Consider the following 115,343-nt stretch of genomic DNA (forward strand, 5'->3'; position numbering starts at 1 on the left):
GGTGGATGATAAGGATGTTTACCCTACACAGGTAAGGGAGCAAGAACTGGAGTTGATTTATTATGGTGAAGATTTTGCGGATGTTCTCTTGTCAGTCATGGGCCAGAAAGTAGAAGCGACTGATGAAGAGTGCTTACAGGCTCTGCTTTACTATTATGAGCATGATGATTTTTTAGATTTTGAATGAGGAAAACGTATGGCTTTTATAAAAGGATTAATGATATTAGGAAATATAGAAAAATTTATGGCAGAGGAAAGTGAGTTACTGTTAGACTATTGTAGCCATATCTCTATTTTGACTTTTACTAGTTTGAGATACGAACGCCTTACCCAGTCGGAAGAAGAGATTTCCTAATAAGTAATAATTTTTAACTTAGAAAGGCAGGAACAATTATGACCCCAAAAGAAATGTGGCAGGCATATAAGAAAATCAATCCAGAGATTGGCGATGAGATTGATGCCTGGGCCTTTGGTGCCTTGGCAGATGAGCTTGCCGACTTAGTGCTTCGTGGTGAAAAGACAGCGACAGCTTCGGCCTATGAGCTCTATAAGCTTGAAAATGAGCCCTTGCCGCAGGCAGGAAGCTTTGATGTCATTTTAGACAGTCAGGATAGGGCAGTATGTATAATTGAAATCACCAAAGTCTCTGTGCTGCCTTTTAATAAGGTTTCAGCCGAACACGCCTTTAAGGAAGGAGAAGGAGATAAATCCTTGGCCTACTGGCAGCAAGTCCATCAGGAATTTTTCACGGAGTGTCTGGCGGAAGCCGGTTTGGAATTTTCCCAAGAAACGGGTGTTGTCTTAGAAGAATTTCACAAGGTTTATCCACTATCGAAGACATAGATTAAAGCGCTGCAGAGAGAATCTTAACAAATGATATAAAAAATGCTATAATAAAATAAATTTATTTTGATAAAAGGAACAATTATGACAAACTATGCAATTATTTTAGCAGCTGGAAAAGGCACTCGTATGAAATCAGATCTACCAAAAGTGCTCCACAAAGTTGCTGGAATTTCCATGTTAGAACATGTATTTAGAAGCGTTGCTGCTATTACACCAGGAAAGACTGTGACGGTGGTTGGGCACAAAGCAGAAATGGTTGAGCAAGTATTAGCAGGTCAGACAGAATTTGTCCGTCAGACCGAGCAGTTGGGAACTGGTCATGCAGTTATGATGGCAGAGCCTGCACTGAAAGGACTGGCAGGACAAACATTAGTGATTGCAGGAGACACTCCTTTGATTACAGGAGAGAGCCTGAAAAATCTGATTGACTTTCATATCAATCATAAGAATGTTGCAACGATTTTGACAGCAGAAGCGGAAAATCCATTTGGTTATGGTCGGATTGTCCGTAATCAGCATGAAGAAGTACTCAAAATTGTGGAGCAAAAAGATGCTTCGGATTTTGAAAAACAAATCAAGGAAATCAATACAGGAACTTACGTTTTTGATAATGCTCGTCTCTTTGAAGCATTGAAAAATATCAATACCAATAATGCGCAAGGAGAATACTACATCACAGATGTAATCAGTATTTTCCGTGAAAATGGTGAAAAAGTCGGTGCTTATACTCTGAAGGATTTTGATGAAAGTCTGGGAGTTAATGACCGCATAGCGTTGGCAACAGCAGAAGGCATTATGCATCGGCGCATCAATCAAGCTCACATGCTAAATGGTGTTAGTTTTGTTAATCCAGAAGGGACTTATATTGATGTAGATGTAGAAATTGAACCAGAAGTCCAAATTGAAGCCAATGTTACCTTGAAAGGAACAACGAAAATTGGTGCAGGCAGCATTTTGACAAACGGTACGTATATTGTTGACTCTATTATCGGAGAACAAACTGTGATTACAAATTCGATGATTGAGGAGTCTACAGTTGCAGATGGTGTAACGGTAGGACCTTACGCTCATGTCCGTCCAGATTCACGTCTTGCTAAAAATGTACATGTAGGAAATTTCGTTGAAGTGAAAGGGTCTTCTATCGGTGAAAATACCAAAGCTGGACACTTGACCTATATTGGAAATTCTGAAGTGGGAGCGAATGTTAATTTTGGTGCTGGAACGATTACAGTGAATTATGATGGACAGCAGAAATTTAAGACAGTCATTGGAAATAATGTTTTTGTAGGTTCTAATTCGACTATTATTGCGCCAGTGGAGCTTGGAGACAATTCTCTTGTCGGTGCAGGCTCAACCATTACTAAGGATGTACCAGCAGACGCTATTGCCATCGGACGTGGTCGTCAAATTAACAAAGATGAATACGCAAAACGCTTGCCACATCATCCAGATAATAAGTAGGAACGGCTATGGATTTTGAAGAAAAAACGCTAAAACGAACAGAAATTTATCAAGGCCCTATTTTTAACCTTGTCAAAGATAAAGTTCAGCTACCAGCTGGGAAAGGTACAGCTTATCGTGATTTGATTTTTCATAATGGAGCTGTGGCAGTTATTGCATTAACATCAGAAAATAAAATGATTTTGGTCAAGCAGTACCGCAAAGCTATTGAAGCAACCTCTTATGAAATTCCGGCAGGCAAGTTAGAAGTCGGTGAAAATGCGGATCCTAAAGCTGCTGCTTTGCGTGAATTGGAAGAAGAGACCGGCTATACAGGTGAATTGGAACTGCTCTATGATTTCTATTCGGCGATTGGCTTTTGCAATGAGCGAATCAGACTTTATAGCGCTAGCCATTTGACAAAAGTTGAAAATCCTCGTCCACAAGATGAGGACGAGACGTTAGAACTCTATGAAGTGACCTTGGAAGAAGCGAAAGCGCTCCTTGCTAGTGGTGATATTTGTGACGCCAAAACCATCATTGCACTCCAGTATTGGGAAATGAAAACAAATCGAAGATAGGGGATGCTCATGGGAAGACCTTTATTAACAGATGAAATGATTGAAAGGGCAAATCGTGGTGAAGATATTTCAGGTCCACCTTTGCATGATGAGGAAGAAACCAAAATTTTAAAAACGACTAGAAGCCAGTTTGGTTATTCCTCTCTAAATAGTAGCTTCAATCAAGATACACTACAAATTAATGTGGAACCAACAGTGACCAAAAGCCGACGGATTGAAAATGCAAAACGTGGAGTATTTCAAGCGAAATTAAACAAAATTTTATTTTGGATTGTCCTACTTTTGATTGCTTTGATTGCTGCTATTATTTGGCTATAAAAAAGCGAGAAGCTTAGACTTTCGCTTTTTTTATGATAGAACGAGAGGAAAACATGAAAATTGGAATTATTGCGGCTATGCCTGAGGAGCTAAAGATTTTATTGGAGCATTTGGAAAATGCCGAAAAATACTTACGGTTGGGTCATGTCTATCATACAGGTTCTATCGGTCGTCATGAAGTGGTGTTGGTCGAAAGCGGGATTGGCAAGGTCATGTCCGCTATGAGTGTGGCTGTTTTAGTCAATGACTTCAAGGTTACAGCTGTGATTAATACAGGATCAGCTGGAGCAGTGGCAGAAGGCCTGGCTATTGGCGATGTGGTAGTCGCAAATCGTCTGGTTTATCATGATGTGGATGTGACGGCCTTTGGATATGATTATGGCCAGATGGCACGGCAGCCGCTTTATTTTGAAGCTAGTCGCTATCTGGTTGCTGAAATGAAGAAAGTTTTGGAAAAAACCCATCAAAATGCAAGAGTAGGTTTGATTGCGACAGGTGACAGCTTTGTTGCTGGTCAAGATAAGATTGATTGCATCAAGGAGCATTTTCCAGATGTCTTGGCTGTCGAGATGGAAGGCGCAGCTATTGCCCAAGCTACTCACTCGATTGGTCTGCCTTTTATGGTTATTCGGGCTATGAGCGACACAGCTAGCCATGATGCTAATGTCACTTTTGATGAGTTCATTCTTGAAGCTGGTAAACGTTCTGCAGAAACACTGATTCAGTTTCTGAAAGAGTTGGTTTAGATAGAGGAGGAGATATTATGTACAAAGAGTCTTATTTTGATGGTGGTCTATTTTCTTACATTGGTCATGCTATTTTAGCTATCTTGATTACAGTTTTGACGTTAGGTATCTGTGCACCTTGGGGCATGTGTATTCTGTATAATTGGAAGGTGAAACATACAGTTATTGACGGGCACCGTCTCTATTTTGACGGTACTGCAATACAGCTTTTTGGAAATTGGATTAAGTGGTGGCTCTTGACGCTTATTACTTTTGGTATTTATGGTTTTTGGCTTAATATCAAACTGACCCAGTGGATTACCAAGCATACGCATCATGCGAATTGAGAACAAGCAAGCGAGACTTAAGTGGCTCGCTTTTCCTTTTCTTCTGTCTTGCCAAAAAATCCCTTTTGATGGTATAATCAAGGAACTGCAATCAATGATAGAGGAGAAAAGATGAGTATTTTAGAAGTAAAAAATCTCAGCCACGGTTTTGGTGACAGGGCTATTTTTGAGGATGTATCCTTCCGTCTACTCAAGGGTGAGCATATCGGCTTGGTTGGTGCTAATGGTGAGGGGAAGTCAACCTTTATGAGCATTGTGACAGGGAAAATGCTACCGGACGAGGGTAAGGTTGAGTGGTCTAAATATGTGACTGCTGGCTATCTGGATCAGCATGCTGTGTTGGAGCAAGGCCAGTCTGTCCGCGATGTCTTGCGCACAGCTTTTGACGAGCTTTTCAAAACTGAGGCCCGTATCAATGAAATTTATATGAGCATGGCCGAGGAAGGGGCAGATGTTGATGTCCTTATGGAAGAAGTGGGCGAGCTACAGGATCGCTTGGAAAGCCGTGATTTCTATACTCTAGATGCCAAGATTGACGAAGTTGCACGGGCTTTGGGTGTTATGGACTACGGCATGGAGAGTGATGTGACAGAGCTATCTGGTGGGCAGCGCACCAAGGTTCTCTTAGCTAAGCTTCTTCTGGAAAAACCAGATATCCTGCTCTTGGACGAGCCAACCAACTATCTGGACGCTGAGCATATTGACTGGCTTAAGCGCTACCTACAGAACTATGAAAATGCCTTTGTTCTGATCTCGCATGATATTCCTTTCTTGAATGATGTGATCAATATCGTCTACCATGTGGAAAATCAGCACTTGACTCGTTATTCTGGAGACTACTATCAGTTCCAGGAAGTCTATGAGATGAAAAAATCTCAGTTGGAAGCAGCTTACGAGCGCCAGCAGAAGGAAATTGCGGACCTTAAGGACTTTGTGGCTCGCAACAAAGCCCGAGTGGCGACTCGTAATATGGCTATGTCCCGCCAGAAAAAACTGGATAAGATGGACATTATTGAGCTGCAGAGTGAGAAGCCTAAGCCTTCCTTTGACTTCAAGCCTGCCCGTACACCTGGCCGTTTTATCTTCCAAGCCAAGGATTTGCAGATTGGATATGATCGTCCGCTAACCCACCCCCTTAACCTGACTTTTGAGCGCAATCAGAAGGTGGCGATTATTGGGGCAAATGGGATTGGAAAAACAACCCTGCTCAAGAGCCTGCTGGGTATTATCCCGCCTATTGCAGGTCAGGTTGAGCGTGGGGACTATCTAGAGCTGGGCTATTTCGAGCAGGAAGTAGAGGGCGGCAATCGTCAGACACCGCTCGAAGCAGTCTGGAACGCCTTCCCAGCTCTTAATCAGGTAGAAGTTCGAGCAGCTCTGGCCAGATGTGGTCTGACTTCCAAGCACATCGAGAGCCAGATCCAAGTTCTTTCAGGTGGGGAGCAGGCCAAGGTTCGCCTTTGCCTCCTCATGAACCGAGAAAATAATGTTCTAGTGCTGGACGAACCAACCAATCACCTGGATGTCGATGCCAAGGAAGAGCTCAAACGAGCTCTGAAAGAATACAAGGGCAGCATTCTCATGGTCTGCCACGAGCCTGATTTCTATGAAGGCTGGATGGACCAGATCTGGGATTTTAACCAGTTGACTTGATCAAATGAAGCAGAAGCAAAGAGACGATTCATTGCGAATCGTCTCTTTCTGCTATCAATAATTCAAAAACTGTTCGATTTCCTGCTTCTCAATCTGTTTGCCGTGCTGGCAGATAGGGCAGGTGAGGTAATGTTTTTTACTGTAAGAAAAGGTAGGAATCCAATAGAGTGTAAACTTTCGGCCCGTTTCAATAATGTTCCAAGGTGCGACATTGTGGCAGTTAGCACACTCGATATTGCTTTGGGTCTGGCCTACGTTTTTCTGATAACCTTTATATCCCCAGATAATCATATTGATTTCCCTCCTTTATTACTTGGACCGCAAGCTTATTTTTTGAAATCATAGTCCTTGATAATCTCGATTTTCTCAATTTTGATTTCTTTTTTGGGTTTGTCATTTTCGCCGGTTTCAGTGGCAGCAATTTTATCAACGACATCCATACCAGAAACGACTTGACCAAAGACGGTGTAGTTTCCGTCTAAACTTGGGTTTCCACCTTTTTGATAGGCTTCAATGATTTTTTGAGGATATGTTTCACTGGAAAGTTGATTGGAACTATCCTTAGTATTTTGATTGATGAAGAATTGACTACCGTTGGAATTTGGATTGGAAGAGCGTGCCATAGCTAATGCGCCACGAATATTGTAGAGATAAGATGAAATCTCTGTTTTAAAGCCGCTGCCAGAATCAATGTTAGAATTTTTTCCTTTCCAAATAGACTCACCACCTGTCCCATCTCCTTTAGGATCTCCTGTTTGAATCATGAAATCCTTAATGACACGATGGAAAGTCACGCCATTATAATAACCTTCTTTAGCATGTGTTAAGAAATTTTCTACCGCAAGTGGCGCATATTTTGGAAAGAGCTTCATGGAAATAACGCCTTCTGTAGTTGTCATCTTTACTTCTGCTTCATCTTCAGCCACCTTGTCAGATAACTGTGGGAAATGAGCATTTTTATCTGTTAGAGCCGCTTTTTGTTTTTCTTTTTGTTTTTTAGTCGCTTTTGAGCTGGATTCGGAAGCAAGACTGGAATCTACATAATCATTTCCTTTAATAGCTCTTTGTAAACTAGTGCAACCTGTCAAAAATAACCCCGCAGTGAGACTTAAGATAAGTAATTTTTTCATAGGTATCCTTTCTGAATATTGAGTTATTCACATTTTACTATAAATAAAAGTCTTTTTCAAACCCTTTGAGATGTCTCTGTACGACCTGCAAGTTACTATTGACTTACTTTTTTGTCTAAAAATAGCTAGTGCCTGAAGATACGAAAACATTTTCTTACGAGAAAAAATTTTTGTGCTACAATAACGTTTATTAACAAAGGATAGAGCATTTAATGCCAAAGAATTTTAAGGAATTATTATTTTTGACAGTCCTCATGTGTAGCATGATGCTATCTGTTGTAGGCCACTTTTTATGGGCTTATCTAGCAGTAGGAGATATCCCTGGATTCATAACCGCATTGCCCTTGAATTTTATTTTGTCGAACCAATCTTTCGCTTTATTTTAAGTCAATTTCAAAAATAAGATTTCTAATTTTGTTGATGGCTGAACTTTTGATAATTGATTCATAGAAATTCTTTATTAAATTATTTAATGGTAAAAATTTTATGTTATAATACATCTATAAAAGGAGGAACAGAGATGACTAAACGATTGACAAGAGATGTGCGAAATAAGAAAATTGCAGGTGTATGCGCAGGAGTAGCAAATTATTTCGACATTGATCCTACCATTGTACGCCTAATCTGGGGAATAGCATTTTTAGTATATGGAATTGGCTTTATTCCTTATTTGATTTTATGGTTCGTCTTGCCAAAGAATGATGTAGATGATGAAGTGATTTGGAAGTAGACAATGTTGTTTAAAAAGTGGAAGCAGATTGAACTTCTACTTTTTTTCTTGCATTGGATTAGTGTGTGATTTGTGATATAATAAAGTTTATGGCAAATAAGAAAAATAGTAAGAAAGGTCGGACAACAAGACGACCTACAAAAGCAGAATTAGAACGTCAGAAAGCTATTCGGAGGATGTTAGTAACTTTTGGAATTGCTTTTTTACTTCTTTTTGCAGCATTAAAATGGGGAGCTGTTGGAATCACCCTTTACAATCTTATTCGATTATTGGTGGGAAGTTTAGCCTATATCGCTATTATAGCCAGTCTCATTTATCTTTTCTTTTTTAAATGGGTTAATAAGCACGAAGGGTATAAATCAGGCTTTTTCAGTATTTTTATCGGTTTGTTGCTCATATTCCAAGCTTATTTTGTAAATGTTTTAAGTTTAAAAGGACAGGTTCTAAGTACAACCTTATCACGAATTTTAACGGATTTAAGCTCATTTAAAGTAAGTGCTTTTGCTGGCGGTGGTTTATTAGGAGTGGTTCTTTATACTCCAGTGGCTTTTTTGTTTTCAAGTATGGGTTCCTACTTTATTGGTGCTCTTCTGATATTGTTAGGGATTCTTTTAATCAGTCCATATTCGATTTATGATATTTTTGAAAAATTAAGTGATACTTATCACGTCTGGAGTGAAAAGCGAGAAGCCAAGCGCCAGCAACGATTTGTAGAAAAAGAAGAAAAAGCTGTGCAAGATGCAATGAATGCTATTCAGGTAGAGCAAGAAGAAGCTGAAGTGGATTCTGAAACGGGAGAGATTTTAGATGATGAGGACTTGTCACACTTACCTGTGGACTTTGACGAGGCAGACTATGATGAATTGGGAGAATATGACCCTCATGAACCTCTGGACTTCGGCCACGATGAGGAGATGGCGGAAGCAGACGTAGACGTTGAAGTGGATTTTACCGCCAAGGAAAGTCTGGACTACAAGCTGCCGACCATCAACCTCTTTGCGCCTGACAAGCCTAAAAACCAGTCCAAGGAAAAGCGTATTGTCCGAGACAATATCAAGATTTTGGAAGAGACATTTGCCAGCTTTGGGATAAAAGCTACTGTTGAGCGGGCTGAAATCGGACCTTCCGTCACCAAGTATGAGGTCAAACCAGCTGTTGGAGTACGGGTTAATCGGATTTCCAATCTGGCGGATGACTTAGCTCTAGCTCTAGCTGCTAAGGATGTACGGATTGAAGCGCCGATTCCTGGAAAATCCCTAGTCGGAATTGAAGTACCTAACTCTGAAGTTGCGACTGTGACTTTCCGAGAACTCTGGGAGCAGTCTAAGACAGATGACAAGAAATTGCTTGAAATTCCATTGGGGAAAGCTGTCAATGGATCTGTTCGTACATTTGACTTGGCAAAGATGCCTCATTTGTTAGTAGCGGGCTCTACTGGATCTGGGAAATCTGTTGCAGTTAATGGTATTATTGCGAGCATTCTCATGAAGGCCAGACCGGATGAGGTCAAGTTCATGATGGTTGATCCTAAGATGGTGGAGTTGTCTGTTTATAACGATATCCCTCACTTGCTCATCCCTGTCGTGACCAATCCTCGAAAGGCTAGTCGTGCGTTACAGAAGGTTGTAGACGAGATGGAAAATCGTTATGAACTCTTCTCTAAGGTCGGTGCTCGTAATATTGCTGGGTATAATGCTAAGGTAGCCGAGTACAATTCCCAGTCAGAGTACAAGCAGGTTCCCCTACCTTTAATCGTTGTCATCGTAGATGAGCTGGCTGACCTTATGATGGTGGCTAGTAAGGAAGTGGAAGATGCTATTATTCGTTTAGGGCAAAAGGCGCGGGCAGCTGGGATTCACATGATTCTGGCAACTCAGCGTCCATCTGTAGATGTTATTTCCGGTCTGATTAAGGCTAATGTTCCGTCTCGGATTGCTTTTGCGGTCTCTAGTGGAACAGACAGCCGAACTATTCTCGATGAGAATGGAGCAGAAAAGCTTTTGGGCCGTGGGGATATGCTCTTTAAGCCTATTGATGAAAATCATCCGATTCGACTGCAGGGCTCCTTTATCTCAGATGAAGATGTGGAGCGAATCGTTACCTTTGTCAAGAATCAAGCGGAAGCTGACTACGATGATAGCTTTGATCCGGGCGAAGTATCTGAAAGCGATATGGAGTCTGGCAGTGGCGATGATGGAGGAGATCCTCTCTTTGAAGAAGCCAGAGCTTTGGTGATTGAAACTCAAAAAGCGAGTGCATCAATGCTCCAACGTCGCTTATCTGTCGGTTTCAATCGAGCAACCCGACTCATGGAAGAGTTGGAAGCAGCGGGCGTTATTGGTCCTGCAGAAGGCACCAAACCCAGAAAAGTTTTATTGAATAACTAAAATAGGTGCTGTCTAAAAAATATAACATCCTTGGGAGTGGGACAAAAATCGGTAATTTCGAAGAAATTTGATTTTGTAGTCCCACCCCCGCACAGTTGAGTAGGGCTGTAAAGGTTGATTTATCAACCGCATAGAACCCACTCAACCACTGCGACTTGCAAGAAACTCATAAAAATCTGACGAGGTTAAGGGCTTTTGTCCCAGCCTCTTTTTCTGTAGCTGTTTTATTTTGAAAGTTTTGTAGAAAAGGTATGGAAAATCTCACATTTTTCAATTCTGTAAGTTTTCTATGACTTAAACCGGACTTTTTGATAGAATACTAATATGATTTGTGAATGGAGGCTATATGTCAGAACAGATATACACAGGGCTTAGCCAACAAGAGGTTGAAGAACGAATTCAAAAAGGCTTAGTCAATAAAGTAACGGTTAGCACGGAAAAGACAACTTGGCAAATCATTCAATCCAATGTTTTTACTTACTTTAATTTCATCTTTTTTGTTCTTGCTCTATTGTTGATAATTGTACAATCGTGGAACAATCTACTCTTTTTGCCTATTGTTATTATCAATTCTTTGATTGGAATTGTTCAAGAGCTTAGAGCGCGCAAAATATTGAGCAACATGCAGTTGCTTCATCACTACACAGCGATTGCAGTGCGAGATGGTAAAGAAATCCAACTAGAGACAAAAGATTTAGTACAAGATGATATCGTTCTTTTCTCGACAGGAGACCAAATCTATGCAGACGCTAAGATTGTATCAGGTGAATTGAAAGTCAATGAATCACAGTTAACAGGAGAAGCGGATGGAATCGCAAAGCAAATAGATGATACTGTCATGTCAGGCAGTTTTGTTGTATCTGGCAAAGCCTATGCTCGCTTGGAAAAAGTAGGCGATGAATCCTACATCAATCAACTGACATTGAAAGCAAAAGAAGTCTCTGGAAAAGAAGAATCTGAAATGGTATGTTCGGTCAATAATCTGGTTAAAGTGATTGGATTTTTGATTATTCCTTTAGGGCTTCTTCTATTTTTCCAAAGTTATGTGACCAATCACGAAAGTTTTCAAGTTAGTATTGTCTCTACGGTAGGAGCTATTATTGGGATGATTCCAGAAGGGCTTTATCTTTTGATGACTCTAGCGCTGGCTTTGGGAGCAGCTAGTCTAGCAAGACAGCAGGTTTTATTAAACAGTATGAAGGGGATTGAGTCTCTTTCTCGTGTAGATGTTTTGTGTGTAGATAAGACAGGAACCATTACGGAAAATACGATGAAAGTTGTACAAGTACTCTCTGTTCAGCAAGACAAGAATGCCTCGCAGGAAGCTCTTAAACAATATTTGGCAGCAAGTCCAGATGAAAATGAAACGATTGCAGCGATTCGAGATTTTTTTGCTTCAGAAGTAGTAGAAAAGGCTTGGACTGTAGTGAAGATCTTTCCGTTTAGCTCAAAGAGCAAGTTTGGTGCTATTTCTTTCAAAGAGGGCAATTTTATTTTAGGTGCTCCAGAGTTTGTATTAAAAGAAAAGCTGGAAGAATATCGCAACTATTTTCAACAATATGCAGAAAGTGGTTCACGCGTTCTTGTTTTTGCTGAATTAAAAGATCAGCCATTTACAGGTGATTTGACTCAAACAGTAGAACCCCTACTCTTCATCTTATTAGAAAATCCAATTCGAGAAAATACAGCCGAGACCTTTTCATATTTTGATGTTCAAGGTGTGGAAGTCAAAGTTATCTCAGGAGATAATCCTGTCACAGTTGCTGCAGTGGCTGCCAAAGCAGAGATTCCTCATGCTGAAAATTATTTAGACGCGCAAAACTTGGATACTGATGAGAAAATCGCTCAAGCAGTTGAAAAATATACGGTCTTTGGTCGGGTAACCCCTCAACAGAAACAAAAATTGGTCCAAGCACTTCAAGCTAACCAACATAAAGTTGCAATGACAGGTGACGGTGTAAATGATATTTTAGCAATGAAGACTGCAGATTGCAGCATTGCTATGGAGTCAGGCAACGATGCTACCAAACAGATTGCACAAGTTGTTTTGCTGGATTCTGACTTTTCGCATATGCCGCATATTGTGACAGAAGGACGTAGGGTTGTCAATAACATTCAGCGTTCCGCTAGTTTATTTCTTGTAAAAAATATCTTTTCCATTTCACTAGCTATTTTGTCCAGTTTGTTTGCTTTTACCTATCCTTTGCAAGCATCACAAGTTTCCTTGATTAGTGCGTTCACTATTGGTATACCTGGATTTATGTTAGCTTTGGAGCCCAACAAGCAGCGCATTCGAGGGCGTTTCATCAGAACGGTTTTACAGAATGCGATACCAGCAGCTTTTGTTGATTTATTGGCCGTTTTGATTGTCATGGCTTGTGGTCGGATTTTTCGATTATCCACGCAAGAAGTTGCGACATCATCTGTTATCTTATTAGCAGTGGTTGGTTTCATTATCATCATCAAGCTTATTCAGCCGCTCAATCGAATGAAAACCATTGTCGTACTCTTTAACATCATCGGCTTGGTGATTTCGGGCTTGTTATTTCACTCTATCTTTTTGTTATCCAAAATCTCACCGATTACCATTATCCTCACAGTCATTCTCTCCTTAATGTTAGAATCACTCATGAGACTGTTTCAATTCATAACAAATAAGTTATTTGCTCTATTTGATAAGTTCTCAACAAAATATAAAAATATCGGAAGCAGATGAGTCTGTCCGATATTTTTTATTATTTTGTTAAAAATAAGCCAATCACCATGGCGAGGTAGAGAAAGAAGGTCAAAATAAAACCAGCTCGCCAGAAAAATTTAAAGAACTTAGGATAGTAAAAACTGCGTTTAACTCGAAGAAAGTAGACAGTAATGGCAATTGCTAAGGCAGAAAGGGCTAATGCTAATTCTGGCAAGAAACTGTGGTAGAAAGCTCTATCAGAGATGACATAGAATTCCAACACAAAAAGTGGAAAAGCCAAATCTGCAAAATTCAAGCCAAATCGTTTCAAGTGAAATAATTTAGTAATAATAATGGTTAAAATAATGGTTAAAAAGATAAATAAAATAGATGCGATTTTTAATAATGTCATACACATATTTTACCACAAAAAATATAAAAAAGAAGAGGAAATCCGCAGTTTTGTCTTGCATTTTACAAAGATTGGTGTATAATAGATGAGTATGTGAAAAGCATACTTGTGGGAGGTAAAAATATTACGTTACCGCCAAAACCACAAAGGAGGATTTAAAAATGGCTAAAAAAGTCGAAAAACTTGTAAAATTGCAAATCCCTGCTGGTAAAGCTACTCCAGCTCCACCAGTTGGTCCTGCGCTTGGTCAAGCTGGTATCAACATCATGGGATTTACGAAAGAGTTCAATGCTCGCACAGCTGATCAAGCTGGCATGATTATTCCAGTTGTCATCTCTGTATACGAAGATAAATCATTTACTTTCGTTACAAAGACTCCACCAGCTGCTGTTCTTTTGAAAAAGGCTGCTGGTACTGACAAAGGATCAGGCGAACCAAATAAGAAGAAAGTTGCAACAGTTACTCGTGCACAAGTACAAGAAATTGCTGAAACTAAGATGCCAGATTTGAATGCTGCAAACCTTGAGTCTGCAATGCGTATGATCGAAGGTACTGCTCGTTCTATGGGATTCACTGTTGTTGACTAAACAATAATACCCAAACCCGCAAGACTTCATCAGACGAGAAGGACGTGGGAGATGAAAATCGATTGAACCACTTACAAGGAGAATAGAAAATGGCTAAAAAAAGCAAACAACTTCGTGCTGCTCTTGAAAAAATCGACAGCACAAAAGCATACAGTGTAGAAGAAGCTGTAGCACTTGCAAAAGAAACAAACTTTGCAAAATTTGACGCAACTGTAGAAGTTGCTTATAACTTGAACATTGACGTAAAAAAAGCGGATCAACAAATCCGTGGTGCAATGGTTCTTCCAAACGGAACTGGTAAAACTCAGCGTGTGCTTGTGTTCGCACGCGGTGCAAAAGCAGAAGAAGCAAAAGCTGCTGGTGCAGACTTCGTTGGTGAAGATGATCTCGTTGCAAAAATCAATGACGGCTGGTTGGACTTTGACGTAGTAATCGCTACACCTGACATGATGGCACTTGTAGGTCGCCTTGGACGTGTCCTTGGTCCTCGTAACCTGATGCCAAACCCTAAAACTGGTACTGTAACAATGGACGTTGCAAAAGCAGTTGAAGAGTCTAAGGGTGGTAAGATTACTTACCGCGCAGACCGTGCAGGTAACGTACAAGCTATTATTGGTAAAGTTTCATTTGAAGCTGACAAGTTGGTTGAAAACTTTAAAGCATTCCACGATGTGATTGCCAAAGCAAAACCAGCTACTGTAAAAGGAACATACATGACAAATCTTACTATCACTACTACTCAAGGCGTAGGTATTAAGGTTGATGTCAACTCACTTTAATTTAAGAATAAAAACTCTATCGATGGATAGGGTTTTTTTATGAATAACTCATATTTAAATGGAGTTTATCAGACTGATAAAAATAACAGATAAAAGCAACAATGTTTTTGAAATAAATCAATTAATCTATTAAGAGAAAAAAGAATATGCTACATACATTATTGAAGTAGGAGTCAGTCAAAAAAACTAAATTTCTTTTGTTAATTTTGATATTTTGAAAAATAGGACTATATAAAAATTATAAATTATGGTAAAATAGTACAGATAAAATAAGGAGAGTAAAAATGGTAGTCCCGAAATATAAACGTATTTTAATCAAGTTATCAGGTGAAGCTCTTGCTGGTGAGAAAGGGATAGGAATTAACATTTCAACCGTTCAAAAAATGGCAGAGGAAATCAAGGAAGTGCATGATTTGGGTATTGAAATTGCCCTTGTTATCGGTGGTGGGAACCTCTGGCGTGGAGAGCCTGCGGCAGAAGCAGGAATGGATCGTGTGCAGGCTGACTATACTGGAATGCTTGGGACCGTTATGAATGCTTTGGTGATGGCTGATTCATTGCAACAAGTAGGTGTGGATACTCGTGTACAAACTGCGATTGCAATGCAGCAAGTGGCAGAACCTTACATTCGTGGACGAGCACTTCGCCATCTCGAAAAAGGTCGTATCGTCATTTTTGGTGCCGGTGTTGGCTCACCTTATTTCTCAACGGATACAACAGCTGCCCTTCGTGCGGCCGAGATTGAAGCTGATGCGATTCTTATGGCGAAAAACGGTGTTGATGGGGTCTATAATGCAGATCCAAATAAAGATAAGACAGCTGTGAAGTTTGATGAATTGACTCACCGTGATGTGATTAACAAAGGATTGCGGATTATGGATTCAACAGCTTCTACCCTTTCAATGGACAATGATATTGACCTTGTTGTGTTCAATATGAACGAATCTGGTAATATTAAACGGGTTGTTTTCGGAGAACAAATCGGAACAACTGTTTCAAATAATGTAGAAAAAGAAGAGGATTAAGTTATGGCAAATGCAATTGTAGAAAAAGCGAAAGAAAGAATGACCCAATCACATCAAAGTTTAGCGCGTGAATTTGGTAGTATTCGTGCTGGGCGTGCGAATGCTAGTCTTTTAGATCGTATTACAGTAGAATACTATGGAGTGGAAACTCCACTCAATCAAATTGCTTCTATCACAATTCCAGAAGCGCGCGTGTTATTAGTAACACCTTTTGATAAATCATCTATTAAAGATATTGAACGTGCTTTGAATGCTTCTGATCTGGGTATTACACCTGCTAGTGATGGTTCTGTTATCCGTCTCGTCATTCCTGCTTTGACGGAAGAGACTCGTCGTGATTTGGCTAAAGAAGTTAAAAAAGTTGGAGAGAATGCTAAGATTGCTATCCGGAATATCCGCCGTGATGCTATGGATGAAGCGAAAAAGCAAGAAAAAGCAAAAGAAATTACTGAAGATGAACTGAAAGGTCTTGAAAAAGACATTCAAAAAGTGACAGATGACGCTGTTAAACACATCGATGAAATGACTTCTACTAAGGAAAAAGAATTGCTTGAAGTGTGATGTTTCTTTCCATGATTGAAAATGAAAAACTAAAACTCAGTTAGTTTGGCTAGCTGAGTTTCTTTTGAAAGGGAGCTGAAGCAATGCTCCTTTAAATGATAGAAAGAGAAAAATGAATACAAATCTTGCAACATTTATAACAGGTCTAGTAACTGATGAAAACGATCGTTTTTACTTTGTTCAAAAGGATGGTCAGACTTATGCTTTAGCTAAAGAAGAAGGTAAGTATCAGCTAGGAGAAACGGTCAAAGGTTTTGTCTATAGTGATATGAAACAGAGACTTCGCCTGACGACTCTCGAAGTCACAGCAACTCAGACGACTTTTGGTTGGGGGATGGTAACAGAAGTTCGCAAAGATCTGGGGGTCTTTGTCGACACAGGACTTCCGGATAAGCAAATTGTAGTGTCGCTGGACATCTTGCCGGAGATAAAAGAACTCTGGCCCAAAAAAGGGGATAAGTTGTACATTCGTTTAACAGTTGATAAAAAAGAGCGTATTTGGGGACTTTTGGCCTATCAGGAGGATTTCCAGCGCTTAGCTCGTCCTGCCTACAATAATATGCAAAATCAAAATTGGCCAGCCATTGTTTATCGACTCAAACTCTCTGGCACCTTTGTTTATCTGCCGGAGAATAATATGCTGGGCTTTATCCACCCCAGCGAACGTTATACCGAGCCACGTCTCGGTCAAGTACTAGATGTGCGAGTAATTGGCTTTCGGGAAGTTGATCATACCCTTAATCTTTCACTCAAGCCTCGCTCTTTTGAAATGCTAGAAAATGATGCTCAAATGATTCTGACATACCTAGAAAGTCAAGGAGGCTTTATGACTTTGAATGATAAGTCGTCCCCAGAGGATATAAAGACTACCTTTGGCATTTCCAAAGGACAGTTTAAAAAAGCTTTAGGCGGTCTGATGAAAGCTGGCAAAATCAAGCAGAATGGGACAGGGACAGAGTTGATTTGAGATACCAATTTATCTTGTTTTCAAAGAGTTAAAATAAAGCTCACAAAAAGGAGGTCATTGTGTTAGCGATTGAAGAGTGCAAAGCTGTAAATCTGACAAATCTACCTAGTTTAACGATTTTGACTGGTGATGATACAGGACAATTTGAATGGATGAAATCACAATTTTTGCATCAAATTCAATATGATATTGCAGATTTAAATGTAGCTTATTTCGATATGAAAGAAGCTGCTTATCCAGATGTGGAGATCGATTTAGTGAGTTTGCCCTTCTTTTCCGAAGAGAAAATCGTTATTTTGGATCATCTTCTGGACATAACAACTGCTAAAAAGCGCTATTTGACAGATGAGGAATTAAAATCTTTTGAGCAATATTTGGAAAATCCTGCAGATACGACCAAATTAGTCATTTTTGCAGAAGGGAAGTTAGACAGTAAACGGCGAATTGTAAAATTGCTCAAGCGAGATGGTAAAATTTTTGAAGCAAGTGAGCCCAAAGAACAAGAATTACGCACCTACTTTAGTAAGCAAGTTCAAGAACAGGGGTTAGAACTTCGTTCGCAAGTTTTAGAGGAATTGCTTATTAAGTCTGGTTTCGATTTTAGTGAAATTAGTAAAAACTTAGCTTTTTTAAGGGATTATAAAAAAGATGGCATCATTACAAGCGAAGACATTTCTGAAGCAATTCCAAAAACTTTACAGGATAATATTTTTGACTTGACTCAGATGATTTTGCATCAAAAGGTGGACGCAGCGAGAAGTTTGGTACGAGATTTGACTTTGCAAGGTGAAGATGAAATCAAGCTGATTGCGATTATGTTGGGCCAGTTTCGTATATTTGCGCAAGTGAAAATCCTCTTTGAAAATGGACGTAATGAAAGCCAGATTGTAGCAGATTTGTCTAGTTATTTGGGACGAAAGGTGAATCCTTTTCAAATTAAATATGCCTTGCGTGATGTCCGCTCATTACCCTTGAAAGCTTTACAAAAGTCTCTCTCCTGCTTGATTGAAACAGATTATCAGATTAAATCAGGAGTTTACGAAAAAGGTTACTTATTTGACTTGGCTTTGTTAAAGATCATGACCCACAACTTATAAGCAAATAAGTTGAAAATTTTGTAGGTCTACGTTATCATTTTCATATAAAATGAAAAAGAGGAACAAAACAATGGCAATTATTTTACCTGATCTACCTTATGCTTATGATGCTTTGGAACCATATATTGATGAAGAAACCATGCATTTGCATCATGACAAACATCATAATACCTATGTAACCAACGTGAATGCTGCACTGGCAAAACATCCTGAGATTGGCAAGGATTTAGAACAACTTTTAGCTGATGTAGAGTCTATTCCAGTCGATATTCGTCAAGCGGTTATTAATAATGGTGGTGGACATTTGAATCATAGTCTTTTTTGGGAATTGATGACACCAGAAGAAACAGCACCATCAGCAGAATTAGCGGCAGACCTTGAAGCAACATTTGGTTCATTTGACGATTTCAAAACAGCCTTTACAACAGCTGCAACAATTCGTTTCGGTTCAGGCTGGGCTTGGCTAGTGGTAAACAAAGAAGGTAAGCTAGAAGTGATGTCAACTGCTAACCAAGATACGCCAATCTCTGAAGGAAAAACACCTATTTTGGGAATTGATGTTTGGGAGCATGCTTACTATGTGAAATATCGCAATGTTCGCCCAGACTACATTAAGGCTTTCTTTTCAGTTATCAACTGGAATAAGGTCAATGAATTGTACAAAGCAGCGAAATAAGATAACAAGTTAGATAGAAAAAGACGAATCTGAAAAGGATTCGTCTTTTTCTGCTATCATATATCATAAAAATTACTTATAAATTCCAGCCAAATAAAACCAGATTTGCTCCTTGAGAAATTTTAGAGAATGATCATTGGTTCGATCAATGACACCGAAAACAAGATAGTGATTTCTAAACAGCAGTTCATAATCAATATGCTCTCCAATAAGGATAATTTTTCCCATTTTATCATATTTCCGGATTGTTTCAATTCTTTTGGTGGCATCTTCAAATGAGAAAAATTTGGATTGTACTACAAAATAAGTAGTCGGGCGAAAAGTTCGCTGCGCAGGATGCGTCAATCGCAGCTTTATTTTAAAGAATTGATGGATTGTTCGAAGATAGAGAGCCGTAAAATAGAGAGAAATAGAGCTAATAAAAGAATAAGGTTGAATTTGAATCATTATTTTTCCTCCTGGTTTATATCCTACCATATCAAATGAAAGATAACTGAGCAAATCCTGAACGGTATGTATAATGGCCTGAACAGCATTTTTGAACCATTCAGGCCATTATACATACCGTTTAAGATTTTTGTAATTTATTTAAAAATATTTTGGGATAATCATATTATAACGATGAAAGGGCTTATTCTATCAGATGATTATTTTAGATAAATTTTTCAGTCCGTCAGCGACAGTGCTATTAAGACTAGAAAAATTTCAAAATTGGGGAAATAGCAATGCCACAGCACTGTTTATTCTTTTTTTATCACTCAGCTATTTATTTATCCATTCTATTCCCATATTAAGTATTCTACTAACCAGCTTTGCTTTTAGTATGATGATAAGTTATGTTTTAATAGATGTTTATCTCAAATTACGTGTCTACTATTACCTACGTAAAAAATAATCCGAGTTTATTTTAGAAAGGAAATCATTGTTGTGAATGTTAAGAAAACATTTGTTCCTCAAATAGATGCAAGAGATTGCGGTGTCGCTGCGCTTGCTTCCATTGCAAAATACTATGGTTCAGACTACTCTCTTGCACATCTGAGAGAACTTGCTAAGACAAGTAAAGAAGGGACAACGGCTCTTGGAATTGTTCAAGCAGCGCAAGAAATAGGTTTTGAGACACGACCGATTCAAGGGGATATGTCTTTGTTTGATATGGAAGCTATTCCCTATCCTTTTATCGTTCATGTTCAGAAAAAAGGTGAACTCCCACATTATTATGTTATCTATAAAAATACGAAAAAAGGTCTGCTAGTTGGAGATCCTGACCCAAGTGTAAAAATAACCAAGATCTCAAAAGAAACATTTGCAACAGAATGGACTGGTGTTGCTATTTTTTTAGCACCAGAACCTAGCTATAAACCACATAAGGATAAGAAAAATGGTTTGATAAGCTTAATTCCTCTTATTTTTAAACAGAAAATGCTGGTCACCTATATTGTTTTAGCTAGTTTGCTTGTGACACTCATCAATATTGTTGGATCTTACTACCTACAAGGAATTTTAGATGAATACATTCCAAATCAAATGAGATCAACTCTTGGAATAGTGTCTATTGGTCTGATTATTACTTATATTTTGCAGCAAATGATGAGTTTTTCCAGAGATTACTTATTGATTGTACTTAGTCAGCGGCTGACCATCGATGTGATTTTATCATATATTCGACACATTTTTGAATTACCGATGTCTTTTTTTGCTACGAGACGCACTGGAGAGATTATTTCTCGTTTTACAGATGCTAATTCCATTATTGATGCTCTCGCTTCTACAATACTTTCACTCTTTCTTGACCTTTCTATTTTGATAATAGTAGGAGGGGTATTATTATTACAGAATACCAACCTTTTCTTCCTCACTCTGCTTGCTATTCCTATCTATACGGTGATTATTTTTGCTTTTATAAAGCCTTTTGAAAAAATGAATCATGACGTCATGCAAAGCAATTCCATGGTAAATTCTGCTATTATCGAAGATATTAATGGCATTGAAACCATTAAATCTTTAACAAGCGAAGAAGCTCGTTACCAAAAGATAGACAGCGAATTTGTAAATTATTTAGATAAATCTTTTACGCTTAGTAAATATTCTATTTTTCAAACAACCCTTAAACAAGGCTTTCAATTAATTTTAAATGTGCTTATTTTATGGCTCGGTGCGCATTTAGTTATATCTGAGAAAATCTCAATTGGGCAGCTCATCACATTTACGGCTCTACTTTCTTATTTTACAAATTCTCTTGAAAGTATTATTAATCTGCAAACTAAGCTGCAGTCGGCTAAGGTTGCTAACAAGCGGTTGAATGAAGTTTATTTAGTAGAGTCTGAATTTAAAACTAAGCAAACACTTACAGAGAAAGGTTTCTTGGCTGGTGATATTACGTTCCATAATGTCTCCTATAAATACGGCTTTGGACGAGATACGTTATCGGATATTAACTTAACAATAAAAACAGGAGATAAGGTGAGCTTAGTCGGCATCAGTGGTTCGGGAAAGACAACACTTGCCAAAATGATGGTTCATTTTTATGAGCCTTATAAAGGGCAAATCCGTCTTAATGGAAATGACCTTAAAATGATTGATAAGAAGACGCTTCGTCAATATATCAATTATTTACCACAACAAGCCTATATTTTTAGTGGTTCTATCTTAGAAAATCTTACATTAGGGATGAATCAAATATTTTCTCAAAAAGAGATTATTCGCGCTTGTGAAATTGCAGAAATTCGTTCGGATATTGAACAAATGCCTATGGGATATCAAACAGAATTGTCCGATGGAGCTGGTCTATCAGGTGGACAAAAGCAAAGAATTGCTCTGGCACGCGCCCTCTTAACAAAGTCACCAATTCTTATTCTTGACGAAGCAACGAGCGGATTGGATGTTCTAACTGAGAAAAAGGTCATTGACAATCTGATGGGTTTAAAAGACAAAACGATTATTTTTGTTGCTCATCGTCTCAGCATTTCAAAGCGGACAAATCAGGTTATTGTTCTTGATAAAGGGCAGATTATTGAAACTGGATCCCACGCTGAATTGATGGAAAGACAAGGCTTTTATCATCATTTATTTAATAAATAAGGAGTGAATTATGAATCCCAATCTGTTTAAAAGTGCAGAATTTTATCATCGAAGATACCATAACTTTGCGACTGTTCTTATTCTTCCTTTGGTATTGTTCGTTCTATTTCTAGTTCTTTTTTCTTTTATCGGTCAAAAGGAAGTGACTATCAAATCTATCGGTGAAATTACACCAACGAAAGTCATTGCTATGATCCAATCAAGCAGCAATAATACGATTTTGATTAACCATTTAGCTGAAAATAAGGCAGTCGTAAAAGGAGAGTTGTTGATTCAATATGCAAAAAATATGGAAGTCTCTCAACAAACAGCTATTAAAGCTCAACTTGCAACTTATCAACGACAAAAAGCCTGTTTAGAAACACTCAAATCGAGTTTGTATCAAGGGACAAATCTTTTCTCGGGTAAAGATGAATTTGGCTATGCCAATACTTTTAACAATTTTATCAAACAATCACAAGACCTATCACTAGGAATTTCAAAAAGCAATACTGAAGTCGGTAAACAAGCTTCTTTGGCTAACAACACAATTGCTGCGATTGATCAGCAAATCAATGATTTAACAAAACAGATAAATGATTATCGTGGACTGCATCAGGCCATCTCGGAGAATGCTTCGCATTTATCCAAGAGTAATCCACATCAGACAACATTCAACATGTATAAAAAACAATATCAAGCTAATCCTGATGCTGCCCTCACAAATCAGTATTTGTCTCAAATTAACACTAATATATCCAACTTAAAATCTTCTATTGCTAATCTAAAGATTCAAAAAGCTGGTACTGGAACTGCGGCGACTTACGACAATAGTCTTTCTACAAAAATTGAAGTGCTCCGCACACAATTTATCCAAACGGCTGACCAACAGTTAGCAACCCTTATAACGCAAATCACTGATTTACAAAATCAATTGAATCAAGCAAATGTACAGCTTCAAAACAATAGATTAGTCGCTCCTGAAACAGGTGTTCTGCATATTAGTGAAAGGTTAAAAGGGAACAACTTATTACCTAAAGGAACTGAAATTGCCCAAATCTATCCAGATATTACCAAAACAAACGAAGTCCTTATCACTTATTATGTACCTTCAGCTTATATGACCAATCTAAAAAAAGGACAAACTACTCGTCTAACTTTAGAAAAAATTGGAAAGCAGTCCATCACCATTGTCGGAAATATCAATAAAATTGATACTTCCGCTACTGAAACAAAACAAGGAAACCTTTTTAAAGTAACTGCCAAAGCTAAAATTTCTAAGTCCAATGGACAAGTTATCAAGTATGGCCTGCAAGGAAGAGTCACCATTGTCATTGCGAAAAAATCATTCTTTAATTACTATAAAGATAAATTGTTGAATAATATCGAATGACCATTTAGGACAAAATCACTACCATTTAAGATTTAACAATTGATTATTTAACAAGTCGGGTTATAATAATACATGTATCAAAAAGGAGGTTCTATTATGGACAAAAACAAACATTGGATCATTTTCGTACACTCACAAGTCAAGAACTTGAACAAGTCGTCGGTGGCGGCTGGTTGGAAGACTTGCTAAAACATTTTTCAGGATATAATAGTTTAACAAAGGGAGATTCAAATAATACATTAGGCTAAAAATACAAATAACCTCATTGGGCTTAACAAAGCGATGAGGTTATTTGTATATGTACGATTTTCAATTCTTTATTGTAACTCTAATTCAGATGAATCTCAAGGATGTGCTGAAAGCAGTGATTCTGGCTAGTACTAGCAAGTGAAACATTTGGATATCGATCCAGAATTGCTAAGACATTTGATAATCCAATTCCTCGCCCAGATCCTTTAGAACTAACTCCCGCATCAAAAATATAAGACATGTCTATATGCTCTTCTTTTATAGCATTTTCAATGGAGAATACCTGCTTGTTTCCTGACAAAACATAAGCAATCGTCATAGTTGGAGCAGCAGCTTCAATCGCATTATCACACAAAATGGAGACAATGGTGATAAAGTCAACTAATTCCATTCCTTGTGGACAAATATCTTCTGGAACTTCCAATGAAACGGATACATTATGCTCTTGAGCTTGTGCAAATTTAGCAGCTAGCAGGCTTTTTAAGGCATCGTTTTTGATATGGACTAACCGTCCAATATCATACTTGGGATTGCGAAAACGCTTATTGGAATCTTTCAAAACAGAATGATAAACATTCTTTACAATGCCTATATCATTTTGCTCAATTCCTAATTTCAAGGTTGTTAAAATATTTGCGTAATCATGCCGAAAGCTCCGAACTTCTGTGTACAATTCTTCAATGTGATGACTGTAGTTTTCCAAGTTTTTTAACTGTAAATCTTTTTGAAGCATTAAATCATTTTGGATTCTCTCCCGTAAATGAAGGTCCAGTCGGTTAGTAATAATCAAAAAGAATACTAGATAAATAATAACCAATGCTTCTCTAACAAAAAGAGTTGTTGTAAATTTAGTGTATTCTATATACGCCAATAGTTGGAGAATGATATAGTACAATACCATACTCACATTTGTAACAACAAGAATTCTTTTGTCTTTATAATTTATAGATTGGTCCGCTAAACTATGAAACTGATATTGATTTCCTTTTAGAAATACAAATGCTATCACTGATGTAAAAATAGAGAGAAGTCTATTTCCCAGTAAGCTAGCATTTAGTATGTTTACACTAACTCCAAACAAAGGAAGAATAAAAATTCCTATTAAGCGATGTAAAATATTAATTAAAGTAATAGGAAAAAGTGCATAAAATATTTTTAAGGTAGTACTTCCTTCTTTTCCAAGTATCCACGAAATCACAATAAAATAAATTGGATGAATTAAATAATTTATAAAATTTTCAGGGGTAGACATTAACAAAATACCTATAATAAAATTGCCTAATATTATAGAAATATAGGTTAATATATTGAACTTCTTTCCGCTGATTAATGAATATAAAATAGGTACACAAGCCATCTCTGATATAATTACAAAAAGTTGTAATAGTATATACATATCATTCCCTCCGGTGCAGGGCTGCAATAGCTTCTGTTAACCCTTTTATTTTTGATCTAGAAACAAGACAAGTAGCACCATTCTGGAAGTGAAGGATATGATTTACTTTATCCATTTGATGAACATTAGCTGGGTTAACAACAAAGGAACGATGACATTGGTAGAACCGTTTTTCTTTTTTTAACATATCTGAAAGATTGGCAGTAAATTCCGTACGCCCTCTATGTGTGTAAAGTACTAAACGGTGAGGACGAGAGGAAGTTTCAATGTAAAGAATATCTTTAAACGGCACTTGTATTTGTGTATGAGGTGTTTCAAAGAGAAGAGAATCGTCTGCCAGGCCTTTGCCTGTTAGGTTTTCAGTATGTAGCAGCGCAGTTTCGATCCGTTTTTTCAAAGCTTCTTTTGATAACGATTTGTCAAGATAGTCAAGGGCGCCGACTTGCAGTTTAAACGCTGCCGGCATCAATTCAGAGTGACTGGTTACAAAGACAATAATGGCATAAGGATCTATCTCGCGTATCTTTTTGGCGACGTCTAAGCCCTTTTTTTCTTCAGTTTTGATTTCAATATCCAAAAAGAAAACCTGATGGCTTCCTTTCTCAGATATGGCTTCTAGTAATTGTTTAGGTTTTCCAAAAACTTCAAAATGGTGATATTGAAGACGATGTTTTTCGATAATTTCTTCAACAATAGTCTCCATATAATATTGTTGAGTAAGATCATCTTCTAAAATAAAAATATTCATTTTCATAATGTTCCCGATTGATAAAATATGTAAGAATTATGTGTAATTCTAGTATTTATTATATAAAAAGGATTGGAAGTTCACAAGAACAAAATATAAAAATATTCGATAGATTCAAAAAATAAACAAACTGATAACACTTTATAGCTATCAGTTTGTTTTTGCTTACTAAAAAAAGAAATGAAAATAAATCCAATTATAAAGGATATACCAGATAGAGGCTATGAAAGTATATAAATTCCATGATACATGAAAAAGAATCTGAAGTCGGATGTTTTGACTATAACGGTAAAATAGAGATAGTGCCAATCCACTTAAAAAGTAAAAACTGAGATTGACCCAGTCTCTCTGAAGCAAGATCATGTGTCCTAACGTAAATAGACTAGCAGAAAGCAAGACGTCTAAATAATAGTTTGAATTGGTAAAGAACCGAGACATGACATACCCTCGATAAAAAAGTTCTTCTACAATCGGAGCGATCAATACTGTTATGAGAATACTACAAATATCAAAGATTTTTCCTCCACTCCAGATACCAACCTTACTGTAAAGTTTGGCATTCATAGTCGTTCGCGCCATATATTGCACCAAGTCTTTCCTTATATCTGCTAAAAAGAAAAGGATGAACAGTAAAGCAAGAAAAGCTATAATGTCGCGTTTATGGATTTTCTTCCTTTTAAAAATAGAGAATAAATTTGCTCGTTTCAAGAGATAAAGAATGAAGAACAGCATTAACATCTCTTGAATCAACACCATAACACCAACTGCTGCCAAATTCCACTGAAACAAAATAGCAATATGAAGGGCTAAAATTTCTGGAAAACCTGCCAGTAAAATAGTAAAAAGTATTATAAAAATGAGTGAAAATGCTAATTTCTTCATCGTATCTCCTATTTTGAGGTAACCTTATATTCTTATTCTACAAAATTTTTATAAAAGATTTCATTGAAATCCCAAATGATAGCTTTGGTGTCCTAAATGGTTAAAAATACGATTCAGGATGTCAGAAGTACCATTCAGGATTTGCAGATTTATAAAATATGTTATATGCTATACTAGATTCGTCAGGTTGCAACAGGACAAAAATATGAAAATAAAAAGGAGGTATTCATCATGAATACAAAATCACTCGAAAAATTTGAAGTACTGAACTCTGAAATGCTGGCAAGTGTTGAAGGGGGCTTTGGATGGGGCAATTTCTTTGGTTCTGTTTTGGGAGCTTTAGATGGTGGTGGACCAACTCTAGATCAACTAAATGGGGGAGCAACTAGAAACTTTAGAGCATGTTCTTGTTCTCCATCTGGTACGGGTGGAACACCGAATTCTTGCAATTTCTGTTAAATTTTAAAATAAATAATAAATGTGAAGGAGTGTAAATGAAAGCAATTTATAAAAATCAAATAGCTGATGTTTGGAAAATTAGCAGAGAAGCTGAACAACCCGATTGGGTGAAAGAAGCGTTTGCTAAAAATTACTTGTATTGGTTGGACGATCATCTTCGGATTTTAATGGCAGGGTTAAATCCTTCTACTGTGGAGAATTTAAAAATTGGTACAGTTGGAACAATAGGTGGTGGATTTGCAGGTTATGGTATGTATGTGTTGGGCTATATTGGTGATTATTTGGATGTTACCAATCATCGGGTAGTTTCTCAAAAAACATTTGAAAAAGAATACCGTATTCAAGAGAATTTGTAGATAAATAAATTGATTTTTCTGACCACTTTTATCGCATTTCTAAAAAGGCTCTAGGTTATAATTCACTTAGAGTCTTTGATTTTTAGCAGATTAATTTAGAACAATCACTATTCAGGACGTCAGAAGTATCATTCAGGATTTGTAGATTTATAAAATATGTTATAGGCTATACTAGATTCGTCAGGTTGCAACAGGATAAAAATATGAAAATAAAAAGGAGGTATTCATCATGAATACAAACTCACTCGAAAAATTTGAAGTACTGAACTCTGAAATGCTGGCAAGTGTTGAAGGGGGAAAGAAAGTAGTTAGTATGGGAAATGGAATGTACTGTTATGATGGGACTCTAAAATGTTGGTCAAATCCTAGAGAAATTTGGGGCATAGCAGGAAAAGTCATTGTCAATGGCTGGATTAACTATGGTCCATGGATTCCTAGACCATAATCTTACTGTTGAAAACTAGGAGAAGGTTCATTTTCTGCCTTTTGTGTTAATGAACTCTTTTGAAACCAACTTTTTAGAGTTGTAAATTTGTTTTTGTATTTTTTCCAATAATGCTATATTCATTAGGAATTACTAGAAGATTTATTGATTATCAAACTGACATATATGTAATACATAAGTACCATTGATAGGTGTAAGATTTCATACTATAGAAAGTAGACATTTTCATGAATAATAAGGAATTTAAATACTACTTGGAAGAAGTTTTAAAAGATTCTGACGTGATGAAAAATGAAGAATGTTTTAAACTAATATCCAATGCGAAGCGCCAATTAGATGCAGGGGAAGAAGCAGATATTATAGCAGCTAAGTTATCTGATAGGATTTCTTACTATTTGATATCTCATTGCTATAAAGCCCCTAAAAAAATACTTGCTTTATCAAAAAATATTCTATCTGCTCCAGCAAAACAGAGAGGTCTAATATCAGTTCCCTTTTGGCTATCTAATTTATTTCGTTGAATGTCAGAAAGATTATTCTTTGAGCTGAATATTGTAGAATTAAGATAAAATATAGGGTGACCAGAGTACCATATATAAGTAGAGGTATTCATCATGAAAACAAAATCACTCGAAAAATTTGAAGTACCGAACTCTGAAATGCTAGCAAGTGTTGAAGGAGGAAAAATCGGAGCTGGGGAAGCAGCACAGGCATTAGCTGTTTGCATAGTAGCAGGTGGAACGATAGGTAGTGTTTTTCCTGGAGTTGGAACTGCTGTAGGTGCTATTTTAGGAGCACAGTATTGTACAGGAGCTTGGGCAATTATTCGAGCTCATTAAGGAGGTTAAAAAGGAACAAATATGAAGAATACACAGAGAGTAATAATAACAATGCTGATATCTATTATATTAATTACTATAGTAGGAATGTATTTTAAGATTAGAGCGATTAACATACTAAAGCTTAGTCTCTCTAGTTTGGTATTAGAAATATTAATTCATTATTTTGCATACAAACAGAATAGACCTCAAATTACTTTATCAAAAACTTTTAATTTATACAAAAAGTTTGTTAAAAAAACATTACCGATGTCTATTGTTATAATTACATTTGTTGGTTATAAAATTTTCTTCTCAGATATTCCTAATATTTTGTCCTTTTTCTATTGTCATATTATTGTTGTATTTTATACCGTTGGTTATATTTTGTGTTTAAATAATAATATATTAAAAAATGAAAGAGAGTGAGAATTTTATGTTAAATCTAAAAGGTGAAGTTGTAAATGAGCTATCAGATGTTCAGCTTTCTGAAATTAGTGGTGGAGGAAAAAGTGGTGCAAATACCTTTTTAGCTGGTGCTGCAGGAGCTGGAGCTATAGCAGGTATAGTGTTTCCTCATTAATTTTACAAATGAGAATGACTTTAAAAAGGTGATTTCTTTGGACTTAATTTTGTTATCCATATTCCCTTTTCTCAACAATCATTAAGGTAAAAACTGACACAAATTCATGTTAGATTAGAGATTGATTGTACCTTATAATAAAAATAGGAAATTTTGTATTAAGATATTAAATTGCTATTTAAAAAATAAATTTTATTGGTATGAAGAGTATGATATTTATAATAAAAAAGGTATTCATAATAAATATAAAATCACTCGAAAAATTTGACGTATTAAACTCTAAAATACTAGCACGTATTGAAGGATGGACATAATGACCTATTTAAAAAAACTACAATTTTGCATTTTGTGTGGCTTGATAGGATCTTTGCTGTTAGATTATTGCTCACATGATTTGAAGCAGCTTTATGCGATTGTTGTAACTTATGCAGTGAGTTCAGTCTATGCTTTTATCTGTATAAAAATATTAAAACTTAATAATAAAGTTACTTTGATATCTGCTATTACTTTGTCAGCTATAGTGATGCTTGCTTGTCTACATGTTTTACCTCGGTTTACTATGTGACAAATTGAATTTTATGTAATATTTTATCAAAAAAAAGGAACGATTTTTCAGAAAAAGGTTCTAAGTGATTCGTTATTTAGAACCTTTGGTTTTTGGTAGACTATTTTAGGATTTATACCATTCAAGATTTGGATAGCTACAAGGATAAAAATGCTTTGCCAAGTTTATTAGATTGAAATAGAACAAAGTGAGCCCCAAAATAGGTATTATGATGAATATAAAAATATTAGAAAAATTTGAAGCGCTGAACTCTGAAATGCTGGCACGTGTTGAAGGAGGAGGTTGTAATTGGGGTGATTTTGCAAAATCGGGTATTGCTGGTGGTGCAGGTAATGGATTGAGATTAGGAATCAAGACCAGAACATGGCAAGGAGTAGTTGCAGGAGCTGTTGGGGGAGCTATTATTGGTGGAGTTGGTTATGGAGCTACTTGTTGGTGGTAAGTGAAATGGGGGAATAAATGTTTGATATAAAAAGTTTCGCACTAGGTTTTATCACTATGATGATATTAACTTGGTTAGATAAACCAATTATTTACTTTCTGGATAAATGTAAGAAAATCTCAAAAAAATAAGATGATGATAAAATTTTTACTAATTAGTTTATTATATTTACTGGTTCTCTTGATAATATATTTTGTAACTTCACATAAGAAGTTTATTATCATTCTTTCATTTCTATCAGTATCCTATTTGTGGTATATTTTCGTTCATATTTTAAATATTTAAGAAAATTTATCATTTGATATTGAAAATTATCGACAGGAAGACAGCTCGTTTGTTTTCCTGTTTCTTACTTTTTACCATTCAGGCTATCAGAGCTACCTTTTAGGATTTTTGAAAATGAAACCGAGATAGTTGTATTATACTGTAAATAGAACATAAAGGAGTTTAAAATGATGAAAAAACAATTGCTAAAATCACTTTTATTTAGTTCGGTGCTATTGCTTGCTTTTAGAAACGACATGGTTTTTGCTGATGGGGTTCATAAAGAGGAACAGCAACGCACAGCTACAACTGAAATAGTGTCTGAAGCTTCGACGGGGGCCGTTGTTAAAAATGACGCAAATCAAGATTCAATTGTAACAGATACGAAACCCGTAAGTATGCCAGAGTCAAAGGAAGATACAGTTGTAGAAAAGGAAAACTTGACAAACAATAAATCTGCTTCTACTTCAAACAAAACTTCTGCAGCAAATGGCGTTCCAAATTCTCAAGAATCAAAAGAGGTTGCTATTGCTACTTATCGTGAGAATATAGCTGAACTTCCTAAGGCGACGATAAAAGATGTTTATTCAGCTTTTACTTCGGATAATAAAGAACATACGATTTATGTAGGACGAGAAACTTGTTATTTTTGTCGACAATTTTCTCCTGAACTAAAAAAGTTTAATCAATTAACAGGTGGAAAATTAGAATACTATAATACAGATGGTGAAGATTTTGATGAACATGCAAAAGAATTTTTATTTAATACAGTTGGTATTCCTGGTACCCCAACGATACTCTATCTTAAAAATGGTACATTAACTTCTGGTTGGGTCGGTGGAGGTATCACTGCTCAAGAACTCTATGATTATCTGTATTTTCATAAAGCACCGGCAGGCAAAAAGCAAGAAGATAACCCTCAACATCAGGAGAATAAAAATGACAAAAAAGTTAAACAAAGCCAAGCACCAGCTTCTATTGACTTAAAAAACAATGAGGAATCTTTACCAAAAGACGTTAGTGTCAGTTCAGAGTCAAATAAAGAAGATGCTAGGAATCAAAATTTAACGCCATTAACAAATAGGCAAATTAAATATACTCAAAATAACATGCAATTACCCAAAACTGGCATCAAAAAGAGTAAAGGATTATTCCGATTTGGGTTGGCAATGGTTCTTCTTACATTATTATTTTACCTAGGGATGAGAAAAGGATTGAATGATAGAAAACGCTATTGAATCATCATTAGTAAGAATTAAAAACGGATGATGATTCTGTTCATTCCATCTTGTCAAATGTCCATTCTTCCTATATAATGAGGTATATAAGTTAGGAGGAGTATGTGAGTAAAAAGACAACAATTTTTTGTTTAATTAGTTGCTTTATGATGTGTGGTGTATTAGTGTCAAGTGCTGTGTACTTTGGTCAAGCTAGAAAGCCACATCATACAAGGGTTGCTACAAGTTACACTGTTAGTGCTAGTCAAGAAAAGACGAGAAGCTCCTCAAAAGAGTCAATATCATCTACTCGGGTCTCGTCAAAGAGTATGGAAGAAAAACAGAAGGTTATGGAAGCTGATCTACCTGTAATGGGAACCTATGGTTTGTATTATGATTATGCTCATCTAAATTTGGTTCAAGCTGTACAGGCATATCTAGATGAAATGGGAATAGATCATTCACAAGTTGCGTTTTCTTATAAGGATTTAACGAGTGGTCAAACTTATGCTATGAATGAAACACAACCGATGACAGCTGGCTCAACTTATAAATTACCGTTAAATATGTTAGTTGTTGATGAGGTAGAAAAAGGAAATTTATCGATGACTGAGCGATTTGATATTACACATACTCGCTATGAATATATCGGTGAACACAATAATTATGTAGCAGCGTTTAATGGGACGATGAGCATTCCTGAGATGCAGAAATATTCTCTTCTATATTCGGAAAATACACCAGCCTATGCTCTAGCTGAGCGCTTAGGTGGTTTGGATAAAGTTTACGCGATGTATCAGCGCTATGGAAAAGGCAAGGGGGAAGTTGAGACGATCAACCAACAAAATCAAACCACGACTGACTATTATATTCAGGTTTTGGATTACCTTTGGAAACATCAGGAAAAGTATAAAGATCTTTTGTATTATATCGGTGAATCTTTTCCAAACGAATACTATAAACGGTATGTAAGAGATATTCCAATTTATCAAAAGCCAGGTTACGTTGCAGAAGCCCTGAATATAGACGCAGTTGTATGTGAGACAAAGCCTTATTTGATTGCCCTTTATACGGCAGGTCTAGGGGGGACGACTTCCGAAAGCAATGAGATTAGCGGTGTCGGTATTACACAAGTTGGGCAATTAGCTTATGTTATCAATGAATGGCATCGTGTGAATATGAATTAAAATATATAGATTTAGATATCAAAAACTGTGGCAAAAGGATAGAATTTCATTAAAAATGTAAGGGCTCTCTTTTAGAGGAGGGCCTTTTATGTTATAATTAAGAATAGAATGTAAAGAGGACTACAAGAACATCATGATTAACAAAGAGCATTATCGTTACATTAGAGAACATCCTGCTTTTAAAAATTTGCCAGTTGAATATTTTGATAAAATAGCTGTTGAGCTTCAATTTCGTAAAGTGCCAAAAGGGCAAATTATTTTCTTTTCTGGAGATAAGCGAGAGCGACTTTTTTTAATTTATAAGGGCTATGTTCGGATTGAGCAGTATGATCAGACAGATTCGTTTAATTACATTGACTATGTGAAAGAAAATACTATGTTTCCTTATGGAGGAATTTTTGAAGATGAGACTTACCACTATTCTGGCGTATCTGTGACAGATTTGGAATATTTTTCGATTCCTGTTGACTTGTATGAATACTATTCGAAACAAACGATAGAGCAGATGTTATTCATCACACACAAGCTGTCAAATATTTTACGTTTTCATGAGTTGCGTTTGCGAAATTCTGCTTTAGCTAGTGCGACAGAGCGAGTCATTCAAGCAATCTCAATTTTATGCATTGATTTTTGTCAAGATAGAGATGATATTCCTTTTGCACTCAGTATGAAAGAGTTGGCTAAATTAGGGGCAACCACTCGTGAAACGGTGAATCAAGTATTGAAAAAACTAACAGAAGAACATATTATTCAATATAATCGAAAAAAACTTATCTTTTTGAAAAAAGAATACTTTTCAAAATATTTTGAAGATGTATAGAAAAGAAGGGCAGAATTGCAATTGAAGACGCAATTTTTGCTCTTCTTTTTAGTTTCGAAGGAGATAAGTTTAAAAACTTGATTTATTTTCAAAAAATAATTATTTATAAAACTCATAAAATGCACAAAATATTCATAGAAAGCGTTTTATTTTGAAATAATATTAGAATTTCTTTTAAAAAAAGCAAAGGATTTGGCATTTTAAATGTATAATCGATTGTGAAAGCGCAAACAAAAGGTATTACAATAAAACATGTAAATAGAGCTTAAGGAAACTTAAGTCACAAAGAAAAAGAGGAGGACATAAGATGTCTACACATCCTATTCATGTTTTTTCAGAAATAGGAAAACTGAAAAAAGTTATGCTACATCGTCCTGGTAAAGAGTTAGAAAATTTGATGCCAGACCATTTGGAACGTCTGCTTTTTGATGATATTCCATTCTTGGAAGATGCGCAGAAAGAGCATGATGCTTTTGCGGACGCTCTTCGTAAAGAAGGTATTGAAGTTTTATACCTTGAAAAATTGACTGCTGAGTCATTAACGTCTCCAGAAATTCGTAATGAATTTATTGAAGAATATTTGAATGAAGCAAATATTCGTGGAGTACAAACAAAAGTGGCTATTCGAGATATCCTTCATGGCATAGAAGACAATCTTGAACTGGTTGAAAAGACAATGGCAGGCTTCCAAAAAGCAGAATTGCCAGAAATTCCTGAAGAAGCAAAAGGCTTGACAGACTTGGTTGAATCTGACTATCCATTTGCGATTGATCCGATGCCAAACCTTTATTTCACACGTGATCCATTTGCAACGATTGGTAATGCTGTATCATTGAACCATATGTACTCAGACACACGTAATCGTGAAACACTTTATGGTAAATACATTTTTAAACACCATCCAGTATATGGTGGCAATGTTGAATTGGTTTATAACCGTGAAGAAACAACTCGGATCGAAGGTGGAGATGAGCTTGTTCTTTCTAAAGATGTTCTTGCAGTAGGTATTTCACAACGTACAGACGCAGCATCTATTGAAAAACTCTTGGTCAATATCTTTAAGAAGAATGTTGGCTTTAAGAAAGTGATTGCATTTGAATTTGCTAATAATCGTAAATTCATGCACTTAGATACGGTCTTCACAATGGTTGATTATGATAAATTCACTATTCACCCAGAAATTGAAGGCGATCTTCGCGTTTATTCTGTTACTTATGAAAATGAAAAACTTCATATTGCAGAAGAAAAAGGTGATTTAGCAGAATTGCTTGCTAAGAATCTTGGTATTGATAAAGTTCATTTGATTCGTTGTGGTGGTGGAAATACTGTTGCTGCTGCGCGTGAACAATGGAATGATGGTTCAAATACTTTGACAATCGCTCCAGGAGTTGTTGTTGTGTATGATCGTAACGTCGTTACCAACAAGATTTTGGAAGAATATGGCCTTCGTTTGATTAAGATTCGCGGAAGTGAATTGGTTCGCGGTCGTGGTGGACCTCGTTGTATGTCAATGCCATTTGAACGTGAAGAACTTTAAGATTAGAAAGAGGAAATAATAGAATGACAAACTCAGTGTTCCAAGGACGTAGCTTCTTGGCAGAAAAAGATTTCACACGTGCGGAATTAGAATACCTTATTGGTTTAGCAGCTCACTTGAAAGATTTGAAGAAACGCAATATTGAACATCATTATCTAGCAGGTAAAAATATTGCTCTCTTGTTTGAAAAAACATCAACTCGTACTCGTGCAGCGTTTACAACAGCAGCTATTGACCTTGGTGCTCATCCAGAGTACCTAGGAGCTAATGATATTCAACTTGGTAAGAAAGAATCTACTGAAGATACGGCTAAAGTATTGGGACGTATGTTTGACGGGATTGAATTCCGTGGATTTAGTCAACGTATGGTAGAAGAATTGGCAGAATTCTCAGGTGTACCAGTATGGAATGGTTTGACAGATGAATGGCATCCAACTCAAATGCTAGCTGACTATTTAACGGTTCAAGAAAACTTTGGTCGCCTAGAAGGATTAACTCTTGTCTACTGTGGTGACGGACGTAATAACGTTGCAAATAGCCTTCTTGTAACGGGGGCTATCCTAGGTGTCAATGTTCATATCTTCTCTCCAAAAGAACTTTTCCCAGCTGATGATATTGTGAAATTAGCAGAAGGATACGCAAAAGAAAGTGGTGCACATGTCTTAATCACTGACAATGCAGATGAAGCTGTTAAAGGTGCAGATGTACTTTATACAGATGTTTGGGTATCTATGGGTGAAGAAGATAAATTTGCAGAACGTGTCGCACTGTTGAAACCTTATCAAGTAAATATGGACTTGATCAAGAAAGCTGATAATGAAGATTTAATTTTCTTACACTGCTTACCAGCTTTCCATGATACAAATACTGTCTATGGTAAAGATGTTGCTGAAAAATTCGGCGTTGAAGAAATGGAAGTAACTGACGAAGTATTCCGCAGCAAATACGCTCGCCAATTTGACCAAGCTGAAAACCGTATGCATACTATTAAAGCAGTTATGGCAGCAACTCTTGGTAACCTTTATATTCCAAAAGTATAATTTAAAACCAAAACCGTTTACCAACAGCTATGAGGGCTGCGACTAATAGCTTTAGTCCAGTCCTCATTTTTAATAGTGCTCGTATCAACAGTAACATTATTATTGACAACAAAATGAATGTTATAGGTTCAAAAACAACTTATATCTGGAGTTCGTTGTTGACATTAGAATGGAAAAGCACTATAAAAGCAACTCTAAAAGGAGGACAACTATTTATGGCAAATCGTAAAATTGTTGTGGCTTTGGGAGGAAATGCCATCCTTTCATCTGATCCATCAGCAAAAGCACAACAGGAAGCATTGGCAGAAACAGCAAGTCATCTTGTGAAATTGATTAAAAATGGTGACGACTTGATTATCACTCACGGTAATGGACCACAAGTTGGAAATCTTTTGTTACAACATTTAGCAGCAGATTCTGAAAAAAATCCAGCTTTTCCACTTGACTCGCTTGTTGCGATGACAGAAGGAAGTATTGGCTACTGGTTGCAAAATGCTCTTCAAAACGCTTTACGTGAAGAAGGTATTGAAAAAGAAGTGGCTTCGGTTGTGACACAAGTAGTGGTTGATAAAAAGGATCCAGCTTTCACAAATCTGAGCAAACCAATCGGGCCATTTTATACAGAAGAAGAAGCAAAAGCAGAAGCTGAAAAGAGTGGTGCAACTTTCAAAGAAGATGCTGGACGTGGCTGGAGAAAGGTCGTTGCGTCACCAAAACCAGTTGGAATCAAAGAAATTGAAACCATTCGTACGCTTATCAATGCTGGACATGTCGTTGTAGCTGCTGGTGGTGGCGGCATTCCTGTTATCAAGGAAGACAATGGTCATCTTGCAGGTGTAGAAGCAGTAATTGACAAAGACTTTGCTTCACAATGTCTGGCGGAATTGGTCGAAGCAGATCTCTTTATTGTTTTGACAGGTGTGGATTATGTCTATGTTAACTATAATAAGCCAAATCAAACTAAGTTAGAGCGTGTTAATGTAGCTCAATTGGAAGACTACATTGAACAAAATCAATTTGCACCAGGAAGCATGTTACCAAAAGTGCAAGCAGCTATTGCTTTTGTCAATGATCGACCAGAAGGTGAAGCTGTCATTACTTCTCTTGAAAACTTAGGTGCTTTGATTGAGTCTGAAAGTGGAACGATTATTGAAAAAGGATAGCAGAGTGATATCATTGCTTCGTTTAAAATTGTAATAAAACTTTTAAAATAATATCGGTGTTTCCTATTTTTAAATTTGCTTTCTTTTGCCTTATTTTATTGTTAAAAAATGAAAATTTTTTAGAGAATTACTAGTTTTTTTCAGTTGAATATGTTAAAATAAACTTCAAAGGAAGCGCTTTCTGAAAATGGGATTCAGCTAAATTTTTACACTTTGTTACATTTAGGAGGAAAACAAATGAGTGAAAAAACAAAAAAAGGGTTTAAGATGCCGTCATCTTATTCCGTTTTGATGATTATCATTGCAATTATGGCTGTGTTGACTTGGATTATTCCTGCTGGTCAATACAATGCCGATAAAGCTGGTAATTTAATTACAGGAACTTACAAGACAGTTTCTCAAAATCCACAAGGGATTTGGGATGTCTTGATGGCTCCTATTCGTGCGATGCTTGGGAAAGAGCCAACTGCAGCAGCAATTGATGTTGCCTTCTTTATCTTGATGGTCGGCGGTTTCCTTGGCGTAGTGAATGAAACAGGTGCTTTGGATGTAGGGATTGCTTCTATTGTCAAGAAGTACAAAGGTCGCGAAAAGATGTTGATTGTCGTTTTAATGCCTTTGTTTGCTCTTGGTGGCTCAACTTATGGTATGGGCGAAGAAACTATGGCTTTCTATCCACTTCTTGTGCCAGTTATGATGGCAGTAGGGTTTGATAGTTTGACCGCGGTAGCAATTATCCTTCTTGGTTCTCAAATTGGTTGTTTAGCTTCTACTCTGAATCCATTTGCGACAGGTATTGCTTCTGCAACAGCAGGAGTTGGTACTGGTGATGGTATCTTACTTCGTTTGATCTTCTTTGTTGTGATGACAGCTTTGGGTACTTATTTCGTTTATCGTTATGCAGATAAAATCCAAAAAGATCCTACAAAATCATTGGTTTACAGTCATCGTGAAGAAGATTTGAAACATTTTAATGTAGATGGAGTTGCCAAGGTAGAATCCACTCTTAGCAAAAAACAAAAACAAGTTTTGGTACTTTTTGTCTTGACCTTTGTTCTCATGATTATGAGTTTTATTCCATGGACAGACTTGAAGGTAACTGTTTTTGAAAGTTTCAATAAATGGTTGGTTGGACTTCCATTCATTGGTAAGATTGTTGGTAGTTCGACATCTGCTTTGGGTACTTGGTACTTCCCAGAAGGGGCAATGCTCTTTGCTGTGATGGCTATTGTTATTGGTTTTGTTTACCGCATGAAAGAAGATCGCTTCATTACTGTATTTATCAATGGTGCAGCTGATCTGCTTGGTGTTGCGCTTATCGTAGCCGTTGCTCGTGGTATTCAAGTCATTATGAATGATGGTATGATTACTGCTACAATCCTTCACTGGGGTGAAGTCGGACTCAAGGGTCTATCATCTCAAGTATTCATTGTATTGACTTACCTATTCTATCTGCCAATGTCATTCCTTATCCCATCAACCTCTGGTCTTGCCAGTGCAACAATGGGAATTATGGCACCACTTGGAAAATTTGTCAATGTGCAAGCAAGTTTGATTATTACAGCTTACCAGTCAGCTTCTGGGCTTTTGAACCTGATTACACCAACTTCTGGTATTGTAATGGGAGCTCTAGCTCTTGGACGTATTGAATTAGGTACTTGGTGGAAGTTTGTTGGAAAATTAGTTGCTGTAATATTTGTAGTAAGTATTCTACTTCTAATTTTAGGAACATTTTTCTAACTCACAATTGAGGTGTCTGAATGAAAGAATTTTTAACTGAACAAATTAAGGCTGATTATTTAAAATCGTTAAAAACGCTTGTTTCCTACCCATCAGTCCTTAATGAAGGAGAAAACGGGACACCTTTCGGACAATCTATCCAAAATGTCTTAGAAAAGATGTTAGAAATCACAAGAAGTCTAGGTTTTAAGACTTATCTTGATCCTAAAGGATATTACGGATATGCAGAAATCGGTCAAGGAGAAGAACTCCTGGCCGTTCTCTGCCATTTAGACGTTGTTCCTGCGGGAGATTTGTCCGATTGGGAAACCCCTCCATTTGAAGCAATTATTAAAGATGGTTGGATACATGGACGTGGAGTGCAAGATGACAAAGGGCCGTCACTAGCAGCGCTTTATGCAGTCAAAGCATTGATGGATGCAGGTGTGAGATTTAACAAGCGGATTCGTTTTATCTATGGGACAGATGAAGAAACACTATGGCGGTGTATGGCTCGTTACAACGAGCTAGAAGAAACAGCAACGCTTGGCTTTGCACCGGATTCATCTTTTCCGTTAACTTACGCAGAAAAAGGTTTGCTGCAAATTAAATTACACGGTTCTGGTTCAGAAGGACTGACCATTGAAGCAGGAGAAGCCTTCAATGTTGTTCCTGCGAAAGCCAGTTATACTGGAGCTTTGGTTGATTTATTGGAAGCTGAATTGAAAAAACAGGCTTTTGCCTACGAACGAACTGCCGATTCAGTAACAGTTGCTGGGATTCCTAAGCATTCAAAAGATGCTGCTGAAGGAGTGAATGCGATTATTCGCTTAGCTAAAGGGTTAGCGCCTTTATTGGATGATACGACTCTTAACTTTCTCGCAGAAGCAGTTGGTGAAGATGCGACAGGAAGTAACTTGTTTGGAACTGTTTCAGATGAGCCTTCAGGAACGTTGTCGTTTAATGTTTCTGGGCTGACTATCGATCAAGATAAGTCTGAAATTCGGATTGATATGCGGATTCCGGTTCTTGCTGATAAGGGGAAACTAGTTCAGGAATTACGTCAAATTGCTGAAAAATATCAATTGTGCTATGAAGAATTTGACTATCTTACACCATTATATGTGCCGCTTGATAGCAAATTGGTTAGTACTTTAATGGCTGTCTATAAAGAGAAAACAAATGATGATAGTCCTGCTGTATCTTCTGGAGGTGCTACATTTGCTCGTACCATGCCAAATTGTGTAGCTTTTGGAGCACTTTTCCCTGGTGCTTTGCAAACAGAACATCAAGCGAATGAACGAACTGTGATCGACGATTTGTATAAGGCGATGGATATTTATGCTGAAACGATTTATCGATTAGCTGGAGAAGTTAGTTAATCACAAGCAATAAAAAGCTAGTACTACTTAGAGACGAACTGCTCTGAAAGTTGGACAAATAATTATTTTAAGGATTTAGTTCTGTATTGGACAGGATTAAGTCCTTTTAGTTTTTAGTTATATATGTTTGGAGAAAAAATATACTCAATAAGGATAAGTCTAGTGGCGGTAGTGGCATCGTAGATGATAATTGTCAATTGGTTCTTTCTTTCGTAAGGTAACTTCATCAGAAAAGCACCCCAAAAGTTAGATTTCTTGACTAACTTTTAGGGTGCAGTCGATAAAGGTAAGTGTTAGCTTTTTATTTTTCAATCTTTACTGAAAAAGAATGGGGGTGCAAATTGTTTTAATTTGTTAAAACATTCTTGTGCTTTTTGATTGTCTTCACAGATGATAAGGCAGACGTCATCACCGCAGACAGTTGCAACAATTTCGGAAAATTCCAAAGCATCTAGGATGGACCCAAATGATTGTGCCAAACCAGGAAGTGTTTTCATGATAACCTGGTTTTGAACAGGGCGTAGCATAATTAAAGCATCTTCCATATAAAGACGTAGCCGTTTTTCCCAGCGTGAAGGTGCCGTACTGTTAATAATGTAATAAGAAACATCAGCTTCGTGTACTTTTACTAGGTTCAGCGCTTTAATATCTCGAGAAAGTGTAGATTGAGTGACTGTCACGCCATTTGCTGAAAGCAAATCTTGTAATTCTTGTTGTGTGTGAATTTTTTTTTCTAGGACCAGTGAGCGAATTAGCCGGTGACGGCTTTCAATTTTATTCATATTTCACCTATTATTTTATAAACATAGCATCTCCAAAGCTGAAAAAGCGGTATTTTTCATCAATGGCATGTTGATAAGCGGAGAGCACCAATTCTCGACCTGCAAAGGCTGAAACGAGCATAACGAGAGTTGATTTGGGCAGATGGAAATTGGTAGAGAAAGCGTCTACGACTTTCCAATCGTAACCTGGTTTGATAAAAATGTTGGTCCAGCCGGAGTCAGCTTTAATTTCTCCATTAAACTTTGAGCCAATTGTCTCTAGTGTACGGATAGAAGTCGTTCCGACAGCTATGACACGTTTTCCACTAGCCTTGACTTGTCGAAGCGTTTCGGCTGCCTCTTCTGATAAAGTGTAAAATTCTGAGTGCATTTCATGTTCATCTACATTGTCTACAGAGACAGGTCGGAAGGTTCCTAGCCCGACGTGAAGGGTTAGATAAACTAATTTCACGCCTTTTGCTTCAATCTTAGCAAGTAATTCTTTTGTAAAATGAAGCCCCGCAGTTGGAGCAGCGGCTGAGCCATTTTCCTTAGCATAGACTGTTTGATAGCGTTCACGATCTTTTAGTTTTTCGTGTATGTAAGGTGGTAAAGGCATTTCACCGAGACTTTCAAGCACTTCTAAGAAAATACCTTGATAATGGAAGCGCACGATACGTCCACCGTGTTTCAATTCTTCTAAGATGGTTGCTGTTAAGCGACCGTCCCCAAAGGAAATTTGTGCTCCAACTTTTAAGCGTTTGGCTGGCTTTGCCAGCACTTCCCAATCATCACCTTCAGTGTTTTTCAAAAGTAGCAGTTCAACATGCCCACCTGTTTCAATTTTTTCACCGTGAAGGCGTGCTGGTAAAACGCGCGTATCATTCATGACCAAAGCATCTCCAGGATGTAATTGATCAATGATTGCATCAAAATGAGTATCTTCCATTTGACCAGTTTTATGATTTACGATCAAGAGACGCGAGGCATCTCGCTTTTCTAAAGGGGTTTGTGCAATTAATTCTTCTGGTAAATGAAAGTCAAAATCAGCAGTATTCATATATTCTCCTTAGGCTGTAACTAAAATCCATAACGAATAACAACAAGCAACAAGTGGTAGGCACACGAGAAAAATGCCTACAATCAGTAAGAGATAATACCACATTCGCTTGGTGTTGAGAAAGAGTGCAGTAATAAGAAAAGCAACTCCCATGAAAAATAAACAGAACAAATAGATTAACATTCTTCTATTATAGCACGATTTTTCGTGCAAACAAGCGTGGATTTTTTAAAAAGAAACAAATTCTCTTGACAAAAATTGGTCTATACCATATAATATAATTAAGTAAAGAAAAGGAGCTCAACGATGAGAATTATTCAAGTAGAAAATCAAGCAGCCGGTGGCAGAGTAGCCTTTGAATTGTTAAAAGAAAAATTAGCTGAAGGAGCAAAAACGATAGGTTTGGCAACAGGAAGCAGTCCTTTGAGTTTTTATGAGCAAATTGTTGAAAGTGACCTTGATTTGTCAGACTTAACCAGTGTGAATCTAGACGAGTACATAGGATTAAGTGGGGAAAATCCTCAGTCTTATCGCTATTTCATGCAAGAACATTTATTTAATCAGAAGCCATTTAAGAAAAGCTTTTTACCAAATGGTGTTGCAGAAGATGTAGAAATGGAAACCAGACGCTACAACCAAATTTTGGTAGAGCATCCCGTTGACCTGCAAATTTTGGGAATTGGTACAAATGGTCACATTGGGTTTAATGAACCAGGGACGAGCTTTGATAGCACGGTTCATGTAGTGGATTTGGAGCAGTCAACTATTGAAGCGAATGCTCGTTTCTTTGATAAAATAGAAGATGTACCGACGCAAGCTTACTCAATGGGGATTCGGAATATTCTTGATGCAAAATCTATTATTTTATTTGCTTATGGTGCTTCAAAAGCTAAAGCAATTGCAGGAACAGTAGAAGGACCGATTACAGAAGAATTGCCTGGAAGTGCCCTTCAAAATCATAAAGATGTTGTCATTATTACAGATAAGGAAGCTTTAAGTCATTTGAAAAAATAAGAATCTATTTCCTATCTAATTTTTAGGTAGGTTTTTTGGTATTTTGAAAAAGTTTGTTATCTTAATAAAAAAAGTATGTTATACTAGAAACCGAGTGAAAATTTAGGAGGATTCTAGTGAAAAAGCTGTTAGCTATTGTTTGTTTTTTGGCATTGTGTTGGGGAGTAACTTCTATTCATGCGGACGAGTTAGTTGATATGGCACAAAAGATGTATCCAAACGAAAAAGTCAATCCAATCAATCGTCCCAAATCATCCTTGATAGTCGATGCTAATACGGGGAATGTTCTGTGGCAAGACAATATTGATGAAGTTCGTGACCCAGCTAGTATGAGTAAACTTATGACCTTGTATTTGGTATTTGAAGCGATTCAGCAAGGAAAATTAAATGAAAATACAATCATCAAAGCAACAGCACGTGATCAGGCTATTGCAAATATTTACGAAATTTCCAATAATAAAATTGTGGCGGGAGTAGATTATACTGTCTCTGAATTGATTACCATGACAGCAGTTCCTTCATCCAATGCAACAACCGTTATGTTGGCTAATTATCTATCAAACAATGACCCAGATGCTTTTTTAGACCGAATGAATGCAAAAGCTAAAGAGCTGGGTATGACCAATACGAAATGGTTTAATGCCAGTGGGGCTGCAGCGGTTTCTTTTAAAGGCTTGTACACGCCACAACGTTATGATAATAATGCTGCGAATCAAACAACAGCGCGCGATTTAGCTATTTTAGGTTATAATTTTGTTAAGCATTATCCAAAGATTTTAAATTATACCAATCAAGCTAAAGTGACGGTCAAAAAAGGAACTCCTTATGAAGAAACTTTTGAAACCTATAATTACTCACTTCCTGGTGCAAAATATGCTATAAAGGGGGTTGATGGCTTAAAGACAGGATCAAGTCCACAAGGAGCTTTTAACTACATTGCAACGATTAAGCGTGGAGAACAACGCTTGATTAGTGTTATCATGGGAGTTGGGAATTGGTCTGACCAAGACGGAGAATATTATCGTCATCCATTTGGTAATGCCTTGATTGAGAAAGCTTATGCTGATTATGAGTACAAAAAAATTTTCAAGGCTGGAGAACAAACAATCAATGGAAAAAGATATAACCTGTCAAAAGATTTCTATGCAACTGTAAAAAAAGGGGCGTCAGTAAAACCAGTTGTGGAAAATGGAGTATTGAAAAATGATAATGGTCTGAAGCAACTTTCTTCGCTCATTGCAGATGGAGAAAGTGTCACAGACGTAAAGGAAAGAGCAACATCAACAGTACAAAGTACTATAGCAAAGTCTAACGGAAAAAGTTTGAAGCAACTCTTTTTAGATTATTATATTTTTATTGCAGTTCCCATAGTGATTTTTTTGTTGATTATTGTTTTTGAAATCATGAGACGAAAGCAAAAAAGAATTCGACGAGATCATAGTGATACCCGGCTTTCTCGTCGTCGGAAGCGTTAAATATATAGTATGGGACAGAAAACTCGATTGGTGATTCCAGTCGAGTTTTGTCACTCTGTTTAGGGGGAAGGAAAAATTATGTTTAGGAAATTTCAAAATAGCTATTTTGTCTATTTTTTAATGTATAACTTTTATTTTTTATCATATGCACTTTTTTCGACTTTAATTTCAGTATACATGCTTGATAAGGGATATTCAGCTAGTCAGGTGTCACTTGTTGTCTCTGCCTCATTCTTTTCTTCTATGATAGTTCAGCCACTCATGGGGATTTTAAATGATAAGATTGGCATTAAAAAAGTGACCATTTATAGTTTTCTTCTGATTAATATCGCTGCAATCTTTTTTATGCAAGCCAATAATCTTTTATTGTTGACAGTCTGGTATAGTGCTGTTTTAATGTTGGTCAATGGAGTCAATCCTGTTATGGATGTGTTGGCTGCTAGAAGCCCTTATACTTATGGGAAAATTCGTATCTGGGGTACTTTTGGTTATGCAATGGGCTCACAATTAGCAGGATTGATTTATAAATTCATCTCACCGCAAGCAATTTTTATTGTGTTTATCGGTATGATGTGTGTGAGTATTCTTGGGGTATTTGGGATTGAGCCAAAACATAATCAAGGTTCAAAAAAAGCCACACAAATGAAAAATGGTTCTTCTATTGGGAAAATTTTCAAAAACAAAACATATTTGTTTTACCTTCTTATCGTGGCACTTTATTCTGGAGTTGGAAATACAGGGCATACATATATCCCTTCTATGCTAGAGCATAGCGGTTTAAGTGTTAATATGGCGACAACTGTGGTAGCTATTTCTGTAATTTGCGAGTCGCCATTGATTTTCTTTTCTTATCTTTTTATGGATAAGGTTCCAATTAAAAAATTGCTCTATATTCCTTTGGGAATTTTGCTTTTACAGTATGTGATTTATGGATTGGATTTGGGGCTTACTTCCAAAATTCTCTTAACTTTAATGTCAAAGCATGCTACAGGTATGTTGCTGATTATGGTGACTTTGAAGATTGTTGCTAACGTAGTAGATGAGAATTATTTGGTCACAGCTATTGCTTTGGTGCAGACAGCGCGTAATTTAGGAACCATTCTTATTCAAAATATTGCAGGAGATATTATTGATAAATCTGGCTATGAAATGATGAGTTTTTTCTTAGCTGGTGTAATGGTTCTAGTGCTTGTTTTAGCTTTCTTTTTGAAAGTACCAAACAAGTCAAATCAGAAATTGTTTGGTTAAGAGAAGTATAAAGGGACTGGATTTTTTCCAACCCCTTTATTAAGTACTTTGTTACTTTTGCTGTTTGAATGAAAAGAGGCATGTACAGATAATGGAATCAATAGCTCGATAGATAGCTAAAAATGATAGTCTAATAGTAAAAGGTGATATTAAATCAAGGGAAGTTCCGTTTATTAAAGTCTACCTATGAATACGAATCTATCATTTTTCCGTATTATTGTGGCAAAAATATAGATTTTAAAAGCGCTTTCTTAGATGTATAATGAAAATATCAAAATCAGGAGGACTTTAGATATGTCAACTTTTAAAGATGGATTTCTCTGGGGTGGAGCTGTTGCAGCACATCAACTGGAAGGTGGCTGGCAGGAAGGTGGAAAAGGTATCAGTGTGGCGGATGTTATGACCGCAGCTCGTCACGGAGTGCCCCGGGAAATCACGCCGGGCATACTAGAAGGCAAGTACTATCCTAACCATGAGGCCATTGATTTTTATCATCGTTACAAGGGAGATATTGCTCTTTTTGCAGAGATGGGCTTCAAGTGTTTCCGGACTTCTATTGCTTGGACGCGGATTTTCCCTAAAGGAGATGAAACAGAACCTAATGAAGCTGGCCTGCAATTTTATGACGACCTTTTTGACGAATGCCTCAAGTATGGTATTGAGCCTGTTATTACTTTGTCTCACTTTGAAATGCCTTATCATTTAGTAACCGAGTACGGTGGTTGGAAAAATCGTCAGGTGATTGACTTCTTTGTCCGCTTTGCAGAAGTTGTTTTTGAGCGTTATAAGGATAAAGTCAAATACTGGATGACTTTCAATGAAATCAACAACCAAGCTAATTATCAGGAAGATTTTGCCCCCTTTACCAACTCCGGGATTGTCTATAAAGAAGGCGATGATCGCGAAGCAATCATGTATCAGGCTGCTCACTATGAGTTAGTAGCTTCAGCACGAGCAGTTAAGGTTGGTCACGAAATCAATCCCGACTTCCAAATCGGTTGTATGATTGCCATGTGCCCTATTTATCCGTCTACTTGTAATCCAAAGGATATTCTTATGGCTATGAAGGCCATGCAGAAGCGTTATTATTTTGCAGATGTCCATGTCTTTGGTCGATATCCTGAGCATATTCTCAAATACTGGGAAAGAAAGGGTATCAAGGTGGACTTTAGCGAGCAGGATCAGGAAGACTTGCTGGCGGGCACTGTTGACTATATTGGCTTTAGCTACTACATGTCCTTTGCTATTGACTCCCATCGGGAAAATAATCCTTCCTTCGACTATATAGAGACTGAAGACTTGGTTAAAAATAACTTCGTTAAGGCTTCTGAATGGGAATGGCAGATTGACCCAGAAGGACTGCGTTATGCTCTCAATTGGTTTACGGATCATTATCACCTGCCGCTTTTCATTGTGGAAAATGGCTTTGGAGCTATTGACCAAGTGGAAGCAGACGGTATGGTACACGATGATTACCGGATTGACTATCTGGGTGCTCATATCCGCGAGATGAAAAAGGCCGTGGTAGAAGATGGTGTGGATCTCATGGGCTACACGCCTTGGGGCTGTATTGACCTAGTATCAGCAGGTACGGGTGAAATGCGCAAACGCTATGGATTTATCTATGTCGATAAGGATGACGATGGCAAGGGGAGTTATGAACGTTCACCGAAGAAGTCCTTTAACTGGTATAAGGAAGTCATCGCTTCAAACGGAGCAGCAGTAGACTAAATCGGAGATTATCATGAGTAAAAAAATAACCTATGTCATCAAATTTTCTAAGGGTGTGGCAGTACCGGATTTGGCTAGCAATCCAGCTATCACCCAGCATTTAACCATTAAGTTAAAAAATGCAGACGGTTTTGTCGTAGACAGTGACATCAATGATGTGAAGATTCGGGAGCTGATAATGGCTACTTTCAATCTAGAAAAGAAAGATGTAGTTGTCTTATCCAAATATCCAGGACTGGTAAATATTTTGTAATAGGAAGATGCATTTATCTTTCCATATGTAATAGAGCAAGTAAGAAAGAAACGAGGCTAGAGTTTTCTAGCTTCGTTTTTAGAAAGGGAGAAAATATGATTGGAACGATTGCTGCTATTTTAACAACCTTTGCCTTTTTGCCCCAGGTTTTCAAAGTCATCAAGACCAAGGACACAGAGTCTATTGCGCTTGGCATGTATCTGATGCAAGTTGTTGGTATTGCTTTGTGGCTGTTTCATGGCTTAGTGATTGATGATTTACCTTTAATTATGGCCAATAGCATTTCGTTGATTTTATCGGGAACTATTCTCTGTTATAAGTTGAAATATAAGTAAAAAATACTAAGGAACTGTTTCCGTTTTACTACGGAAAAAAACCAGATGGAAGTTGTAATCGTTTTCATTTATAATGAGTTTATAAAATAAATTTTATTTATAAGGAGAAAATCTTATGGCTAAAGCATTGATTATCTGTGCAGCAGGTATGTCATCTTCTTTGATGGCAAAGAAAACAACGGAATTTTTAAAGAGCAAAGGGCATGACATTGAAGTAGATGCTATTAGTGCGACAGAAGGTGGAAAAGCCATTGCTGCTGCTGAATTTGATCTTTATCTCATTAGCCCTCAAACAAAAATGTATTTCAAGCAATTTGAGGATGCTGGAGCAAAAGTCGGCAAACCTATTGTACAAATTCCTCCGCAAGCCTACATTCCTATTCCAATGGGAATTGAAAAAATGGCAAACCTCATCTTGGAAAAGATTTAAATTTTCAGCTCAAAAAGGGTAAAATAGTTCTTATAAATGCGGAAGGAGAACTGTATTGCTACATCAGAAAGAAAAATTGATTCTTCAATCTTTGTTAGAAAATAAAGATCATTATATTACAAGTAAGGAATTAGCTAGTCAGCTTTCTTGCTCTGATCGTACGATAAGAACTTACCTGAAATCATTGATGGATTGGAAGCCTGATGAAACTGGCTGGAAGATTACAGCCAAGCAAGGTTATGGTTATCGACTTGAACTTCAAGATAAAGCTCTCTATCGAAACTTTATAAAAACAGAATTTTTTACAGAGCAAAACTCTGCTAAGACTGAAAATATAGAGGATCGTTACAATTACATTTTAAATAAATTGCTCTTTGAGCAGGAAAAACTTTATTTTGATGACTTAGCAGAAGAGCTGTTTGTCAGTCGTTCAACCTTGTCAGCAGATTTCAAGAAAATCAGACAAGACTTGGTAAAGTATGATTTACAAATCGAGAGCAAAGCCAATCGTGGTGTTTATGTAAAAGGCAGCGAACGCAATAAACGACGTTTTATCATGGATTACTTTTTTCGAGGTAATTTCTTTCAAAGTTTGCACAATTACATTAACATTGAAGTTCCAGGACTGCAAATCAGCTTAGAAGAATTGACGATTATTGTATTGGACGAATGTCGTGAAGGTCACTTAAAGTTGTCAGATTTTGTGATTCAAAATTTGGTCATTCATATTGCCTTATCGTTTAAAAGGATTGCAGAAGGCTTCCAAATTAGCAAGATTGAAGACTGGGAACAAGGTAATTATCTGGCAGAACGAAAGATTGCTGAGAAAATTTTACACAGAGTGTATTTGGCAACTGGGCTGGAATTTCCCAAAGAAGAAGTAGACTATATCACGCTCCATTTGATTTCAAAAGCTTCTTGTCAAGAAAGCCAGAATACCAAAATAGACACCAATCAAGAAATTCGCAAGCAGCTACTAGAGGCGTTAGAGCAAGTCGAGCATGTCAAGGATTATCAATTTCAGCATGATTTTCAATTAGTTGAAGGAGTTGTTGCTCATTTATCTACTTTCTATGTGCGTTTGCAAAATCATGTGAGACTTGAAAATCCTCTTTTGAAGGATATTCAACAGCAAGCACCAGCTGTTTTGAAGATGACAAGAGAAATTTTGCAGGAAATGCCAATCTTTTCTAAGGAAAATTTATCAGATGATGAAGTGGCTTATGTAGCACTACATTTTATGGCTGCTTTAGAGCGATTAAAGGAAAAGCAAAAGTTTAATATTTTAGTCATTTGTGCTACAGGTTATGGATCGGCACAAATGCTAAAAAATCGGATTGATAATGAGTTAGGAAATTTAGTTCACATTGTGGATGTGATTGGTTATTATGAGTTGGATGATGAACGTTTGAAAGGCATTGATTTTATTATTTCATCGATTGATTTGTCAAACTTAGTCTTTAGTGTTCCCGTTTTCACTGTTAGTATCTTTTTAAATACTGAGGACTTGAAATACATGAAGCAAAAAATAGCTAAGTTAAAGCCGATTGGAACCTGTTTGCCAGTTAAAGCGATGATAACATTTGATAAAGATAGTGAAAGGATTTTTGATGAATATTTTTCTCCATCTTGTTTTATTCTAACGCAAGATGTGACAAAAGAACAAGTTTTGCAAGAGTTATTAACAAAAATGGAGCGAGGAGAAGACAAGGATTTTGTCACACACATGCAAAAATTAATCAAGCAACGTGAACTGATGAGTTCAGTCGTTTTTTCGGAACAAGTTGCGGTGCCTCATCCAATTAAGCCCATTGCAAAAAATCATAAAATTGGTGTTGCTATTGTGAAAAATGGCGTGCGGTGGAATGACGAAAGTTCTAAAATTCAACTCATTTTTCTTCCTTCTCCTTCCATTTATGGAAATGAAGAAATGGCAACGTTAACATCAAAAATTGTTGACTTGTTAGAGCAATCTGACTTGCAAGCAAAGATATTGCGTTGTCAGTCGTTTACAGAATTTAAAGCATTATTTTTGAACATAAAGTAAAGGAGATTATCTATGAATCAGGAAGAATTACAAGTTGCAGCTTTTGAAATTATCCTGCATAGTGGTTCAGCAAGAACAACAGTTCATGAAGCATTTGCAGATATGCGCGAAGGGCATTATGATGAAGCGGCTGAAAAGTTAGAAGCTGCCAATGCAGAGCTATTGGAAGCTCATCATGCACAAACAAATTTGCTACAAGAATACGCAAGTGGAACGGAAATCAAAATTGAAATTATCATGGTGCATGCTCAGGATCATTTGATGACAACTATGACCTTGCGTGAGGTAGCACTTGAAATGCTCAACCTTTATCGGAAGATTGAAAAGTAAAAAAGGAATGAAAGGGGAAAACATGACTGAAAAAGAGAAACAAGAATTGGAAGTAAGACGAAAAGAAGCAGCAATAAAAAATATGTATTATACGCGCTACTTTTCAGTCCGTTATGCAACAACATTTTTCTTCTTTGTCAATCTTTATTGGGTATTAATGTTGTATCTTTCAAAGGCTGGTTTGGTTTTGCTATTGCCCTTGTTGCTAGCAGTTCTCGCGACGTTGGCAATGTGGGAACAAACAAGAATGTATACTATTCATCAAAAAGAAGCGATATTAACGCGGTTCTTTTACAATGTTTCTATTTTAGCAAATGTTTTGTTGCTGATAATTGTTTTTGTGGGACAGTATCATCTCCTCTTCCCATTTTTCTCGATTAGTACAACCACTATAAGCGTTTTAACGGTTATACTTTCCTTGGGGTTCCTTTTAGCTATTCTTATGTTAAGAAAATTAAGTCGGATTCATCACCATACAGATAAGCAATATAAGCGTATTCAAGAATATATTGCAACTGTTCAACGTTAGTTTATAAAGTATATTTCAAACATCATAGGAGGATATATTATGAATAAACTGTTTGAATTTCTAGAAAAATACCTCATGGGACCAATGGGGAAAGTTTCAACATGGCGCCCAGTGCGTGCTATTGTCGCTGCTGGAATGGCCAGTATCCCCTTCACAATCGTAGGTTCTGCCTTCTTGGTCCTTAGTGTTATACCGCAGGCCTTTAATATTCAGTTTATTGTTGATTTGTGGGGAAATTCCTTTGATAAGATTCAAGCTCTCTACTTGTTAGCTTATAAATGTACAATGGGAATTTTGTCTCTCTATTTTGCCGTTGTTATTGGATATGAATACACAAAGATCTACGTTGAAGAAGAAGGGCTTAACCTCAATCCACTTAACGGTGGTTTGTTAGCAGTATTTGCTTACTTTTTGACTATTCCTGAATTAACGTATTCAAAAGGAATGATTTCAGCTGTTACAGGAAAAACAACAATTGGCGGCTGGACTATTGGTGGAGATAGTTTGACACGTCTATCTACATCAGGTATGTTTACTGCAATTTTGATGTCAATTCTTGCTGTGCAATTGTATCGCCTTTGTGTGAAGAAGAATTGGGTCATCAAGATGCCAGAAGCTGTTCCAGAAGGAGTTGCTCGTTCATTTACAGCTCTTATTCCAGGCTTTGTCATTGCATTTGCAGTACTCTTCATTAACGGTATCTTTATCCTATTTGGTACAGATATTTATAAAGTTATTGCAATTCCGTTTGCCTTTGTTAGCCATATCACTAATACATGGCTAGGTATCGTTGTGATTTACTTATTGGTTCATGCTCTTTGGATTGTCGGTATTCACGGTGCTAATATCGTTATGGGACTGGTTAGTCCAATCTTGCTTGCTAATATGGTACAAAACGTTGACGGCAAATTCATTGCTTATGCAGGTGAATTTACCAACTCTTATGTAACAATCGGTGGTTCTGGTGCGACCTTATTGCTTTGCTTCTATATTGCTTTCCGTGCGAAGTCAGATCAATTACGTATGCTTGGAAAAGCAGCTATGGGTCCAGCTATTTTCAACATCAACGAACCCCTTATCTTTGGTCTACCAATTGTGTATAATCCAATGTTGACCATTCCGTTTATTTTGGCTCCAATCGTCTCTGCTTCGATTGGTTACTGGTCTGTTCAACTTGGACTAGCTGGTAAAGCGATTGCCCAAACACCATGGCCAACACCTATTGGTATTGGAGCTTACGTTGGTTCAGGTGGTAATATTGGTGCCTTTGTAGTTGCACTTATCTGTGCTCTGGCTGCCTTTGTAATTTGGTATCCATTTATTAAGATGTATGATACTAAGTTGTACAAAGAAGAAATGAACAGTGCTGAAGCGATTCAATAAATTTGTTTCCCTTTATAAAAGATTTGAGAAACTTTTTCGGAAGTTTCTCTTTTTTGCGAATAATTTCAGTAAAAGGAGAAAATAATCTATGTTAATAGCTTGTCAGGAAAATGGGAACCTACTAAATGCTGTGGAAGATACGGTAAATCCGCTGGATAAATTTCTCTGTCCAGCTTGTTTGGAGGCGGTCCGTTTTAAAAAAGGAAGAATCATGCGACCGCATTTTGCTCATATTTCTTTAAAAGACTGTCATTTTTATACGGAAAATGAAAGCGCAGAACACTTGAATTTGAAAGCTGCCTTGTTTACTTGGGCCAGAAAGTCTAATCATGCAGTTCAAGTGGAAGCGTATTTACCTAAATTGCAACAAATTGCAGATCTGTTAGTAGAGAAACAGATTGCGCTTGAAGTTCAATGCAGTTCACTGAGTCAAAAGCGCTTAAAAGAGCGTACAGACAGTTATCATCAACATGGTTATCATGTTCTTTGGCTATTAGGAAAGAAACTTTGGCTGAAAGATTCTTTAACTAATTTGCAAAAAAATTTTCTCTATTTCAGTCAAAATATGGGCTTTTATTTATGGGAATTGGATGATAAAAAGCAGGAGCTTCGGCTCAAGTATCTGATTCACGAAGATTTGCATGGCCGAGCTCAATATAAGGTCCAGTCTTTTCCTTTTGGTCAGGGCAGCCTTTTGACTGTTCTGCGAACGCCCTTTCAACGGCAGGAGATGACCAGTTTTCTAGCGAAAGAGGATAAAAATATTTGCCGTTATGTTCGTCAACAGCTCTATTATCAACAACCTAAATGGATGAAATTACAGGCAGAACTGTATCAAGCAGGTGATAATTTATTAACCAAAACGGCTAGTGACTTTTATCCGCAGGTTCATCCGGTTTGTGCCAGCTCTTTCTGTCAAATTTTTCAAGATCTGACTCCTTATTATCAGCAATTTTCAGCTTATTATAAAAAAGCAAAAAATAAAAATCTCCAAGTGCTCTATCCGCCAATTTTTTATGCAAAGATTTTTGGTAGTATTTATGATAGAATAGGAAAGACGGAGGAAATTTTATGGCAAAACAAAGAAATGAAATTGAAGAAAAATATACTTGGGATTTAACAACGGTTTTCCCAACGGATGAAGCGTTTGAAATGGAATTAGCACAAGTTTCAAAGGAATTAAAAGAAGCTAGTCATTTAGCAGGTCATCTTTTGGATTCAGCTGATAGCCTTTTAAAAACGACAGCCATCCAAATGGATTTAATGCGTCGCATTGAAAAGCTCTATTCCTATGCTCACATGAAAAATGACCAAGATACGCGTGTGGCAAAATATCAAGAGTATCAAGCTAAGGGCATGGCTATTTATAGCGAGTTCGGGCAGGTGTTTGCTTTCTATGAGCCAGAATTTATGGCAATTACAGATGAACAGTATCAGGCTTTCTTAGCTGAAAAACCTGAATTGCAAGTCTATCAGCACTTCTTTGACAAGTTATTGCAAAAGAAACCTCACATCCTTTCTCAACGTGAGGAAGAATTGTTGGCAGGTGCTGGTGAAATTTTTAGTGCTGCTGGTGATACTTTTGGAATTTTGGATAATGCTGATATCGTCTTTCCAATTGTACATGACGAAGAAGGCAATGAAGTACAATTAACGCATGGAAATTACATTAGCTTAGTGGAGGCAAAAAATCGTACAGTCCGTAAGGAAGCTTATGAAGCACTTTATAGTGTTTATGAGCAATATCAACATACTTATGCTAAGACACTTCAAACAAATGTTAAAGTGCATAATTATAATGCAAAAGTACGTAAGTTTTCTTCAGCACGCGAAGCAGCCTTGTCTGCTAACTTTATTCCAGAAAGTGTTTATGAGAGTTTGGTGTCTGCAGTCAACAAACATTTACCACTCTTACATCGCTATGTTCAGTTACGAGCTAAGATTTTAGGCATTTCAGATCTCAAGATGTATGACGTTTATACACCGCTATCAGAGGTAGATTATAAATTTACCTATGAAGCAGCTTTGACGAAAGCGGAAGAAGTTTTAGCAATTCTTGGAGATGATTATCTTAACCGAGTGAAAAAAGCCTTTTCAGAGCGTTGGATTGATGTTTGTGAGAATCAAGGTAAACGGTCAGGAGCTTATTCTGGCGGCTCTTACGATACTAATGCTTTTATGTTGCTGAATTGGCAAGATACCTTAGATAATCTCTTCACCTTGGTTCATGAAACGGGTCATAGTATGCATTCTAGCTATACTCGTGAAACACAGCCTTATGTTTATGGTGATTATTCTATTTTCTTAGCTGAGATTGCTTCTACTACCAATGAAAATATACTGACGGAGAAATTATTGGAAGAAGTAGATGACGATCAAACTCGTTTTGCGATTCTGAATCATTTCTTGGATGGCTTCCGCGGAACTGTTTTCCGCCAAACTCAATTTGCTGAGTTTGAGCATGCTATCCATAAGGCTGATCAAGAAGGTCAGGTCTTAACTAGTGAATTTTTGAATGATTTATACGCAGATTTGAATGAAAAATATTATGGCTTGACGAAAGAAGATAATCCACAAATTCAATATGAATGGGCACGGATTCCGCATTTTTACTATGACTATTATGTATTTCAATATGCGACTGGTTTTTCAGCAGCATCTGCTTTAGCTGATAAAATTGTCAATGGAACACAAGAAGATAAAGAGAAATATCTCCATTATCTCAAAGCAGGAAATTCTGATTATCCGCTGAATGTCATTAAAAAAGCTGGTGTTGATATGGAAAAAGAAGACTATCTCAATGCTGCCTTTGCAGTCTTTGAACGTCGTCTTGATGAATTTGAAGCACTTGTAGAAAAGTTAGGCTTGGCATAAAATGGTTGAATCCTATAGTAAAAATGCTAATCACAATATGCGTCGCCCCGTTGTCAAGGAAGAAATAGTTGATTTTATGCGGACACGGCAAAAACGAGTTTCGGGCTCTTTAGAAGAGCTCGAAAATTTTGCTCATGCAGAAAATATTCCCATTATTCCTCACGAAACAGTTGCATATTTTCGTTTTTTGTTAGAAACGTTACAACCTGAAAAAATTTTGGAAATTGGGACAGCCATTGGTTTTTCAGCGCTCTTAATGGCAGAACATGCACCACATGCGCAAATTACAACGATTGATCGCAATCCAGAAATGATTGCTCTTGCCAAAGCGAATTTTACCAAATTTGATAAGCGCAAACAAATCACATTGCTTGAAGGAGACGCAATGGATCTTCTTCCTGGTTTGAAAGATCGCTTTGACTTTGTCTTTATGGACTCTGCCAAGTCCAAGTATGTCGTCTTTCTGCCGGAAGTTCTTAGATGTCTTGCTTCAGGAGGGCTTATCATTATAGATGATGTTTTTCAAGGTGGAGATGTCGCAAAGGAGATAGGTGAAGTGCGCCGAGGCCAACGAACAATTTATAGAGGGTTACATCAATTGTTTGATAAAACGTTGGATCAATCTGAAATAACCTCAGCCTTGTTACCGCTTGGCGACGGTATTCTTATGATTAGAAAAAAATGAGATTCTTAATATTTTCCTAAACTTTCAAAGTTTTTAGGAAAATTTAAGATATCAAATCTATTTTATGGTACAATAAGAAGGTGAATTAAAAAAAGGAGTATTCATAATGAAGAAAAAATTTCTAGCAGGAGCTATTACGCTTTTGTCGGTTGTAACGTTAGCAGCATGTTCACAAGCAGGTGGAAAAGATATTATCACGATGAAGGGGAGTACGATTACTGTTAGTGATTTTTACAACAAAGTGAAAAATAATGCAGCGGCTCAACAAGTGCTTCTAAATATGACAATCAAAAATGTTTTTGAAAAAAAATATGGTAAGAATGTCACAGAGAAAGAAGTTACTGAAACATTTAATAAAACTAAGAGTAGTTATGGGAATGCTTTTGCACAAGCATTGGCAAGAGCAGGATTGACAGAAGAGACTTACCGTGAACAAATTAAAACGAACAAATTAGTAGAATATGCGGTTAAAAAAGAAGCTGAAAAAAGCTTAACTGATGCTAACTATAAGAAAGCTTATGAGAGCTATACACCAGAAGTAACTGCTCAAATCATTAAAGTCAACAATCAAAATAAAGCAAAAGAACTTTTAGCAAAAGCAAAAGCTGAGGGTGCAGACTTTGGTAAATTAGCTAAAGAAAACTCCACTGATACAAAAACAAAAAATAAAGGTGGCGAAGTCAAGTTTGATTCAACTTCAACAGAAGTACCAACTGCGGTCCAAAAAGCAGCTTTTGCGCTTGAAGCAAATGGAATTTCTGAGGTTGTGACAGTTAAGACATCTGCGACTTCTACAAGTTATTATATTGTGAAAGTTAATAGCAAAAAGAAAAAATCTGATAATTGGAAAGATTATAAGACCCAATTGAAGAAGATGGTATTAGGTCAAAAGCAAAATGATCGTACGTTTATCCAAAAAGTTGTTGCCAAAGAATTGCAAGCGGCTAATATTAAAGTAAAAGATCAAGCTTTCCAAAATCTATTCTCACAATATGTTAAGTCAGATAACAAATCAACATCTAGCTCGTCATCTTCATCAAAATAAGTTGACGAAATGCTCATAAGTGAGTATAATAGGACTATTGAGAATTGATTTTTGCTCTCTTAGCACAGAGAATTGGCGGTGCTGCAAGCCATGTAAGAACGGAAATCATGCTACTCAAATAAAAAATTGCATACATAAATGAGAATGGCAAGTTCATTGAATGAAGGTGGTACCGCGGTTTTTCGCCCTTCGTCTAGTGGACTTGTCTTTTTGTGAGGAATGTCATGAAGACCTATCTTGTAAAACAGAAATTTCACTTTGGTGGTGAAAAGTTTGATATCAAAGATGATCGAGGAAACGTTGATTATCAAGTGGAAGGAAGCTTTTTAAAAATTCCAAAAACCTTTACAGTTTATGACTACAAAGGTGAATTAGTTAGTCAGATTAGTAAAAAAACACTTACAATTTTACCTCAATTTGAGATTCAATTACGCAATGGTTCGAATGTTTATATTCGTAAAAAATTTACCTTTTTACGAGATAAATATGAATTTGATAACTTAGGTTTGCGCGTGGAAGGCAATATCTGGGATTTGGAATTTCGTTTGCTAGATGATCAGGGACAAGTAATTGCAGAGATTTCAAAAAAACTTCTATACCTAATGTCCACTTATCAAGTCGTGATTCATGAAGATACTTACGCTGATTTAGTTATCTCTTTGTGTGTGGCTATTGACTATGTAGAGGCACTCGAAAATAGCTCTTCGTAGCTAATAGGAAAATCATCTAAAGAAAAGTTTTAAGGAGAAGAAAAAATGAAACAATTATCGAGCGCTCAAGTACGCCAAATGTGGTTAGATTTTTGGGCTTCAAAAGGGCATGCTATAGAACCGTCTGTTAGTTTAGTGCCAGTCAATGACCCAACCTTGCTGTGGATTAACTCTGGTGTAGCAACGTTAAAAAAATATTTTGATGGTACTATTATTCCAGAAAATCCACGAATTACAAATGCGCAGAAGGCGATTCGGACGAATGATATTGAAAATGTCGGAAAAACAGCGCGGCACCATACCATGTTTGAAATGTTAGGGAATTTTTCTATTGGTGATTATTTCCGTGATGAAGCAATTGAGTGGGCCTTTGAACTCTTGACCAGCCCTGAATGGTTTGATTTCCCGAAAGATAAGCTCTATATGACTTATTATCCGGACGATCATGATTCTTACAATCGCTGGATTTCAGTTGGTGTAGATCCAAGTCATTTGATTCCAATTGAGGATAATTTCTGGGAAATTGGGGCAGGACCTTCTGGGCCCGATACAGAAATTTTCTTTGACCGTGGAGAAGCATTTGATCCTGAACATCAAGGACTTCGTTTACTTGCAGAAGATATTGAAAATGATCGTTACATTGAAATTTGGAATATTGTTTTGTCTCAATTCAATGCAGATCCATCTATCCCACGAAGTGAATATAAGGAGCTACCTCACAAAAATATTGATACAGGTGCAGGTTTAGAGCGTTTAGTGGCGGTTATCCAAGGGGCAAAAACAAATTTTGAAACAGACCTCTTTATGCCAATTATCTGCGAAGTAGAAAAATTATCCGGTAAGAATTATAATCCAGACGGAGATAATATGAGCTTCAAGGTCATTGCAGACCATATCCGTTCTTTGTCATTTGCTATTGGGGATGGTGCTCTTCCAGGAAATGAAGGACGTGGCTATGTTTTGCGCCGCTTGCTCCGCCGAGCTTCTATGCATGGTCAAAAATTAGGAATCAATGAGCCTTTCCTTTACAAACTCGTTCCAACAGTTGGGAAAATTATGGAAAGTTATTATCCAGAAGTGCTTGAAAAGCAAGATTTCATCGAAAAAATTGTCAAAAGTGAAGAAGAATCATTTGCTCGTACACTGCATTCAGGTCAACACTTTGCACAAAGTATTGTAAAGGAACTAAAAACAAAAGGACAGTCTGTTATTTCAGGAACTGATGTCTTTAAACTTTATGATACCTATGGTTTCCCAGTAGAATTGACCCAAGAAATCGCTGAAGAAGCAGATATGACAGTAGATCGTGAAGGTTTTGAAGCTGCTATGAAAGAGCAGCAAGAACGAGCGCGGGCTAGCGTTGTTAAAGGTGGCTCTATGGGCATGCAAAATGAAACCTTGCAAAACATCACAGCTGAAAGCCACTTTAATTATGAAAAAGAAACCTTATCCGCAAATTTGGTTGCGATTGTGGCAGCTGACGAAGAAGTTGAAGAAGTTTCAACTGGGAAGGCTTATCTTGTTTTTTCAGAGACGCCTTTTTATGCTGAAATGGGGGGACAAGTGGCAGACCATGGACACATTTTTGACTCTGAAGGTCAACTCGTTGCCCAAGTTGTAGATGTTCAAAAAGCCCCAAATGGCCAACCGCTCCATACGGTAGAAGTGCTAGGACCACTCATGTTAGGCCATGAGTATAAACTTGAAATTGACCACGATCGTCGTCACCGTGTGATGAAGAATCATACTGCAACACACCTACTTCATGCGGCTCTTCATCATGTCTTAGGTAAACATGCAACGCAAGCAGGCTCTCTCAATGAAGTTGAATTTCTTCGATTTGACTTCACTCATTTCCAAGCAGTTACAGCAGAAGAGCTACGTCGCATTGAGCAAGAAGTTAATGAAAAAATTTGGGAAGCGATTGACATTAAAACTATTGAAACAGACATTGATACTGCTAAAGAAATGGGTGCGATGGCTCTCTTTGGAGAAAAATACGGAAAAGAAGTTCGTGTGGTGACAATTGGAGATTACTCTATTGAGTTGTGCGGTGGTACTCACATGAAAAATACTTCTGAAATTGGTCTTTTCAAGATTATCAAAGAAGAAGGAATCGGCTCAGGAACTCGTCGCATTCTCGCTGTGACAAGTAAAGAAGCATTTGAAGCTTATCGTGAGGAAGAAGACACTTTGAAAGCTATTGCAACGGTATTAAAAGTCCCACAAATGAAAGAGATTTCGCGTAAAGTTGAAGCTTTACAAGACCAACTTCGCCAATTACAAAAAGAGAATGCAGAACTTAAAGAAAAGGCAGCGGCAGCAGCTTCAGGTGAAATTTTCAAGAACGTTCACGAAGTTAACGGATGTAGCTTTATTGCCAGTCAAGTTTCTGTATCCGATTCTGGAGCCCTTCGTACGTTTGCCGATACTTGGAAACAAAAAGACTATTCAGATGTCCTTGTCCTTGTGGCAGCTATTGGTGAGAAAGTCAATGTCCTTGTAGCTAGCAAGACAAAGGAGATTCATGCTGGTAACTTAATTAAAGAATTAGCACCAATTGTAGATGGTCGTGGTGGTGGTAAACCAGATATGGCTATGGCTGGCGGAAGCAACCAAGCAGCTATTCAAGAGTTACTAAAAGCCGTGCCAGAAAAATTGTAATGAAAAAAGCAATAACAAAAGATCGCAGGGATAAATCCTTGCGATTTTTTACTATTTTTAAATTTATAATTCAATCACTTTATCATAGCGCTTTAGAGTTTCATCTGAGTAATGATGAATGACTTCGATAACCGTTTGTGGAAGTGAAAATAAGACATCTTCGATTTCCTTTGCTGTTCGACTATCTAGATTTGATTTTACTTCATCTGCTAAAATAAAGTCTTTCTCATGATAAAGACTTCTAGCGATTTCTAATCGTTGTTTTTCGCCGCCGGATAAAGTTTGATTGCTGATTTTTTCTTTATCTTTTAGATGGAGAAGATGTACCTTGCTTAAAATCTCTTTCATCTTTTCAGAATGAAGGGGCTCACCTAAACTGATATTGTCAAAAAAGAAAGGTTATCAAAATAATGACTTTCTTGTAAAATGTAAGACCCGATTTGTTGTCTTGCTTCAGGGTTCAAATCTTTTCCATTAAAGGTAATTTCTCCAGAATCGGGTTTTAAAAAGCCAAATAGTAAATTTAATAAAGTCGTTTTTCCACTGCCACTTTCACCAATAATAGCAATTTTTTCTCCAGAATGAATGGTGAAAGAAAAATCAGAGAGGATGACTTTCCCTTGATGACTGAAAGAAACCCGTTCAAATTGGATTGGAAAACAATTCTTGATAACTACTTTTTCCTCACTGTTCTTACTTTCAGCTAAAAATTGGTATTTATCACAGAGGTTTTTACTGGATTTTCGTGTATTGATGAAATAAGATAGCTCTTGAAATTGATAACCGATATTGTAAGACACAAGGTAAATAGCGACAAAACTAGCTGGAGTTAGCTTACCATAATAAGTCATAAAACCGCCAATAATAATGGGAAAAACAGAGCAAAACACATCAATGGTATTGATTAGAATGTTGTTTATCGTTCTTTGTTTTTCAAACTGGACATTCTGCTTCATATTCTTAAATAATTTCTTTTGAAAAATCGTGTAAAAGAAAGTCTGGCTATGATAGTTTTTGATCACTCTAGAACCAGCTATAAATAGACAGCAGGGAGATGTAATCTTGATTGACCGCTGATTTTTTCTCGGATAGCCGATCTAGTTTTTTGGAGCCAATTCCACTGCATAGAGCTGGAATGGCATAGAAAATGATGAAAATGGCTCCTAACCAGAAGTTTGTCAATAAAGCATAAACGCTAGAGACGCAGGTGAAACCAAGAGAACCAATGATAATCAAAGTGGATTCTACATAATTTTCTTCTATCTGTTTCACATCATTTTCTAAATCGGAAAGAATGTCTTTATCTGACAGTTGATTGTCATAAAGAAAAGCCGCAAACATCTTTCCTTTTAGCTTCTTATTAAAGTCAGCAATGACCTTAGCATAGTAATAACGCTTTCCTGCTAAACCCAAGAGAATCAGGATATTTCCCAAAATTCCTAGTAGCAAGGTCTGCCAGAGAATCATTAAATTTTTCGCTTGAAAACTATCAATAATCATCCGAACGAGGGTAGGATTTAAGACCGACTCAACCCATGTCAGCGCGATAAACAGAAAGTAGATGACTAATAGCTTTTTTGAGATAAAGCGTTTAAGCATATCTGATAATCCTTATCTAAAATACTATATTAAAAAACTCTCAAACAACTTTTTGAGAGTTTTAAGAGCGTCTTAAAAGTTGTTTAAGAAGACGAAGAAGTTTAAATTTGAGTGGTTGTGGATAGTAGCGGAAAGTGCCCATTTTACGAACAATGTAGCCATTGAAGTTTTGTTTGAAACGGAGAACGCCGTCAGATCCGTCGAAAATTCCTGTAATACCAAGAAAATTGTAAAAAGGGATATTTCGCTTGATAGCTTCTTTCATGACATATTCTTGGAGAAGTGCTGGGGCGTAGAATTTGTTAAATTCAGGATAGGAACCACTAAAGAGGTAAGTCGCTTCCTGTGGTGTATAGATAAAGAGGCTGCCTGCAAGAACTTGGTCTTCTGTTCCATATTTATCTATCAATTCTTGCGCTTCGGCTTTGCGTGTTTCAAAACTTTCAAATTGGCTAGAGAATTCACGCAGTTGATTGTGCTTCTTCTCTGACTGAGGATTTTTTTCTAAATCCGCTTCTAATTTTTTGATCTTTTGTTCTAGCTTTTTTTGATCATTTTGCAGATGTTGCAAATAATCTTGAAAATTAAGCGTTGCAATCATGAAGTCCGCTTGATTGCCAAAAGCATCATAGAAATCTTGATAATAATCTAATGCTTTATCGCTATATTCACGACGTTCGGATGTGGCAGAAGTGATTTCCTTGAAAATATTTAATTCGTCTCTTTTCAGTTTTTTTAGTTGAATGCCGAAAGTATTCGCCTTTTTGACGGTTGATTTGCCATTTTTGCTGAAGGATTTAAGCAGATCCTTTTCAGTCAGTCTGGTTAAATCTTTGACATAGTGCCAATCAGGTTCGCCACCAGGATAGCCAGTCTGTAAGCCGTCAAATTCATAGCCCAAATCCGTCAATTCTTGTATCAACTCGGGTCTTTCTGGAGAGCTTGGCTGGCCATTGCTGTCAAATGTTTGATATGTTTCATAAGGTTTGACAATTAGCTCTAAAGCACCATTTTCTTTAGCGTAGGTCTTGAGTTCATGGTAGAAATGTTGCAGGTCATGAGGATTTGTTGAAACAGGGCCGCAATTTATTTCCATGTGAAGTCCACCTGTCATGGGCATACTGTAGAGTACAGCCGAAACAGTCACTTCGTCATGCTCATTTGTATATCCTACATATTGACAAGTAAAGCCGCGTTTTGATAAGAGCTTCTCCATTTCTACCGTCTGCATAAAAGAACGTTGAGCGCAAGAAGCGCTATGTTTTACAAATTCTTCCTGACGAAGTCGTTTAAATGTCATGTAATTCCTTTCTTAGTGTTTACTGCGGAATTTTTTTCTCAGAGTATAGGCGATATTTGATAAGTGATAGAGAGGGTTGGTTGGGAGATTAAATTCACCAGCGTATTCCTCAATAGTCGGGTTGAATTTAGACTTGAAGTGGTAAAGCCCGCCGTCTAAATCATTTTCAACACCGCCCATATTTTGCCAATTAGATCCGCGTTCAAAAGCGTGTTTAGCGGTTTCGTACCAAGTCAGGATAGCTGGTTGGTAGCGGCGGTATTCTTCGTCCATCCCAGCATAGATATTTTCAGAGGTAGTTCCATATTCGAGAACCAAAGTTCCAGATAGAGGCACTGTTATGGCTCCTTGAGTCATTTTTTCTGCTAAGAAGTCCATTTCTTCTTGCAGTCGTTTTTGTTCCTGCTTGTTGTTTTCAATTTTACCGGGCTTGGTTTTTTCAGTAAATTTGCTAGCTTCTTTTTCAGCTTTGGATTTTTGTACTTGGAGACTTTCTAGACGCTCGTTTAAATTAATACTTGCAAGTGTGATATAGGACTGCTCAGGGTAGGTATCCAGCAGTTTTTGATAATAGTCCTTCCCCCGCAAGTGAATACTCTTTCGATTCTCGGTTTTTTTCATCAAAGCAGAGAAATCGTCCAAAAGCTCTGAACCACCAAACTGGACTTGAATACCTTTGTTGCGAGCAGTGCGAATGGCTTGTCGTGTGCTTTTCGATAAAAGTTCTTCGCTGAAATTCTCCTTGTAAATATTTGCTTGAAAGCGTGGCTGAATGGTTTCATCCAATAATTCAGTACGTCCAAGCCAGATAGCACCTGCTTTTTGCAAGTTGTTAATCAAATCAAGAGTTTTTGGATTGTCCTGTCTCTCTTCCCCACTTTGATTTTGAACTAAGAAAAGACTAGGATCAAACTTGATAAAAAGAGCTTTTTTAGTTTTAGCAAATTTTTTCAAAGAAGTCAGAACAAAGTCTAGCAATTCCTGATCTTGATAGTCCATAATAGGGCCACGCGGAATATAGAGCATGGTCATACTGAGTGGCAGCGGCTTGATGAGAATGCTGGCCGAGGCTACTAATTGATTATTTTTGTAAAAACCAATTCGTTCATTGTCCCAGTTATCTTTAACCTTTGCCCAAGAAGCACTTTGAAGTAAGTTGGTTTGAGAACTGTGCTTAACAAAATCATCGTGTTCTTGAGCAGAGATTCCGATTTTATAAGTGTACATTAATTTAAAACCCACTCTCTAATAGCGTATGCGACGCCTGATTCGTCATTTGATTTGGTAATGTATTTGGCGATTTTTTTCAGTTCATCAGTTCCATTTTCCATTACAACAGGATTTCCCACGACTTCTAGCATAGAACGATCATTTTCTTCGTCACCAATCGCCATAGTTTCTTCTTTTGTCAATCCTAATTTTTCTGCTAGATGCACGACTGCAGCTCCTTTGTTGACTGTTTTTTTGACAATTTCTAAGTAAAAAGGTGCAGATTTTACGAGTGTGTATTTACCGTACAATTCTTTAGGAAGTTTCGTGATTGCTTGATCTAACGTTTCTGGTTCGTCGATATACATGATTTTGACGATTTCTTTGTCTATCATCTCTTCTGGGGTGCGATAGTAAACTGGCATATTGACCAGACCAGCTTCGTAAACAGTATATTTTCCAATATTACGGTTAGCAGTATAAATGCCGTCTTTAGTGATAGCGTGCATGTGAACTCCTAGCTTGTGGCTGAGGTATTCAATATCCAGATAATCATCATAAGACAAGGATTCTTTAATATATTCCTCTCCTGTGACTGTATCTTGAACCAACCCACCATTGAAAGTAATGACATAGTTTCCTGGCTCATTTAGATGCAACTCTTCAAGCAAATTCCTCACTCCTGGAATAGGACGTCCGGTTGCAATGACAATTTTTACCCCAGCATCTTTTGCATCTTGTATAGCAGAAAAGACTTCTGGAGTGATTTCTTTTTTGCCATTTAATAAGGTTCCGTCAATATCAACGGCGACTAGTTTAATACTCATGTTTGTGTGATTCTCCATATATGAATTGATCGTTTTTAATATACGACAAGAAAGTTTTGCTATTTTCACTAAAAAGTCCAGCATCTTTCAGCATTTCTTTTGGAAAATAAAAACGATTATCTCCATGTCTTGTTCCTGCTAGCGACTCAACAATAGGCGACAAAGTGGATAATTCAGCGAGACTGTTATCTTTTTGCACGATTTCAATCTGAGTTCGAGGTTTTTCGACATCTGGGCGATAAAAATCATAAGGTAGGTCAAAATTACGATGAATGGCCGTGTAGTAGTCGGGATCAAAACCAACACCTGCAACTAAATTCCGCATGATATTCAGCTGTTTTTCATTTTTTTCAGAGAAAATAATAGATTTAAAGACCTTACGGTTGATGAAACGCTGTGCTAAATCCGATAAAATCGTATCAGGACTACTCATCCAGACTTGAAAATAAGTGTTCATAACCCCGTCATCCAATGCTAAATAATCTTTCAAAGTCACTCTTTTTTCAAAGAAAGGAATAAGGTTAGGAGAAGAAAGCAAAAAATAGTCTTTCTGCTTTTCATAGAGAAATTTAGCTCGTTTGAGTAAATTCTGTAAGAGTACCTCCATCGCACGACTAGCAGGATGAAAATAAACTTGCATATACATTTGATAACGACTGACGACATAATCTTCTACAGCATGCATGCCGTTGCGCTTAAAAGCAATGCCATTTTCGACAGGGCAAATAACACGTAAAATTCGTGTCAAATCAAATCGTCCATAAGAAGCACCTGTGTAGTAAGAGTCTCGCAAGAGGTAATCCATACGATCCACATCAATCTGACTGGAAATGAGTTGCACCACCTGTTTGTTTGGATAGGTATGGTTGATAACACTGGCTACTTTTTCAGGAAAATCAGGCGCAACTTGAATCAGCACTTGGTTAATCTCTGTTTCAGGGTTTGTGATAATTTGACGTGTGATTTCCTCGTGATCAGTATCAAAGAGGTGCTCGAAAGTATGTGAATAAGCACCATGACCTACATCATGCAAGAGGGCAGTCGTCATGACTAGGAGACTCTCGTGTTGATCCCAAATTTCTGGGTATTTTTCGTCGAATATCTTTGTGATTCGACGTGCAATTTCATAAGCTCCAAGACAATGTGAAAAACGGCTGTGTTCACCGCCGTGAAAGGTATAACCGGAAGTTCCTAACTGTTTAATGCGGCGCAGTCGTTGAAATTCTTTGGTATTTATTAAATCATAGATAACTTGGTGATCTACATGGATGTAATTGTGCACGGGATCACGAAATACTTTTTCAATCATGGCTCTATTATACCATAAACAGAAGAAGACCACACTGAAAAAATTAAGGGAAAGACGAGAAGAAATCTTTGACATTTTCTGGTAAAATAGAAAAGGAGAACTAGTAAATGAGGAGTTTGTAGTGTGAAGGTTAGAATCAGAAATCAGATTCAGTTCGATGAACAAGTAGAACAAATTGATCAAAGGTATGATGGAGAATGGATGCAAAAAGGGTCTTATTGCTATTTAGTCTTTAAAAATGAAGAAAATGAACAAGTAGTGCTGAAATTTCATGATAAAGAACTGACTATGACACGATTTTCTACTCCTAAATCTTTGATGCGGTTTATCAAAGGAGGGAAAGCCTTGGTTGGTATTCCCACGTCAGTTGGCATGCAGCAATTCATCACGGAAACCAGTCATTATCAAGTTGATTTGAAAAAACAAGTACTTGAACTTCATTATCAATTGAGAATACGTGATAGTGAGCAGATTTTTGCAAGTTATCAAATGGAGATTTCCTGGAAATAGGATAGAGAAAAATGATTCCCAGTTTAGCAATAGTTGCTATGTTGGTTGTCAGTAGATGTATTTGATTTTTCGTAATCAGAGACAGTATGTCTTTAGATTCAATTTTGCCAAACTTCATAGTGATTATTTTATTTATTTCAGCTGGGTATCTGTTGAGTAAAAATAGGCAGTTACTGAACTTTTTTGCTTGAAAAAATCAAAAAATTTGATATAATAAAGACACTCAAGGGAGTAGCTAGCGGGATATCCGTTACAAGGTCGTCAATACGAAAGCAATTTCCGGCCTTGTATGAAACAGCGAGACTTGTTACAGTAAACAGGTCTCTTTTTGTTTGTCAAAAAGAGATTAAAGGAGGAACTATTTTGTCGAAAGAACAAAAGCGCCAAGCGTTTTATACGCAAAGTTCGGAAGAAGTTTTAAAGAATTTGGAAACTTCTGAGCAGGGTTTAACAAGCAATGAAGCTGCTAAGCGTTTAGATGAGTACGGTCGCAATGAACTAGATGAAGGAGAGAAAAAATCCCTTCTGATGAAATTCGTTGAGCAATTCAAGGATTTGATGATTCTCATATTGCTGATTGCTGCTATTCTTTCAGTTGTGACTTCAGGTGGTGAAGATATTGCAGATGCGATTATTATCCTAGCTGTGGTCATTATTAATGCCATTTTTGGAGTTTATCAAGAAGGCAAGGCAGAAGAAGCAATTGAAGCACTAAAATCTATGTCTAGCCCAGCTGCGCGCGTGCTGCGTGACGGGCATGTGACAGAAGTAGATTCTAAGGAATTAGTTCCAGGAGACATCGTTATACTGGAAGCTGGTGATGTGGTACCTGCTGATATGCGTCTTTTGGAAGCGAACACGTTGAAAATCGAAGAAGCAGCTCTGACTGGTGAATCTGTTCCTGTTGAAAAACATCTGACTGTTGATGTAGCTGCGGATGCAGGACTGGGTGACCGCATCAATATGGCTTTCCAAAATTCAAATGTTACGTACGGACGGGGAATGGGTGTAGTTGTCAATACAGGTATGTATACGGAAGTTGGTCATATTGCTGGTATGCTTCAGAACGCTGATGAAACAGATACTCCACTCAAGCAAAATCTAAATGGTCTGTCAAAAGTGCTCACCTATGCGATTTTAATTATTGCAGCTATCACTTTTGTGGTTGGTGTATTCGTTCAAGGAAAAGATCCACTGGGAGAATTGATGACATCAGTTGCACTTGCCGTTGCAGCAATTCCAGAGGGGCTTCCTGCTATTGTAACCATTGTCTTGGCACTTGGTACCCAAGTTTTGGCGAAGAGAAATTCCATTGTCAGAAAGCTTCCTGCAGTTGAGACGCTTGGCTCTACTGAAATTATTGCTTCTGATAAGACTGGTACATTAACTATGAACAAAATGACAGTTGAGAAAGTCTTTTATGATGGTAGCTTGCACGAAGCAAAACAAGCTATTGACCTCGGACTCGACTTGCCATTGCTACGCTCGGTTGTACTTGCTAATGATACTAAAATCGATCAAGATGAAAAACTCATTGGAGATCCAACGGAAACAGCCTTTATTCAGTATGCTTTAGATAAAGGGTATGATGTCAAGGCGTTTTTGCAACAGTATCCTCGTGTAGCAGAGTTGCCGTTTGATTCTGAACGTAAGCTCATGTCAACTATTCATCCTTTGCCAGACGGTAGATTTTTGGTTGCTGTAAAAGGTGCGCCGGATCAACTCTTAAAACGTTGTGTGTCTCGTGACAAGGCAGGAACTATTGCGCAGATTGATGAGGCAACGATTCAGCTGATTAAAGATAATAACTCAGGTATGGCTCATCAAGCCTTGCGCGTGTTGGCTGGTGCCTACAAAATTATTGATAAAATCCCAGAAAACTTAACGTCTGAAAATCTTGAAAATGATTTAATTTTCACAGGTATGATTGGCATGATTGACCCTGAACGTCCAGAAGCTGCAGAAGCTGTACGGGTTGCGAAAGAAGCAGGCATTCGTCCGATTATGATTACAGGTGATCACCAAGATACAGCGGAAGCTATTGCCAAACGTCTAGGAATTATCAATGATGATAGTAAAGACCATGTCATGACTGGTGTCGAGCTTAACGAATTGTCAGACGAAGAGTTTGAAAAAGTTGTTGGCCAATACTCTGTCTATGCACGGGTATCTCCTGAACATAAGGTGAGGATTGTCAAAGCTTGGCAACATCAAGGTAAAGTTGTTGCTATGACCGGTGATGGTGTCAATGATGCCCCAGCCCTGAAGACAGCCGACATCGGTATTGGAATGGGAATCACTGGGACCGAAGTTTCGAAAGGTGCTTCTGACATGATTCTGGCTGATGATAACTTTGCAACGATTATCGTGGCTGTTGAAGAAGGACGTAAAGTCTTCTCTAATATTCAAAAGACGATTCAATATTTGCTTTCGGCCAATACGGCAGAAGTTTTGACTATTTTCCTAGCAACTCTTTTTGGTTGGGATGTGCTGCAGCCGGTTCACCTACTTTGGATTAATTTAGTGACAGATACTTTTCCAGCTATTGCTCTGGGAGTTGAACCTGCTGAGCCAGGTGTGATGACGCATAAACCGCGTGGTCGTAAGTCTAGCTTCTTCTCAGGTGGTGTTATGAGCTCGATTATTTATCAAGGATTCTTGCAAGGTGCTTTGGTACTTGGTGTTTATGCCTATGCCTTGATGAATCCTGTTCATGTTGGGGATATGAGAGCTATTCATGCAGATGCCCTAACCATGTCTTTTGCAACACTTGGATTAATTCAACTGTTCCACGCTTTTAATGTGAAATCTGTTTATCAATCACTTCTGACAGTCGGACCATTCAAGTCTAAAACTTTTAATTGGTCTATCTTGGTCTCCTTTATCTTGTTGGCTTCTACTATTTTGATTGAGCCACTAGAAGGAATTTTTCATGTGACAAAATTGGATCTTTCACAATGGGCAGCAGTCCTTATTGGCAGTTTTTCAATGATTATCATTGTAGAAATTGTCAAATTTATCCAACGCAAACTTGGCTTTGATAAGAATGCTATTTAAGAAAGAAAAAGTCATCTTTGGATGACTTTTTCTAATAATCTAATTGAAAAGGAAAGATATGGAAAAAATACTAAAAGAAAAATTAGCACAGGATATGCCGATTTATCAACAAGAAGAAATCCTTTGGATGTTAGATCATGTTGGTCACTCGAATTTAGGAGATGACGGCTTTTGGAGACGGTGGAAATGACCTAGAAAAGCTAGCTTATGTAGAGCAGGCTATGCGATGAAAAACGAATCTGAAATAGTAAAGAGAGTAGCCAAGTATCAGACACCGAGCAATCAAGAATTAGGTGTTTTAGAAATTATTGAACAAGAACTAGTAAAATAGTTCACTACTATATAAATCATTTTTCTGTATCTGTCTACTTAATATTCCTCTTCAGATGGCAATCTATCTAACAATCATGTAACAAAAAATGAAATTTCTTGATTACAACTTAGAAATTTTATACAATAACTATTATTGGATTCTGTCAGAAGTTAGAAAAAAATACTGACTTATGATATAATAAAATGATGCATGAAAAGAGGTAACTATGGATATTTCAGAAATTCGTCAAAAAATTGACGCAAATCGTGAAAAATTAGCTTCTTTCAGGGGGTCTCTTTGACTTAGAAAGTCTGGAAGAAGAAATCGCCATCTTAGAAAACAAGATGACAGAACCTGACTTTTGGGATGACAACATTGCAGCGCAAAAAACATCTCAAGAATTAAACGAACTCAAACAAACCTATAGTAATTTTCACCAAATGACTGATTTATTTGATGAATTGGAAATTTTACTGGATTTCTTGGCTGAAGACGCATCTGTGCAAGAGGAATTAGAAGAAAAGCTGGATGAGCTGGATAAGATGATGGGAAGTTATGAGATGACCTTGCTGTTATCAGAACCCTATGATCATAACAATGCTATCCTTGAGATTCATCCAGGATCTGGAGGTACAGAGGCGCAAGACTGGGGCGATATGTTGCTTCGGATGTATAATCGGTTTGGTAATGCCCATGGCTTTAAAGTCGAAGTGTTAGATTATCAAGCAGGAGATGAAGCGGGGATTAAGTCGGTGACCCTTTCATTTGAAGGACCACATGCTTATGGTCTGCTCAAGTCAGAAATGGGAGTTCACCGTTTGGTGCGGATTTCGCCATTTGATTCCGCTAAACGCCGTCATACTTCCTTTACCTCAGTAGAGGTTATGCCAGAGTTGGATGATACCATTGAGGTGGAAATTCGCGATGACGATATTAAGATGGATACTTTCCGTTCGGGAGGAGCCGGTGGTCAGAACGTCAACAAGGTTTCTACTGGTGTTCGTTTGACACATATACCAACGGGAATTGTAACTCAATCCACTGTTGATCGTACCCAGTATGGAAATCGTGATCGGGCCATGAAATTACTGCAAGCAAAACTCTACCAAATGGAGCAAGAGAAGAAAGCAGCCGAGGTAAACTCGCTCAAAGGAGATAAAAAAGAAATCTCTTGGGGGAGTCAAATCCGTTCTTATGTTTTTACACCATACACTATGGTTAAAGATCATCGAACTGGTTACGAAGTAGCTCAAGTTGATAAAGTCATGGATGGTGATTTAGATGGCTTTATAGATGCTTACTTGAAATGGCGATTAAATTAAACATGAATTTAAGAGAGTGGAGCAGAGATTGTAATTGTATATAATTAAGGTTATCAATCCCACTCTTTCAACTATCTGATGAAAGGAACTCTTAACAATAAATGTCAATTATTGAAATGAGAGATGTTGTCAAAAAGTATGACAACGGGACAACAGCCCTGCGTGGTGTGTCTATTGAAGTAAATCCAGGAGAATTCACTTATATTGTAGGACCTTCTGGAGCTGGTAAATCAACGTTTATTCGTTTATTATATCGAGAAGTAAAACTTGATAAGGGTAGCTTACAAGTTGCTGGATTTAATCTGGCTAAGATAAAAAAACGCGATATTCCAATGTTACGTCGAAGTGTTGGTGTCGTTTTCCAGGATTATAAATTGTTACCTAAAAAGACGGTGTATGAAAATATCGCCTATGCTATGGAAGTTATTGGTGAACGCCGCCGGAATATTAAAAAACGTGTTATGGAAGTACTGGACTTGGTTGGCTTGAAGCATAAAGTTCGTTCTTTTCCAAATGAACTATCAGGTGGTGAACAACAGCGGATTGCAATTGCACGTGCTATTGTAAATAATCCAAAAGTTTTAATCGCAGATGAACCAACAGGAAATTTGGATCCAGATAATTCGTGGGAAATCATGAATTTACTAGAAAGAATCAATCTGCAAGGAACAACTGTTTTAATGGCCACTCATAATAGCCAAATTGTAAATACTTTGCGTCACCGCGTTATTGCCATCGAAAATGGTCGTGTGGTGCGTGATGAAGCAAAAGGAGAATACGGATACGATGAATAGTAGATTTTTAAGTCACCTACTAGAATCGCTTAAGAGTTTAAAGCGAAATGGTTGGATGACAGTTGCTGCAGTCAGCTCCGTGATGATTACACTGGGCTTAGTCGCAATCTTTGTGTCAGTCATTTTAAATACAGCGAAGTTAGCAACAGATATTGAAAACAATGTACGGGTTATGGTCTATATGCGACCAGATACAGCGGACAATAAAAAGACCATTACAAAAGAAGGTCAAAAAGTCAAGAATGAGGATTATCATAAAGTTTATAACGCCCTCAATAAGATGTCTCATGTGAAATCAGTGAAGTTTTCTAGTAAAGAAGAACAATTAAAGAAATTAACAGAAGTCATGGGGAAAGATTGGAAACTCTTTGAAGGAGATGCTAATCCTTTGCATGATGCCTATATCGTGGATACAACAGAACCGAAGTATGTCAATTCTGTTGCAAATAATGCGAAGAAAATTGAAGGTGTTTCTGAAGTTGAAGATGGCGGTGCCAATACAAAACGTATCTTTGCTCTGGCTGAGTTTATCCGTACATGGGGAACTGTTGGGGTGCTTCTTTTAGTCTTTATAGCTGTTTTCTTGATTTCGAATACCATCCGTATTACAATTATTTCGCGTAGCCGTGAAATTCAAATCATGCGTCTAGTCGGCGCTAAAAACAGTTATATTCGAGGTCCCTTCTTGTTAGAAGGAGCCTGGATTGGATTGTTCGGAGCGGTTATTCCGGCTGGGTTAGTCTATTTTGTTTATGAAGTAGCTTATAAATCGTTCAATCCATCACTTGCTAGTCAGAATCTTTCAATGATTATGCCGCAAACCTTTGTTCCACTGATGATTACCTTCCTCTTTGTCGTAGGAATTATTATTGGGTCATTCGGTTCAGTTCTTTCCATGAGACGATTCTTGAGGATTTAGTAGAAAAATATAAAAAAGCCTGTTTAGGCTTTTTTTAATGTAAAAATGGATTAAACATTTTTTCGTGGACAATGGTGGTTTGAGAACCATGCCCGGGATAGACATCATAATCAGGTAAGGTTAGTAATTCTTTTTTGATACTCGAAATAAGTTGATCTGAGTTTCCGGTATATAAATCTGTTCGACCAATTGTCTCACAGAACAAGGCGTCACCTGTTAATACAAAATGTTCCTTAGGAAAGATGATTGAAACGCCACCAATTGAATGCCCTGGTATTGGTACGACGTAAAAATAAAAATCATCTATATTGTAAGGAATATGATAGTCATAAAAAGCATTGGCGGGTTGGAGAACAACATCATCAATATTCTGATGGCGATCTAGTCCGGATAAATTATACTCTGGAGTATAAAGCCAGGCTGCTTCGCTTTCAGCCACGTAGACAGGAGGCTCGCGAAAGTCTTGACGAACTAAATCAACGCTCATAATATGATCGTAATGAGTATGAGTCAGCAAAATAGCTGTAATTGGCTTATTGATTTCTTGAATTTTTGCTGCAATTTTCTCCCAGTCGCTACCCGGATCAACTACGATAAGATGATGCTCGTTTTCTAAATAATAAGTATTTTCGTATGCTTGAGAATTTAAAGTTTTATGAATTGTTATCATGAGAGCTCCCTTCCTTTCATAGTTTAACAAAAAATGTGAGAAATGACACAAAAGAAATATTGCTTTATTCGTCAAAAGAAAATAAGACATAAAACGTGATACGAAATAGTTGGATTTATGGTATAATTTTTCTAGTATGACACAAGAAAAAAGAAAATATGCTGTGGTAGATTTGGAGGCGACCAGTGCCCGCAGCAATGCAAAGATTATCCAAGTCGGAATTGTAATCATTGAAAATGGACAGATTGTCAAAGCTTATGAAACTGATGTGAACCCTCATGAGAAGTTGGATCCTCATATTCGCCAATTAACAGGATTGACAGATAAGCGATTGAGAAAGGCGCCAGACTTTTCTCAAGTGGCTCGTGAGATTTATAAATTGATTGAAGATGCCATTTTTGTGGCTCATAATGTGAAATTTGATGCCAATTTACTTGCAGAAGCCCTTTTTTGGGAAGGGTTTGAATTAGTGACTCCGAGGATAGATACGGTGGAACTTGCGCAAGTTTTTTTTCCAAAATTTGAAAAATATAATCTAGGAATTTTATGTGAACAGTTAGAAATTCCTTTAGAACACGCACATACAGCTCTTGCAGATGCCTCGGCAACAGCTACATTATTTTTAAAAATACAAGAAAAAATTCAAAAACTTCCAAAAGAGTTAGTGGAATATTTGTTAACGTTTTCGAATAGTTTGATTTATGAATCACGTTTGGCAATAGAGGATGCTTTTGATCATATGTCGGATTTCACTTGCCATGATTTGATAAAGCAGCAGGGTATTTTTCTTAGAAAAAGTAAAAGGTTTAAAAAAGCAAGGAAGCTATCCAAAAATTTCCAACACAACATCAGTTTGTTGGATTTAGAGGAACGAAAAGAACAAGATGAGTTTGCCCATGCGGTAGAACAGGCTTTGAAAAGTCATCAATCAAGCTTTTTACAAGCTCAGACGGGGTTAGGAAAGACCTATGGTTACTTACTTCCAGCTTTGGGGCAAACGAGCAAGCAAATCTTGGTGACGGTTCCTACGAAAGTATTGCAGGATCAGATTGTGGCAAATGAAGGGCAGAACTTAGAACAAATTTTTCATATTTCTCTTCATAGCTTAAAAAGTCCTGCCAATTATTTGAAACTTGACTTCTTTTATGATAGTTTGCAACAAGTAGATGATAATCGTCTGGTCAATCGTTGCAAAATGTTACTTTTAGTTTGGCTTACAGAAACAGAATCGGGTGATCTGGATGAAATTGGCCAACGACATCGTTATCAGACTTATTTACAACAGGTTCTTCATGACGGGAAATTGAGCAAAAAATCTCATTTTTGGGATACAGATTTTTGGCAAAAAGGTCAAGAAAAATCGAAGCGTAGTCGTGTGTTAGTGACGAATCATGCCTATTTTTTGACGCGATTAGAAGATGATAAGTCAATTGTAGAAAATCGGCTTTTGATTGTGGATGAAGCGCAGAAGTTGTTTTTAGCTTTGGAAAATCTATCTCGAAAATCACTTAATATGACAAAATGCTTGCAGCAGATTCAATCGGAACTTGCAAGAGCAGATACCATTTTACAACGCCGTTTATTAGAAGATATTCAATTTGAGTTGGCTCATGCGGCGGAACAATTTCAACGCTACAAAAAAAATGAACTAACGAAAGAAGCCTGTTCTAAACTCAGACAAGACTTGTCAGAGATAAATACCTCCTCTCTTTCTGACTTACGCGCTATTTTCGCTACAAAATATGACCAGTTTTGGTTGAAAGAAGACCAATTTGATGATTATCGGGTGATGATGTTAGAAGCTACTTGTCTAAAAGTGCTAGATTTTAGATCCTTGTTACCTGAAAAAGTTCAGGTCTTATTTGTTTCAGCCACGTTGGAAATTAGCAAAAAAGTTCATTTGGCCCATTTACTTGGTTTTGAGAATGCACCGTTTTATCAGTTAGCACAGAAAATGAAGTTTCAGCAGAAAATATGGCTGGACAAGGATTTCCCAAATGTGGTGGATTTAGATGTGGAGACATATGCAGATTTGATTGCTAAATGGGTTCATAAGTTAGCTAATCAAGAAATTCCTATTTTGGTTTTGTTTACATCAAAATCATTACTACTGGCTGTTTCAGAACGCTTACGTCTTCCTCATTTAGCCCAGTATAAGAATGGCGAAGCAGCTAATATTAAACGTCGCTTTGATAGAGGAGAAACTAGTATTTTACTAGGAGCGGGTAGCTTTTGGGAGGGAACGGATTTTTCTAGTCAGAAGCAAATGATTGAAATGATTACGCGAATCCCTTTTGATAATCCGAGTGATTTCTTTACACAGAAACTTAATAATAAATTGCGACAAGAAGGTAAGAATCCTTTTTATGATTATAACTTGCCTGTCGCGATTTTACGCATAAAACAGGCTTTAGGGCGTACCGTTCGACATCAAGAACAGCAATCAGCAGTTGTTATTTTAGACAATCGCATTTTAAGTAAGCGATATGGACGCCAAATTCAAACAGCTCTAGAAAAAGTTGCTCCGCTATCCATCACAAGTATGAAACAAATTCCAAAAGAGATAGAGCAATTTTTGAAGAAGGAAACGATGTAACTTCAATTTATTAATGACTCAGTTCAAAGTAAACTGAGTTTTTTTGTTAAAAATACTAATTTTCTCCGCTGCTAGTTTTAAATTTTGTTATAATAGAAACACAAAGAAAGAAGGTTCAATATGTATCAAAAATATCTTCCAGGGATTGGTTTTGCTTTTGTATTAGCGGCAGTAGCAACCGTCTTGGGAAATTTCTTTCCCTTGATTGGCTCCAGCGTTTTTGCCATTCTTTTGGGAATTTTAGCCAATAATCTTTTTCATATAAAAAAGACTTATCATGCTGGTTTAGCCTATTCTGGAAAGAAATTACTGCAATATTCCATTATTTTGCTGGGGTTCAGCATGTCCATTGGCCGTGTCTCTGCTACAGGTATTTCCTCATTAAAGATTAGTATTTTAACGATTCTCATCGCCTTTCTTTCAGCTTATGTGGTAGGTCGTTTGTTGGGGATGGGTAAAGTTTTAACTACTTTAATTGGGTTCGGGACTGCTATTTGTGGTGGTTCTGCCATTGCAGCAGCCTCGCCAATTTTAGAAGCAAAAGATGAAGATATCGCTTTATCTATTTCAACAATTTTTTTCTTTAACATTTTAGCAGTTTTTATTTTCCCATTTTTAGGACATCTGATGCATATGAATAATGCAACTTTTGGAACTTGGGCAGGAACTGCTATCAATGATACATCATCTGTTGTAGCAGCAGGATATACTTACAGTCAGTCGGCGGGAGATTTAGCAACAATTGTTAAACTGAGTCGAGCTTTAATGATTGTACCAGCCTGTCTCATTTTTGCAGGGATTCGATATATACACTCCCAAAATAGTCATCAAAAAGTTGATTTAAAGAATATTTTTCCTTGGTTTATTCTGTGGTTTGTCGTAGCGTCTATTGTTACTAGTATAGGCATCTTTCCAAGTTCCTTTGTACCAGTAACAAAATTCTTGTCACAATGGCTCATGGCAATGGCTCTTGCTGGGATTGGGGCGAGAGTATCGTTTGGACAATTTAGAAAAGCAGGTGCAGCACCATTGCTAACAGGTGCCTTTGCTTGGTTTGCAGTTGCAGCATCTAGCTTAATCATTCAATACTTTTTTTCATAAAATACTTGACGTGTATTTGTTTACTTTGGAGGAGATATGCCTTATCAAAAGCGCTCGATTGATTCACGAGTGGATTATAGTTTAATTTTACCAGTATTTTGTTTGCTTTTTATTGGTGTTGTAGCTATTTATATCGCTGTTAATCATGATTATCCCAAAAATGTTTGGCCGATTGTAGGACAACAGATTGCTTGGATTGCTCTGGGGACAGTTATCAGTTTGATTGTTATGCTATTTAATACAAAATTTCTTTGGCAAATAACGCCATACTTATATGTCTTTGGCTTATCCCTGATGGTGCTGCCGCTTATTTTTTATAGTTCAGAATTAGTTGCGTCAACAGGAGCAAAAAACTGGGTGACTATAGGACGTGTTACCTTATTTCAGCCGTCTGAATTCATGAAAATTTCTTATATTCTGATGTTGTCACGGGTCGTTGTTAATTTTTTGAAGCGCTATAAAGATAGAGAGCGAACAATCCAATTGGATTTTTTCCTGATTTGTGAACTAGCAGTTTATACACTACCAGTTTTGATTTTATTGACATTACAGAGTGACTTAGGGACAGCTTTGGTTTTTATTGCAATTTTTTCAGGAATTGTTCTTTTATCAGGTGTATCTTGGAAAATTATTGTACCAGTTGTTTTAGCTATTTTGGTTATAGGTGGGGGCTTTTTGTTGATTTTTATTTCAAAAGATGGCCGAGCCTTTTTACACCAAATTGGGATGCCAACATACCAGATTAACCGGATTTTGGCTTGGTTGAATCCATTTGATTATGCGCAAACAACTACGTATCAACAGGCACAAGGCCAAATAGCAATTGGTAGTGGTGGTCTCTGGGGACAAGGGTTTAATGTATCCAATCTATTGGTGCCTGTCCGTGAAAGTGATATGATTTTCACTGTTATTGCAGAAGATTTTGGTTTTGTTGGTGCAACAGCTGTGATTGCACTGTATTTGCTATTAATTTATCGTATGCTAAAAATTACCCTAAAATCAAATAATCAGTTTTATACATATATTTCAACTGGTTTTATCATGATGCTACTCTTTCATATTTTTGAAAATATTGGAGCAGTAACAGGGATTTTGCCTTTGACAGGAATTCCGCTGCCATTCATTTCTCAAGGGGGTTCTTCCATTATTAGTAATTTAATTGGTGTAGGACTTTTGCTTTCGATGAGTTATCAAAATAATCTATCAGATGAGAAACACTTACATTATCCTACAAGACGTAAAAAAGTAGTATTAAAACAATTAAAATAAAGGAGAAGAAGTATGACGAAAGTAGCTGTTATGTTGGCCAATGGATTTGAAGAAATTGAAGCGTTAACGGTTGTAGATGTTCTGCGTCGTGCTGGTATTACTTGCGAAATGATTGGCTTTGAAAAGATTGTGACGGGTTCTCATGATATTTCAGTTCAAGCGGATCAAATTTGGGATGGAAAGTTAGATGATTATGACTTAGTGGTACTACCGGGAGGAATGCCCGGAGCAACTAATCTGAGAGAGGATGATCGTTTAATGTCAGCTCTACAAAATATGCAAAAAGAAGGCAAGAGAATAGCGGCTATTTGTGCGGCACCGATTGCATTAAATCGTGCAGGAGTTTTAAAGAACAAACAATTTACCTGTTACGATGGTATCGAGTCAGATATTGAAACTGGAACTTACATCAAACAAACTGTCGTTGTTGATGGGAAAGTGATTACCAGTCGAGGTCCTGCAACAGCCTTAGCTTTTGCTTATGAGTTGGTTCATCAGTTAGGTGGAGATAGTGATCAGCTTGCAACTGCGATGCTTTACAATGATGTCTATGGTGATTGACTTTTGTGAGACTAAAACTTATTTGGAATTTTCCAGATAAGTTTTTTATTTAAATCTTTCCTCCCCAAACAGCTTTCCTCCCCCTTTTAGCCGCCATTTTTTAGAAAAATATGTTATAATAAAAGGTATGGATTATCAAGATTATATTTGGGATTTAGGAGGGACTCTCCTCGATAATTACGAGACTTCAACTGCTGCATTTGTAGAAACATTAGCTGATGCTGGGATTCGAGCTAGCCATGATGATGTATACAAGGCATTGAAGATTTCCACTCCCTATGCGATTGCTCAGTTTGCATCCGGCATTCCTCAATTTTTGCAAACCTATAAAGCGAATGAAGCGATAGAATTAGCTCATCCTGTTTTATTTGAAGGGGCTTCGGAGTTGCTTAAGAAAATTATTGCACGAGGAGGGCGTAATTTTCTGATTTCTCATCGAAATGATCAGGTTTTAGAGATTCTTGAGAAAACAGAGATTTTGACAGATTTTACAGAAGTTGTAACGTCTAGTCGTGGTTTTAAAAGGAAGCCAAATCCTGAGTCAATGCTTTACTTAAAAGATAAATATCAGATTGAGAACGGTTTAGTCATCGGAGATCGTTTGATTGATACAGAAGCTGGTCAAGCAGCTGGTTTTGCGACTTATCTCTTTGATAATATGGAAAATCTCGAGCAATTTATAAAAATATAGAAAAGGAATCGTATGTCAGAAGAAACGAAAGAAATGCAAGCACAGGATTATGATGCTAGTCAAATTCAGGTTCTTGAAGGGTTAGAAGCTGTTCGTATGCGCCCAGGAATGTACATTGGCTCAACTTCAAAGGAAGGACTTCACCACCTTGTTTGGGAAATTGTGGATAACTCAATTGATGAGGCACTAGCAGGTTTTGCAACCCATATTCAAGTATTTATAGAAAAAGATAATTCGATTACGGTTGTCGACGATGGTCGTGGGATTCCTGTAGATATTCAAGAGAAAACTGGCCGTCCTGCAGTAGAAACAGTTTTTACGATTCTCCACGCTGGAGGAAAATTCGGCGGTGGCGGTTATAAGGTTTCCGGTGGCCTTCATGGGGTGGGTTCTTCCGTTGTCAATGCTCTCTCAACTCAGTTAGATGTTCGTGTTTATAAAAATGGACAGATTCATTTTCAAGAATATCGTCGCGGTCAGGTCGTCGCGGATTTGAAAATTATTGGGGAAACAGATCGAACAGGGACAACTGTTCACTTTACTCCAGACCCAGAAATCTTCACAGAAACTGTTGAATTTGATTTTGAAAAATTGAATAAACGGGTACAGGAACTAGCGTTCTTGAATCGCGGATTGCGGATTTCTATCACAGATAAACGCGAAGGATTGGAACAAACAAAAGATTACCATTATGAAGGTGGAATTGCTAGCTATGTCCAATACATCAATGAAAACAAAGACGTTATCTTTGAGAATCCTATATATACAGACGGAGAAATGGATGATATTACTGTTGAAGTAGCTATACAATACACAACAGGTTACCACGAAACAGTCATGAGTTTTGCAAATAATATCCACACCCACGAAGGTGGAACTCATGAACAAGGATTCCGTACAGCACTCACGCGTGTCATCAATGACTATGCGAAGAAAAATAAACTTTTAAAAGAAAATGAAGACAATCTAACTGGTGAAGATGTTCGTGAAGGTTTGACAGCTGTCATCTCTGTCAAACATCCTAATCCTCAGTTTGAAGGACAAACAAAGACAAAGTTGGGCAATAGTGAAGTTGTTAAAATTACCAATCGTCTCTTTAGTGAAGCCTTTTCAGATTTTCTTTTGGAAAATCCTGCAGTTGCTAAAAAAATTATTGAGAAGGGGATTTTAGCATCTAAAGCTAGGATTGCAGCTAAGCGCGCACGTGAAGTGACCCGCAAGAAATCAGGACTGGAAATTTCCAACTTACCTGGTAAATTAGCAGACTGCTCTTCCAATGATCCGCATGAAACAGAATTGTTTATCGTGGAAGGAGACTCAGCAGGTGGTTCAGCTAAGTCTGGTAGGAATCGGGAATTTCAGGCTATTTTACCAATTCGTGGTAAGATTTTAAATGTTGAAAAAGCCAGTATGGATAAAATCTTGGCAAATGAAGAAATTCGTAGCCTCTTTACTGCAATGGGAACAGGCTTTGGCGCAGACTTTGATGTGAATAAGACTCGCTATCAAAAGCTAGTCATTATGACTGATGCTGATGTTGATGGTGCCCATATCCGAACTCTTCTGTTGACATTGATTTATCGTTATATGAAACCTGTTTTGGAAGCAGGATATGTTTATATTGCACAACCGCCTATTTATGGTGTTAAAGTTGGCAGTGAAGTGAAAGAATATATCCAACCCGGAGTCAATCAAGAAGAAGAGCTGCAGTTGGCATTGGAACGTTATTCTGAAGGTCGCTCCAAACCAAGTATCCAGCGTTATAAAGGGTTAGGTGAAATGGATGATCACCAACTTTGGGAAACAACAATGAACCCAGAACATCGCTTAATGGCGCGTGTTTCAGTAGATGATGCAGCAGAAGCAGATAAGATTTTTGACATGCTGATGGGTGATCGTGTAGAACCTCGCCGTGAATTTATCGAAGAAAATGCCGTTTATAGTACATTGGACGTTTAAAAAAATCTGAAAAAATTCACATTTACCAGTAAAATTATGATATAATAATCATGATTATTTTCAAGTAATATTTTGAAGGAGTTTTACATGTCTAACGGACTAATCGTACTAATTATAGTGATAGCAGTTCTCTTGATTGTTGCTTATATAGCTGCTGTCTTATTGAGAAAAAGAAATGATGCTTTACTTGCTAAGTTAGAAGAGCACAAAGAAGAACTTTATAATCTTCCTGTAAACGATGAGGTAGAAGCAGTAAAAAATATGCATTTGATTGGCCAAAGTCAAGTTGCCTTTCGTGAATGGAATCAAAAATGGGTTGATCTTTCTTTAAATTCTTTTGCAGATATTGAAAACAATCTCTTTGAAACAGAAGGTCACAATAATTCGTTCCGCTTTTTAAAAGCAAAACATGGTATTGATAAAATTGAAAGTCAGATTGACCTAATTGAAGAGGACATTACTGCTATTCGTAATGCACTTGCTGAATTAGAAAAGCAAGAATCAAAGAATAGTGGCCGTGTCTTGCATACCTTGGAGTTGTTTGAAAAGCTACAGGTATCTGTTGCAAATGATACAGAAGGTTATGGCTCTGCACTTCCTGAGATTGAAAAACAATTAGAAAAAATTCAATCTGAATTTTCCCAATTTGTAACTTTAAATTCATCAGGAGACCCTGTTGAAGCAGCAGAAATTTTGGATCAAACAGAAAATCATATTCTTGCCTTGACGCAGATTGTCGAAAAAATTCCAGCGCTTGTCTCTGACCTGGTTCACAAATTGCCCGAACAGTTAGAGGATCTGGAATCTGGTTATCGTAAATTGCTGGAGTCAGGATATCATTTTATTGAAACGGATATTGAATCTCGTTTTCAACAATTACATACTAGTTTAAAAAGGAATAGTGAAAATATTGCCAGTTTGGAATTGGATAATGCACAGTATGAAAATACGCAAATCCAAGAAGAAGTGGATGCTTTGTATGATATGTTCAACCGCGAAATTGCGTCGCATAAAGTAGTTGTCAAATTAGTCAATAGTTTACCAGATTATTTGAACCATACAAAAGAAAACAATCAAAATCTTTTGACAGAGATTGCCCGCCTTTCAAAACTATATCTATTGACGGAAAGTGATACGAATCATATTCGTCGACTTCAAAGTGAACTTTCGAGTTTAGATGATGTTGTTTTAGAAGCTATTGAAGATTCTTCAGAAAGAAAACAAGCTTATTCTGTTCTTCAAGAAAACCTTGAAACCATTCAAAAACGAGTTAAAGAAATTGAAGATGAACAATTAGTATTAAGTGAAAAGTTGGCAAAAATCGAAAAGGATGATGCCAATGCTCGACAAAAAGTCAATATTTATATCAATAAACTGCATACAATTAAACGTTATATGGAAAAACGCAATTTACCAGGTATTCCACGGAGCTTCCTGACTGTTTTCTTTACTGCAAGTGATAATACAGAAGCCTTATTAGCAGAATTGGAGCAATACCGTGTCAATATCGAGTCAGTAAACCGTATGCTGGAAATTTTGACAAATGATATGAATGAACTTGAGAATGAAACCTATCGGATTGTTGAAAATGCAACGTTAACAGAACAACTATTGCAGTATTCAAATCGTTATCGTTCATTTGACGAGGGAGTACAGACTGCTTTCAACCGTGCATTGGAAATTTTTGAGAATGACTTTGATTATCAAGCTTCATTTGAAGAAATCTCACAAGCATTGGATGTAGTAGAACCTGGTGTAACCAATCGTTTTGTTACATCTTATGAAAAAACACGTGAAAATATCCGATTTTAAACGGAGATTAAAATGGAGATAAGAAATTATTTTCTTATCTCCATTTTTCTATATCTTATAACTTTTCGTACAAAATAAATACCAGCCACATTAATTGATGTGATTGGTATATTTTTTAATGGGTAAAAGTGACACAAACTCCTTCTGGGACAAAGAAATCATGTGAGATTTCTGTTAATTTTCCTGTTTTTGGATCGCGTTTGAAAACAGTGGCATTATCTGAGTCTTGATGAACCGCAATCACATACTGTTGGTCTGGTGTGATATTAAAATCGCGCGGATTTTTTCCATTTGTCGGAACAATTTCTACGAGTTCAAGAGTTCCGTCGCCTGCCACTTTATAAACTGCGATTGAATTGTGTCCACGGTTGGAACCATAAAGGAATCGACCGTCAGCAGATAAGCGAATGGCAGCTGTTCCATTGAATTCTGAAAAGTTTTCTGGTAAGGTTGAAATAGTTTGCATACGTTCGAATTGACCATCTCCATCATAAATTAAAACTTCAATAGTGGAGTTTAATTCACAAATGAGATAAGCGATTTTGTAGGTTGGGTGAAATACAATGTGACGTGGACCAGCACCAGATGTCGCATGATAGGTTTCCAAACGATTTAAGCGTCCATAGTCACTAATTTCGTATGTTACAACTTCATCCGTACCCAAATCACATGTAACCAGATATTTATCAGGCGTTAGATCCGCATAATGCACGTGAGCAGCCGTTTGGTTTTCATGAGGGCCATAACCGATATGGACATCGGAATCCACTAATTTTAGACTACCATTTTCTTGTCGCCTATAAACTAATACTTGTCCTTTATGGTAATTCGCTCCGTACACAAGACTTCTTGCTTCGTCGACACTCACATAGCATAGCGGAGCACCTTCCGCTACGACGTGATTAAGGAGTTGTCTAGCTTTGTTAAAAGCTGCAATACCTCCCTCACCGTGTTCAGCTCCAACAGAATATAGATAATGTTGTTTGTCAAAAGCTAAATAAGTAGGATTTGGTTCTTTTGCAACAAGTGTTAAATTTGCTAGTTCGCCTGTACTAGTATCAAAATCAGCTTTGTAAATTCCTTCAGAGCTACGACGTGTATAAGTTCCAAAATAAACTGTTTGAGTCATCATTCACCTCGAAAAAATTTGGTACTTTTATTATAACATAAAAATAGATGAAATAGTTTTCATAAACGAAAGCGCCTGTTAGTCTTACGTCTAAAAAATAGATAAAAAATAGATTTGAGGTAGAAAGGGAACAGATGGCTTTGTTACAATAAAAATAGATTTACGAGAATAGCATTAAACTGATTCAGATGACAGAAACGTTGTAAAGTTTTTGTGTTATCGGAAGGGTTTAAGGAATGTTGTTCTCGCTTCTAAAATGTTTAGATTTTTTGAAAAAAATTTTGTCCTAGATCACGAAGTTCAATCTTTGTAAGTTCGTGATTTTATTGTATAATAAAAGTAATCTTTATACGGATGATTAGTAATTTTATATTTTAAGGAGTAAAAAATGCATAAGATTTTAGTAGTAGAAGATGACACTACCATCAATCAAGTGATTTGTGAATTTTTAAAAGAAAACCATTATGAAGTGACAGCCGTTTTTGACGGTGCAGAAGCTTTGCGTATATTTGAAGAAAAATCATTTGACTTAATCGTTTTGGACGTTATGTTACCTTCCATGAGTGGTTTGGATGTGCTAAAGGAAATCCGAAAAACATCACAGGTACCAGTTATGATGTTAACTGCACTAGATGATGAATATACTCAACTGGTCAGCTTTAATCATTTGATTAGTGACTACGTCACCAAGCCATTTTCACCATTGATTTTGATGAAACGGATTGAGAATATTTTCCGTAGTACAGTAACAGAATCTGAAATTATTGTTGGGGATTTGCGTGTTTCAGTTGATGATTGCACGGTTTATTGGCAAGAAGAAAAAATGTCTCCAACCAAAAAAGAATATGAAATTATCCAAGCTCTGGCTAAAAGAAAAAATCATTTAGTGACACGAGATCAATTGATGAATACAATCTGGGGTTATAGCGAACTAGATAGTCGTGTTTTAGATAATCATGTAAAAAATATTCGAAAAAAAATCCCTGGAATTCCTCTTAAAACAATTACTGGTATGGGGTACCAACTTGGGGGAGAAGAAGAGTGAGAATTGCTAAAAAGCATTTCCTTTTGACAGGAACGATTATTTTTATTGTCGTGACAATGGTTCTGGCGACACTTTATTTTGTGATGCCTGTTTATTATGATCAAGTCAAACATCGAGAGGCTAAAAGTGAGTTTTCCCAAATTGCCCAGCAGGTTCAAGGGAAGCCGTCAGATGACATAGGAAAGCTTTTAAGTGACTACAATCGAAAGAATACACGCGTTTGGTTTAGCATATTAGATGCAAAAGGAAAACTTATTTATCCTCGTATTGATTTAGCGAATGAAAAGGGGGAATTTCAATTAACAATTTTACCCTCTGACATGAGTTTGAATAATCAAACCAAAAGTATGAGTAAGAAGATAAAAACGGCGGAAGGTACCACATTGACTTTGCGTGGAGAATATTCTCTCCAACCAATATCGGATGCTAATTATGTGCTGTTAAGCCTCTATCCTTATATCTTATTCTTTTCTTTAGCATTGGGTGGTGTAGCGGCTTTTCTTTACAGTCGATTTGCAACCAAACGCATTAAAGAAATTTCAGAAAGTACGCGTAAGATGGCAACTCTTTCTCCAGATGTAATTTGTCCCGTCAAAGGTCATGATGAAATTTCTAATCTTGCTCAAGATATTAACACTCTTTATCAAAATCTGTTGATGAGTATTGAAGCTTTGCGATTGGAAAATGAAAAAGTGGCTGAAAGCGAGCGGGAGAAAGCAGAGTTCCTTCGTATGACCTCTCATGAGTTGAAGACACCAATCACTAGCATGATGGGAATTGTAGATGGTATGATCTATGGAGTTGGCGATTTCAAGGATAAAGATAAATATTTACATAAATGCCGTGAAATTTTGGAAGAACAATCTAGGCTTGTGCAATCTATTTTGGCGATTTCTAAGATTGAAATGCGTATAGAAGCGGAAGAAGAGGAGTTTTCACTTAAGCAGCTTTTAGAGGAAAATTTAAATACTTATAAAATGCTGGCTGATATGAAAGGTTACAAGTTTATCGTTCATTTAGAAGAACTTCATGTTCATGGTAACAAAATGTATTTATTAAAGGCAATTAAAAATTTATTGGACAATGCTTTTCATTACGCATTAGCTGGTGGAGAAATTCTTTTAATTGTCGAACATGGTCGGTTCATCATTGAAAATGATGCAGAGCATGTATTAGATGAACAGCAAATTCAGAAGATTTTTCAACCGTTTTATCGTCCAGACTATAGTCGTAATCGTAAAGATGGTGGGACAGGTTTGGGACTCTTTATTGTTCAACAAATTTTGGAGAAACACAACTTGCATCATTGTTTTGAGGCTATTGATGGCACGCGAATGCGTTTTACAATTTTTTTCTCAGATAATGAACGTTAAAAGCAGTTATCTGTTCAGGAACTGAACAGATGATTGCTTTTTTATATCGTATGGACATAGAGCTTGCAAATTTTTTCAATCGTGCTATAATGTTTTCTAGAGACATATCACCTGCAGGAAATCTTGTAGAGAGCGCGTGAAGCTGGAAATCGCGTAGAGGATGCAGTTGGGACTACTCTATTAGCTTTTATGCAAACATAAAACGGTGGCTACGTTAGAGCCAATCAGAGGTGTCAACAGTTTTTGTTGTACATAAATGAAGGTGGAACCACGTTGCGACGTCCTTTTGAGGATGTCGTTTTTATTTTGTCAGAAGGAGGAAGAATGATGCTTTATATGATTGGAGGATCGCCTTGTAGTGGGAAGTCAACAATTGCTTCACTTCTCGCTAGACAGTATCAGCTGCTTCATATCAAGCTGGATGATTTGGTGGACGAGATGATGAGTCAAGCAAGTGTAGATTCACAGCCGATTTGCCTTCTTAGACAGGACAGAAATCCGGAACAAATCTGGATGAGAAATCCAGAAGAGATGGCAGATGAAGAATGGCGCTTTTATGAAGAGATTTTTCCTTACGTAAAATCTTACTTGATAAAAAATCAAGATAGACCACTCTTGGTGGAGGGGGCAGGACTTTTGCCTCACTTGGTAAAGGAGCTTGAATGGCCAGCGTCTTCCTATCTATGCTTGACTCCGACAGCTGATTTTCAGAAAAAGCATTATAAACAGAGAGAATGGGTTCCTTATGTCTTAGAGGGAACAACCAATCCTGAGCAAGCTTTTGAAAACTGGATGCAGCGAGACATTCTTTTTGCCCAAATGGTTCGGAAGGAAGCGATGAAATTAGGCTATCCTAGCCTCATGACAGATGGTAGTCAATCAGAAAAGCAGACTGCGGAAGAGATTGCTCGGCTCTTAAAATTGTCCAATATAAACAGAATAGATACTAAAGGAGAAAAATATGATTAAGATTACTTTCCCAGATGGCGCTGTGCGTGAATTCGAATCTGGCGTGACAACTTTTGAAATTGCTCAATCTATCAGCAATGCTCTTGCTAAGAAAGCCTTGGCTGGTAAATTCAACGGCAAACTCATTGATACCACTCGTGCCATTACAGAAGATGGAGCAATCGAGATTGTAACACCTGACCACGAAGACGCTTTGGATATCTTGCGTCACTCTGCTGCTCACTTGTTCGCTCAAGCGGCGCGCCGTCTCTTCCCAGAGATTCACTTAGGAGTTGGTCCTGCTATTCAGGACGGTTTCTACTACGATACGGACAATACAGCTGGCCAAATCTCTAACGAAGACCTGCCTCGTATCGAAGAAGAAATGAAGAAGATTGTCAAGGAAAATTTTCCGTCAATCCGCGAAGAAGTGACAAAGGATGAAGCACGAGAAATTTTCAAAAACGATCCTTACAAGTTAGAATTGATTGAGGAGCATTCAGAAGACGAAGGAGGTCTTACAATTTACCGTCAAGGTGAATATGTGGATCTCTGCCGTGGACCTCATGTCCCATCAACTGGACGTATCCAAATTTTTCATTTGCTCAATGTAGCAGGTGCTTACTGGCGTGGGAACAGTGACAATGCTATGATGCAACGGATTTATGGTACAGCTTGGTTTGACAAGAAAGACTTGAAGAACTACCTTCAAATGCGTGAAGAAGCCAAGGAACGTGATCACCGTAAGCTCGGTAAAGAGCTTGATCTTTTCATGATTTCTCCTGAGGTTGGGCAAGGTCTTCCGTTTTGGCTTCCAGATGGTGCGACTATTCGTCGTATCGTAGAACGCTATATTACAGACCGTGAAGTCAATGATGGTTACCAACATGTATATACACCACCACTTGCAAGTGTAGAACTATATAAAACTTCTGGTCACTGGGAACATTACCAAGAAGATATGTTTCCACCGATGGATATGGGAGATGGTGAGCAATTTGTTCTTCGTCCGATGAATTGTCCACACCATATCGAAGTTTATAAAAATCATGTTCATTCTTATCGTGAGTTACCCATTCGTATTGCGGAACTTGGTATGATGCATCGCTTTGAAAAATCAGGTGCACTTTCAGGACTCCAACGTGTTCGTGAAATGACCCTAAACGATTCTCACTTATTTGTCATGCCGGAGCAAATTCAAGAAGAGTTTAAACATGTGTTGGATTTGATGATTGATGTTTATAAAGACTTCAATATTACAGACTATCGTTTCCGTCTGTCTTATCGTGATCCGAATGACAAACATAAATATTTTGATAATGATGAAATGTGGGAAAATGCTCAACGTATGCTAAAAGGAGCAATGGATGATTTAGGTTTGGACTACTTTGAGGCAGAAGGCGAAGCTGCTTTCTATGGTCCTAAGTTGGATGTCCAAGTAAAAACAGCTCTTGGAAATGAAGAAACTCTTTCCACGATTCAATTGGATTTCTTGTTACCAGAACGTTTTGATCTCCATTATATCGGAGCAGACGGTGAAGAGCATCGTCCAGTCATGATTCACCGTGGTATTGTGTCTACGATGGAACGTTTTATTGCTTACTTGATTGAAACTTACAAAGGTGCGTTCCCAACTTGGCTGGCACCTCATCAAGTGACGGTCATTCCAATTTCTAATGAAGCGCATGCTGATTACGCTTGGAAAGTAGCGAAAGAACTACGCAATCATGGTGTTCGTGTGGACGTCGATGAACGCAATGAAAAAATGCAATACAAGATTCGTCAAAGTCAGACTCATAAAGTTCCTTATCAATTGATTGTTGGAGATAAAGAGCAAGCAGATGGTACGGTGAATGTTCGTCGTTATGGCAGCAAACAAACGCATACAGAAGCAATTGATGAATTTGTAAATCATATTGTAGCTGATATTGCTAGAAAATCATGTCCAGATAATAGTAGAAACGAAGCTGACAAGTAGATGAAGGACGGGAGTGACGTTGTGGTTACTTATAAAAATGCCACAGTGTATGTCTGTCGCCTCATTTTACCTTCTTTTCAATTTCTGAGCTGAAGCTAGCAAAGATGTTTATTAAAAACTCTATTCTATAAGGGATTTTGAACAGCACTCTCAAAGTTAGATCTTTTATGTCTAACTTTTGAGGGCAGTTCATTTCCTACTAGAGAATAGAGTTTTTTTAATTTTATAAGTGCCAAGCATTGTAATCAAAGGTTTGTAAAATCATATCCGTCATTTCTTTTGGCGTTTCTTTCGCACCGCTTGAAATCCAGAGTGAGATAATACCTTCTATGCTAGACAGAAAGACTTCAAGCGCATATTTTTTAGAAATGGTGAAATTTTCTTTTAAAAAGTGTTCAGTTTGAAGCTTATACTGATTATTCATTAAAATATTGAGCATAAATTCACGGATTGTCTCACGAAAATTGAGATAATGACTTTGAGAAACAGCATAGATTAAGTCATGGTTTTGTTGGAGATAATTTAGATTGGTGATGAGTAAGTTGCGTGTACTTGTCGTTTCTTCAAAATTTTTTCGTAATTGGACGATAATTTCTTCTTTTAGTGTTTCAATTAGGTCGAATTTATCAAGATAATGAAGGTAGAAAGTTCCACGATTAATACCTGCCCGTTTACATAGTTTGCTAACGGAAATGGTTTCAAATTTTTCTTCTAATAACAGTTGAATAAGTGCTTTTCTAATCTGTTGCTTGGTTGTTGTCTGTCGGTTTTGTACCATGATGCTCCTTAAATGAACACTCTGTTGATAATTGATGATTGCTTTTAAACTAAGGTCATTATATAATATTGCTAGAAACAAATCAACACGTTGTTGATTTAGCCGTTTGATGAAGTAAGAAAAGGAAGAGAAAAGATGGCTTATATTGAAATGAAGCATAGTTATAAACGGTATCAAATGGGAGATTCGGAAATCATTGCTAATAATGACATCTCTTTTGATATCGAAAAGGGTGAACTGGTCATCATTTTTGGAGCGTCTGGAGCTGGGAAATCAACAGTTCTAAATATTCTTGGTGGAATGGATAGCAATGACGAGGGAGATGTGTTGATTGATGGGCAAAATATAGCATATTACAACGCTCACCAGTTGACGGACTATCGGAGAAATGATGTTGGTTTTGTCTTTCAATTTTATAATTTAGTTCCTAATTTGACAGCTTTGGAAAATGTTGAGCTGGCTTCAGAAATTGTTCAAGATGCACAGGATGCAGCAAAGGCGCTAGCAGCAGTCGGTTTAGGAAATCGGCTTCACAATTTTCCAGCACAATTATCTGGTGGTGAGCAACAGCGTGTTTCTATTGCGCGTGCGGTGGCGAAAAATCCGAAAATTTTGCTTTGCGATGAGCCGACAGGTGCGCTTGATTATAAAACTGGGAAGCAAGTATTGCAGATTTTGCAGGACATGGCTCGGAATCAAGGAGTGACAGTGATTATTGTGACTCATAATGGCGCCTTAGCTCCAATTGCAGACCGCGTGATTCATATGCATGATGCACGGATTCAATCCGTTACTTTGAATGAACAACCTCAAAATATTGCTAGTCTAGAATATTAGGAGCAGTTCGATGAAAAAATCCATTTTAAAAAAGGATATCTGGCTTTCTTTCCGCCAGTCTAAAGGACGCTTCCTTTCTATCATGTGTCTCATGATGTTAGGCTCTTTTGCGTTGGTTGGTTTAAAGGCAGCTAGTCCAGATATTGAAAATTCAGCTCATCGTTATCTCGTAAAGATGAAACTGATGGATTTAGCAGTCATTTCAGATTATGGGATTAGTCAAGATGACCAAAAGGAGTTGGATACCCTAAAACATGCCCGTGTGGAATATGGTTATTTCAAGGATACAGTAATCGAAGATAGTTCCACATCTGTTCGAGTCTTCTCTCAAACAAATAAGATTTCACGTTTTCGTCTTGTATCTGGAGAGTTTCCTAGAAACGAAAATCAAATTGCTTTGGCTAGCTTTTATCAGAGAAAATACAAGATTGGTGATAGTATTACTTTAAATGAGGAAGGAAGCAATAAATCTGTTTTAAAGCAACATACCTTTACGGTGACAGGTTTTGTCAATTCAAGTGAATTGGCTTCAACAATATCGCTCGGAGAGTCTACATCTGGTAGTGGTAGCCTGTCAGCGTATGCAGTGGTTAGTCCTAAAACGTTCAAGAGTTCAGTTTATACAGTGGCTCGTGTGACTTATGAAGATTTGACAAATCTAAATTCATTTGGTGATATTTATCGAAAGAAATTAAAGATACATCAAAATGATTTGAAGAAGATGCTGGCTGATAATGGAAAAAATCGATTATCTACTATTAAATCCGAAGCCCAAAAAAAGATTACAGAGGGTGAAGCGACAATCAAGAAAACACAGCAAACATTGGCTGATGCACAAAAGCAATTAACCGCTGGACAGAGAACAATTGACCAGAAGAAAGCAGAATTACAAGAAGTTCAAGAACAATTGCTAGAAAAAGAAAGCCTGCTTGCTCAAGGAGCCAGTCAAATTGCTCAAGCAGAGCAGACATTAGATAAGTCGAAAATTCAATTAAATACAGCTGCAGATCAGCTTACAGCAGGATGGATTCAGCTGAATCAGAACAAGGCACACCTAGACAGTGCTAATAATCAATTAACAGCAGCTAAGGAAAAACTGACTAGCAGCCAAGCAAAATTATCTGCAGCTCAAACTGGATTAGAACAAGGACAAGCACAATTGGCAAGTGCTAAAATAGCCTTGCAAGAAAAAATTGGGCAGCTCAAGGCTCAAGGGATTGATCCATCAACTGTGGCAGAGATTGTAGCGGCTCAAACGCAAATCACAAAGAAAGAAGCAGAATTGAATGTTGCTAAGACTGAATTAGCGAACCAACAAGCGATCTATCGGGCTACTTTGGCTCAGTATCAGCAGCAGGAGCAAGCTTATCAGGTGGGAAATCACCAATATCAAGCAGCCCTTACAACATTGAAACAAAAACAGAGCGAGTACAATGTAGGAAAAGCCCAATACCAAAGTGGACTGACGGTTTTAGAAAGCAAAAAAAAGGAATATCAGGCAGGACAAGTACAATTAGAGCAAGCAAAACAGAAAATTGCAATTGGCCAAAGCCAAATTACTCAAGCTCAAAGAGAATTAAATGATAAAAAATCTCAATATGACAAAGAGAAAAAAGAAGCAGAAGTCAAAATTAAAAATGGACAGGCTGATATTCAAAAAGCAAAAGATGAATTCGCAGGTCTAACTGTTCCATCTTATCACATCTATACACGTCGAACGTTTCCAGGTTCCCAAGAATATCTGACAACAGGCACACGAGCACATGGAATCTCATCGGTAGGCAATGTCTTTCCAATCGTTCTTTATCTGGTTGCTGCTCTCGTTACAGTAACGACAATGACACGTTTTGTAAATGAAGAACGCATCAATGCAGGGCTTTTAAAGGCGTTAGGCTACAAGAATCAAGATGTGGTGAAAAAATTTGTAGTATATGGTTTGGTTTCCGGCTTGTCAGGAACAGTTATTGGGATTTTAGCAGGGACTTATTTCTTGCCTTATATTCTAGGAAAAACGGTTTTTAGAACAACAACTTACCCACCAGTACGATTGGATTTTTACTGGGAAATTAGTTTATTAGCACTTCTTTGTTCGATTTTGTGTAGCGTAGCACCTGCCCTTTATATCGCTAGGAAGGAATTAAAAGAAGTTCCAGCTCAATTGTTATTACCAAAAGTACCAAATAAAGGATCTAAAATTTTATTGGAGCAGGTTGGCTTTATTTGGAAACGGCTCAATTTCACGCAAAAAGTAACCGCGCGGAATATTTTTCGATATAAGCAAAGGATGCTAATGACAATTTTTGGTGTAGCAGGTTCAGTTGCTCTTCTATTTGCTGGTTTGGGGATGTCCTCTTCTATGGGAGGGATTGGAGAGCGCCAGTTTGGTGACATTATCAAATATGATGCTGTTATCTCACAAAAAAATCATATCAGTCAAAAAGAACGAGCTGATTTAAATCATTTACTGAGTAGTTCTAAGATTACGCAAAAGGGAAGTATTTACCATCAAGATTTTACGAAAACCATCAAAGGTCTCAAAGATGAGCAAACGCTCTCCTTATTTGTGACACCAGAAAAAGATTTTCAGCATTTCATTGAAATGTATGATAGCAAAACAAAATCACCTTTAAAATTATCAACACGAGGTGCAGTTATTTCACAAAAGCTAGCTGATGTTCTTCATGTGTCAGCAGGTGATACATTTGAGTTGACATCAGATGATGGAAAACACTATAAAATCAAAGTTATAGCTATTTCAGAGATGTATGCGGGGCACTTTATTTTTATGAATAAAGCCTACTATAAGGCAGCATTTAAGAGTGATTTTCATACAAATGCCTATTTAATCAAATTGAAAAATTCTTCAAGTAAAAATGTACAAGATATGGCTGCGGCATTTATGAAATTGTCAGGTGTGCGTGCTGTTGTACAAAATACTTCAATGATTGAGCAAATTCATACAATTGTCAAATCCCTTGGCTTCGTGATGCAAATTTTAACTTTGGTATCAATTTTACTGGCAGTTGTCATTTTGTATAATTTGACAAATATCAATGTTGTTGAACGAATTCGAGAACTATCAACGATTAAAGTACTAGGTTTTTATAATAAGGAAGTGACGCTTTATATCTATAGAGAAACGATAGTTCTTTCCATTATTGGGATTATTGTTGGTATCTTTTCAGGAAAATTGCTGCACAGTTTTCTCTTGCAGATGATTGCCCCAGAGAACATTCTTCTTAATCCGAACGTTTCTTCAACTGTTTATCTCGTTCCAATTCTTTCAATTATGTTAATCTTAATCGTTTTAGGGTTTATGGTGAATTACATTCTAAAACGAGTGGATATGTTGGAAGCATTGAAGTCAGTTGATTAATGAAAGTAGAAAACTTTCACTCAAACTTAAGAGTGGAAGTTTTTTCTTGGTTTGTTATAATATTTTTATAAAGGACACGTAAAATGAGACGATGAAACAAAAAATTGCTTTATTATCAGACATTCATGGAAATATCACAGCATTAGAGGCTGTCTTAGCAGATGCGAAGAAACAGAAAGTGACCGATTATTGGTTCTTGGGAGATTTATTAGCGCCAGGAACGGGTCGAAGGAAGATTCTTGACTTAGTAGCTGCTCTACCGATTAGTATTCAAGTGCGAGGAAATTGGGAAGATAGTATTTGGAATGCCCTTCATGGGAAATTAGATATCAGTCGCCCTAGTCATTTATATATGGTTTGTTTATGCCAGTATCTTTTGGAAGAAGTCACACCTGAAGAACTAGACCGATTGCATGAGTTGCCTTTGCAACTTTTGACAAAAGTTGGCGATTTAGAAATTGCTGTGACTCATCATTTGCCAGATAAAAATTGGGGACGAGAATTAATCCATATTGGGGAACAGGCAAATTTTGATCGCCTGTTTGAAGGTAACAATTGTGCAATTGCTATTTATGGTCATATTCATCAGCAATGTCTTCGCTATGCGACAGGTGGGCAGATGATTATCAATCCAGGTTCTATCGGTCAGCCGTTTTTTCTAGATGCTTGTTTGAGAAAAGACCTGCGAGCTCAATATGCTATTTTAAAAATTGATGAACAGGGATTAGCAGATGTCGATTTTCGACGAGTGGCTTATGATGTAAATAAAGAATTGGAAATGGCTAGAACATTTAAATTGCCTTATTATGAAGTGTATTATGAAAGCCTCGTTCATGGAATTCATCACACCCATAACCATGATTTACTTCGAGCAATCAGTGAGCGAGAAGATTATGTTGCGCAGCTTAAGGAGTTTTTTAGACGTAATACATGAAGTTACAATGTAAATAAAGTATACTCATATGAGAATCAGAAAATGAGGGCAGCTTTACATGCAAATTTCAAGTCGTTTTACGATTGCTACACACATGTTGACTCTTATAGTGCTAGAATGTCAGGAACGTAAAGTAACGAGTGATGTTCTAGCAGCTAGCATTGGAGTAAATCCCGTTATTATTCGCAAGATTTTATCTCAGTTAAAAAGCGCGGATTTGATTTCTATAGCGCGTGGGAGGGGCGGCGCTAGCATTAGGAAAGATTTAAAAGACATGACCTTATTGGATGTGTATCAAGTAGTAGAAAGTCTAGGAAAATCGGGGAAACTCTTTAATTTTCATGAGCATCCTAATCCAGATTGTCCTATTGGTAGAAATATTCATTTCGTTTTAGACGATAAATTAGCAGAAATTTAGACGGTAATGGAAGAAGAGTTAAATAAAATTAGTCTTGCAGATGTCGTGGCATCTGCTCAAGAAGAGATAAAAAAACAATCCGTTTCGTGAGGAATGGATTGTTTTTTGGAGAAAAAGAGGAGCTAAAAATAACAGTTGATTTTATAATCAAGAAAAACTTGCTGATAATCATAGAGGTCTTCCGGATGTAGAGCTTGCACATTTTCCATTTCATAAGGGCGGTTTAGTAATTTATATTTATTTTCACCGAATTGATGAAAAGGTAAGAGTTGTACTTGGTCAATAGATAATTTTTTAAATAAAATAGCAAATTGTTCGGCATCTTCTAGAGAGTCATTAAAGCTAGGGATAACAGGAATACGTAGGACAATGGTTTTTTGTTGCGAAAAGGCATAATGAATATTTTTGATAATTAGTTCATTTTTGACCCCTGTGACTTTGCGGTGATTGATGGTGTTGTAATGCTTTAAGTCAGTATAGATAAAATCTACATACTGGAGCAAATCAACAAATTTATCATGATCTACAAAGGCTGTCGTTTCAATGGCGGTATGGATGTCATTTGCTTTGGCAGTTTTTAGAATGGCTTTAGCAAATTCAAACTGAGCAAAAATTTCTCCACCAGACAAGGTCAGGCCTCCACCTGATTCTTCATAAAATTCTCTATCTTTGAGAACTTCTTTGATAATCTCTTCAACGCTTTTTTCCTCTCCCATGGTGATAGTCTTTTTGCTAGAAGCGTCTAACATGGGCTCAGGTTTAAATTTTTGAGATTCTGGATTGGCACACCAAGGACAGCGTAAGGGACAGCCTTTTAGAAAAACAGTTGTCCGAATTCCTGGTCCGTCGTGAATACTAAAATGTTGAATATTAAAGATGATTCCTTTTTCTGCACTCATGATGTACACTCTTTTCTTGCTTATTTTCTTTTATTATATCAAACAAACGAAAGAAAAACAATTACGAATGAAACTATTTTTTATTTTATTTATTCCTTAAATTCTGTTAAAATAAAGAATGAGGTGAATAAAATGGAACGTTTAGATGAAATCGTTAAGCTCGTTTCAGAGTTTGAAAAAATTGATGTTAATACTTTATCTGATAAATTAAAAGTCTCTAAAGTAACGATTCGGAAAGATTTGGATAAGCTGGAAATGAAAGGCTTACTTCATCGGGAGCATGGTTATGCGGTCTTAAATAGTGGTGATGACTTGAATGTCCGGCTTTCTTTTCATTATGATACCAAGCGAAAGATAGCACAAGAAGCGGCAAAAATTGTTGCAGACAATGAAACGATTATCATTGAATCTGGTTCAACTTGTGCTCTGTTAGCTGAAGAAATCTGTCGTACTAAGAAGAACGTGAAAATTATTACAAATTCTTATTTTATCGCAGACTATGTGAGAAAAGTAGATTCTTGCAAGATTATCTTGCTAGGTGGTGAATTTCAGAACGATTCGCAAGTTACGGTCGGTCCTTTGCTTAAGGAAATGATTCAATTTTTCCATGTAGAACATGCTTTTGTAGGGACTGATGGCTATGATGAAGAGCTTGGTTTTACAGGTAAGGATTTAATGCGTAGCGAAGTGGTGCAATACATGTCGGAAGCATCTGACAAAATGATTGTGTTAACAGATTCGAGTAAATTTGATAAAAGAGGGACTGTCAAGCGCTTTGGTTTGAAACAGGTTTCGCAGGTGGTAACCGATCAAGCTATTCCGACAGCCGCGGTTCAACGCCTAAAAGCAGCCAATATCAAATTGACTCTAGTCTGATAAGTAGAGGGAGATAAGATGAAAAGTGAAAGAAAAAGGCTATTAGCTAAGATTGCTTATCTTTATTATGTAGAGGAGAAAAGTCAGGCAGAAATTGCAGCAGAGACAGGGATTTATCGGACAACTGTGAGTCGTATGTTGGCTGAAGCTAAAAAGGAAGGCATTGTCAAAATCGAGATTGAAGCCTTTGATACGCGTTTGTTTCATTTAGAAAATGTAGTGAAAGAGAAGTATGGGTTAAAAGGACTTGAAATCGTAGCAAATCAAGTGGATGACTCACCTTCTGATTTGGAGCAGCGGTTAGCTCAATCAGCGGCAGGAATGCTTCGGGGGATGATTGATGATAATGCTAAAGTTGGATTTTCATGGGGAAAGAGTCTTAGTCTCTTAGTAGAACACTCGGGCAGTCGACACTTGAGTAATGTGCATTTTTTTCCATTGGCTGGCGGACCTAGCCATATTCATGCGCGTTATCATGTTAATACCCTCATTTACAGTATGGCTAATAAATACCATGGGGATTGTCGCTTTATGAATGCGACGATTATACAAGAAGATGAGATCTTAGCAAAAGGAATTTTGTCTTCTAAATATTTTGAGGACTTAAAAAGAAGTTGGCAAGAACTAGATGTTGTTGTTGTTGGGGTTGGCGGACAAGTGGATGAAAAGAATCGGCAGTGGTTGGATATGCTGACGGCTGAAGATTTTCGTACAGTGGAAAGTGAAGGAGCTGTCGGAGAAATTTGTTGCCGCTTTTTTGATGAAAATGGTGAATTGGTTGATGAACAGTTGCAAAATCGAACAGTTGCTATTTCTTTAGATTATTTAAAAACAGTTCCTCACAGTCTGGCTTTCGCCTATGGTCGTCAAAAAGCTGCCGCTATTTTGGCGGTTTTACGTGCTGGGTATGTCAACCATTTAGTTACAGATGAAGCAACTATTTTAAAAGTGTTGGAATTGGATAATAGTGCAGTTAATTAGTAGTTTATAACAGTTCTCCTTTTCCCATTATTTCATTTTCAAAAGGTCAAGAATAATGATTCTGACCTTTTTATTTTACTCGACAAGCACAAATGTGCGATAAATATAAAAAAAGAGAATTTGTTCAGTGATATATTGACGGAATAAGAGAAAGATGATAAATTTGAGTTACAAACAAAAATAAAACGCTTTCAAATAAAAGAAAGATATATTTTGTAAATAAAAATAGGAGTAACGTTAAATATGGAAGTGATTGTAGCTGATCAAATCATTATGGGGTTAATCTTGCATGCTGGGGATGCCAAACAGCATATTTACCAAGCTTTATCATTGGCAAAAAATGGTGAATTTGAAAAATGTGATGAGCATTTGAAATTGGCAGATCAGGCATTGTTAGAAGCTCATAATCTACAAACCGAGTTTTTGGCACAGGAAGCGGGGGGAACAAAGACAGAAATCACAGCTTTGTTTGTCCACTCTCAGGATCATTTGATGACCAGTATTACAGAAATTAATCTTATCAAGGAAATCATTGACTTGAGAAAAGAATTACAAGTGAAAAAATAAATCATCAGGAGGATGAAGATATGATTAAAATTGGGCTGTTTTGTGCAGCAGGTTTTTCAACAGGAATGTTGGTCAATAATATGAAAATAGCTGCGAAAGAAGCTGGTTTAGAGGTTGAGATTGATGCTTATTCTCAGGCCAAGTTAGCAGATTATGCACCAAACTTGGATGTTGCTTTGTTAGGACCACAAGTAGCTTATACTTTGGATAAGTCAGCTGCCATTTGCGAAGAGAACCATATTCCAATTGCGGTCATTCCAATGGCGGACTATGGCATGCTAGATGGTAAAAAAGTATTGAATCTCGCTTTGGGGCTTTTGGAACAAAAATAAGGAGCTTAGTTATGGCTAAAGTAGATACTCAAAAAATTATTGCGCCGATTATGAAATTTGTTAATATGCGCGGTATAATTGCCTTAAAGGATGGCATGTTGGCAATTCTCCCCTTGACAGTTGTTGGAAGTATCTTTCTGATTGTAGGACAGTTACCATTTGAAGGACTCAATCAAGCAATTGCAGGTATTTTTGGGAAAAATTGGACTGAGCCATTTATGCAGGTTTACTCAGGAACTTTTGCGATTATGGGTTTGATTTCCTGTTTCTCCATAGGATATTCTTATGCTAAAAATAGTGGTGTAGAGCCTCTGCCAGCAGGGGTGTTATCCGTGTCCTCGTTCTTCATTCTTTTAAAATCTTCTTATGTACCGACAAAAGGTGAACCTATTGCAGATGCTATCACTAAAGTTTGGTTTGGTGGTCAGGGGATTATTGGAGCTATTATTATTGGTTTGGTTGTCGGTAGTATCTATACCATGTTTATTCAAAAGCATATTGTTATTAAGATGCCAGAGCAAGTTCCGCAAGCGATTGCTAAGCAATTTGAGGCTATGATTCCAGCTTTTGTGATATTCTTCCTTTCCATGGTAGTTTATATTCTTGCTAAAATGCTAACAAAAGGTGGCACTTTTATTGAAATGATTTATGGTGTGATTCAAGTACCATTACAAGGATTGACTGGTTCCCTTTACGGTGCAATTGGTATCGCCTTTTTCATCTCCTTCTTATGGTGGTTCGGTGTGCATGGGCAATCTGTTGTCAATGGTGTAGTGACTGCTCTATTGCTTTCAAATCTGGATGCCAATAAAGCTTTGCTTGCTGCTGGAAAGCTATCTGTTGGTAAAGGGGCGCATATTGTTACTCAGCAATTCTTAGATAGTTTCCTAATCTTATCTGGTTCAGGTATCACTTTTGGCTTGGTAGTAGCTATGATCTTTGCAGCTAAGTCCAAGCAATACAAAGCACTAGGAAAAGTTGCTGCTTTTCCAGCAATCTTTAATGTCAATGAACCAGTTGTGTTTGGGTTTCCAATTGTTATGAATCCCGTTATGTTCTTGCCTTTTATTCTTGTACCTGTTTTAGCGGCTGTAATTGTTTATGGTTCTATAGCAATTGGCTTTATGCAGCCATTTTCAGGGGTGACCTTGCCATGGAGTACACCAGCTATTATTTCTGGTTTCTTAGTGGCAGGATGGCAAGGTGCTCTCATCCAAGTTGTCATTTTAGCTATGTCAACTCTCATCTATTTCCCATTCTTTAAATTCCAAGACAATCTTGCTTACAGTAATGAACTGAAAGCGGAAGGATAAACTACATTGTATCACTGTAAAGAAATTATTTTAATGTTGATTGAGCACAAATGTGCAAAAAATCTTTAATTCGATAATTGATTATAAATGATTGAATTTTTGCATCTTGCATGCTACAATAGTTACGAAAGAAATAAAAATAATTTCATAAGAAAGGTTGTGCTGTGATGACTAATGTAAAAGAAATAGAAAAAACGACTATACAAACGAGTTATTTTGGTAGTTTAACGGACCGAATGAACAAGTATCGGGAAGATGTGCTGGACAAGAAACCTTATATTGATGCTGAACGTGCTGTTCTTGCGACAAGAGCTTATCAAGAGCATAAAGAAAAGCCAAATGTTCTGAAGCGTGCTTATATGCTTAAGGAAATTTTGGAAAATATGACGCTTTATATTGAAGATGAGACCATGATTGTTGGAAATCAGGCTTCGTCTAATAAAGATGCACCTATTTTCCCAGAGTATACTTTAGAATTTGTACTCAATGAATTAGATCTTTTTGAAAAGCGCGATGGCGATGTTTTCTATATTACAGAGGAAACTAAAGAACAAATCCGTAGCATCGCTCCTTTCTGGGAAAACAATAATCTCCGCGCTAGAGCTGGTGCTTTACTTCCAGAAGAAGTTCAGGTTTATATGGAAACTGGCTTCTTTGGAATGGAAGGAAAGATGAACTCTGGTGATGCTCATTTGGCAGTCAACTATCAAAAATTGCTTCAATATGGTTTGAAAGGTTTTGAAGAAAAAGCTCGGGCAGCTAAGGAGGCCTTGGATTTGACAGATCCAGCTAGTATTGATAAATATCATTTCTATGATTCAATTTTCATTGTAGTGGATGCTGTGAAAGCTTATGCGGAGCGTTTTGCCGTCTTGGCTAATCAATTAGCTGAAAAAGCAGAAGAGCCTAAACGCCGTCAGGAGCTCTTAGAAATTGCTAGAATCTGTTCTAAAGTACCGTATGAGCCAGCATCAACATTTGCTGAAGCTGTTCAATCTGTTTGGTTTATCCAGTGTATCCTCCAGATTGAGTCTAACGGACATTCGCTCTCTTATGGCCGCTTTGATCAGTACATGTACCCTTATGTTAAGGCAGACTTGGAAGTTGGTCGTGAGACAGAAGCTAGTATTGTGGAACGTTTAACCAATCTGTGGATTAAGACGATTACCATAAATAAAGTGCGCAGCCAGGCTCACACATTCTCATCTGCGGGCAGTCCCCTTTATCAAAATGTGACAATCGGGGGTCAAACGAGAGATAAAAGAGATGCAGTCAACCCGCTTTCCTACCTTGTGTTGAAATCTGTAGCTCAAACTCATCTTCCTCAGCCAAATCTGACTGTTCGCTATCATGCAGGTTTGGATCCTCGCTTTATGAATGAGTGTATTGAAGTCATGAAGCTTGGTTTTGGTATGCCAGCTTTCAATAATGACGAAATTATCATCCCATCCTTTATCGCAAAAGGCGTTTTGGAAGAAGATGCATACGACTATAGTGCCATCGGCTGTGTGGAAACTGCCGTGCCTGGTAAATGGGGCTACCGTTGTACGGGTATGAGCTATATGAACTTCCCTAAAGTGCTTCTCATCACTATGAACGATGGAATTGATCCCGCATCTGGCAAGCGTTTTGCACCAAGTTTCGGTCATTTTAAAGACATGAAGAGCTTTGCTGAGCTGCAAACGGCTTGGGACAAGACTTTGCGCCACCTGACTCGTATGAGTGTCATCGTGGAAAATTCTATCGACCTGTCTCTTGAAAGAGAAGTGCCGGATATCCTCTGCTCAGCTTTGACAGATGATTGTATTGGACGCGGTAAGCATTTGAAAGAGGGGGGAGCTGTCTATGACTATATTTCTGGTCTCCAAGTCGGTATTGCCAATCTATCAGACTCACTAGCAGCAATCAAGAAGCTAGTCTTTGAAGAAGGCAAACTGACTCCAGCTGAACTCTGGCATGCGCTTGAAACAGACTATGCAGGTGAGCGTGGCAAGGAGATTCAAGAGATGTTGATCCATGATGCACCGAAATATGGTAATGATGATGATTATGCGGATAAGTTGGTGACTGATGCTTACGATATTTATGTGGATGAAATCGCTAAATATCCAAATACCCGTTATGGACGCGGTCCAATTGGCGGTATCCGCTACTCAGGAACATCTTCTATTTCAGCCAATGTTGGTCAAGGTCGTGGTACTTTGGCGACACCAGATGGCCGCAATGCAGGGACACCGCTCGCTGAAGGCTGTTCTCCATCTCACAATATGGACAAGAATGGTCCGACTTCTGTATTGAAATCTGTTTCTAAATTGCCGACAGATGAAATCGTTGGGGGCGTTCTGCTCAATCAAAAAGTGAATCCTCAGACCCTGTCTAAGGAAGAAGATAAAATTAAATTGATTGCTTTACTTCGTACGTTCTTTAACCGTTTGCACGGTTATCATATTCAATACAATGTTGTTTCTAGAGAAACCTTGATTGATGCGCAAAAGCATCCTGAAAAACACCGTGATTTGATTGTGCGTGTTGCAGGATATTCGGCATTCTTCAATGTACTCTCCAAAGCAACACAAGATGATATTATCGGACGTACAGAACACACATTATAAAAGAGGTCCAGTTTATGGAATTCATGCTTGATACATTAAATGTAGAAGAAATAAAAAAATGGTCGCAAGTTCTCCCCTTGGCAGGAGTGACTTCTAACCCGACCATCGCTAAAAAAGAGGGAGAGATTGATTTCTTTAAACGCATCCAAGAAGTTAGAGAAATTATTGGGGAAGCTCCTTCCATTCATATTCAGGTTGTTGCCAAAGACTATCAGGGAATTTTAAAAGATGCAGCTGAAATTCGCAAACAGTGTAGTGGAAATGTGTTTGTCAAAGTACCTGTAACCCCTGAAGGTTTAGCCGCTATAAAAGTTTTAAAAGCAGAAGGTTACAAGATTACGGCAACTGCTATTTATACTATTTTCCAAGGTTTGTTAGCCATTCAAGCAGGTGCAGATTATTTAGCTCCTTATTATAACCGTATGGAAAATTTAAACATTGATTCAGATGCAGTTATTGGCCAATTGGCGGATGCGATTGCGAAAGAAGGTTCATCTAGCAAAATTTTAGCAGCTTCCTTTAAAAATGTAGGACAAGTCAACAAGGCTTTTGCTGATGGTGCCCATGCTATTACAGCAGGTGCAGATGTCTTTGAATCAGCTTTTGCTATGCCGTCTATCTCAAAGGCAGTGGATGATTTCGCTACCGACTGGGCAGTGATTCACCATCAAGAATTTATTTAAACTAGTTATAAAAATTATTCCAATAGCTTTGAGGCATTCTAAAAATCTAAAAAGTTGTTAAGAAGTTAGAAAAGCTTTTAGAGCTGTTTCATTAAAGAAAAAGAGGTGTCTTATGAACATTTTTGCAAGTCCGTCTCGTTATATTCAGGGTGAAAATGCCCTCTTTGAAAATGCCAGTCAAATCCTCAAATTAGGTAGTCGCCCTGTGTTGCTTTGTGATGATGTCGTCTACCAGATTGTTGGAGAGAAATTTCAGGCTTATCTAACTCGATATGGTCTTCATGTGCTGCATGTTAGTTTTAATGGTGAAGCTTCGGATAATGAAATCAATCGGGTAGTCGCTTTAGCTGAAAAAGATGGAGCCGATCTAGTGATTGGTCTTGGCGGTGGAAAAACAATTGACAGTGCTAAGGCAATTGCAGATTTATTGGGAAGTTCCGTCGTAATTGCACCGACTATTGCTTCAACAGATGCACCAACATCAGCTCTTTCAGTAATTTATACTGAGGAAGGAGCATTTGAGAAATATATTTTTTACACCAAGAACCCAGATCTTGTTCTGGTAGATTCAAAGGTCATTGCTCAAGCTCCAAAGCGCTTGTTAGCTTCTGGAATTGCAGATGGTTTAGCGACTTGGGTTGAAGCGCGTGCGGTTATGCAGGCAAATGGAGAGACCATGCTAGGACAAAGACAGACTTTAGCAGGCGCAGCTATTGCCCAAAAATGTGAAGAAACTCTTTTTGCAGATGGTTTACAAGCACTGGCTGCTTGTGAGGCGCAGGTGGTAACACCAGCCCTTGAGCATATCATTGAGGCTAATACGCTTCTCAGCGGTGTTGGTTTTGAAAGTGGTGGATTGGCTGCGGCTCATGCCATTCACAATGGATTTACAGCTCTGACTGGTGATATTCATCATCTGACTCATGGAGAAAAAGTAGCTTATGGAACGCTAACACAGCTCTTTCTTGAAAACCGTCCAAAAGAGGAATTGGAAAAATATATTCGTTTCTATCAGAAAATTGGTATGCCTACGACTTTGGCAGAAATGCATTTAGAAAATGCCAGCTATGATGATTTGCTCAAGGTTGGTAAGCAAGCTACTATTGAAGGTGAAACCATTCATCAGATGCCGTTTAAGATTTCAGCATCTGATATTGCGGGTGCTATCCTAGCAGTCGATCGTTATGTAAACTCCTTATAAAAATAAAAAGAAACAAGTCTGATTAGATTGGACTTGTTTTTTCGTGTAGTAGAAGACAACATTCCTATTTTAGATTTCCTCCAGTTATGACTTTCATAATGAATACAGTGGCTAAGAATATTGAAGAGAGAGTTAACATGATATTATACTGGATAAATTGAGTGTAAAGGAATATGAGGATTCCCTTTAGGGATAGTGGTAAGTAATACTAAAGCCTCTTTAAGAGGCAAGTGACGAGTCAAGAGCAGTGAGGCTTGAACAACGTGAAAGCCAGCGTCTTTAGGCACTGGCTGGTAATTTGGGATTATAGCCCTAGTGAAAACCACCCGTTAGACGGGTGGTTATGTTTTTCTACACTTTTTTTAGATATTTGCCCTCTATTTTAAGAAGTGAAAGTTTTAGCATTGATTAAAGCGCTTTCTCGGCATAAAATGGACATGGGAAGTCGCACATGTCTATTCCATTTCTGGAACGAAAGTGCATGTTATGGATTATCTTACTATTGTCAGTCAATCGTCCAATTATTGGCTAAATAAATTGATAATAGAAAATAGTGAACTCAGTATCATACATCATCTAGTAATTGATAGAGTAGGAGGTAAATGTAAAAGCACTGGGAGAAGTGTGATGTGAGACTACTATTTCAAATTAAGAAAGGAGAAGATGATGAGAAAAAATCATTCCCTCAAATTTTCCATAGGTGCTTTTGCAATCATCGCTGGGATGACAATCTTAAGCGCCTTTTCTGCTTATGCTGATAATGAGCAAACTATACCTGAACAGCAGTATCTTACGACAATAGCAGAAAAATTGACAAATAAGCATAGCAATGTGGAAAATTCTAAGCAAGAGTTGACTTTTAAAGATGTACCCAAGCTTCGTCCAAAAGAAGTTACCTTTGCTACTTGGCAAGATCTATTAAATTGGAAGCCAGGTGCTCGCCCAGATGATGATATTAATCGTTCTAGTGTTCCTCTGGCTTCGCGTTATCAGGGAAGCTTAATAAATAAAACTGCAAATCCAGAAGCGCAGCTGCAGGCTTTATCGAATATGAATTCTAAAGCTGCTACTCGTTCGTCAGTTGGTGATGAGGAATTTAATGCTTATGCTTTTGATTATTGGCAATATGTGCATTCAATGGTTTACTGGGATGGCCTCGTTCCAACACCAGATGTGATTGATGCTGCACATCGAAATGGAGTGCCTATTTATGGTAGTCTATTCTTTAATTGGTCTACGAAAGCAGAGGATCAGAAACGTTTGTTGGAAGCGATGAAACAGGATTCAGATGGAAGCTTCCCTATTGCTAAAAAGCTAGCAGAAATTGCTAAATACTATGGATATGATGGTTATTTTATCAATCAAGAAACATGGGCAGGAAATTTACCTGGATTACCGACTAAAATTCGAGATTTTATAATCTATTTGAAAGAATATTCGCGTTCAATTGGTCATCCTTTAGCTGTTTCTTGGTATGATGCTATGCTCAATAATGGTAAACGTGAATATATCAATGGATTAAATGACCAAAACGACTTTTATCTGAAAGCAAGAGAAGCAGACAAAAAAATTGCAGCAGATACGTTGTTTGCTAATTTTAATTGGACTAAATCCAGTATTGACGAGTCTGTTAAGCATGCAAAGACAATTGGTCGTAATCCTTATGATGTGTATGCTGGTCTTGAATTGCAAAAAGGTGGCTCTTATAAAACGGATGTTAACTGGAATAGCTTGCTTGATCCGTTAACCAAGAAACTCAAGACTTCTCTTGGGTTGTTTGCTCCTGATACCATTATTAGTTTCGGAAAGACAGGCGAGGAATACCATCGGCATGAAAATCGTTTCTGGACAGGATTTCAAGGGGATCCAACTGTCGAACAACCTGCAAACCAGAAATGGCGAGGTATCAGTAATCTCATTGCGGATAGGACACCAATTACGGGGACGACTTTTAATACTTATTTTAATACGGGTCATGGCAGAAAATGGTTTGTAGATGGAGCGATTTCCAAAGATGGTCCTTGGAATTATCGTTCTGTGTCTGGTATTTTACCAACTTGGCGTTGGTGGATTCAATCTACGGGACAAAAATTGAATGCTGACTATGATTTTGAACAAGCTTTTAATGGCGGAAATTCTCTGAAATTTACTGGAAATCTAACAGAAAAAACCAAACAAGATATTATGCTTTACTCTACTAAGTTGGAAGTAAAATCTACAAGTAAATTAAGAGTTTCTTATCGTGGAGGTGCAGGAACGACAATTCAAGTTGGTCTTGCTACATCATCAGATTATAAAACTTTTGAATATCGTACCTTAACCCTTTCCTCAGATAATAAATGGAAAACGGACACGCTTGATTTATCTTTTTTAGCAGGTAAAACTATTTATGGTATTAAACTCACTGTCAGCAATGAACAAGCTGTTTCTAACTATCAATTCAATCTGGGACAGCTCGGTATTTTTGATACAGACACTGCTCCTTCTGCACCTAGTAACGTAGTCATCAAAAATAAAGTGATTAAAACTGCACGTGAGGCAGAAGCAACTCTTACATTTAAAGCTTCTCAAGGAGCAGATTATTATGAAGTGTATCAGGAAATTGGCAATAAATGGAAATTAGTGACAGGATCTTCTAGTACGAATATCTACCTTTCCAAAATCAGTCGTTTAATATCTGATAGAGGAGAAAGTCAACGCCTGAAAGTCGTTGCTGTAGGTAAAAATGGTGTTCGTTCTACAGAAAGTATTATTAACTTTAATTGGGGATTGGCAGCAGATGATACGACAGATCCAAAACCTGAGGCACCAAATGTTGTTTTAGGCGCTGTTGTAACAGGCACAAGTCTTGGAAAAACAAATAAAAATGAAGGTCCTGAAAATATGCTGACAGGTACAATCACTGGCTTGTCTGATAAATGGTCCAGTTCTGCTAGTCAGGCTTCTGTTGATATCAAATTGACACAACCACGTACGATTGTCCGTTGGGTAACAGAACATGCAGGCGCAGGAGGTGAGTCAGTCAATGATGGACTTATGAATACCAAAGATTTTGATCTTTATTATAAAGATGAGGCTGGTAAGTGGCAATTGGCAAAATCTATTCGTGGCAATAAAGCGCATGTTACGGACATTACTCTTGACCGTCCTATTACCGCGCAAGAATGGCGACTTCATGTCATTACATCAGATAATGGTACTCCTTGGAAAGCTATTCGGATTTACAATTGGAAAATGTATGAAAGTCTCAATAAAGAAACACCTAACATTCCTATGCAACATACAGCTATCCGAGATTTAGGTAATAATCGCATCCAAGTTGGCTTTAAAAACGTTCCAGCAAACACAACCGTTAATCTATATGATTCAAAAGATGCTACTAAGCCAATTGCAACGCATAAAACTACTAAAATGGGAAATGTCATTTTTAAACCTATTGACTTTAAAAAGAGACCAAGAGTTTTATACTACCGTACGCAAGCAGACGGTATGGATTTGAGCAATCGTTTGGCCATTATCATTCCGCCAAGAGCAGGTACTGAAAAGCCTGATAAACCCCAAGATGACAATCCTACAAAACCTTCTGATGCTGATAAAATGATGACATTAGTAGACAAAGATGGCCAAATCAAGGTGATAGGTACTGCGAAAGCTTTAAATGGTGCAACACAGGTCAAGGCGCAGATACCAACTGAAACACCTCCAGCACTAAAAGGAAAAAATTATCAATTGTATGATATTACTTTGTATAATGCAAAAGGCGAGAAAGTACAAGTTATGAGTGAAGTGACTGTTCTGATGAGAAGCAAGGGGAAGATTAGCAAAGTTTATCATGTCTCAAACAATAAGCTGGAAAATCTTCCTTTTACGCAAAATAAAGATTTAACGGAAACTACGTTTAAAACAGCTCATTTCAGTCAATATGCTGCCGTTTATGAAAATACAAAATCAGAAAATCCTGATTCTACATCACAAACGAAACCATCTGCATCGAATCATTCACAACAACCCAACAAATCTAAAAATCAGTCGCCTACAAATAAAACAGCATTGCCAAGTACAGGTAGTACTGACAGCCATCTAAGTTTATTTGGAGTCGGATTAATCGTATTTGTTTATCTTGGAATCATCAGAAAAAAAGAATATTAAATCTATTGTTACCAAAATATTGAATTGTCGTACTTGAAAAAGAAGGGCGATTCAAAGCGAAAAAGTCAGGTAATATGTTAAATGAGGTGAGAGCTTGTTATAAATAAAAAAGAAAGATAATGAGTAGAGGCTGAGACACTATTGTCTCAGCCTCAGTTTGTTATATTTAAATCTTGTCAAACTGTTGTTTTTTGTCTCTTGACTTCCTAAAAGTTCTAACTACCTTTTCTATGGTAACCAGGAATGGTAGAAATCCAATTCTTTTCCGGAAAGAAGTTCATGGTGGGAAATACGGGTGTATTGTTTTTTATCCAATCGTACATCTTTGACGAAATGGAAATGGGAATAATTATGGTGGCTACGGATATCTAACCAATGCATTGCTTGAGGTAAGTAAATGCGCAAGTGGTTAAAGAGTGGAGTTCCTAGATCATAGTCCGCTTTTCCAGGACAGGTGGGATATAAGCCTAAAGCACTCCAAATATACCAAGCTGATAGACTGCCATTGTCTTCATCTCCGGGAAAGGCTTGGAAATTAGGATGAAAAGCTTGATTGCGAATGCTTTTTAAAATGAGACTGGTATATTCAGGATGAGCACTGTAGCGAAAAAGATAAGGGATATGAAAACTTGGCTGATTCGAAATAGCCAATTGTCCAAACCTTGCAGTAGCCATCTCACTCATCTCGTGGATTTCAAATCCGTAGCCTCCGATTTCAAAATGGGGGGTATCATTGCATAATTTTATCAGATAGGATGTAAAAATTTTCTCTCCACCCATCAGTTCTTTCAACCCTTCTATATCGTGGAGGATTCCTACAGTATTTTGAATAGCAGAGCATTCAGCATAGTCTTTTCCCCAACTGTAGGGAGAAAAAGCAGCTTTGAAGTTTCCTTGGCGATCTTTTGGTCGTATATAACCGGTTTGGGAGTCGAATAACTGTTTATAATTGAATGCCTGCTGAGCGTAATTTTGGGCTTCTTTTTTATATCCCAGTTTTTTAGCAAGAATAGAAATACAAAAATCACTATAACTATAATCGAGAGAGTGACTGACGCTTTCGTGATAATCAACTGGCAGATATCCTAATTTTTGATAATCTTCTGTACCGTGACGTCCGTATATTTGAGCTGGATCTTCTATGGTAGCGGTTTTTATCATAGCCTGCAAAAGTTCTTGTTCAAAATCTGGAATTAAGTCTTTTATTGCTCCATCCGCAATAACGCCATCAATCAAGGTTCCAGGCATCATGCCTCGCTCATCAGGAGCCAACCATTTAGGTAAAAATCCATTTTCATGGTAGAAATGGAGAAATCCTTCTAGGAAATCGTGGTACTTTTCAGGAGCCACTAGTGCGAGCAGAGGAAAGTTTGTACGAAAGCTATCCCAAAAGCCAATGTTGGTATATAATTTTCCACTTTCAACGTGTTGTTTTTTCAAATTCAGATGAATTTCTTGCCCCTGCTTGTTAATTTCGTAGAAAGTTTGCGGAAAAAGAAAGAGGCGGTAAAGAGCGTGATCAAATAGATGCCGATCAGCCTCACCTTGCTCTACAATATCAAAGCGGTTTAAATAATGTTTCCAATTAGTTTCAGCGCTTTCTTTTATTTCTTCAAACGTTCCACTAGGTAGGTTGAATTGTGCTTGATCAGATGAAATAAAGGAAGTGGCTAGAGTAGTTTCCAGGATTTCAGTGTTAAAGTCCAAGCACCAATCCGTTCCTAGACGAGAAATCTTTTGGATAACTTGACTAAACTGCAGACAAAGATGCATGATCAGAGGTCTTTTGGTGGTGTTCGTTTCTTCAATGATTTTTAGGAAAATGCTGTGAGGATTTAGTTGCTTAATATGTAGTTCAGCAGAAGTATGGAAAAGGAGACTTAATTTTTTATTCTCTAAACTTGTGAAACGTAGCTTGGCTCCATAGAGACTGGGTGTTATTTCTGTGCTTAATTGATAACGATTAGAATAGAGCTTTAGATAATGTGGTTGAAATGTAGCTTCAGATACTAGATAAGAAGATTGTCGGTAAAGTAAATCTTCCTCTTCAACTTTTTCTGTTACTGGTGTAAGTAGCAACCAAGAAAAATCTCCTATCCAAGGACTCGGTTGATGAGTCAGGCGAATACCTTGAAAAATAGGAATAGTGGGATTAAAATACCAAGCTTCGTTCAAATGGCTAGTCTGAGGGACAAAGTAATTCATTCCAAATGGGACACCGGTGTAGGGAAGTGTATTGCCGTTAGAATAATGAGGGGTATTCTCTGTCCCATAGCGAGTATCAATACTTTCAAGTACAGTTTTCATAAGCAGTTCCTCTTTTGATAGATTATGTAAGTTGATTATAACACGAAACAACAAGCAGATGTTGCTTGTAAAAAGATATTATCGAAAGCCCTTTAGTTTGTGTATATATTTTAAAAACAGTTTAGCCTATACTAGATAATGTAAACGAGTATGAAACGGAGGTATTCATGATTTATTCAAAAGAAATAGTCAACAAATGGCTAGACTCTATCGCTCAAATAGCTAAAAATCATCCTGCTTGGATAGCGGTATTTAAACGTTGTTATACAGATACTTTAGACAATACTGTAAAAATTTTAGAAGATGGCTCAACTTTTGTTTTGACTGGAGATATTCCAGCTATGTGGCTGCGGGATTCGACAGCTCAGCTCAAGCCTTATCTCTTTGTGGCCAAGGAAGATCCGAAAATCCGTCAAACAATTGCTGGTCTGGTCAAGCGTCAGATGGCACTGATTTTAAAAGATCCCTATGCCAATGCTTTTAATATCGCTGACAACTGGAAGGGACATCATGAGACAGACCATACGGACTTGTCCGGTTGGATTTGGGAACGCAAGTACGAAGTGGATTCTCTCTGCTATCCTCTGCAGCTAGCTTATCTCTTGTGGAAAGAGACTGGAGAAACGAGCCATCTAGATGCTACCTTTATTGCTGGAGTTAGAGAAATTCTTCGAGTTTGGACGGTAGAACAAGACCACAGCCAGTCTTCTTATCGTTTTGTTCGTGATACGGACCGCAAGGAAGATACCTTGGTTAATGATGGACAAGGTCCTGACTTTGCAGTGACAGGTATGACTTGGTCTGCCTTTCGTCCGAGTGATGACGCTTGTATTTACAGCTATCTGGTACCGTCTAATATGTTTGCAACAGTTGTTTTGAGCTATGTGGTAGAAATCTTTGACAAATTGAATCTGGATGGAGCTGAGGAGATTGTTCCTCATGCACAGCGCCTGCAAAAGGAAATCAAAGAAGGAGTTGAAAACTATGCCTATATGAAAAATGCCAAGGGTGAAAAGATTTACGCTTTTGAGGTGGATGGTTTGGGAAATACCAGTATGATGGATGATCCAAATGTGCCAAGCCTTTTGGCCGCACCATATCTCGGTTTTTGTTCGATAGATGATGAAGTCTACCAAGCTACACGTCGTACCATTCTGAGCTCAGAAAATCCTTACTACTATGAGGGTTCGTACGCTGCAGGGTTAGGCAGTTCGCACACCTTTTATCGCTATATCTGGCCGATTGCCTTGGCTATTCAAGGATTGACCACTCATGATAAGGAAGAGAAACGTCGGATTCTGGACTTGATGGTAGCCTGTGATGGTGGAACGGGAGTTATGCACGAAAGCTTCCATGTAGATGATCCAACCAAGTATTCTCGTGAATGGTTCAGCTGGGCCAATATGATGTTCTGCGAATTAGTATTAGATTATTATGACTTAAAGATTGAGGTATAAAATGGAAAATATTACCGTACATATTATTTCTCATAGCCACTGGGACCGCGAATGGTATCTCCCTTTTGAATCCCACCGTATGCAGCTGGTAGAGCTTT

The 115,343-nt window shown here is 37.4% G+C and carries 104 protein-coding genes and 2 pseudogenes (2 of these 106 only partly in view); 87 read left to right on the plus strand and 19 right to left on the minus strand.

What is annotated here, in order from left to right; all coding sequences use genetic code 11:
- From HMPREF1654_RS01155 to abc-f, 9 genes are all read left to right on the plus strand, one after another.
- Positions 1-187, plus strand: partial view of a DUF7716 domain-containing protein gene (locus HMPREF1654_RS01155; protein ID WP_004233746.1) — the 3' portion only. It extends 146 nt beyond the left edge of the window; 187 of the gene's 333 nt are visible here — the last part of the coding sequence; the start codon falls outside the window, past its left edge; its stop codon occupies positions 185-187.
- 9 nt (positions 188-196) lie between these two features.
- Positions 197-355, plus strand: a complete 159-nt coding sequence (locus tag HMPREF1654_RS10000; protein ID WP_004233882.1) for a hypothetical protein — start codon at positions 197-199, stop codon at positions 353-355.
- Positions 356-393: 38 nt separating this feature from the next.
- On the plus strand, positions 394-843 hold the full coding sequence (locus HMPREF1654_RS01160; RefSeq protein WP_004233870.1) for an ASCH domain-containing protein: 450 nt from the start codon (positions 394-396) through the stop codon (positions 841-843).
- Between the two features lie 84 nt (positions 844-927).
- Positions 928-2,307, plus strand: coding sequence for a bifunctional UDP-N-acetylglucosamine diphosphorylase/glucosamine-1-phosphate N-acetyltransferase GlmU (glmU, locus tag HMPREF1654_RS01165; protein WP_004233988.1), 1,380 nt, complete (start codon positions 928-930; stop codon positions 2,305-2,307).
- A gap of 8 nt (positions 2,308-2,315) precedes the next feature.
- Complete coding sequence (locus tag HMPREF1654_RS01170) at positions 2,316-2,867, plus strand: NUDIX hydrolase (protein ID WP_004233934.1); 552 nt, start codon at positions 2,316-2,318, stop codon at positions 2,865-2,867.
- A gap of 9 nt (positions 2,868-2,876) precedes the next feature.
- Complete coding sequence (macP, locus tag HMPREF1654_RS01175; protein WP_004233748.1) at positions 2,877-3,185, plus strand: cell wall synthase accessory phosphoprotein MacP; 309 nt, start codon at positions 2,877-2,879, stop codon at positions 3,183-3,185.
- Positions 3,186-3,238: 53 nt separating this feature from the next.
- Positions 3,239-3,931 (plus strand): 5'-methylthioadenosine/adenosylhomocysteine nucleosidase, encoded by a 693-nt coding sequence (locus tag HMPREF1654_RS01180; protein WP_004233812.1) that lies wholly within the window; start codon positions 3,239-3,241, stop codon positions 3,929-3,931.
- 17 nt (positions 3,932-3,948) lie between these two features.
- Positions 3,949-4,257, plus strand: coding sequence for a YjgN family protein (locus HMPREF1654_RS01185; protein WP_004234025.1), 309 nt, complete (start codon positions 3,949-3,951; stop codon positions 4,255-4,257).
- 111 nt (positions 4,258-4,368) lie between these two features.
- Positions 4,369-5,910, plus strand: coding sequence for a ribosomal protection-like ABC-F family protein (gene abc-f, locus HMPREF1654_RS01190; protein ID WP_004233946.1), 1,542 nt, complete (start codon positions 4,369-4,371; stop codon positions 5,908-5,910).
- A 54-nt stretch (positions 5,911-5,964) separates the two neighbouring features.
- Here the strand turns inward: abc-f and HMPREF1654_RS01195 are convergent, their stop codons facing one another.
- Positions 5,965-6,201: a zinc-ribbon domain-containing protein gene (locus HMPREF1654_RS01195; protein WP_016670356.1), complete on the minus strand. Its 237-nt coding sequence runs from the start codon at positions 6,199-6,201 to the stop codon at positions 5,965-5,967.
- Between the two features lie 35 nt (positions 6,202-6,236).
- Positions 6,237-7,040 carry a peptidylprolyl isomerase gene (locus tag HMPREF1654_RS01200; protein ID WP_004233764.1) on the minus strand — a complete coding sequence of 268 codons (804 nt, stop codon included), beginning with the start codon at positions 7,038-7,040 and terminating at the stop codon, positions 6,237-6,239.
- A gap of 520 nt (positions 7,041-7,560) precedes the next feature.
- Here HMPREF1654_RS01200 and HMPREF1654_RS01205 point away from each other — a divergent pair.
- The 3 genes from HMPREF1654_RS01205 (at position 7,561) to HMPREF1654_RS01215 (ending at position 12,873) form a co-directional block, all read left to right on the plus strand.
- Complete coding sequence (locus HMPREF1654_RS01205; protein ID WP_004233735.1) at positions 7,561-7,770, plus strand: PspC domain-containing protein; 210 nt, start codon at positions 7,561-7,563, stop codon at positions 7,768-7,770.
- 89 nt (positions 7,771-7,859) lie between these two features.
- Positions 7,860-10,157: a DNA translocase FtsK gene (locus tag HMPREF1654_RS01210; protein ID WP_004233916.1), complete on the plus strand. Its 2,298-nt coding sequence runs from the start codon at positions 7,860-7,862 to the stop codon at positions 10,155-10,157.
- Between the two features lie 346 nt (positions 10,158-10,503).
- Positions 10,504-12,873, plus strand: coding sequence for an HAD-IC family P-type ATPase (locus tag HMPREF1654_RS01215; protein ID WP_004233822.1), 2,370 nt, complete (start codon positions 10,504-10,506; stop codon positions 12,871-12,873).
- A 19-nt stretch (positions 12,874-12,892) separates the two neighbouring features.
- Here HMPREF1654_RS01215 and HMPREF1654_RS01220 read toward each other — a convergent pair whose 3' ends face one another.
- Entirely contained in the window at positions 12,893-13,246 is a 354-nt protein-coding gene (locus tag HMPREF1654_RS01220; RefSeq protein ID WP_003073386.1) for a DUF3397 family protein, read from the minus strand.
- Between the two features lie 161 nt (positions 13,247-13,407).
- Between HMPREF1654_RS01220 and rplK the strand changes: the two genes are divergently transcribed.
- The 7 genes from rplK to HMPREF1654_RS01255 all read left to right on the plus strand — a co-directional run bounded on the left by rplK (position 13,408) and on the right by HMPREF1654_RS01255 (position 18,938).
- Complete coding sequence (rplK, locus tag HMPREF1654_RS01225; protein WP_004233911.1) at positions 13,408-13,833, plus strand: 50S ribosomal protein L11; 426 nt, start codon at positions 13,408-13,410, stop codon at positions 13,831-13,833.
- Positions 13,834-13,922: 89 nt separating this feature from the next.
- A complete protein-coding gene (gene rplA / locus HMPREF1654_RS01230; RefSeq protein WP_003073378.1) occupies positions 13,923-14,612 on the plus strand; it encodes a 50S ribosomal protein L1 in 690 nt (229 codons plus the stop codon).
- 284 nt (positions 14,613-14,896) lie between these two features.
- Positions 14,897-15,637: a UMP kinase gene (pyrH, locus tag HMPREF1654_RS01235; RefSeq protein ID WP_003073377.1), complete on the plus strand. Its 741-nt coding sequence runs from the start codon at positions 14,897-14,899 to the stop codon at positions 15,635-15,637.
- A 3-nt stretch (positions 15,638-15,640) separates the two neighbouring features.
- Positions 15,641-16,198, plus strand: coding sequence for a ribosome recycling factor (frr, locus tag HMPREF1654_RS01240; RefSeq protein WP_003069936.1), 558 nt, complete (start codon positions 15,641-15,643; stop codon positions 16,196-16,198).
- A gap of 112 nt (positions 16,199-16,310) precedes the next feature.
- A complete protein-coding gene (cvfB, locus tag HMPREF1654_RS01245) occupies positions 16,311-17,165 on the plus strand; it encodes an RNA-binding virulence regulatory protein CvfB (RefSeq protein WP_004233919.1) in 855 nt (284 codons plus the stop codon).
- 59 nt (positions 17,166-17,224) lie between these two features.
- Positions 17,225-18,262, plus strand: a complete 1,038-nt coding sequence (gene holA / locus HMPREF1654_RS01250; RefSeq protein WP_004234005.1) for a DNA polymerase III subunit delta — start codon at positions 17,225-17,227, stop codon at positions 18,260-18,262.
- 70 nt (positions 18,263-18,332) lie between these two features.
- A complete protein-coding gene (locus HMPREF1654_RS01255) occupies positions 18,333-18,938 on the plus strand; it encodes a superoxide dismutase (protein WP_004233738.1) in 606 nt (201 codons plus the stop codon).
- 72 nt (positions 18,939-19,010) lie between these two features.
- Here HMPREF1654_RS01255 and HMPREF1654_RS01260 read toward each other — a convergent pair whose 3' ends face one another.
- Complete coding sequence (locus HMPREF1654_RS01260) at positions 19,011-19,385, minus strand: hypothetical protein (protein ID WP_003073369.1); 375 nt, start codon at positions 19,383-19,385, stop codon at positions 19,011-19,013.
- Positions 19,386-19,865: 480 nt separating this feature from the next.
- Here HMPREF1654_RS01260 and HMPREF1654_RS01265 point away from each other — a divergent pair, with 480 nt between their 5' ends.
- The 3 genes from HMPREF1654_RS01265 to HMPREF1654_RS01275 all read left to right on the plus strand — a co-directional run bounded on the left by HMPREF1654_RS01265 (position 19,866) and on the right by HMPREF1654_RS01275 (position 23,636).
- Complete coding sequence (locus HMPREF1654_RS01265; RefSeq protein ID WP_004234001.1) at positions 19,866-22,016, plus strand: peptide cleavage/export ABC transporter; 2,151 nt, start codon at positions 19,866-19,868, stop codon at positions 22,014-22,016.
- Positions 22,017-22,026: 10 nt separating this feature from the next.
- On the plus strand, positions 22,027-23,388 hold the full coding sequence (locus HMPREF1654_RS01270; protein WP_003078103.1) for a bacteriocin secretion accessory protein: 1,362 nt from the start codon (positions 22,027-22,029) through the stop codon (positions 23,386-23,388).
- A gap of 113 nt (positions 23,389-23,501) precedes the next feature.
- Positions 23,502-23,636, plus strand: a complete 135-nt coding sequence (locus tag HMPREF1654_RS01275) for a ComC/BlpC family leader-containing pheromone/bacteriocin (protein ID WP_004233948.1) — start codon at positions 23,502-23,504, stop codon at positions 23,634-23,636.
- 80 nt (positions 23,637-23,716) lie between these two features.
- On the opposite strand, the gene HMPREF1654_RS01280 is transcribed toward HMPREF1654_RS01275, so the two are convergent.
- From HMPREF1654_RS01280 to HMPREF1654_RS01290, 3 genes are all read right to left on the minus strand, one after another.
- Positions 23,717-25,033, minus strand: coding sequence for a sensor histidine kinase (locus HMPREF1654_RS01280; RefSeq protein ID WP_014829603.1), 1,317 nt, complete (start codon positions 25,031-25,033; stop codon positions 23,717-23,719).
- A 1-nt stretch (position 25,034) separates the two neighbouring features.
- Positions 25,035-25,781, minus strand: coding sequence for a response regulator transcription factor (locus HMPREF1654_RS01285; protein WP_037589556.1), 747 nt, complete (start codon positions 25,779-25,781; stop codon positions 25,035-25,037).
- A 168-nt stretch (positions 25,782-25,949) separates the two neighbouring features.
- Entirely contained in the window at positions 25,950-26,663 is a 714-nt protein-coding gene (locus HMPREF1654_RS01290; protein ID WP_004233848.1) for a CPBP family intramembrane glutamic endopeptidase, read from the minus strand.
- A gap of 231 nt (positions 26,664-26,894) precedes the next feature.
- On the opposite strand from HMPREF1654_RS01290, the gene HMPREF1654_RS01295 reads away from it, so the two are divergent.
- The 15 genes from HMPREF1654_RS01295 (at position 26,895) to HMPREF1654_RS01365 (ending at position 40,660) form a co-directional block, all read left to right on the plus strand.
- A complete protein-coding gene (locus HMPREF1654_RS01295) occupies positions 26,895-27,122 on the plus strand; it encodes a bacteriocin (protein WP_004233901.1) in 228 nt (75 codons plus the stop codon).
- A gap of 35 nt (positions 27,123-27,157) precedes the next feature.
- On the plus strand, positions 27,158-27,478 hold the full coding sequence (locus tag HMPREF1654_RS01300) for a hypothetical protein (protein WP_003073339.1): 321 nt from the start codon (positions 27,158-27,160) through the stop codon (positions 27,476-27,478).
- A gap of 229 nt (positions 27,479-27,707) precedes the next feature.
- Positions 27,708-27,923, plus strand: a complete 216-nt coding sequence (locus HMPREF1654_RS01305) for a bacteriocin class II family protein (protein WP_004233876.1) — start codon at positions 27,708-27,710, stop codon at positions 27,921-27,923.
- Positions 27,924-28,150: 227 nt separating this feature from the next.
- Positions 28,151-28,444, plus strand: a complete 294-nt coding sequence (locus HMPREF1654_RS01310; protein ID WP_004233800.1) for a bacteriocin immunity protein — start codon at positions 28,151-28,153, stop codon at positions 28,442-28,444.
- Positions 28,445-28,537: 93 nt separating this feature from the next.
- Positions 28,538-28,762, plus strand: coding sequence for a Blp family class II bacteriocin (locus tag HMPREF1654_RS01315; RefSeq protein WP_004234003.1), 225 nt, complete (start codon positions 28,538-28,540; stop codon positions 28,760-28,762).
- 415 nt (positions 28,763-29,177) lie between these two features.
- Positions 29,178-29,324, plus strand: a complete 147-nt coding sequence (locus tag HMPREF1654_RS10005; protein ID WP_004233732.1) for a hypothetical protein — start codon at positions 29,178-29,180, stop codon at positions 29,322-29,324.
- A 776-nt stretch (positions 29,325-30,100) separates the two neighbouring features.
- Positions 30,101-30,331, plus strand: coding sequence for a Blp family class II bacteriocin (locus tag HMPREF1654_RS01325; RefSeq protein ID WP_004233981.1), 231 nt, complete (start codon positions 30,101-30,103; stop codon positions 30,329-30,331).
- A gap of 452 nt (positions 30,332-30,783) precedes the next feature.
- Positions 30,784-31,833, plus strand: coding sequence for a DUF6568 family protein (locus HMPREF1654_RS01330; protein ID WP_004233722.1), 1,050 nt, complete (start codon positions 30,784-30,786; stop codon positions 31,831-31,833).
- A gap of 104 nt (positions 31,834-31,937) precedes the next feature.
- Positions 31,938-32,999, plus strand: a complete 1,062-nt coding sequence (locus tag HMPREF1654_RS01335) for a serine hydrolase (protein WP_014829605.1) — start codon at positions 31,938-31,940, stop codon at positions 32,997-32,999.
- A 133-nt stretch (positions 33,000-33,132) separates the two neighbouring features.
- Complete coding sequence (locus tag HMPREF1654_RS01340) at positions 33,133-33,819, plus strand: Crp/Fnr family transcriptional regulator (RefSeq protein WP_004233814.1); 687 nt, start codon at positions 33,133-33,135, stop codon at positions 33,817-33,819.
- 307 nt (positions 33,820-34,126) lie between these two features.
- Positions 34,127-35,356 carry an arginine deiminase gene (arcA, locus tag HMPREF1654_RS01345; protein WP_003078115.1) on the plus strand — a complete coding sequence of 410 codons (1,230 nt, stop codon included), beginning with the start codon at positions 34,127-34,129 and terminating at the stop codon, positions 35,354-35,356.
- A gap of 23 nt (positions 35,357-35,379) precedes the next feature.
- On the plus strand, positions 35,380-36,396 hold the full coding sequence (argF, locus tag HMPREF1654_RS01350; protein WP_004233730.1) for an ornithine carbamoyltransferase: 1,017 nt from the start codon (positions 35,380-35,382) through the stop codon (positions 36,394-36,396).
- A 215-nt stretch (positions 36,397-36,611) separates the two neighbouring features.
- Entirely contained in the window at positions 36,612-37,559 is a 948-nt protein-coding gene (gene arcC / locus HMPREF1654_RS01355) for a carbamate kinase (RefSeq protein WP_003073322.1), read from the plus strand.
- Between the two features lie 237 nt (positions 37,560-37,796).
- The gene (locus HMPREF1654_RS01360; protein ID WP_003073321.1) at positions 37,797-39,299 is read left to right on the plus strand and encodes a YfcC family protein; all 1,503 of its coding nucleotides are present in this window, start codon (positions 37,797-37,799) and stop codon (positions 39,297-39,299) included.
- 20 nt (positions 39,300-39,319) lie between these two features.
- Complete coding sequence (locus tag HMPREF1654_RS01365) at positions 39,320-40,660, plus strand: dipeptidase (RefSeq protein ID WP_004233887.1); 1,341 nt, start codon at positions 39,320-39,322, stop codon at positions 40,658-40,660.
- Between the two features lie 308 nt (positions 40,661-40,968).
- Here the strand turns inward: HMPREF1654_RS01365 and HMPREF1654_RS01370 are convergent, their stop codons facing one another.
- Both HMPREF1654_RS01370 and queA read right to left on the minus strand, forming a co-directional pair.
- Positions 40,969-41,442, minus strand: coding sequence for an arginine repressor (locus HMPREF1654_RS01370; protein WP_004233837.1), 474 nt, complete (start codon positions 41,440-41,442; stop codon positions 40,969-40,971).
- 10 nt (positions 41,443-41,452) lie between these two features.
- Positions 41,453-42,481, minus strand: a complete 1,029-nt coding sequence (gene queA, locus HMPREF1654_RS01375; protein ID WP_004234046.1) for a tRNA preQ1(34) S-adenosylmethionine ribosyltransferase-isomerase QueA — start codon at positions 42,479-42,481, stop codon at positions 41,453-41,455.
- A gap of 306 nt (positions 42,482-42,787) precedes the next feature.
- Here queA and HMPREF1654_RS01380 point away from each other — a divergent pair, with 306 nt between their 5' ends.
- The 17 genes from HMPREF1654_RS01380 to alaS all read left to right on the plus strand — a co-directional run bounded on the left by HMPREF1654_RS01380 (position 42,788) and on the right by alaS (position 61,234).
- Positions 42,788-43,495, plus strand: coding sequence for a glucosamine-6-phosphate deaminase (locus HMPREF1654_RS01380; protein ID WP_004233862.1), 708 nt, complete (start codon positions 42,788-42,790; stop codon positions 43,493-43,495).
- A gap of 116 nt (positions 43,496-43,611) precedes the next feature.
- The gene (locus HMPREF1654_RS01385) at positions 43,612-44,970 is read left to right on the plus strand and encodes a DUF1958 domain-containing protein (protein WP_004233897.1); all 1,359 of its coding nucleotides are present in this window, start codon (positions 43,612-43,614) and stop codon (positions 44,968-44,970) included.
- A gap of 78 nt (positions 44,971-45,048) precedes the next feature.
- Positions 45,049-46,218 (plus strand): MFS transporter, encoded by a 1,170-nt coding sequence (locus HMPREF1654_RS01390; RefSeq protein ID WP_004233724.1) that lies wholly within the window; start codon positions 45,049-45,051, stop codon positions 46,216-46,218.
- Positions 46,219-46,512: 294 nt separating this feature from the next.
- A complete protein-coding gene (locus HMPREF1654_RS01395) occupies positions 46,513-47,949 on the plus strand; it encodes a 6-phospho-beta-glucosidase (protein WP_004234034.1) in 1,437 nt (478 codons plus the stop codon).
- A gap of 13 nt (positions 47,950-47,962) precedes the next feature.
- On the plus strand, positions 47,963-48,202 hold the full coding sequence (locus HMPREF1654_RS01400; protein WP_003037516.1) for a hypothetical protein: 240 nt from the start codon (positions 47,963-47,965) through the stop codon (positions 48,200-48,202).
- Between the two features lie 95 nt (positions 48,203-48,297).
- On the plus strand, positions 48,298-48,537 hold the full coding sequence (locus HMPREF1654_RS01405) for a SemiSWEET transporter (RefSeq protein WP_004233846.1): 240 nt from the start codon (positions 48,298-48,300) through the stop codon (positions 48,535-48,537).
- Positions 48,538-48,652: 115 nt separating this feature from the next.
- The gene (locus HMPREF1654_RS01410) at positions 48,653-48,967 is read left to right on the plus strand and encodes a PTS cellobiose transporter subunit IIB (RefSeq protein WP_003073302.1); all 315 of its coding nucleotides are present in this window, start codon (positions 48,653-48,655) and stop codon (positions 48,965-48,967) included.
- A 55-nt stretch (positions 48,968-49,022) separates the two neighbouring features.
- Positions 49,023-51,014, plus strand: coding sequence for a BglG family transcription antiterminator (locus HMPREF1654_RS01415; RefSeq protein WP_016670357.1), 1,992 nt, complete (start codon positions 49,023-49,025; stop codon positions 51,012-51,014).
- Positions 51,015-51,026: 12 nt separating this feature from the next.
- Positions 51,027-51,344 carry a PTS cellobiose transporter subunit IIA gene (locus HMPREF1654_RS01420; protein ID WP_003073299.1) on the plus strand — a complete coding sequence of 106 codons (318 nt, stop codon included), beginning with the start codon at positions 51,027-51,029 and terminating at the stop codon, positions 51,342-51,344.
- Positions 51,345-51,366: 22 nt separating this feature from the next.
- Positions 51,367-51,873 carry a hypothetical protein gene (locus HMPREF1654_RS01425; protein WP_014829609.1) on the plus strand — a complete coding sequence of 169 codons (507 nt, stop codon included), beginning with the start codon at positions 51,367-51,369 and terminating at the stop codon, positions 51,871-51,873.
- 39 nt (positions 51,874-51,912) lie between these two features.
- A complete protein-coding gene (celB, locus tag HMPREF1654_RS01430; protein ID WP_004233785.1) occupies positions 51,913-53,256 on the plus strand; it encodes a PTS cellobiose transporter subunit IIC in 1,344 nt (447 codons plus the stop codon).
- Between the two features lie 88 nt (positions 53,257-53,344).
- Positions 53,345-54,376, plus strand: a complete 1,032-nt coding sequence (locus HMPREF1654_RS01435; protein WP_004233761.1) for a competence protein CoiA — start codon at positions 53,345-53,347, stop codon at positions 54,374-54,376.
- Entirely contained in the window at positions 54,328-56,130 is a 1,803-nt protein-coding gene (pepF, locus tag HMPREF1654_RS01440) for an oligoendopeptidase F (protein WP_004233938.1), read from the plus strand. The genes HMPREF1654_RS01435 and pepF overlap by 49 nt, the downstream gene beginning before the upstream one ends.
- 1 nt (position 56,131) lies before the next feature.
- Positions 56,132-56,815 (plus strand): O-methyltransferase, encoded by a 684-nt coding sequence (locus HMPREF1654_RS01445; protein ID WP_003073289.1) that lies wholly within the window; start codon positions 56,132-56,134, stop codon positions 56,813-56,815.
- Between the two features lie 106 nt (positions 56,816-56,921).
- Positions 56,922-57,860 (plus strand): peptidylprolyl isomerase PrsA, encoded by a 939-nt coding sequence (prsA, locus tag HMPREF1654_RS01450; protein ID WP_003073287.1) that lies wholly within the window; start codon positions 56,922-56,924, stop codon positions 57,858-57,860.
- 224 nt (positions 57,861-58,084) lie between these two features.
- The gene (locus HMPREF1654_RS01455; protein WP_003073285.1) at positions 58,085-58,570 is read left to right on the plus strand and encodes an LURP-one-related/scramblase family protein; all 486 of its coding nucleotides are present in this window, start codon (positions 58,085-58,087) and stop codon (positions 58,568-58,570) included.
- Between the two features lie 45 nt (positions 58,571-58,615).
- Positions 58,616-61,234, plus strand: coding sequence for an alanine--tRNA ligase (gene alaS / locus HMPREF1654_RS01460; RefSeq protein ID WP_004233720.1), 2,619 nt, complete (start codon positions 58,616-58,618; stop codon positions 61,232-61,234).
- Between the two features lie 63 nt (positions 61,235-61,297).
- On the opposite strand, the pseudogene gggC reads toward alaS, so the two are convergent.
- The 5 genes and pseudogenes from gggC to HMPREF1654_RS01485 form a co-directional block, all read right to left on the minus strand.
- Positions 61,298-62,833, minus strand: a pseudogene (gggC, locus tag HMPREF1654_RS01465) (streptosactin export ABC transporter GggC).
- 61 nt (positions 62,834-62,894) lie between these two features.
- On the minus strand, positions 62,895-64,133 hold the full coding sequence (locus HMPREF1654_RS01470) for an aminoacyltransferase (RefSeq protein WP_004233827.1): 1,239 nt from the start codon (positions 64,131-64,133) through the stop codon (positions 62,895-62,897).
- 12 nt (positions 64,134-64,145) lie between these two features.
- Positions 64,146-65,360, minus strand: coding sequence for an aminoacyltransferase (locus HMPREF1654_RS01475; protein ID WP_004234040.1), 1,215 nt, complete (start codon positions 65,358-65,360; stop codon positions 64,146-64,148).
- Entirely contained in the window at positions 65,360-66,169 is an 810-nt protein-coding gene (gene yidA, locus HMPREF1654_RS01480; protein ID WP_004233778.1) for a sugar-phosphatase, read from the minus strand. Before yidA ends, HMPREF1654_RS01475 begins: the two co-directional genes overlap by 1 nt.
- Positions 66,159-67,478 carry an HD domain-containing protein gene (locus HMPREF1654_RS01485; RefSeq protein WP_016670360.1) on the minus strand — a complete coding sequence of 440 codons (1,320 nt, stop codon included), beginning with the start codon at positions 67,476-67,478 and terminating at the stop codon, positions 66,159-66,161. The genes yidA and HMPREF1654_RS01485 overlap by 11 nt, the downstream gene beginning before the upstream one ends.
- 123 nt (positions 67,479-67,601) lie before the next feature.
- Between HMPREF1654_RS01485 and HMPREF1654_RS01490 the strand changes: the two genes are divergently transcribed.
- The 7 genes from HMPREF1654_RS01490 (at position 67,602) to ftsX (ending at position 74,393) form a co-directional block, all read left to right on the plus strand.
- Entirely contained in the window at positions 67,602-67,988 is a 387-nt protein-coding gene (locus tag HMPREF1654_RS01490) for a YwiB family protein (protein WP_004233940.1), read from the plus strand.
- A gap of 363 nt (positions 67,989-68,351) precedes the next feature.
- Positions 68,352-71,045: a cation-translocating P-type ATPase gene (locus HMPREF1654_RS01495; protein WP_004233920.1), complete on the plus strand. Its 2,694-nt coding sequence runs from the start codon at positions 68,352-68,354 to the stop codon at positions 71,043-71,045.
- Between the two features lie 58 nt (positions 71,046-71,103).
- Positions 71,104-71,235, plus strand: coding sequence for a hypothetical protein (locus HMPREF1654_RS10285; protein ID WP_004233921.1), 132 nt, complete (start codon positions 71,104-71,106; stop codon positions 71,233-71,235).
- Between the two features lie 36 nt (positions 71,236-71,271).
- On the plus strand, positions 71,272-71,376 hold the full coding sequence (locus HMPREF1654_RS10150) for a hypothetical protein (RefSeq protein ID WP_016670361.1): 105 nt from the start codon (positions 71,272-71,274) through the stop codon (positions 71,374-71,376).
- 208 nt (positions 71,377-71,584) lie between these two features.
- Positions 71,585-72,680, plus strand: a protein-coding gene (prfB, locus tag HMPREF1654_RS01500) for a peptide chain release factor 2 (RefSeq protein WP_100207842.1) whose coding sequence is annotated in 2 segments (ribosomal slippage) — positions 71,585-71,656 and positions 71,658-72,680 — 1,095 coding nt in all. Because the reading frame shifts where the segments join, the coding sequence is not laid out codon by codon here.
- Between the two features lie 101 nt (positions 72,681-72,781).
- On the plus strand, positions 72,782-73,474 hold the full coding sequence (gene ftsE, locus HMPREF1654_RS01505; protein ID WP_003073263.1) for a cell division ATP-binding protein FtsE: 693 nt from the start codon (positions 72,782-72,784) through the stop codon (positions 73,472-73,474).
- The gene (gene ftsX / locus HMPREF1654_RS01510) at positions 73,467-74,393 is read left to right on the plus strand and encodes a permease-like cell division protein FtsX (protein WP_003078109.1); all 927 of its coding nucleotides are present in this window, start codon (positions 73,467-73,469) and stop codon (positions 74,391-74,393) included. Before ftsE ends, ftsX begins: the two co-directional genes overlap by 8 nt.
- 34 nt (positions 74,394-74,427) lie before the next feature.
- Here ftsX and HMPREF1654_RS01515 read toward each other — a convergent pair whose 3' ends face one another.
- Positions 74,428-75,063 carry an MBL fold metallo-hydrolase gene (locus HMPREF1654_RS01515; RefSeq protein ID WP_004233891.1) on the minus strand — a complete coding sequence of 212 codons (636 nt, stop codon included), beginning with the start codon at positions 75,061-75,063 and terminating at the stop codon, positions 74,428-74,430.
- Between the two features lie 136 nt (positions 75,064-75,199).
- On the opposite strand from HMPREF1654_RS01515, the gene HMPREF1654_RS01520 reads away from it, so the two are divergent.
- The 7 genes from HMPREF1654_RS01520 to ezrA all read left to right on the plus strand — a co-directional run bounded on the left by HMPREF1654_RS01520 (position 75,200) and on the right by ezrA (position 85,052).
- Positions 75,200-77,659 carry a bifunctional DnaQ family exonuclease/ATP-dependent helicase gene (locus HMPREF1654_RS01520; RefSeq protein WP_004234004.1) on the plus strand — a complete coding sequence of 820 codons (2,460 nt, stop codon included), beginning with the start codon at positions 75,200-75,202 and terminating at the stop codon, positions 77,657-77,659.
- Positions 77,660-77,779: 120 nt separating this feature from the next.
- Positions 77,780-78,760, plus strand: coding sequence for a YeiH family protein (locus tag HMPREF1654_RS01525; RefSeq protein ID WP_004233925.1), 981 nt, complete (start codon positions 77,780-77,782; stop codon positions 78,758-78,760).
- 36 nt (positions 78,761-78,796) lie between these two features.
- Complete coding sequence (locus HMPREF1654_RS01530) at positions 78,797-80,029, plus strand: FtsW/RodA/SpoVE family cell cycle protein (RefSeq protein WP_003073258.1); 1,233 nt, start codon at positions 78,797-78,799, stop codon at positions 80,027-80,029.
- A 12-nt stretch (positions 80,030-80,041) separates the two neighbouring features.
- The gene (locus HMPREF1654_RS01535) at positions 80,042-80,590 is read left to right on the plus strand and encodes a DJ-1 family glyoxalase III (RefSeq protein ID WP_004233795.1); all 549 of its coding nucleotides are present in this window, start codon (positions 80,042-80,044) and stop codon (positions 80,588-80,590) included.
- Between the two features lie 127 nt (positions 80,591-80,717).
- Positions 80,718-81,281, plus strand: coding sequence for an HAD-IA family hydrolase (locus HMPREF1654_RS01540; RefSeq protein ID WP_003073256.1), 564 nt, complete (start codon positions 80,718-80,720; stop codon positions 81,279-81,281).
- 12 nt (positions 81,282-81,293) lie between these two features.
- Complete coding sequence (gene gyrB / locus HMPREF1654_RS01545; protein WP_004233847.1) at positions 81,294-83,240, plus strand: DNA topoisomerase (ATP-hydrolyzing) subunit B; 1,947 nt, start codon at positions 81,294-81,296, stop codon at positions 83,238-83,240.
- Positions 83,241-83,327: 87 nt separating this feature from the next.
- A complete protein-coding gene (gene ezrA, locus HMPREF1654_RS01550; protein WP_003073254.1) occupies positions 83,328-85,052 on the plus strand; it encodes a septation ring formation regulator EzrA in 1,725 nt (574 codons plus the stop codon).
- Positions 85,053-85,167: 115 nt separating this feature from the next.
- Here ezrA and HMPREF1654_RS01555 read toward each other — a convergent pair whose 3' ends face one another.
- A complete protein-coding gene (locus HMPREF1654_RS01555; RefSeq protein ID WP_003073253.1) occupies positions 85,168-86,181 on the minus strand; it encodes a lactonase family protein in 1,014 nt (337 codons plus the stop codon).
- Between the two features lie 388 nt (positions 86,182-86,569).
- Here HMPREF1654_RS01555 and HMPREF1654_RS01560 point away from each other — a divergent pair, with 388 nt between their 5' ends.
- The 4 genes from HMPREF1654_RS01560 to thrS all read left to right on the plus strand — a co-directional run bounded on the left by HMPREF1654_RS01560 (position 86,570) and on the right by thrS (position 91,525).
- On the plus strand, positions 86,570-87,226 hold the full coding sequence (locus tag HMPREF1654_RS01560; protein ID WP_003073252.1) for a response regulator transcription factor: 657 nt from the start codon (positions 86,570-86,572) through the stop codon (positions 87,224-87,226).
- Positions 87,223-88,599: a HAMP domain-containing sensor histidine kinase gene (locus HMPREF1654_RS01565; RefSeq protein ID WP_004233854.1), complete on the plus strand. Its 1,377-nt coding sequence runs from the start codon at positions 87,223-87,225 to the stop codon at positions 88,597-88,599. Before HMPREF1654_RS01560 ends, HMPREF1654_RS01565 begins: the two co-directional genes overlap by 4 nt.
- Before the next feature lie 327 nt (positions 88,600-88,926).
- Positions 88,927-89,568: an adenylate kinase family protein gene (locus HMPREF1654_RS01570; protein WP_016670363.1), complete on the plus strand. Its 642-nt coding sequence runs from the start codon at positions 88,927-88,929 to the stop codon at positions 89,566-89,568.
- Positions 89,561-91,525, plus strand: a complete 1,965-nt coding sequence (gene thrS / locus HMPREF1654_RS01575; protein WP_004233950.1) for a threonine--tRNA ligase — start codon at positions 89,561-89,563, stop codon at positions 91,523-91,525. Before HMPREF1654_RS01570 ends, thrS begins: the two co-directional genes overlap by 8 nt.
- A gap of 223 nt (positions 91,526-91,748) precedes the next feature.
- Here thrS and HMPREF1654_RS01580 read toward each other — a convergent pair whose 3' ends face one another.
- Positions 91,749-92,303 (minus strand): TetR/AcrR family transcriptional regulator, encoded by a 555-nt coding sequence (locus HMPREF1654_RS01580; RefSeq protein ID WP_004233723.1) that lies wholly within the window; start codon positions 92,301-92,303, stop codon positions 91,749-91,751.
- A 135-nt stretch (positions 92,304-92,438) separates the two neighbouring features.
- Here HMPREF1654_RS01580 and HMPREF1654_RS01585 point away from each other — a divergent pair, with 135 nt between their 5' ends.
- The 4 genes and pseudogenes from HMPREF1654_RS01585 to HMPREF1654_RS01600 all read left to right on the plus strand — a co-directional run bounded on the left by HMPREF1654_RS01585 (position 92,439) and on the right by HMPREF1654_RS01600 (position 97,958).
- On the plus strand, positions 92,439-93,140 hold the full coding sequence (locus HMPREF1654_RS01585; protein WP_004233936.1) for an ABC transporter ATP-binding protein: 702 nt from the start codon (positions 92,439-92,441) through the stop codon (positions 93,138-93,140).
- A gap of 10 nt (positions 93,141-93,150) precedes the next feature.
- Complete coding sequence (locus HMPREF1654_RS01590) at positions 93,151-96,516, plus strand: ABC transporter permease (protein ID WP_004234010.1); 3,366 nt, start codon at positions 93,151-93,153, stop codon at positions 96,514-96,516.
- 91 nt (positions 96,517-96,607) lie between these two features.
- The gene (locus HMPREF1654_RS01595; RefSeq protein ID WP_004233913.1) at positions 96,608-97,450 is read left to right on the plus strand and encodes a metallophosphoesterase family protein; all 843 of its coding nucleotides are present in this window, start codon (positions 96,608-96,610) and stop codon (positions 97,448-97,450) included.
- 58 nt (positions 97,451-97,508) lie between these two features.
- Positions 97,509-97,958: pseudogene (locus HMPREF1654_RS01600) on the plus strand (Rrf2 family transcriptional regulator).
- Between the two features lie 32 nt (positions 97,959-97,990).
- Here the strand turns inward: HMPREF1654_RS01600 and HMPREF1654_RS01605 are convergent.
- Positions 97,991-98,767, minus strand: coding sequence for a glycyl-radical enzyme activating protein (locus tag HMPREF1654_RS01605; protein ID WP_004233992.1), 777 nt, complete (start codon positions 98,765-98,767; stop codon positions 97,991-97,993).
- 132 nt (positions 98,768-98,899) lie between these two features.
- On the opposite strand from HMPREF1654_RS01605, the gene HMPREF1654_RS01610 reads away from it, so the two are divergent.
- The 9 genes from HMPREF1654_RS01610 to HMPREF1654_RS01650 all read left to right on the plus strand — a co-directional run bounded on the left by HMPREF1654_RS01610 (position 98,900) and on the right by HMPREF1654_RS01650 (position 111,481).
- On the plus strand, positions 98,900-99,643 hold the full coding sequence (locus HMPREF1654_RS01610) for a DeoR/GlpR family DNA-binding transcription regulator (protein WP_003028982.1): 744 nt from the start codon (positions 98,900-98,902) through the stop codon (positions 99,641-99,643).
- An 18-nt stretch (positions 99,644-99,661) separates the two neighbouring features.
- The gene (locus tag HMPREF1654_RS01615) at positions 99,662-100,624 is read left to right on the plus strand and encodes a sugar-binding transcriptional regulator (RefSeq protein ID WP_004233777.1); all 963 of its coding nucleotides are present in this window, start codon (positions 99,662-99,664) and stop codon (positions 100,622-100,624) included.
- 243 nt (positions 100,625-100,867) lie between these two features.
- Positions 100,868-101,191: a PTS lactose/cellobiose transporter subunit IIA gene (locus tag HMPREF1654_RS01620; protein WP_003036210.1), complete on the plus strand. Its 324-nt coding sequence runs from the start codon at positions 100,868-100,870 to the stop codon at positions 101,189-101,191.
- Positions 101,192-101,211: 20 nt separating this feature from the next.
- Complete coding sequence (locus HMPREF1654_RS01625; RefSeq protein ID WP_003036028.1) at positions 101,212-101,523, plus strand: PTS sugar transporter subunit IIB; 312 nt, start codon at positions 101,212-101,214, stop codon at positions 101,521-101,523.
- Between the two features lie 11 nt (positions 101,524-101,534).
- On the plus strand, positions 101,535-102,836 hold the full coding sequence (locus HMPREF1654_RS01630) for a PTS sugar transporter subunit IIC (protein WP_003073224.1): 1,302 nt from the start codon (positions 101,535-101,537) through the stop codon (positions 102,834-102,836).
- 167 nt (positions 102,837-103,003) lie between these two features.
- Positions 103,004-105,448, plus strand: coding sequence for a glycyl radical protein (locus HMPREF1654_RS01635; RefSeq protein ID WP_004233895.1), 2,445 nt, complete (start codon positions 103,004-103,006; stop codon positions 105,446-105,448).
- A 14-nt stretch (positions 105,449-105,462) separates the two neighbouring features.
- Positions 105,463-106,131 (plus strand): fructose-6-phosphate aldolase, encoded by a 669-nt coding sequence (locus tag HMPREF1654_RS01640; protein WP_004233923.1) that lies wholly within the window; start codon positions 105,463-105,465, stop codon positions 106,129-106,131.
- Positions 106,132-106,243: 112 nt separating this feature from the next.
- On the plus strand, positions 106,244-107,332 hold the full coding sequence (locus tag HMPREF1654_RS01645) for a glycerol dehydrogenase (RefSeq protein WP_004234002.1): 1,089 nt from the start codon (positions 106,244-106,246) through the stop codon (positions 107,330-107,332).
- A gap of 666 nt (positions 107,333-107,998) precedes the next feature.
- Positions 107,999-111,481, plus strand: coding sequence for an endo-beta-N-acetylglucosaminidase (locus HMPREF1654_RS01650; protein ID WP_004234048.1), 3,483 nt, complete (start codon positions 107,999-108,001; stop codon positions 111,479-111,481).
- Positions 111,482-111,709: 228 nt separating this feature from the next.
- Here HMPREF1654_RS01650 and HMPREF1654_RS01655 read toward each other — a convergent pair whose 3' ends face one another.
- Complete coding sequence (locus HMPREF1654_RS01655) at positions 111,710-113,839, minus strand: GH92 family glycosyl hydrolase (RefSeq protein ID WP_080568630.1); 2,130 nt, start codon at positions 113,837-113,839, stop codon at positions 111,710-111,712.
- A gap of 116 nt (positions 113,840-113,955) precedes the next feature.
- Between HMPREF1654_RS01655 and HMPREF1654_RS01660 the strand changes: the two genes are divergently transcribed.
- A complete protein-coding gene (locus tag HMPREF1654_RS01660) occupies positions 113,956-115,245 on the plus strand; it encodes a glycoside hydrolase family 125 protein (RefSeq protein ID WP_004233952.1) in 1,290 nt (429 codons plus the stop codon).
- A 1-nt stretch (position 115,246) separates the two neighbouring features.
- A protein-coding gene (locus HMPREF1654_RS01665; RefSeq protein ID WP_004233768.1) for an alpha-mannosidase crosses the window boundary here: on the plus strand, positions 115,247-115,343 show its beginning. 2,537 nt of this gene lie beyond the right edge of the window; the window shows 97 of its 2,634 coding nt (coding positions 1-97); its start codon is at positions 115,247-115,249; the stop codon falls past the right edge of the window.

This window comes from Streptococcus intermedius SK54 = ATCC 27335 (genome assembly GCF_000413475.1).
GTDB lineage: Bacteria > Bacillota > Bacilli > Lactobacillales > Streptococcaceae > Streptococcus > Streptococcus intermedius.

What these genes read in the sequence shown, in the direction of transcription:
- HMPREF1654_RS10000 (WP_004233882.1), top strand. Translation starts at nt 197, where the DNA reads ATGGCTTTTATAAAAGGATTAATGATATTAGGAAATATAGAAAAATTT.
- HMPREF1654_RS01160 (WP_004233870.1), top strand. Translation starts at nt 394, where the DNA reads ATGACCCCAAAAGAAATGTGGCAGGCATATAAGAAAATCAATCCAGAG.
- glmU (WP_004233988.1), top strand. Translation starts at nt 928, where the DNA reads ATGACAAACTATGCAATTATTTTAGCAGCTGGAAAAGGCACTCGTATG.
- HMPREF1654_RS01170 (WP_004233934.1), top strand. Translation starts at nt 2,316, where the DNA reads ATGGATTTTGAAGAAAAAACGCTAAAACGAACAGAAATTTATCAAGGC.
- macP (WP_004233748.1), top strand. Translation starts at nt 2,877, where the DNA reads ATGGGAAGACCTTTATTAACAGATGAAATGATTGAAAGGGCAAATCGT.
- HMPREF1654_RS01180 (WP_004233812.1), top strand. Translation starts at nt 3,239, where the DNA reads ATGAAAATTGGAATTATTGCGGCTATGCCTGAGGAGCTAAAGATTTTA.
- HMPREF1654_RS01185 (WP_004234025.1), top strand. Translation starts at nt 3,949, where the DNA reads ATGTACAAAGAGTCTTATTTTGATGGTGGTCTATTTTCTTACATTGGT.
- abc-f (WP_004233946.1), top strand. Translation starts at nt 4,369, where the DNA reads ATGAGTATTTTAGAAGTAAAAAATCTCAGCCACGGTTTTGGTGACAGG.
- HMPREF1654_RS01195 (WP_016670356.1), bottom strand. Translation starts at nt 6,201, where the DNA reads ATGATTATCTGGGGATATAAAGGTTATCAGAAAAACGTAGGCCAGACC.
- HMPREF1654_RS01200 (WP_004233764.1), bottom strand. Translation starts at nt 7,040, where the DNA reads ATGAAAAAATTACTTATCTTAAGTCTCACTGCGGGGTTATTTTTGACA.
- HMPREF1654_RS01205 (WP_004233735.1), top strand. Translation starts at nt 7,561, where the DNA reads ATGACTAAACGATTGACAAGAGATGTGCGAAATAAGAAAATTGCAGGT.
- HMPREF1654_RS01210 (WP_004233916.1), top strand. Translation starts at nt 7,860, where the DNA reads ATGGCAAATAAGAAAAATAGTAAGAAAGGTCGGACAACAAGACGACCT.
- HMPREF1654_RS01215 (WP_004233822.1), top strand. Translation starts at nt 10,504, where the DNA reads ATGTCAGAACAGATATACACAGGGCTTAGCCAACAAGAGGTTGAAGAA.
- HMPREF1654_RS01220 (WP_003073386.1), bottom strand. Translation starts at nt 13,246, where the DNA reads ATGACATTATTAAAAATCGCATCTATTTTATTTATCTTTTTAACCATT.
- rplK (WP_004233911.1), top strand. Translation starts at nt 13,408, where the DNA reads ATGGCTAAAAAAGTCGAAAAACTTGTAAAATTGCAAATCCCTGCTGGT.
- rplA (WP_003073378.1), top strand. Translation starts at nt 13,923, where the DNA reads ATGGCTAAAAAAAGCAAACAACTTCGTGCTGCTCTTGAAAAAATCGAC.
- pyrH (WP_003073377.1), top strand. Translation starts at nt 14,897, where the DNA reads ATGGTAGTCCCGAAATATAAACGTATTTTAATCAAGTTATCAGGTGAA.
- frr (WP_003069936.1), top strand. Translation starts at nt 15,641, where the DNA reads ATGGCAAATGCAATTGTAGAAAAAGCGAAAGAAAGAATGACCCAATCA.
- cvfB (WP_004233919.1), top strand. Translation starts at nt 16,311, where the DNA reads ATGAATACAAATCTTGCAACATTTATAACAGGTCTAGTAACTGATGAA.
- HMPREF1654_RS01255 (WP_004233738.1), top strand. Translation starts at nt 18,333, where the DNA reads ATGGCAATTATTTTACCTGATCTACCTTATGCTTATGATGCTTTGGAA.
- HMPREF1654_RS01260 (WP_003073369.1), bottom strand. Translation starts at nt 19,385, where the DNA reads ATGATTCAAATTCAACCTTATTCTTTTATTAGCTCTATTTCTCTCTAT.
- HMPREF1654_RS01270 (WP_003078103.1), top strand. Translation starts at nt 22,027, where the DNA reads ATGAATCCCAATCTGTTTAAAAGTGCAGAATTTTATCATCGAAGATAC.
- HMPREF1654_RS01280 (WP_014829603.1), bottom strand. Translation starts at nt 25,033, where the DNA reads ATGTATATACTATTACAACTTTTTGTAATTATATCAGAGATGGCTTGT.
- HMPREF1654_RS01285 (WP_037589556.1), bottom strand. Translation starts at nt 25,781, where the DNA reads ATGAATATTTTTATTTTAGAAGATGATCTTACTCAACAATATTATATG.
- HMPREF1654_RS01290 (WP_004233848.1), bottom strand. Translation starts at nt 26,663, where the DNA reads ATGAAGAAATTAGCATTTTCACTCATTTTTATAATACTTTTTACTATT.
- HMPREF1654_RS01295 (WP_004233901.1), top strand. Translation starts at nt 26,895, where the DNA reads ATGAATACAAAATCACTCGAAAAATTTGAAGTACTGAACTCTGAAATG.
- HMPREF1654_RS01300 (WP_003073339.1), top strand. Translation starts at nt 27,158, where the DNA reads ATGAAAGCAATTTATAAAAATCAAATAGCTGATGTTTGGAAAATTAGC.
- HMPREF1654_RS01305 (WP_004233876.1), top strand. Translation starts at nt 27,708, where the DNA reads ATGAATACAAACTCACTCGAAAAATTTGAAGTACTGAACTCTGAAATG.
- HMPREF1654_RS01310 (WP_004233800.1), top strand. Translation starts at nt 28,151, where the DNA reads ATGAATAATAAGGAATTTAAATACTACTTGGAAGAAGTTTTAAAAGAT.
- HMPREF1654_RS01315 (WP_004234003.1), top strand. Translation starts at nt 28,538, where the DNA reads ATGAAAACAAAATCACTCGAAAAATTTGAAGTACCGAACTCTGAAATG.
- HMPREF1654_RS10005 (WP_004233732.1), top strand. Translation starts at nt 29,178, where the DNA reads ATGTTAAATCTAAAAGGTGAAGTTGTAAATGAGCTATCAGATGTTCAG.
- HMPREF1654_RS01325 (WP_004233981.1), top strand. Translation starts at nt 30,101, where the DNA reads ATGAATATAAAAATATTAGAAAAATTTGAAGCGCTGAACTCTGAAATG.
- HMPREF1654_RS01330 (WP_004233722.1), top strand. Translation starts at nt 30,784, where the DNA reads ATGATGAAAAAACAATTGCTAAAATCACTTTTATTTAGTTCGGTGCTA.
- HMPREF1654_RS01340 (WP_004233814.1), top strand. Translation starts at nt 33,133, where the DNA reads ATGATTAACAAAGAGCATTATCGTTACATTAGAGAACATCCTGCTTTT.
- arcA (WP_003078115.1), top strand. Translation starts at nt 34,127, where the DNA reads ATGTCTACACATCCTATTCATGTTTTTTCAGAAATAGGAAAACTGAAA.
- argF (WP_004233730.1), top strand. Translation starts at nt 35,380, where the DNA reads ATGACAAACTCAGTGTTCCAAGGACGTAGCTTCTTGGCAGAAAAAGAT.
- arcC (WP_003073322.1), top strand. Translation starts at nt 36,612, where the DNA reads ATGGCAAATCGTAAAATTGTTGTGGCTTTGGGAGGAAATGCCATCCTT.
- HMPREF1654_RS01360 (WP_003073321.1), top strand. Translation starts at nt 37,797, where the DNA reads ATGAGTGAAAAAACAAAAAAAGGGTTTAAGATGCCGTCATCTTATTCC.
- HMPREF1654_RS01365 (WP_004233887.1), top strand. Translation starts at nt 39,320, where the DNA reads ATGAAAGAATTTTTAACTGAACAAATTAAGGCTGATTATTTAAAATCG.
- HMPREF1654_RS01370 (WP_004233837.1), bottom strand. Translation starts at nt 41,442, where the DNA reads ATGAATAAAATTGAAAGCCGTCACCGGCTAATTCGCTCACTGGTCCTA.
- queA (WP_004234046.1), bottom strand. Translation starts at nt 42,481, where the DNA reads ATGAATACTGCTGATTTTGACTTTCATTTACCAGAAGAATTAATTGCA.
- HMPREF1654_RS01380 (WP_004233862.1), top strand. Translation starts at nt 42,788, where the DNA reads ATGAGAATTATTCAAGTAGAAAATCAAGCAGCCGGTGGCAGAGTAGCC.
- HMPREF1654_RS01390 (WP_004233724.1), top strand. Translation starts at nt 45,049, where the DNA reads ATGTTTAGGAAATTTCAAAATAGCTATTTTGTCTATTTTTTAATGTAT.
- HMPREF1654_RS01395 (WP_004234034.1), top strand. Translation starts at nt 46,513, where the DNA reads ATGTCAACTTTTAAAGATGGATTTCTCTGGGGTGGAGCTGTTGCAGCA.
- HMPREF1654_RS01400 (WP_003037516.1), top strand. Translation starts at nt 47,963, where the DNA reads ATGAGTAAAAAAATAACCTATGTCATCAAATTTTCTAAGGGTGTGGCA.
- HMPREF1654_RS01405 (WP_004233846.1), top strand. Translation starts at nt 48,298, where the DNA reads ATGATTGGAACGATTGCTGCTATTTTAACAACCTTTGCCTTTTTGCCC.
- HMPREF1654_RS01410 (WP_003073302.1), top strand. Translation starts at nt 48,653, where the DNA reads ATGGCTAAAGCATTGATTATCTGTGCAGCAGGTATGTCATCTTCTTTG.
- HMPREF1654_RS01420 (WP_003073299.1), top strand. Translation starts at nt 51,027, where the DNA reads ATGAATCAGGAAGAATTACAAGTTGCAGCTTTTGAAATTATCCTGCAT.
- HMPREF1654_RS01425 (WP_014829609.1), top strand. Translation starts at nt 51,367, where the DNA reads ATGACTGAAAAAGAGAAACAAGAATTGGAAGTAAGACGAAAAGAAGCA.
- celB (WP_004233785.1), top strand. Translation starts at nt 51,913, where the DNA reads ATGAATAAACTGTTTGAATTTCTAGAAAAATACCTCATGGGACCAATG.
- HMPREF1654_RS01435 (WP_004233761.1), top strand. Translation starts at nt 53,345, where the DNA reads ATGTTAATAGCTTGTCAGGAAAATGGGAACCTACTAAATGCTGTGGAA.
- pepF (WP_004233938.1), top strand. Translation starts at nt 54,328, where the DNA reads ATGGCAAAACAAAGAAATGAAATTGAAGAAAAATATACTTGGGATTTA.
- HMPREF1654_RS01445 (WP_003073289.1), top strand. Translation starts at nt 56,132, where the DNA reads ATGGTTGAATCCTATAGTAAAAATGCTAATCACAATATGCGTCGCCCC.
- prsA (WP_003073287.1), top strand. Translation starts at nt 56,922, where the DNA reads ATGAAGAAAAAATTTCTAGCAGGAGCTATTACGCTTTTGTCGGTTGTA.
- HMPREF1654_RS01455 (WP_003073285.1), top strand. Translation starts at nt 58,085, where the DNA reads ATGAAGACCTATCTTGTAAAACAGAAATTTCACTTTGGTGGTGAAAAG.
- alaS (WP_004233720.1), top strand. Translation starts at nt 58,616, where the DNA reads ATGAAACAATTATCGAGCGCTCAAGTACGCCAAATGTGGTTAGATTTT.
- HMPREF1654_RS01470 (WP_004233827.1), bottom strand. Translation starts at nt 64,133, where the DNA reads ATGACATTTAAACGACTTCGTCAGGAAGAATTTGTAAAACATAGCGCT.
- HMPREF1654_RS01475 (WP_004234040.1), bottom strand. Translation starts at nt 65,360, where the DNA reads ATGTACACTTATAAAATCGGAATCTCTGCTCAAGAACACGATGATTTT.
- yidA (WP_004233778.1), bottom strand. Translation starts at nt 66,169, where the DNA reads ATGAGTATTAAACTAGTCGCCGTTGATATTGACGGAACCTTATTAAAT.
- HMPREF1654_RS01485 (WP_016670360.1), bottom strand. Translation starts at nt 67,478, where the DNA reads ATGATTGAAAAAGTATTTCGTGATCCCGTGCACAATTACATCCATGTA.
- HMPREF1654_RS10285 (WP_004233921.1), top strand. Translation starts at nt 71,104, where the DNA reads ATGGAAAAAATACTAAAAGAAAAATTAGCACAGGATATGCCGATTTAT.
- HMPREF1654_RS10150 (WP_016670361.1), top strand. Translation starts at nt 71,272, where the DNA reads ATGAAAAACGAATCTGAAATAGTAAAGAGAGTAGCCAAGTATCAGACA.
- ftsE (WP_003073263.1), top strand. Translation starts at nt 72,782, where the DNA reads ATGTCAATTATTGAAATGAGAGATGTTGTCAAAAAGTATGACAACGGG.
- ftsX (WP_003078109.1), top strand. Translation starts at nt 73,467, where the DNA reads ATGAATAGTAGATTTTTAAGTCACCTACTAGAATCGCTTAAGAGTTTA.
- HMPREF1654_RS01515 (WP_004233891.1), bottom strand. Translation starts at nt 75,063, where the DNA reads ATGATAACAATTCATAAAACTTTAAATTCTCAAGCATACGAAAATACT.
- HMPREF1654_RS01520 (WP_004234004.1), top strand. Translation starts at nt 75,200, where the DNA reads ATGACACAAGAAAAAAGAAAATATGCTGTGGTAGATTTGGAGGCGACC.
- HMPREF1654_RS01525 (WP_004233925.1), top strand. Translation starts at nt 77,780, where the DNA reads ATGTATCAAAAATATCTTCCAGGGATTGGTTTTGCTTTTGTATTAGCG.
- HMPREF1654_RS01530 (WP_003073258.1), top strand. Translation starts at nt 78,797, where the DNA reads ATGCCTTATCAAAAGCGCTCGATTGATTCACGAGTGGATTATAGTTTA.
- HMPREF1654_RS01535 (WP_004233795.1), top strand. Translation starts at nt 80,042, where the DNA reads ATGACGAAAGTAGCTGTTATGTTGGCCAATGGATTTGAAGAAATTGAA.
- HMPREF1654_RS01540 (WP_003073256.1), top strand. Translation starts at nt 80,718, where the DNA reads ATGGATTATCAAGATTATATTTGGGATTTAGGAGGGACTCTCCTCGAT.
- gyrB (WP_004233847.1), top strand. Translation starts at nt 81,294, where the DNA reads ATGTCAGAAGAAACGAAAGAAATGCAAGCACAGGATTATGATGCTAGT.
- ezrA (WP_003073254.1), top strand. Translation starts at nt 83,328, where the DNA reads ATGTCTAACGGACTAATCGTACTAATTATAGTGATAGCAGTTCTCTTG.
- HMPREF1654_RS01555 (WP_003073253.1), bottom strand. Translation starts at nt 86,181, where the DNA reads ATGACTCAAACAGTTTATTTTGGAACTTATACACGTCGTAGCTCTGAA.
- HMPREF1654_RS01560 (WP_003073252.1), top strand. Translation starts at nt 86,570, where the DNA reads ATGCATAAGATTTTAGTAGTAGAAGATGACACTACCATCAATCAAGTG.
- HMPREF1654_RS01570 (WP_016670363.1), top strand. Translation starts at nt 88,927, where the DNA reads ATGCTTTATATGATTGGAGGATCGCCTTGTAGTGGGAAGTCAACAATT.
- thrS (WP_004233950.1), top strand. Translation starts at nt 89,561, where the DNA reads ATGATTAAGATTACTTTCCCAGATGGCGCTGTGCGTGAATTCGAATCT.
- HMPREF1654_RS01580 (WP_004233723.1), bottom strand. Translation starts at nt 92,303, where the DNA reads ATGGTACAAAACCGACAGACAACAACCAAGCAACAGATTAGAAAAGCA.
- HMPREF1654_RS01585 (WP_004233936.1), top strand. Translation starts at nt 92,439, where the DNA reads ATGGCTTATATTGAAATGAAGCATAGTTATAAACGGTATCAAATGGGA.
- HMPREF1654_RS01590 (WP_004234010.1), top strand. Translation starts at nt 93,151, where the DNA reads ATGAAAAAATCCATTTTAAAAAAGGATATCTGGCTTTCTTTCCGCCAG.
- HMPREF1654_RS01595 (WP_004233913.1), top strand. Translation starts at nt 96,608, where the DNA reads ATGAAACAAAAAATTGCTTTATTATCAGACATTCATGGAAATATCACA.
- HMPREF1654_RS01605 (WP_004233992.1), bottom strand. Translation starts at nt 98,767, where the DNA reads ATGAGTGCAGAAAAAGGAATCATCTTTAATATTCAACATTTTAGTATT.
- HMPREF1654_RS01610 (WP_003028982.1), top strand. Translation starts at nt 98,900, where the DNA reads ATGGAACGTTTAGATGAAATCGTTAAGCTCGTTTCAGAGTTTGAAAAA.
- HMPREF1654_RS01615 (WP_004233777.1), top strand. Translation starts at nt 99,662, where the DNA reads ATGAAAAGTGAAAGAAAAAGGCTATTAGCTAAGATTGCTTATCTTTAT.
- HMPREF1654_RS01620 (WP_003036210.1), top strand. Translation starts at nt 100,868, where the DNA reads ATGGAAGTGATTGTAGCTGATCAAATCATTATGGGGTTAATCTTGCAT.
- HMPREF1654_RS01625 (WP_003036028.1), top strand. Translation starts at nt 101,212, where the DNA reads ATGATTAAAATTGGGCTGTTTTGTGCAGCAGGTTTTTCAACAGGAATG.
- HMPREF1654_RS01630 (WP_003073224.1), top strand. Translation starts at nt 101,535, where the DNA reads ATGGCTAAAGTAGATACTCAAAAAATTATTGCGCCGATTATGAAATTT.
- HMPREF1654_RS01635 (WP_004233895.1), top strand. Translation starts at nt 103,004, where the DNA reads ATGACTAATGTAAAAGAAATAGAAAAAACGACTATACAAACGAGTTAT.
- HMPREF1654_RS01640 (WP_004233923.1), top strand. Translation starts at nt 105,463, where the DNA reads ATGGAATTCATGCTTGATACATTAAATGTAGAAGAAATAAAAAAATGG.
- HMPREF1654_RS01645 (WP_004234002.1), top strand. Translation starts at nt 106,244, where the DNA reads ATGAACATTTTTGCAAGTCCGTCTCGTTATATTCAGGGTGAAAATGCC.
- HMPREF1654_RS01650 (WP_004234048.1), top strand. Translation starts at nt 107,999, where the DNA reads ATGAGAAAAAATCATTCCCTCAAATTTTCCATAGGTGCTTTTGCAATC.
- HMPREF1654_RS01660 (WP_004233952.1), top strand. Translation starts at nt 113,956, where the DNA reads ATGATTTATTCAAAAGAAATAGTCAACAAATGGCTAGACTCTATCGCT.